Source organism: Paenibacillus sp. BSR1-1 (assembly GCF_030403775.1).
Taxonomy (GTDB): Bacteria; Bacillota; Bacilli; order Bacillales; family Cytobacillaceae; genus Neobacillus.
This window is the reverse complement of sequence record NZ_JAQMWQ010000017.1, coordinates 1-115,343: the sequence shown is the minus strand read 5'-3', so window position 1 is coordinate 115,343 and position 115,343 is coordinate 1. Positions and strand designations below refer to the sequence as shown.

Here is a 115,343-nt window from a genome sequence, read left to right as displayed (position 1 = left end):
AAAACCTACTCACTTGGGATGAGGCAGAGATTAGGGCTCGCACAATGTTTATTGCATGACCCCCAAGTATTAATCCTTGATGAGCCAACAAACGGATTAGACCCTGCAGGCATAAGAGAAATCCGGGATTATGTACGCCTGCTGGCCCGTGAAAAAAATATGGCCGTCATCGTCTCAAGCCATCTTCTATCTGAAATGGAAATGATGTGCGACCGAATCGGAATTATTCAAAACGGTAAATTGATTGATGTACAACTAGTTCAGGAATTCGTCCAGAGTACTGAAAGCACCTATGAATTAGAGGTAGTTCCAAGCGACAAAGCCTTAGCACTTATTCAAACAAACTATCCTAATATTAGAGCTACCCGTTCACGAAATGGTATTTCCCTTGAGGTTTCAAAAGAAGAAATTCCTCCATTAGTTAAAATATTGGTAAATGAGGATATCCAGGTTTTTGGGATAAAAGAAGTTGCCAAAACATTAGAGGATCGCTTCCTGGAAGTTACGAAAGAAAAGGAGGCAGCAACTCATGCTTAATTTAATCAAAAATGAATGGATGAAAATATTTAAACGGCCCGGTACGTATGTAATGATGGCCATCTTGATCGCTATTACTATTATTGTTGGGATCTTCTTTAAGTATCAAGATACAAACAGCAAAGCAGCTGTTGATAAAAAGTGGGAGCAAACCTTGCAGCAGGAAAATGATGCATTAAAGAAGCAGATGGATCAAAGTCAAACCAAAATAGAAAAGAAATTTTATCAAAAAGAAATCGCCATCAATGATTATCGAATCAAGCATCATCTAAATCCGCATGAAAAATATAATGTTTGGTCCTTTGTCAAAGATGCATCAGAGCTCATTATTTTAGCAGGTTTATTTACCATTATCGTCTCTGCTGGAATTGTTGCCAGTGAATTTAATTGGGGAACCATTAAACTGCTGCTAATCAGGCCGATTAATCGGACGAAAATCCTTACCTCGAAATATTTAACCGTTTTAATGTTTGCCCTGTTTATGCTTGGGATTCTATTTGTTTTTTCGATGGTGCTAGGAGCCATTTTATTTGGGACACCAGAGAATGCCGTTCCATATTTGAATTATAATAATGGCCAGGTTACTGAACAAAATATTGTCGTTCACTTATTAATCTATTACGGTCTAAACTCGATCAAAATGATAATGTTAGTTACGATGGCATTTATGATTTCATCTGTGTTCCGCAATAGTTCGCTGGCTATCGGTCTATCACTGTTCTTATTATTTACCGGGGATCAATTCACAGCTTTATTGTCATTGAAATTTTCTTGGGCGAAATACATCCTATTTGCCAATACCGATTTAATGCAATATTTTGAAGGCACGCCAATGGTGGAAGGGATGACGTTGACATTCTCCATCCTCATGCTGCTGCTCTATTTTGTCGTCTTCCAATTCTTTGCCTTCTTCGTTTTCAAAAAACGTGACGTAGCAGCTTAACAGAAAAAGGTGTCAGGCATGATCCAATGTTGCCTGACACCTTTTTTCCTATTTTCGCATTAATTTCTCATAAACAGTCGCAAATGCCTGCTCAAATTTCCCTGTTTTCTTAGGTTGATAGTATTGTTTATTTTTTAGTCTGTCCGGTAAGTATTGCTGAGGCACCCAGCCGGTTTCAAAGTCATGAGGATATTTGTAGCCGATTCCTCTGCCAAGCTCTTTTGCGCCTTTATAGTGGGCATCACGCAGATGGTCCGGCACTTCTCCAACGATTCCTTTTCTAATATCTTCAAGGGCTGCTTCAATCGCTAAAACTGCAGAGTTGGACTTAGGTGACAAGCACAGCTCAATTACGGCATTTGCTAAGGGAATCCTTGCTTCAGGGAAACCGATTCGTTCTGCTGTTTCAATGGCAGCTAAGGTCCTTGCTCCCGCTTGCGGGTTGGCAAGCCCGACATCCTCATAAGCAATAACAATCAAGCGCCTGCTTATACTGACCAAGTCGCCTGCTTCAATTAACCTCCCAAGATAATGCAGGGCCGCATTGACGTCACTGCCGCGGATTGATTTTTGAAAAGCCGAGAGGACATCATAATGTTCATCCCCATCTTTATCGGCAACTAAGCTTTTCTTTTGCAAGCACTCTTCTGCTGTGGCCACATCGATATGAATAACATCCTCCGCATCTTTATCTGTTGAAAGAACCGCTAATTCCAGTGCGTTTAACGAGCTTCTCACGTCACCGCCCGATGCCTGTGCAAAATGCTGCAGTGCTTCATCTGAAACCTCCACCTTTAATCGTCCAAAGCCCCGCTCTGCATCCTCAAGTGCCCGTTTCAAAGCCTGTTTAATTTCAACTGGTGTTAACGGCTTGAGTTCGAAAATTTGACATCGGCTCCGGATCGCTGGATTAATCGCAAAATAAGGATTGCTGGTTGTCGCGCCAATTAAGGTAATCATCCCGTTTTCTAGGTAGGGTAATAAAAAATCCTGTTTTGCTTTATCTAAACGATGGACTTCGTCGAGGAGAAGGATTACTTTCCCGGACATTTTCGCCTCTGCTGCGACAATTTCCATGTCCTTTTTATTATTGGTTACGGCATTTAAAGTTCGAAATGCATATTTCGTGCTGCCAGCGATGGCGCTGGCAATAGAGGTTTTGCCGATCCCTGGCGGTCCATATAAAATCATTGATGTCAGCTGTTTCGCTTTTACCATTCTCGCAATAATTTTATCGTTGCCTACTAAATGCTGCTGGCCGACAATTTCTTCAATCGTTCTGGGACGCATCCGAAATGCTAAAGGTTTTTGCTGCATGTTCATCTCTCCAACATAAGAAATCACTTACCATAACGATACCATTTTCTATCCCAAAAGCATATTAAAGAAGAATATGATATAATTTTAATGCCTATTAATTTACTGAGGATTTTCTTAAATATAGATATTAAAACATAGGGGTGCTAATAATGAAGATTTCAACAAAGGGACGTTATGGCTTGACGATTATGATTGAGCTTGCTAAAAAACACGGTGAAGGTCCTACTTCTTTAAAAACAATTGCCCAGGCCAATGAACTGTCAGAACATTATTTAGAACAATTAATCGCTCCATTACGAAATGCCGGTTTAGTTAGGAGTATCAGGGGTGCTTATGGCGGCTATATTCTCTCAGATATTCCTTCAAAAATTACTGCAGGGGATGTTATTCGTGTCCTTGAAGGTCCGATTACGCCTGTAGAGGGGATTGAAGATGAAGAACCTGCCAAGCGTGAGCTGTGGATTCGTATTCGTGATGCGATTAAAGACGTTTTAGATAATACGACATTAGAAGACCTAGCGAGCCACAGTGAAGATCAAGAACCAGAAGAAGGTTATATGTTTTACATTTAAGGTGAATGGTAATAATAGAGAATTATTTTGAATGAAGGTGTATTTATGGAACGAATCTATCTCGACCATGCCGCGACATCTCCTATGCATCCACGGGTTGTGGAAAGAATGCTCGAAGTCATGAACTCAACTTTTGGAAATCCTTCCAGCATTCATTCCTTTGGAAGGGAAGCCCGCCATCATATTGACCTTGCACGGGCAGCGTTAGCTAAAAGCATTGGAGCGAAGGAAAACGAGATTATTTTTACAAGCGGGGGTACCGAAGCCGATAATTTGGCCTTATTCAGTGTGGCTGAGAGCTACCAGAAAAATGGGAAACATATTATCACCACACAAATTGAACATCATGCTGTTCTTCATGCTTGTAAAAAACTAGAAAAAATGGGCTTTGAGGTTACTTATTTACCTGTCGATGAAACAGGGCGAATTTCGATTGATGAACTCCGAACCGCTTTGAGGGAGGACACAATCTTGGTTTCTGTCATGTATGGCAATAACGAGGTAGGCACCATTCAGCCAATCAAGGAAATCGGACAACTATTAAAAGACCATCAAGCGAAATTTCACACCGATGCGGTTCAGGCATATGGAGTAGAGGACATTGATGTAAGTGAATGTATGATTGACTTATTATCCGTTTCTGCTCATAAAATCAATGGCCCAAAAGGAATGGGCTTTCTTTTTTCAAGTGCAGACGTAAAAATTTCCCCTCGTATTTTTGGCGGGGAGCAGGAGAGAAAAAGACGGGCAGGAACAGAAAATGTTGCGTCCATTGCTGGCTTTCATGAAGCCGTCATCGTATCAAATGAAGAGCGCTCCACAAAACGTGATAAGTATTTTGGGTTAAAAGAAACCCTTCTGCGAAAGCTTCGGGATTTAGAGGTTGAGTTTGAGGTAAACGGATTGCTTGAAAATTCGCTGCCGCATGTATTAAACTTAAGCTTTCCGGGGACAAGCGTAGAAGCGATGCTGGTGAATCTTGATTTAGCAGGTATCGCTGTTTCGAGCGGCTCAGCCTGCACGGCTGGCTCAATCGAACCTTCACATGTCCTTGTGGCCATGTTTGGCAAACAATCAGAGCGATTAATCAATTCCATCCGTTTCAGCTTTGGCTTCACCACAACAGAGGAAGAAGTAATAAAGGCTGCGGAAGAAACGGCTAAGGTGGTTTCGCGTCTGAAAAAATAAATGTACAGCAAAAGTTTCGGCAAAAAGAGAGGTGAATTACAATTGGAAAGAAAAGATCCTAAAAACACACGGGTTGTTGTTGGAATGTCCGGAGGGGTGGATTCCTCAGTAGCAGCGCTTTTATTAAAGCAGCAGGGCTATGATGTCATCGGCATTTTCATGAAAAACTGGGATGACACCGATGAAAACGGTGTTTGTACAGCGACGGAAGACTATGAAGACGTGATTCGTGTCTGCAATCAAATCGGTATTCCGTATTATGCCGTTAATTTTGAAAAGCAATATTGGGACAAGGTATTTACCTATTTCCTTGAAGAATATAAGGCGGGAAGAACTCCAAATCCCGACGTGATGTGCAATAAGGAAATCAAATTTAAAGCCTTCCTCGAGCATGCTATGAAGCTGGGAGCGGACTATCTTGCGACTGGCCATTATGCACAGGTAGAATATCGTGATGGAGAATACAAAATGCTCCGCGGTCTGGATGAAAACAAGGACCAAACGTATTTCTTGAACCAGTTGTCTCAGGAGCAGCTAAGTAAAGTTATGTTTCCAATCGGCAATTTAGAAAAAGCGAGAGTACGGGAAATTGCCAAGGAAGCGAACCTGGCAACCGCGGCGAAAAAGGACAGCACAGGGATTTGTTTCATTGGGGAACGCAATTTTAAGGAATTCTTAGGACAATATTTACCGGCGCAGCCTGGTAAAATGGAAACATTCGAAGGCGAAGTAAAGGGCAAGCATGAAGGCCTGATGTATCATACAATCGGCCAACGCCATGGACTTGGCATTGGCGGTTCGGGTGACCCATGGTTTGCCATCGGTAAGGATTTAAATAGAAATGTCCTGTATGTCGGACAAGGTTTTCATAACGAAAAGTTATATTCCGATTCGATCATCGTGGCCAATGTCAGCTGGGTGTCCAATCAGGAAAAACCGTCAGAATTCGAGTGTACAGCAAAATTCCGTTATCGACAGGAAGATAATAAGGTAACAGTTCGTCCACTAGAAGGCGGCCGGGCAGAAGTTATTTTCCATGAACCAATTCGTGCCGTCACACCTGGACAGGCAGCAGTATTTTACAATGGTGATGAATGCCTTGGCGGGGGAACGATTGACGAAGTATATAAAAATGGTGAGCGTCTGACTTATGTCGGATAAAAGCGGCCCTGATTCCTGCTCTGGAGTCAGGGTTTTTTTTACGGAATATGATATACTTTCCTTTAGAATGGAGTGATTGGAATGGATAAAAACCAATTGGGTGTACAGTACATGCAAGAAGGGAACTGGGAAGAGGCAGCAAAGGCCTTTAACGAAGCTATAGAAGAAAACCCAAAAGACCCTATTGCTTATATAAATTTTGGCAACGTCCTCTCAGCAGTTGGGGACGATGAAAGAGCTCTAAACTTCTATCAAAAAGCAATCCAAATAGATGAAAACGCAGCGGCTGCGTACTATAGTATCGGTAATTTACTTTTTAGCAAAGACTTATTCAACGAAGCGAAAAATATGTTTGAAACCGCGTTGAAAAAAGGACTTCAGTCGGCTGACAATTTCTTTATGCTGGGATTAACTCTAGTCAGTTTAGACCAAGGAAGGTATGCTCTTCCCTATTTGCAAAGAAGCGTCGAGCTAAATGAAAGCGATGCCGAAGCACGTTTTCAATATGGCTTATGTTTAGCCCAGTTAGAGCTCATTGATGAGTCGATGGTTCAATTCGAAAAATGTGTGGAGATAGATCCTCATCATTCAGATGCTTACTATAATTTAGGTGTATCGTATGCATTTAAAGAAAATGCTGATAAAGCATTAGAAATGTTCCAAAAAGCTTTAGACATTCAACCAGACCATATGCTTGCTGGTCATGCCAAAAAATTAATTGAAAATAATCAATAAAGTATTAAATTTTAAGTGGAGGGAGGGAGCATAATGGAAAAACAGGACTCGCTTGATTTATTTGCCGAACAAGGGAAGTTTGTGAAGGGCAGACCAATTGTTACGATTTTTCACAATGAGCAGAATCTTTATACGGTCTTAAGGATCCGGGTTGATGAAACCAATCATTCGTATGATGACAAGGAAGCGGTCATCACCGGCTATTTTCCAAAAATCCATGAGCAGGAAACCTATATTTTCTACGGTGAGTTTAAAGATCATCCGAAGTTCGGACTGCAATTTCAAACTAATCATTTTAGGAAGGATATGCCGCAGTCAAAACAAGGCGTGATTGCTTATTTATCTGGCGAAATGTTTAAAGGAATTGGAAAAAAGACGGCCGAAAACATTGTAGAAACGTTAGGGGAAAACGCGATTTCGAAAATTCTTAATCAGCCGTCACTCTTAGATTCGGTGCCAAAGCTCCCTCCTGATAAGGCCAAGCTGCTTTACGACACTTTGATGGAGCATCAAGGGCTTGAGCAGGTCATGGTCGCGCTAAATCAATATGGCTTCGGGCCGCAGTTATCGATGCGGATTTATCAGGTGTATAAAGAAGAAACCTTAAGTACTATTCAAAAAAATCCATATCAGCTTGTTGAGGATATTGAAGGGATTGGATTTGGCCGCGCGGACGAACTGGGCTACCAGCTTGGCATCACCGGCAGCCATCCTGACCGAATTAAAGCAGCCTGCCTCTATATCCTAGAAAATGAAAGCATGCAAACCGGTCATGTTTTTATGCAAGTCGAGGATTTGCTTGAGAGGGTAAGAGCACTTTTAGAAGAAAATAAACGGGATCAAATCGAATACATAAATATCTCCAACGAGATTATTAAGCTTGAAGAAGAAGGAAAAATAATTGGGGAAGAGAGGCGTGTATATTTACCTTCCTTATTTTTTGCGGAAAAGGGACTTGTTACTAGCATCAATCGTATTCTAAAACAAACAGAGTACAAAGAACAATTTCCAGAATCGGAGTTTTTGCTTTCATTGGGAAGCTTAGAGGAGCGAATTGGGGTTCAATATGCCCCAACCCAAAAAGAAGCGATTCAAACAGCGTTAATGTCACCAATGTTGATCCTAACAGGGGGACCCGGAACAGGAAAAACAACAGTCATCAAAGGAATTGTCGAGTTATATGCCGAGTTGCATGGCTGTTCATTGGAGCTGAAGGATTACCTAAAAAAAGATGAACCGTTTCCATTTTTGCTGGCCGCACCAACTGGGAGAGCAGCTAAAAGGATGAGCGAATCAACAGGGCTCCCAGCGGTGACGATTCACCGTCTGCTTGGATTTAACGGTTCAGAAGGATTTGACCGAGCTGAAGACAGTCCTCTTGAAGGAAAAATCCTGATTGTCGATGAGACCTCCATGCTCGATATTTGGCTTGCCAATCAATTGTTTAAAGCACTACCTGAGAATATTCAAGTGATTTTAGTCGGGGATGAAGACCAGCTGCCATCCGTTGGACCTGGTCAAGTATTAAAAGACCTGCTGCAATCGGAACGAATTCCAACTGTACGATTAACCGATATATACCGCCAGGCAGAAGGCTCCTCTATTATCGAACTGGCCCATGAAATTAAAAAGGGACAATTGCCGGCCAATGTCGCAGAACGAAAGCCAGACCGTTCGTTTATTAGATGTTCAACAGCCCAGATTTCACAGGTAGTCGAAAAGGTTGCAATTAATGCCAAAAATAAAGGCTATACCGCCAAGGATATTCAAGTATTAGCCCCTATGTATCGAGGACCAGCAGGAATTGACCGATTAAATCTATTGCTGCAGGAAATATTTAATCCGAATCCGGAGGGCACAAGAAAGGAAATCACCTTTGGTGAAGTGAAGTACCGAATTGGCGATAAGGTGCTTCAGCTTGTTAATCAGCCGGAAAGCAATGTATTTAATGGTGATATTGGTGAAATTATCTCGATTATTTATGCGAAGGAAAATACCGAAAAACAAGATATGATTTACATTTCCTTTGAAGGCAATGAAGTCGAATACACTAGGCAGGATTTAAGTCAAATTACCCATGCTTATTGCTGTTCTGTCCATAAATCACAGGGCAGCGAATTTCCTATCGTCATCCTTCCGATAACAAGAAGTTATTACCGAATGCTGCAGCGCAATTTAATCTATACGGCGATTACAAGAAGCAAGCAATCCTTGATATTATGCGGCGAAGAAGATGCACTTAGAATAGGCGTCGAACGAGCGGATGAATCGAAAAGGCAAACCACCCTATGTGAAAAGCTTCGTGAAACCATTCCGGCAAATGATTCCAGTTTAGCTTCAAAAGCAGCTGAAGGTGAAATGTCGTTGGAAGAGGAGCTAATGCTGGTCAATCCAATGGTGGGCATGGAAAACGTTACCCCTTATGATTTTATGGTGAATGACTGAAACTATAAATGTTCGAGAGGGGGTGGGACACTCTTTGCGGACATTTTCATTATTAAAAGGACAGCCGGTTTTTGACACTAAAAAAGGAACAAAAATTGGTGAAATTCACGACCTTTGTATTTCCAGCAATGGAAAAGTAAATGGTCTTTTAGTTAAAAAAGGCGTTTTCTTCAAACAATCCTATTTTCTAGATATTCAAAAAGTAGCCTCCTTTGGCTGGGATGGGGTAATGATTGAGGATGCCGATGAATTGGAAAAGTTGAAAGAGAGCCCTGAATATACCTTGACCCATCAACATTCTCTAGATGGAATGATGATGCTAACAAAGAGCGGTGAGTCGCTCGGAATGTTAAAAGATGTATATTTTCAGGAGGAAGTGGGCACAATCGTAGGGTACGAAATCACGGATGGCTTCTTTTCGGAGATTACAGAAGGGAAACAAGTGGTTCAATCCGGGAAGCCCTTAGCGATCGGAAAGGATGCCATTATCGTTGATGTAGATCATACGTGAGGTGTCTTTTCATGTTTAAGTGTCCTAATTGTCAAAGCAAGGATATCGGCAAAATTGGTATCAACCAATATTATTGCTGGAATTGTTTTATTGAACTTTCCCTTAACAAAGGTATAATCAACACCCATCAAGTCGAAGAAGATGGATCCCTAAGTTCTCTGGATGATTTGTTTGAAGAAGAAGAACGTCGTTACACCCTTTAAATATTGCAAAGAGGTGAGGCGTATGAATAAAATGATGACGACGATGGTTGCCTTTGGTGCTGGAATGGCGGCATATAATATCGCCCAAAGAAATAATATGCTGTCAGCCCGCAATATGAAAAGAATGCAAAAGAAAGTAAAACGAGCGATGTTTTAAAATTAATCCCCCTCAAATTTGAGGGGGATTTTGAATATTCCATTGAAATGTCTCCAAAACTAAAAGAAAGGAGGCTAGGGCGTGGACATTCGAATGAAATGGTATTACAGAATCGGATTTTTGCTCCTTTTATTAATTGCCATTTTTGTTTTTCTAAAAATCAGCTTTGTCTGGATGCCGATTGTAAGAATGGCTGCAATCATTGTTCTCCCCTTTGTCATAGCGGGATTCATTACATATTTACTTCATCCCATTGTTGAAAAATTGCATGAAAAAGGGCTGCACCGTGGTCTTGCTATTATTTTAATATATGTGCTGTTTTTTGGCGGAATCGGTTTTGCTCTCTATAAAGGAATTCCCGTCATCATCGACCAATTAAAGGACCTGTCAGAAAGTGCTCCAGCATTTGCGAAGCAATACCGGGGCTGGATTAATCATTTACAATCCCACACGAGAGCATGGCCAGATGGTCTGCAAACTAAATTAAATGATGGTATTGACGCAATTGAAAAAAAGATGGATTCTCTTTTGACGGTAATTGTGAATATCTTAATGAAGTTGTTGAATTCGGCATTAATCTTTATGATTATTCCGTTTATTGCTTTTTATATGTTAAAGGATTTTCCGTTGATAAAACGGGCAGTTTGGTATTTGACTCCGAAAAAATGGCGTAAAAAAGGAACGGCTTTTCTTAAGGATGTCGATGATTCCCTTGGCAGCTATATCAGGGGTCAGTTGTTGGTATGTATTATTATCGGGAGTATTTCGGCGTTATTATTTTGGATATTTCATTTAAAATATCCATTGTTATTAGGGTTAATAGTTGGTGCCACAAATGTGATCCCTTACTTTGGACCGATAATCGGCGCGGTGCCTGCTGTCATTATTGCAGCCACTACATCCGTTAAGCTGGTCATTATCACCTTAGTCATTGTGTTTGGATTGCAATTTCTTGAAGGGAATATTTTATCCCCGTATATTGTTGGGAAAAGTCTTCATATGCACCCATTATTAATCATGGTGGCGTTAACGGCAGGAGGAGAAATTGGCGGGATATTAGGATTGATATTAGCAGTCCCAATCCTAGTTGTTCTTAAAGTAGCGATCCTTCATGCTAAAAATCATTTTATGCAGCGGGAAACGCCTGATTCGCCAACATAAGAAATTGACAAACGTTTTCTGGGTGGATATAATTCGATATAGAATAATTGGATGAACATGTTGAAGGACCTTAGTATGTTGTAGACCATCTGTAGCGCAAATTGCGCTGAAGAGAGGAGCTTCCCCGGCTGAAAGTAGCTCTAGATGAAGGATGACAGAAGCTAGTCCAGAGTGCAGCTAACCACTGCCGTTTTAGCCGCGTTAAGGCTCTATTGAGAGATGGATACGTGCTTTTGTATTCATAATCAGGGTGGTACCGCGAGACATAGCTCTCGTCCCTGCTATAGGGATGAGGGCTTTTTTGTATTCTTTTTTACATATATAAGGAGGTCTATATTATGAAAAACTTAACGGGATCACAGATCCGCCAAATGTTTCTTGATTTTTTCAGCAAAGAAAAAGGACACCATGTTGAACCAAGTGCTTCACTTGTCCCGCATGATGATCCATCACTATTGTGGATTAATAGCGGTGTGGCAACCTTAAAGAAATATTTCGACGGCCGTGTCGTACCGGAAAATCCAAGAATTACAAATGCTCAAAAATCAATTCGTACAAACGACATTGAGAATGTCGGGAAAACAGCCCGCCACCATACCTTCTTTGAAATGCTTGGCAATTTTTCTATCGGCGAGTATTTTAAAAAGGAAGCCATAGAATGGGCATGGGAGTTTTTAACCTCTGAAAAATGGATTGGCTTTGACCCAGAGCTATTATCAGTAACCATCCATCCAGAAGATAATGAAGCATACGAACTTTGGAATAAAACGATCGGAGTACCGGAGGAGCGCATTATTCGACTTGAAGGAAACTTCTGGGATATTGGGGAAGGCCCAAGCGGTCCGAACACGGAAATTTTCTATGATCGCGGTCCTGAGTATGGAAATGATCCGAGCGACCCTGAGTTATATCCAGGCGGAGAAAATGAACGCTACCTTGAGGTTTGGAATCTGGTATTTTCGCAATTTAACCATAATCCTGATGGCAGTTATACTCCGCTTCCAAAGAAAAACATTGATACTGGAATGGGATTAGAGCGGATGGCATCCGTTGTTCAAAATGTTCCAACCAATTTTGATACTGATTTATTTATCCCGATTATCCGTGCTACAGAAGGAATTTCTGGTGATAAATACGGTGTAGATAAAGAGCGTGACGTCGCTTTCAAAGTTATCGCAGACCATATTCGTACCGTTGCTTTTGCAATTGGGGACGGGGCCTTGCCATCAAATGAAGGCCGCGGCTATGTATTAAGACGTTTGCTCCGCCGAGCTGTCCGTTACGCGAAGCAAATTAATATTAATCGTCCATTTATGTTTGAACTGGTTCCAGTCGTCGGGGAAATCATGCAGGATTTTTACCCTGAAGTAAAAGATAAGGAAGAATTTATTCAAAAAGTCATCAAGAACGAAGAAGAGCGTTTCCATGAAACCCTTCATGAAGGCTTAGCTATTTTAGCAAGTGTTATTAAAAAGGAAAAAGCTAAAGGAAGCAATACGATTTCGGGTGAAGACATTTTCCGTCTTTATGATACTTACGGCTTCCCAGTTGAACTAACTGAAGAATATGCAGAAGAAGAAGGTATGAAGGTTGATCATGCAGGCTTCGAGGTAGAAATGGAGCAGCAGCGGGAACGTGCACGAAAAGCACGTGCGGACGTTGATTCGATGCAGGTTCAAGGCGGAGTACTGCGCGATGTGACGGTAGAAAGCAAGTTTGTTGGTTATGACCAGCTTCAAACAACTTCTTCTGTATTAGCTATTATAAAAAATGGTGAGCTTGCAAATGAGGCTGCAGCCGGTGAGGAAGTACAGCTTATCTTAGACGTAACACCTTTCTATGCTGAAAGCGGCGGACAAATCGCTGACCGCGGCCTGATTGAGGGCGATGGTGTAAGTGTTTTTGTAAAAGATGTTCAAAAAGCACCAAACGGTCAAAACCTGCATCAAGTTGTCGTTAAATCAGGTACATTAAAAACAAATCATCAAGTTACGGCTGCTGTCGATGCGGATAACCGCGTAAAAATTATTAAAAACCATACAGCTACTCACTTGCTGCATCAAGCATTAAAGGATGTTCTTGGCGAGCATGTGAACCAAGCAGGTTCTCTTGTTGAACCAGACCGCCTTCGTTTTGACTTTTCGCATTTCGGTCAAATTAAACCGGAGGAACTGGAGCAGATTGAAAAAATCGTTAATGAAAAAGTCTGGAGTAATATTGAAGTCAATATCAGCCTAAAGCCAATTGCTGAAGCAAAAGCAATGGGGGCAATGGCTCTTTTCGGCGAAAAATATGGCGATATTGTCCGTGTTGTAAAAGTTGGCGATTACAGCCTTGAGCTTTGCGGCGGCTGTCATGTTCCAAACACTTCTGTGATCGGCTTATTTAAAATCGTTTCAGAAGGTGGAATTGGGGCTGGTACTAGACGGATTGAAGCAGTTACAGGCGAATCCGCTTATAAAGCCTTAAATGAACAAGTTGGCTTATTAAAGGAAGCAGCTGAAAAACTTAAAACTAATCCAAAAGATATCGCTGTGAGAATTGAAGGTTTATTGACTGAAATCAAACAGCTTCAACGTGAAAACGAATCACTTGCTGCAAAGCTTGGGAATATTGAAGCTGGTAACCTCGTGTCTAATGTTAAAGAAATAGATGGAGTTAAGGTGTTATCTGCTAAAGTTCAGGCTGCTGATATGAACAACTTAAGAAATATGGCAGATGATTTAAAGCAAAAATTAGGTTCTGCAGTTATCGTATTAGGCAGTGCTCATGAAGGAAAAGTTAATTTAATTGCAGCAGTTACGAAGGATTTAATTGATAAAGGCTATCATGCCGGCAAGCTGATCAAAGAAGTAGCAACGAGATGCGGCGGCGGCGGCGGCGGTCGTCCTGACATGGCCCAAGCAGGCGGGAAAGACCCTGAAAAACTTGAATCCGCTTTACAATTCGTGGAAGAATGGGTAAAATCCATTTGATAAACGGACAAACTAGTGTAAAATGTAGGTAACTAGAAAAGCGGAAGCGCCTTGGCGCTGGAGCTGGAGCTGGACAATTACAATTCTCTCCTTAAAGAACGAGGTGCATGATATGAGCTCATTTGACAAAACGATGAGATTTAATTTTCCGGAGGAGCCTTTTGAACATGATGTAAACGATGTACTTTTTCAAGTCTATGAGGCTCTAAAGGAAAAAGGGTATAACCCTATCAATCAAATAGTTGGTTACCTTTTATCAGGAGACCCTGCCTACATTCCACGTCATCGTGATGCCCGTAATATCATTCGCAAGCTTGAACGGGACGAAATTATTGAGGAATTAGTTAAATCCTATCTAAAACAGCAACGAGAGGGTTAATGAATGCGCGTATTGGGTTTAGATGTTGGCTCGAAAACTGTTGGAATTGCTCTTAGTGATGAACTGGGGTGGACGGCACAGGGCCTCAAAACCCTCAAAATCAATGAAGAAAGAAAGGCGTTTGGTTTTGAGGAAATTGGTCAATTAATAAAAGAGTATCAAGTAGATAAAGTGGTCATTGGTTTGCCAAAAAATATGAACGGTACAATTGGACCGCGCGGTGAGGCAAGTAAACAATATGCTGAGGAAATAGAAAAACAATTTTCTGTGCCGACTATTTTATGGGACGAGCGCCTGACAACAATGGCTGCTGAACGTGTATTGCTTGAAGCGGATGTCAGCCGAAAAAAGCGCAAAAAAGTCATCGATAAAATGGCAGCCGTAATGATTCTGCAAGGCTATCTTGATAGCAAAAATTAATGAGGTGAAGAAATGGAACACGGAGAAAACCAAATTACAATCGTTGATGAAGAAGGAAATGAGCAATTATTTGAAGTGCTCTTTACCTTTGAATCAGAAGAATTCAAAAAGTCCTATGTCTTATTTACTCCAGTTGGTGCAATGGATGACGAGGATGAAGAAGGTCCAGAAATTCATGCCTATGCCTTTAATCCTACTGACGAGGGCGGCGACGGTGAATTAATCCCGATTGAAACCGACGAAGAATGGGATATGGTTGAAGAAATGCTAAATACCTTTTATGAAGAGCAAGAAGACGAAGAATAAGATTGTGGGAACCAGCTATTTAACGGCTGGTTCTTTTTTTATGAAGGCTTCTTTAAAATTGAATGTAAATTATAAACACTGTTGATTGGAGCGGAAGGCGCGAAGACTCCTGCGGGAGTAGGGGCAGGGGAGACCCCGCAGGCGCTAAAGCGCCGAGGAGGCTCCCCGGCACGCCCGCGGAAAGCGAAGCGCCTGGAGCGCAAATCAACTATTAAGTCTAACAGGGACTTTATGAAAAGAACTCTTCCTTTCCGACAAATTAATTGTTAAATTGACATTTTTCTTACTATATGCTGAAATAAAATAGGAGTTCTATCTGCAAAAATTCATTACCTATCGTTATTTTACAAAAGTAAGTCAAGTGGAAGGGGGAAGAAGATGACGACTGACAATAAAGACACAAAAAAAGATGTTATTCGTCAAAAAATGCTCGAGCACCAAAGCGAAGCAAAGGTTGTTCGAAAGATTGTTTTGATTATTTCAATTTTAATAATATTATTAATTTTATTAGTAGGCGGCGGAGGCTATCTCTACATAAAATCAGCCATGAAACCGGTTGATTCAAAGAGCAAGGTTCAGAAAAAAGTTGAAATTCCAATTGGCTCTTCTGTGACAGGGATTGCTGAAACACTAGAATCAAATGGAATTATTAAAGACGCTAAGGTATTTAAGTATTATGTAAAACTTAAAAATGAAGGCGGCTTTATGGCAGGTGAATATCAATTAAGTCCTTCGATGGATGTGCAAGAAATCGTAGGGCGCTTAAAAACAGGGAAAGTACTTGCGAAGGCAAGCTTTAAAATCGCCATTCCAGAAGGAAAACAACTGAAGGAAATTGCGGGAATAATGGCTGCTGCTACAAAGCAAAATGAAGCAGATGTTTTTAATAAATTAAATGATAAACAGTTTATTAAAGCGCTTATGGCTAAATATCCTGATATTTTAACAGATGAAATCATGAATGCATCCATAAAATATCCACTTGAGGGTTATTTATATCCGGCAACCTATCCATTTTATAAGCCTAACCCTACCGTTGAAGAAATGGTCACAGCTATGCTTGATAAAACGCGGACCGTATTATCCGATTATACGGGGGAAAGCAAGGAGAAAAAGCTATCCGTTCATCAGCTGCTAACGATGGCTTCTTTAGTAGAAGAGGAAGCAACTGAAAAAGCGGATCGAAAAACGATTGCAAGTGTTTTCTACAATCGGATTAAAAAGGGGATGCCGCTGCAAACGGACCCAACTGTCCTCTATGCCCAAGGGAAACACAAAGAAAAGGTTTTTTATAAGGATTTAGAAGTGAGTTCACCATACAATACCTATCAAAATAAAGGATTGCCACCGGGTCCGATTGCCAATGCAGGAAGAGTTTCTATCGAAGCTGCCTTAAATCCAGAGAAAACCGATTATTATTATTTCCTTGCAGCCAATGATGAAATCTATTTTAGTAAAACGCTTGAAGAACATAATAATTTAAAAGCAAAGTATATTTCCAGTAAAAAATAATGAACACCTTGGGGGAAATGTTCGCATTCCCCTTTTTTTTATGGTAGAATAGTTCAGTGTTGAATAGGTAATTCATAGCGTAACTCACAGTAAGGGAATTTGGGACGGTTTTGTCCGAAAGAAACGGATCGAGGCGAACTCGTGATGTCATTTTCTGTGAACGCTATTTTTTCATGTCTAAAGACCATTAAATTGGCAAAAATGCTTTTAAGGCATTTTAAAGGATTGAGGTGACGGCAGCTTGTTAAATGAAAAGCTGCATTTTTATATTGAAGAATTGATTCCGGGGCGAAATCCAATGTTTTCGGAAATGGAAAACTACGCTCAGGTGCATAAAGTCCCGATTATGGAAATTGCCGGAATTGAAGCGCTGCTTCAATTACTGCGCATTCAAAATTCAAAAAAGATTCTCGAAGTAGGGACGGCAATTGGTTATTCGGCCTTAAGAATGGCAAATGCTCTTCCTAAAGCTCAAATTGTTACGATTGAACGGGATGAGGAACGAATTCAAGCAGCTAAAGAGTTCATCAAACGATCTGAGCATGGCCAGCAAATTATCCTGGTTGAAGGTGATGCATTAGAGGTGGAGGAGGCAGTCAGCAAGTTTGCTCCTTACGATACCATTTTCATTGATGCCGCTAAAGGCCAATATAAAAAGTTTTTTGAAATTTATTCAAAATATCTTTCCGATGACGGAATGATCATTACTGATAATGTATTGTTTAAAGGATTAGTGGCGGAGTCTGAGATAGAATCTAAAAGAATCCGAAATTTAGTAAAGAAAATTGATGACTTTAACCACTGGTTAATGGACCATCCAGATTATGATTCGGTTATTCTTCCTGTAGGGGATGGAGTCGCAATTAGTAAAAGAAGAGGTGAGAGTTATGAAAAAGCCTGAATTACTTGTAACACCAACATCTGTAAAGGAAATTCTGCCATTAGCTGAAGCGGGAGCAGATGCATTTGTTGTTGGAGAACAGCGATATGGGCTGCGTCTTGCAGGTGAATTTAATCGGGAAGATGTTAAAAAAGCGATTGAATTGGCACATTCTAAAGGGAAAAAAGTTTATGTAGCGATGAATGCTATTTTTCATAATGATAAAATTGAAGAGCTTGGCGAGTATATCCAATTTGCGGCGGAGAATAAAGCAGATGCTATCATTTTTGGAGACCCGGCAGTATTAATGGCAGCTAAAGAAGCAGCGCCAGAAATGAAGCTTCATTGGAATACAGAAACGACAGGCACAAACTGGTATACATGCAATTACTGGGGGAGAAAGGGCGCGAAAAGAGCCGTGTTAGCCCGAGAAATCAATATGGATGCCATTGTGGAAATAAAGGAAAATGCCGAAGTAGAAATTGAAGTACAGGTACACGGCATGAGCTGTATGTTCCAGTCCAAGCGTTCCCTGCTTGGGAATTATTATGAATACCAAGGAAAAGCAATGGAAATTGAAAACCGAAAAATGCAAAAAGATATGTTCCTTCATGATAAGGAACGTGGAAATAAATATCCGATTTTTGAAGATGAAAACGGAACCCATATTATGAGCCCGAATGATATTTGTATCATCGACGAGCTTGGGGAAATGTTAGAAGCGGGTGTTGATTCATTTAAAATCGACGGTATCTTAAAAAGTCCGGAATATATCATTACAGTCACCAAAGCCTACCGCGAGGCAATCGATTTATTTGTTGAAGACCCAGATGCGTATGAAGATAAAAAGGACGAGCTGCTAGCGACAATCGAAGAAATTCAGCCGGAAAGTCGTCCATTAGATACAGGATTCTATTTTAAAGAGACAGTTTATTAAAAGGGAGGGGTTTGATCATGAATACAGTTAAAGATAAAATTTCAGAGATTATCAACGGAAAACGTGTCATTGTGAAAAAGCCGGAACTCCTTGCTCCTGCAGGCAATCTCGAAAAGTTGAAAATTGCCGTTCAATATGGTGCCGATGCTGTGTTTATTGGTGGCCAGGAATATGGCCTTCGCTCTAACGCTGATAATTTTACCTTTGAAGAAATGAAGGAAGGCGTGGAGTTCGCTAGAAAGTACGGTGCGAAAATTTATGTTACTACCAATATCTTTGCTCACAATGAAAATATCGATGGGTTAGAGGACTATTTACAAGGTTTAAAAGAAGCTGGCGTCGCAGGAATCATTGTGGCCGACCCATTAATCATTGAAACATGCCGCCGAATTGCACCGGAGATTGAAGTGCATTTAAGTACTCAGCAATCCCTATCAAATTGGAAGGCTGTCCAGTTCTGGAAGGAAGAAGGCTTGGAGCGTGTAGTATTAGCTCGTGAAACTAGTGCGGAAGAGATTCGTGAAATGAAAGAAAAGGTGGATATCGAAATTGAAACCTTTATTCATGGAGCAATGTGTATTGCCTATTCAGGCCGTTGTACATTAAGTAATCATATGACCGCAAGAGATTCTAATCGCGGCGGCTGCTGCCAATCCTGCCGCTGGGACTATGACCTTTATCAGCTTGAAGGCGAAGGTAACGAGGTACCTCTTTATGCTGAAGGTGATGCTCCGTTTGCGATGAGCCCGAAGGATCTTAATTTAATTCAGTCGATTCCGCAAATGATTGAGATGGGGATCGATAGTTTGAAAATAGAAGGCCGGATGAAATCGATTCATTACGTGGCAACCGTTGTCAGTGTTTATCGCAAGGTTATTGATGCTTACTGTGCAGATCCCGAGAATTTTGTGATCAAACGTGAATGGTTAGAGGAACTCGATAAATGTGCAAACCGTGAAACGGCTCCAGCGTTTTTTGAAGGGGTTCCGGGGTATAAAGAGCAAATGTTTGGTAATCATAGCAAGAAGACAAAGTTTGAATTTGTTGGTCTTGTGTTAGATTATAATGAAGAGACACAGGTGGTAACCCTTCAACAGAGAAACCATTTCAGACCGGGAGATGAAGTGGAATTCTTCGGACCGGAAATTCAAAACTTTACTCATGTGATTGATAAAATTTGGGATGAAAAAGGTAATGAACTGGATGCGGCTAGACATCCTCTTCAGATTGTACAATTCAAATTGGACAAACCGGTGTACCCTAACAACATGATGCGAAAGGAGAACTAGTATAATGCGCAAGCCCGTTGTTATTGGTGTAACCGGCGGCTCCGGCTCCGGAAAGACCAGTGTTACCAAAGCGATTTATGAAAGCTTTAAGGGGCATTCCATTTTGATGCTTGAACAAGATTATTATTACAAGGATCAGAGTGAATTGCCATTTGAGGAACGGTTAAAGACAAACTATGACCACCCGCTCGCTTTCGATAACGATTTATTAATAGCTCACATTGAAAAGCTATTGCGCTTTGAACCGGTTGATAAGCCTGTTTATGATTATTCACAGCATACACGTTCGGAAAAAGTCATTCCTGTGGAACCAAAGGATGTCATCATTTTAGAGGGAATCCTGGTTCTTGAAGATGAACGTCTCCGCAATTTAATGGACATTAAGCTGTACGTGGATACTGATGCAGATTTACGGATTATCCGCAGATTGCAGCGTGATATTCAAGAACGTGGGAGAACACTTGATTCTGTTATCGATCAATATGTGAATGTGGTTCGTCCAATGCATAATCAATTCATTGAGCCGACCAAGCGTTATGCGGATGTCATCATCCCTGAAGGCGGTCATAATCACGTGGCGATTGATTTAATGGTAACAAAAATTCAAACAATTCTTGAACAAAAGTCATTTTTATGAAACAATAGCAAAAGAACTATCTATAATATCCCAATTGGATAAATGCGCGCCCTTTATTTTACAAGGACGCGCTGAATGTATTATGCCGATTGGCATAATATCTACATACATTACATACACAATTCTAATGGGGGATTGTGAAGACTAGAAGGAGTGAGGATTTTGGCTACTGAGAAAGTATTTCCAATGACACAGGCAGGTAAGGACAAACTTGTACAAGAACTAGAATACTTAAAATCCGTTAAACGTAAAGAAGTGGTAGAAAGAATTAAAATCGCGCGCAGTTTCGGGGATTTATCTGAAAACTCTGAGTACGATTCCGCGAAAGAAGAGCAAGCTTTTGTTGAAGGCAGAATTACCACTTTAGAAAATATGGTTCGCAACGCTAAGATTATTGAAGAAGGGGAACTTGCGAGCGACTCTGTAACTCTTGGCAGCTCCGTTACCTTTGTTGAACTTCCAGATGGAGAAGAAGAAACCTATACGATTGTCGGCAGTGCTGAGGCCGATCCGTTTGAAGGTAAAATTTCTAATGATTCACCAATCGCTAAAAGCCTTTTAGGTAAAAAGGTTGGAGATCAAGTATCTGTTCAAACCCCTGGCGGCGAAATGAGCGTCCGTATCGTTTCTATTAAATAATGTTTGAAATAAGAAAACCTCGTCAAAACTTTTGACGAGGTGTTTTTTATGTGGAGAAAACGCACTATTGGCTGGCTTATCATAAGCTTAACCGGATTTGTTTTGCTTTTAGCACGTTTAATGCAAATACAATTAGTTGAAACAGAAACTTTTTCAAAACATAACGTTAATTTACTTGAGGAAAGCGTAAAGCAGCGAACACAAGAATTAGTGATAGATAACGGCAGAGGTAATTTTCTTGATCGAAATGGAACAATGCTGACACATAAGAAGGTGTCGGTGCTTGTTCTATTTCCATTTTTAAAAAAGATGGACTGGGAGTCTGATAAAGTAGCGGATATTACGGGGATACCAGTAAATGTTTTAAAAAGTGCAGTTGAAGGGGCAAAGAAGCCATTTGCGTATGGCGAGCCAGAACCAATGGAACTGACAAGTTCGCAAATGGAAAAAATTAATGCATTAAAAATCCCGGGTGTATTTGCGATTGAAAAAAAGTTTGAGCGAAGGGATGTGCCGGCTGAACAATTATTAGGGTTAACAGGAGAAAATGCGAAAGAATTACAAAAACGTTATCCCAACAAAGACTTATCGGAGAAAACCTTAATTGGTGTATCGGGTCTTGAGGAAAGCTTTGATGAATTTCTTTTGCCTGAAGGAAAATCAAAGCTCGTTTACCATGTTGATGGCGGCGGTGCCCCGTTATTTGGGATCAATGTGAAATATGTCGATCCAGCTAATCCCTTTTATCCTGTCAATGTTCGAACAACCATTGATAAAAGTCTGCAGCAAAAAGCAGAGGAACTAGTTGAAAAGTATCAAATAAAAAAAGGCGGTTTGGTTTTACTAGACATTCAGGACAACAGTGTGCTGGCGATGGTTTCACGCCCGGCAATTAATAAAAAAGACCCATACAATGGTGCGGGGATTACAAACGTAATGTTAAAGCAGCAAATCATGGGCTCTGTATTTAAAACCGTTGTGGCAGCAGCATCAATAGACCAAAATCTTGATGACCCGACACGCATGTATGATTGCAGTAAAAAGATCAATGGAAAGCCTGAGCTGAAATATAATTATGGAATGTTGAATTTTACAGATAGCTTTGCCAGAAGCTGTAATCGGACCTTTGGTGAGTTAGCAAGAGAATTACAAAAAAAGAATCCGAACTTACTGGAAGATTATGCGGCAAAATTATCCTTGACTGGTTCTGTCGGCTGGCAGGGGGATATTTATCATACCAGTAATTTCAAACAGCTTCCCGATGAAGATAAGGGTAGAGTGTTTGTTTCAGATGAGGCAAGAAAAGATTCAAATTTCGCTGCAATGTCAGGAATTGGCCAGCATGAGGTCCGTGCTACCCCTTTAGCTGTTGCCAATATGATGGCCACCATTGCTAGAGGAGGCCAAAAGGAAATGGTCCGTGCTGTGTCAAAAATTGAATATAAAAATGGTACCACGATGGTGAATTTTGATCCAAAAGACTTAAAGGGAGATACTATTTCACCCTATACAGCGATGAAGCTGCAAAAATTGCTGCGTGAGGTTGTCTTGAACCCAAATGGGACAGGCAGATGGTTTAAAGATCTCCAATACGAGGTTGCGGGGAAATCTGGGACTGCGGAAACTGGAAAATTTGTAAACGGCCAGCAATTGCATAATAAATGGTTTGCCGGCTATTTTCCCTATCAAAACCCTAAATATGCGTTAGTAGCCGTCAATTTAGATGTACCAGATAATGCGGGTGGAGTTAATTTGTTATTTGCCGATATGGTAAAGATGCTCTATGAAAAAGGTAATGAACAATAACAGTGGGAGGTTTTTCCTTTAAAATTCCTATCAAATCATGTTAGAATATTGAGAGCCTATTTTTTAGGGGGAGTGATTCAAATTGAGTAATGAACTTAATCAAAATTCGCGCTTTGGTAACCGTACAAAAAGAAAAAAGACGAACCTCGTCTTAAATAGTTTAATTATCATTGTGCTGCTGTTAATCATTTTTGTGGCGTACAATATTTTTGCTTCAGGCGATGACAATGCCGCTGAGCCGAAAAAGGAAACGCAAAATACGGAACAAAAGCACAAGGAAGTAAAAGAGAAAAAAGAGACTGTTTCAAAAGAGAAAGATGATACATCATCCCAGAATGCAGATAAAGAATCGGAGGATCAAAGTGAGGAAACTGCAACAGGTGAACAGCCAGATGACTCAAAGGCAGTCGTCACGGAAGGCGGAAGTTCATCGGATGTCTCACAATCAGTTGAAAATCCTTCATGGAAGCCTGTAGGCACAACCCAATCAGGTGAACATACCCCGGTATATGATCAAAATTCTGCAGATTGGCAGGAAATGTTGGCAGCAATGTCCTATGCAACTGGAATTGATAAAAGTAATATGACGGTATATTGGCTAGGCAGAGATAAATCAACGCAAAATGCCTCAGTAGGAACGATTGAATCCAAAGACACTAAACAGAAGTATAGAGTTTATATTAAATGGGTCGAAGGCCAAGGCTGGATGCCGACAAAAGTAGAACAACTTTCACAATAAGTAAAAAAATATAAAAGGATGGGCCAATTATTGGCACCATCCTATTTCTTTTTAAAATGAACGACAGCAGTAAAATAGGTTTGTCCATTTTCATTTACATGCAATTGATGGGAAACCGATTGAACTCCCAGCATAATCGCTTTATTTTCCTCAATTTGTGCCTCAATCTTTTTTTGTAATGTTTTAAGGTTATTGGCCTCATAAAATTCAACTTTATCCTCAATGAGGTCAAACTGGAAATTCATCATGTAAATCATCCTTTCTGTTCATTCTTATTTTAGACATTTCAATAAAAAAACGGAAGCACAAGCTTTATATGGCAGACTTCTTTCTATTGGTGGTAAAATAGTGTTCGCGGATACGATGTATGAAACTGAGGAAGATTATAATAATGCAAACGTAGAAGCAAAAAATAATGGCTTTCAAAACCTGGCAAAAGATTTGGAAATGGAGTATTATACAACAATTCCCTTTTTAGAACATATTTTATAGAAAAACGGTAAGCGTTACTTTTACGCGCTTCAACGATTTTGTCTGGGGGATGGAAGGCGTAAAACAATAAGAAAGAGGTAAAAAAATGAAAATTGCCATCATCGGTGCAATGGAAGAAGAAGTGACTCTATTAAGAGACAATATTGCGGATCAAACACAGGAAACTGTTGCCGGCTGTGAATTCACGTTTGGAAAAATGCATGGAGAAGAGGTAATTCTTTTGCGTTCGGGGATTGGTAAGGTGAACGCAGCAATGTCAACGACCATTCTGCTTGATAAATATAAGCCTGATTATATCATCAATACCGGTTCAGCAGGAGGACTTAATCCTTCGTTAAATGTAGGCGATGCTGTCATTTCTACCGAGGTTCGTCATCATGACGTCGATGTAACAGCTTTTGGATACGAGTATGGCCAGGTTCCTCAGCTTCCAGCTGCTTTTGAAGCTGATGATAAATTAATTGGGGTAGCAGAATCTGCCGCAAAAGAATTAGACAGATTTCAAACCGTCAGAGGCTTAATTGCTACAGGTGACTCTTTCATGGAGGATCCAGCTAAAGTAGATTTTATCCGAGAGAAGTTTAGAGATCTTCAAGCAGTTGAAATGGAAGCGGCGGCGATAGCCCAGGTAGCTCATCGCTTTGGTATTCCTTTTGTGATCATTCGGTCCCTTTCCGATATCGCTGGTAAAGAATCGGAAATCTCATTTGATCAATTTATTGATAAAGCAGCAACCAATTCTGCCACACTGGTTATGAAAATGGTGGCCGCTTTAAGATAGAAATCAGGGGTGTAAAAATGAAGGTTTATAAGAACGTACATGAATTAATTGGGCACACACCAGTTGTCGAGATTACTCAATTTCCATTGCCTGAAGGCGTTCGCATTTTTGCGAAGCTGGAATTCATGAACCCCGGAGGCAGTGTTAAAGATAGACTTGGTCTAGAGCTTTTAAGAGATGCATTCGAATCCGGAAAACTGCAGCTAGGTGGAACGGTTATCGAGCCGACTGCCGGAAATACAGGTATTGGCGTGGCACTTGCGGCAATAAACAAAGGAGTACAGGTTATTTTTTGTGTTCCGGAAAAGTTCAGTATGGAAAAGCAGGAAATTATGAAGGCCCTTGGTGCCAAGATTGTAAATACCCCAACAGAACTGGGCATAAAAGGTGCTATTGCCAAGGCGCAGGAACTTTTAGAGGAAATTCCAGGATCCTTTTGTCCCCAGCAATTTGCTAACCCAGCGAATCCTGATACTTACTATAAAACACTTGGGCCGGAATTGTGGGAGCAACTGGACGGACAGATTGATATATTTGTCGCCGGAGCAGGCTCTGGCGGAACCTTTATGGGGACCTCGCGATATTTAAAAGAAAATAAGAAAGAAATCAAGACTGTCATTGTTGAACCGGAAGGCTCAATTTTAAATGGCGGAAAACCAGGACCACATAAAGCGGAGGGGATTGGGATGGAATTTTTGCCTCCGTTTATGGATACAGAATACATCGATGCCATTCATACTGTGATGGACGCTGATTCCTTTCAGCTTGTAAAAGAACTGGCTGCAAAAGAAGGCCTGCTGGTTGGCAGTTCTTCCGGTGCGGCTTTATATGCAGCGCTTAAAGAAGCGGAAACAGCAAAGCAAGGAACAAATATTGTAGTGATATTCCCTGATGGAAGCGAACGATATTTAAGTAAAAAAATTTTTGAGGGAGGCATTTAGTTTTGAAAAGAAAAACGAAGTTAATTCATGGCGGTATTAGCGAAGACCCGGCAACAGGTGCTGTATCGTTTCCAATCTACCAAGTAAGTACGTATAAGCAAGAAGGTGTCGGCGGCCACAAAGGCTTCGAGTACTCAAGAACCGGCAATCCAACGAGGAATGCTCTTGAAGAACTGATTAAAGATATCGAAGGAGGCAAAGCAGGATTTGCTTTTGGCTCCGGTATGGCAGCAATTACAGCCGTAATCATGCTGTTAAACAGTGGTGACCACGTCATTCTTACAGATGATGTGTACGGGGGAACATTCCGAGTTATGACTAAGGTTCTGAACCGTTTCGGAATCGATTCCACTTTTGTTGATACAAGTAATTTAGAAAATATTAAGAGTGAAATTCGTCCAAACACAAAAGCAGTATATTTAGAAACACCGACAAACCCGCTTTTAAAGGTCACGGATATTGAAGCGGCTGCCAAGCTTGCTAAAGAACATAACCTTTTAACGATTGTCGATAATACATTTTCAACACCTTACTGGCAAAATCCACTTGAGCTTGGAGCAGACATTGTCTTGCATAGTGCTACGAAATACATTGGCGGACACAGTGATGTTGTAGCCGGATTAGTTGTTGTTAATAATGATAAGCTGGCAGAAGACCTTCATTTTGTTCAAAACTCAACTGGCGGTGTATTAGGGCCTCAGGATTCATGGCTGTTAATCAGAGGGATCAAAACATTAGGCATCCGTATGGAAGAAACTGAATCCAATACAAAGGCATTAGTGGAGTTTTTACAAGGGCATTCTAAAGTGAAAAAGGTATTCTATCCGGGCATAGAAACACATCCAAATCATGACATAGCTAAAAAACAATCCAGAGGTTTTGGCGGAATGGTTTCATTTGATGTCGGAAGCGGAGAAAATGCAGATAAACTATTAAGCAAAGTAAAATATTTTACTTTAGCAGAAAGTTTAGGTGCTGTTGAAAGTTTAATTTCCGTTCCAGCAAGAATGACACATGCATCCATTCCAGCTGAACGGAGAGCGGAATTAGGTATCACCGATGGCCTAGTCCGCATCTCAGTAGGCCTCGAAGACGTAGAAGACCTAATCGAGGACCTCTCACAAGCATTAGAATAGTAATAACGTTACAATGGGTGTCAGGCACCATGTGAAATTTTCACATGGTGCCTGACACCTTTTCTAATATTTACATACTGTTTAACGCTGTTTTCTGTGGTAAAGTAGGTTAGTAGATTTTAGGAAGCAGGTGATGGTAGTGGACCAGCAATCGAAAAGTCTTTTTGAGAAGATAGCTGATTTCAAACGGTTTGCGCTGACTTTATTTGCTTTCGGAGTATTTTTCTATTTAGGTTCGATTATTCCATACGCAGGAAAAACTGTGACGGATTTAACATTTATGATCAATACAGCCATTTCATTCTTAGCAGCGTCTATTTTATTCTTTACTCAAGTGAAGAGATATCAAATAAAGCTTCTAGAGATGGAAGATGGACATGATGATTTTAGGAAAAAGTAAGTGTTCCTCAAGTGGGGGCACTTTTTTTGTGTTGGCTATGTTAAATGCCATTGTTGCTTATCAACACCTTGATTGGAGTGCAAATCAACAACCAAGTTTAAAAGAGCCTTTGCGTAAAAGGGCCATTTCCTTATTTTTAAAAAAATTTGCTCGAAACGGTTTACAAAGTATCGTTGTGTGGATATAATTACCGTAGTAAGTAAAAAATTCCAAAAGGGAGGTCGAATAAAATGATGTTAACATACACTGGCGCAAAATCAACAAAATATTTGAATAACACGCATTCGACCAGACTGGAATGGATTGCTTAGCATTTTGTGACAATACATATCCATGCCGCAGGGAGAATGACGCCTTGCGGTATTTTTGTGTCTAAAAAAACGGGCCGCAGGGAGCTGACTTCTTGCGGCCTTTTTGTGCCCTTTTTACTCGCCAATTGGATATGTCTTGCATAAATTGTAAATTGTGTTGAAGAGCTGGCAATAAATCATCAAAGGAGGTGGTTAATTATGACCCTGAATATTTTATTTTTTTCCATTACTTTTAAAAAACGTCAAGTGAATCCTCATGAAGCTGTCCACCAGGAAATGGTTGAAAAGCTTTATGAACAAAATAAAGATCGTCAAATATCCATGTACCATGAAATGTAATTGTAGGAAACACCTAAATTAATAATGAAAGGAAGTGATATGAAATGACCTTAAATATATTATTTTTCTCGATAACAATAAAGAAACGAAATGTGACTCTTGAAGAAGCAGTTCATCAGGAACAAGTTGAAAAACTGTATGAACAAAATAAAGACCGTCAAATCTCTATGCACCGTTTTATGTAAGAACTAAAAAATCCATGAAAAGAAAGGTGGTTTTAACGATGATTTTTCTAATGCAAGGAAGAGGAGCAAGCTTATGGGGTATGAAAGATACCACCTAGCTTTATGATTAACAATAGGAGGTAACGATAATGCCGCTGCATATTTTATTAATTTCGCTAATTTTTAAATCAAAGAAAAAATGATATCATAGTTCATCCATTATGCTAAAAAGCAGGTTTTGTTAATTAACAATATGTTCACATCTCATAAAGATAGGTACTGCGAAAATATGATAAATTCAAAGTAGAAAAAGCAGAACTATTTTAAGGGGTGGAGAATATGTTCATGGTTGTGATGGCCTTGGTCATTACTGGTGCGATCGGCTGCGTAATCTCAGCAGAATTAAGTGTTGAATAATAGTAAAAGCATCGGCCGCATTCATTTATGCCGATGCTTTTATTATGCAATTATTTAGTTAGCTCTAAAAATTCATCCACATCATCCATACAAATTTGGACGGCTTTTTCCCAGAAGTCCTTTTCTGTTAAGTCGACCTGTAAATGTTTCTTTGCCAGATCTTCTACTGACATCGAAGCTGTATCTCTTAATAATGCAATATACTTTTCTTCATATCCTTTTCCTTCCTCAAGTGCCTGTGCATAAATACCGAGTGAAAATAGGTAACCAAAGGTATATGGGAAGTTGTAGAACGGAACACCCGTAATAAAGAAGTGAAGTTTCGATGCCCAGAATAATGGATGATATTCTTCCAGTGCGTCGCAGTAGGCTTCTTTTTGAGCCTCAAGCATTAATTCATTTAATCTTTCCACTGCAACTGGACCTTGTTTTCTTTCTTCATAAAAACGTGTTTCAAACAGGAACCGGGCATGGATATTCATTAATAGCGCAACTGTTCTTTGAATTTTATCATCCAGCAGGACGAGTTTTTCCTCGTGATCCTTTGCGTTCTTTACCGCAGCATCGGCTACAATCATCTCTGCAAAGGTAGAAGCTGTTTCGGCAACGTTCATGGCATAGTTGCGGTTAAGATGCTGAACACCCTTCATAGCAAATGTATGGAAGCCGTGTCCCAGTTCGTGTGCGAGTGTAGAAACATTAGAAGGCGTTCCTGAATACGTCATGAAGATCCTTGATTGATCACTTTCAGGGAAGAAGGTACAGAATCCTCCAGGTGCCTTTCCAGGCCGATCTTCTGCTTCAATCCACTGCTCCTCGAACGCCTTTTTCGCAAATGCAGCCATTTTCTCGCCAAAAAGTGCGAAATTCTGTTCAATAAATTCAGCTCCTTCTTGATAAGAAAGTTTTGAGGCAGTTTTCCCAAATGGAGCATCTAAATCAAACCAGCTTAATTTTTTAAGACCTAAAAGCTTTGCCTTTCTTTCTAAGTAGGTTACAAGCTTTTGTTTATTTTCAGAAATGACCGCCCACATCGCCTCAAGGGTTTCCTTTTCCATTCGGTTAATGCTAAGCGGTTCTTTTAAGACTTCTTCCCATCCTCTTTTTTGATAAACATTTAAACGAAAACCGGAGAGGTGATTGAGGGTTTTCGCTAAAAAGTCAGACTGGTCTCCCCATGCTTTTTCCCAATTTTTAAAAACAGATGCTCGAAGGCCGCGGTCCGGACTTGCAAATTTGTTAAACGCTTGGCCGACAGACAAAAGCTTCTCATCGCCATTCTCTTGAACCGGAATTTTTATTTTTCCAACAATTAAATCGTACAATTGTCCCCAGCTGTGATATCCGTCAACACCCAGAGCGCTGATTAGCGCTTCCTCTTCCTTAGAAAGTTTATCTTTGGCCCGTTCACGTCTTTCCGTTAATACAAAGGAAAGTTCGTTTAATATCGCATCTGAAAGCAGCTGAGACCAAACCTCATCCTTTATGGATGTAAGCAGACCATCGAATGCACTTAGCGCTGTTTGAAAGGCAGCGCTTAAGCTAGTTACTTTTGATTCGAGGTTAAAGGCCTTTTTGTCTTCGGTATTTTGTGCTTGAAGGCATCCGACAAATGCTCCCGCCTGTCGGAGTTTTTTAGCAGCATGCTCAAAGTCCTCCAACAGTTCCTGCAAATATTTTTGATCTTCCATAGTATTAAGTGGTGTCCAGTTATCCACTTTAGATTGGAAAATTTGAATTAATTCTGCGGTTTGGTTTAAGTGGTCTGCGAATTCAGGAGATGCACTACCTCCTTTAAAAAATACTTCAAGATTCCAAACATCTAAATATGTAGAAGCTGTCATCAAATGTACCCCCTTTGAATATGTACTTCCTCATTATAATATATGTTTTTCAAACGATTATATATTTTGGTTCTCGAAACAAAAACGGCTTATACAAAATTGCATAAGCCAAAGATTCTTAACAAAACCGAGAATAATACCACAAGCCGCCGAAAATTAAAACGAGAATCAAGATGACGATAAACAGCGCATACCATCCTCCACCGCCGCTAGGATATTGCACAGGATATGGTACGGGGTAAAAGCCGGGCGGGTATGGATAACCATATGGCATATAATTCCCCCCTTTATCCTTTTACAATAGGGTATGTGCCCTAGCCCGTGCTTGTATAGGCAGGCGTGTATGTCCGCTTTTGTCCAAACGAAATTCACATCTGTTTTTACCCAATTGTAGTATAATTTATTTTAGATTTAATTGGGGAGAGGGACAGCACTTGAAAAAAATTCTACTGATAGATGATGAAGAAAGAATGTTAGATTTACTTTCCCTCTATTTAAAACCAAAGGGATATATGTGTATAAAAATGACATCTGCTATAAAGGCGATTCATTATTTGGAGGAGGAAAATGCAGATCTCATCTTATTGGATGTGATGATGCCCGAAATGGATGGCTGGGAGGCATGCCTAGAGATACGAAAAAATTGGGACATCCCCATTATCATGTTAACCGCTCGAAGTGAAAAAATCGATGTGGTTAAGGGCTTAAAAATGGGTGCGGATGATTATATTTCTAAACCATTTGATGAAGATGAGCTAATCGCTAGAATTGAAGCCATTTTAAGAAGAAAGAATGGAATAAAAGGGGGAGTAGCCTTTAATGGTCTTTTCTTAAATGAAGACTCCTTTGAAGTTTCTTATCATGATAATAATGTCCCCGTTACCCCTAAAGAATTTTCGATCTTGGGACTTTTCTTGCAGAATCGAAATAAAGTATTTACCCGGGAACACTTGTTAACTACCATTTGGGGATATGCTGCACCTACAGAAGACCGAACGGTTGATTCTCATGTGCGGAATCTAAGAGAAAAATTAAGAAAAACAGGTTTTCCCGTTGATGAATATTTGACAACTGTCTGGGGACTGGGGTATAAGTGGATGGATAGGGATTAGAATCAGGAGGAAAAAAGTGAAGATTCAAAAGAAAGTATTACAAGTTATTTTAACTGGTATTTTATTGATTGTTGCCGGCTGCAGCGGAAACGAGCAAAAAAATGCAGTACCAAAGAATGAGTCGGTAAATAAAACGAAATTTGAAATTGTAGAAGCGAAATCATTTAAATTAGAAAATATACGAGGAATTGGCTTTCCAGGAAATGATAATAGTCTTTATGTTGCTTCAAATGATGGTTTAAAAATATTGAAAGATTCAGCATGGTACAAAACAACCACAAATAACCATGAATATATTGGCTTTCAGGCAATTGAAAAAGGCTTTGTATCAAGTGGGATTCCGCAAAAGGGGACTGGCCTTAAAGACCCGCTTGGTTTGGTACAAAGTAATGACAAAGGAAAATCCCTCAAAAAATTAGCCTTCTATGGTGATACGGATTTTTATTTTATGGCGGCTAGTTTTTCTGGAGATGCCATCTATGTAATTAGTGAACAGCCGCAGGATAAATTAAGCCAAGGCGTCAATTATACGAAAGACAACGGACGAACTTGGAAAAAAAGTGCTTTCCAAAATTTTGGCGCGGATTCACTGGGAATGATGGCAGTTCACCCAACAAATGGGGATATCATGGCGATGTCAACTAGATCAGGAATTTATTATTCTACTGACAATGGAAATACGATGAAACGAATAACGGATCCTTTTATGGTTACGGCCCTTACATTTAACGGTGATTCAATTTTATTTTCCAGTGTTGAAAACAATTCAATTTTCTTGAAAACTTGGAACGCTGCTACTGGCAGCATAACAAATATCACGATTCCATTTCTTGATTATGACAATCCAATTACTTATTTAGCGGTGAATCAAAAAAATCAAAACCAAATCGCTTTCACCACGTATAGAAATGATTTATACCAATCTATAGACGGTGGAAAAACGTGGAACATGTTATTAAAAGACGGTAAAAAAGAGCTGGAGTAATCCAGCTCTTTTTCAACTTTGTCTTTAGCTTTTCTTCTTTCTTTCCTTCTCGGCCCGGTAGAATTCATGAAACATTTTCATTAATGCCCGCTTTTCGATTCTAGAGACATAGCTTCGGGAAATTCCAAGTTCTTTGGCTATCTCACGCTGTGTTTTTTCCTTTTGCAAATCAAGGCCAAAGCGTCCGATAATCACTTCCTTTTCGCGATCATCAAGCACTTCAATATATTTCTTTATTTTTTCTAGCTCCATATTTAACTGGATAGTATCAATGACATCTTCTGATTCTGATTTCAATACATCAATTAAGGAAATTTCATTCCCCTCTTTGTCTTGGCCAATTGGATCATGCAGGGAAACGTCCTTTTTCGTTTTCTTCAATGCCCGCAAATGCATAAGAATTTCATTTTCAATACATCGTGCAGCGTAGGTGGCAAGTTTTGTTCCTTTCCCCTCTGAGTAGCTTTCAATCGCTTTTATTAATCCGATTGTTCCGATGGAGATTAAATCTTCCGAATCTTCACCGGTATTTTCGAACTTTTTGACAATGTGGGCAACTAAGCGTAAGTTATGTTCAATTAGCATATTGCGTGCATGCGAATCCCCTTCTGCCATTAATCGTAGATATTTCCTTTCTTCTGCAGCAGATAGGGGTTGAGGAAAGGCATTATTTTTCACATAAGATACAAGAAACAAAATCTCTTTCACCAAGTAGCCAAGAGCTGTCAAGATTCCAGACATCTACTTCCACCCCCGTATCTTTTTTTGGGCTTCTGCCTATTATTAATTCCTATGAAGAAAACGGGAAATTGTGTCTGTCCAGAAAATTTTATTGTTTAAAAAGGCCATTTTCGCATAAATTGTTGTTTTACGTACAAGTTTATCAACCCGTATAATTAGAAGCTTCGTGGCATCTTTTCGTAAGAACAATTGCGAAAATTGCCTAGAAACTAAGTAAATGTACCTTATTAAGTTCTAAAAGCAACAAAGTTAACGAAAAGAGCCTTAAAAAAAATAACCTGCTTGGCTATTGCCCAAGCAAGTCATTTTTGCATTTCTGAATTATTAAACTTTTTTAAGCTTAAAAGAGCTGACCATTAGGAAGGATAGAATAATAATAATAAATAAAAACGTTTGGGATGGTACGTAGTTAATGGCCAAAAAGCTTAAGGTTGCTAAGCATCCTGCTGCAGTGATTGGTAAACCAGTGAAATATCCATTGCTTTCGGTAATGTTAAAACGTGCAAGTCTAAATGCGCCGCATCCAATATAAAATACAGTGAAAAATGTGCCCGGTCCGCCGAATTCATGCAAAACTCCCTGGTATAGCAATAGTGCAGGAGCCACTCCAAATGATATAATATCACTCATGGAATCCAATTGTTTACCGAGCTCTGATTCGATATTAAACTTTCTTGCAATCAAGCCGTCAAAACGATCTGCCAAGGCTGCAATAAAAATAAGCAATAAACTTAACCGCAGGTTATTGGCATGAAGTGCGAAAATAATAGCAAATCCACCCAATGATAAATTTGTTAACGTAATAACATTGGCTGTTTGGGATTTAAGCTTTTTGATGGTTTGATCCAAAACGTCCAATAAAAACATTTCTCCTCATCACTCCTTTTTTAAAAAGCCAGAAGGGAATTCCATTTCTTGAGATTATTCTATATTATTTAATTCTAAGCGTTTTATGCTTTTTCGTAAAGAGTATTTTTACACTATTTGGGGGTCATTTAATGTTGCAACCTATGTATCGTCTTTTGATTGAATTAACGAATGGAAGGTGGACATCCCGCATATTAAAGAGCTTTGCACGTTCACGTGTAAGTCGGTTTATCGTACCATCCTTCGCTAGAATCTATCAATTGAATCAAGAAGAAATGGATAAAGGACTGTCAGAATATCCAACCCTTCATGATCTTTTTATTAGAACCTTGAAAAGTGAAGCGAGGATAATTAATAAAGATCATGATTCCGTAGCAAGCCCGGTGGATGCTGTCATTGAAGATGTTGGTTCCATCAATGAAAAAAGTGACATTATCGTAAAAGGGAAGACCTACTCCATTGATGAGATGCTTGGGGACCGTGAACTGCTTTCAAAATACTTAAATGGTACATATATGATTCTTTATTTAAGCCCAAGCCATTATCACCGGATCCATAGCCCAGTTAATGGAACGGTAACAAAACAATGGACACTCGGTGCAAAATCCTATCCTGTAAATAAATTGGGGTTAAAATACGGAGTCCGAACGCTTGCAAAGAACTACCGCGTCATTACGGAAGTTAAAACAGAATTTGGTCATGTGGCGATTGTAAAGGTTGGAGCGATGTTTGTTAATTCCATCGAGACCACACATAAGGGGTCTGAGTTAGAAAAGGGTGCTGAAATGGCGTATTTCACATTTGGATCTACGGTTGTTTTGTTGTTTGAAAAGGATATATTCCAGGTTGACGCTAATCTTCATACTCCTAAGGAAATTAAGGTTGGGGAAAAAATAGGATTTCTAAAGTAAATTCGTTCTTAAGATGACGGCACGATTAATGTGCCGTTGTTTTAAATAAAAAAAAAGCCCTCATAGGGCAGTGTTTGAATATTATGATGTCATTTTGATTTTATTATATAAGGAACGTCGGTGAATTTCGGATTCAATAAGATTAATAAATTCTTGACTTAATTTTAGTTCTCTTGCTTTAAAATAGGATTCGATTAATAATTCATCTGACAGTTTCCGCACGTCAGAATCCACCTCCGATTTGATAATTAAGGTTCTATTTGCCGATTAGCAAACATAAAATAGTACGTTCAATTGGTGTACCCTAAATCTACCAAATTTATTCCTGTAGAACAATCGTTCTAATTATCCACATAATCCAGTGGATAACTTGTGATTAATTTGTTTATAAAGGGAGGAAAATGGACTGACTCAATGGGTATAATGTTAATAACGTTATCCACAGAGTCTGAGATTGCTGAAATTTGTCGAAAAATATTTTTTTATTTTTAATCATTTCACCATATTTTTGAATCTCATGTATTGGCGTGTTTTGATGAACAATAAGAGCATGACATTTATTCTTTGAATCAAAGGTTAAAATTGGTTATGATGAGAAGTGCCATAAAGTCTATTTAAAAATCAATGAGGTGTAAGCTTAGTGTTAAAACAATTTTTACCCGATGAACATGTGAAAAGCATTCTTGATATATCTCCGCAACAATTAAAAGGACGCGGAGTTAAAGGGATTATCACGGATTTGGATAATACATTAGTGGAATGGGACCGCCCCAATGCGACTCCGGCCTTAATCAGATGGTTTGATGAAATTAAAAAACAAAATATCCTTGTCACAATTGTTTCTAATAATAATGAAGAAAGAGTGAAGGCTTTTTCCGATCCGCTCAATATCCCGTTTATTTTTCGGGCTAAAAAGCCAATGGGACCTGCTTTTCACAAAGCCCTGCAACAAATGGGGCTAAAAAAAGAAGAGACAGTGGTTATTGGCGATCAATTATTAACGGATGTACTGGGAGGAAACCGAAGCGGGTTCCATACGATACTAGTTGTTCCTGTAGCGCAGACAGACGGATTTTTTACAAAATTTAACCGCTTTGCAGAACGAAGAATTTTGAATTGGTTCCGCAAAAAAGGCATGCTTCAGTGGGAGGAATAGGCTGTGATTGACCAACAATATGTATGTATGGGATGCGGTGTAAAGGTTCAAACAGAAGATCCTGGGAAAATAGGATTTGCTCCTGCTTCCGCCTTAGAAAAGGAAACCATTATATGTCAGCGATGTTTTCGTTTAAAGCATTATAATGAAGTTCAAGATGTGGATTTAACAGACGATGACTTTTTAAAGATCTTAAATGAAATTGGTAAATCTGATGCTTTAATCGTCATGATTGTCGACATATTTGATTTTAATGGCAGCTGGCTGCCTGGATTGCACCGGTTTGTAGGAAGCAACAAAGTTCTGCTTGTAGGAAATAAGGTTGATTTATTACCTAAATCGGTTAAACATAATAAATTAATTCACTGGATGAAACAAGAAGCCCGCGAACTCGGCCTGAGGGCGGAGGAGGTTTTCCTTGTTAGTGCTGCAAAAGGCTTGAATATTAAAGAAACGGCAGCAGCAATCGATGATATACGTAATGGTAAGGACGTTTATATTGTTGGTTGTACAAATGTTGGTAAGTCCACGTTTATTAATAGAATTATTAAAGAGGTAACAGGGGAGGCGGATGTTATCACCACTTCTCACTTTCCTGGAACTACTTTAGATATTATTGAAATTCCTTTAGATGATGAGAAAGCATTAATTGATACACCAGGAATCATCAATCATCATCAAATGGCTCATTTTGTTGATAAGAAAGATTTAAAAGTTATTACTCCGAAAAAGGAAATAAAGCCAAAGGTATTTCAATTAAATGAGGGCCAAACCTTGTTTTTTGGCGGACTTGCCCGTTTTGATTATGTAAGCGGAGGCAGAAGATCTTTTGTTTGTTATCTTTCCAATGACATTAACATTCACAGAACCAAAACGGAAAATGCCACTGAGCTGTATGAAAAGCATGTCGGAGAAATGCTGACCCCTCCACGAAAAGAGCAACTAGGTTCGTTCCCTGAACTCGTTAAACAGGAATTTATCATTAAAGAAGCCAAGACAGACATTGTTTTTTCGGGGCTTGGCTGGATAACGGTGAATGAGCCAGGGGCAAAGGTTGTTGCTTACGTACCTAAGGGAGTTCAAACGCTAATCCGAAAATCATTAATTTAAAGATAGAATGTGGGATGAGGAGATACAAATGAAAAAATTATTTGCAGTACTAGGGGATCCAATTGGACATTCCATGTCTCCCATTATGCATAATGATTTATTTTCGTATTATCAAATTGATGCTCATTATCTGCCTTTCCATGTCAAGAATGAAGACTTGGAGGATGCTGTTAAAGGATTGAAAGCACTTGGGGTGGGCGGATTTAATATAACGGTCCCGCATAAGAGCGCTATTATTCCCTTCCTCGATGAAGTAGAGGAATTGGCTTTAAATATTGGAGCAGTTAATACGGTTGTCAATGATGGGGGCAAATTAATCGGATACAATACAGATGGACCTGGATTCTTAAGGGGATTAAAGCTGTACATGCCTTCTATAGAGGGAAAGAAAGTCTTACTTATTGGAGCAGGCGGCGCTGCAAGAGGAATTTATTTCACTTTAGCTAAGGAAAAAGTGCTGGCAATAGACATTGCAAATCGTACGGTGGAAAAGGCCTCTGATCTCATTGAAGCTTGCCCATACAGCATTTCATCCAGCGCCTTTACATTGGATGAGGCAAGCAAAAACTTAGAGGAATATGATTTAATCATCCAAACCACGACGATAGGCATGTCACCAAAAATTGCGGAATTGCCAGTAAACGTGACAAATTTAAATAAACAAGCATTAATATGTGATATAATATACAACCCGCTTGAGACCCTATTTTTGCAGAAAGCAAAAGAAAAAGGAGCAAGCATCCAAAACGGCATCGATATGTTTATTTTTCAGGGGGCCCTTGCTTTTGAAAAATGGACTGGGATTTTTCCTGATGCTGAAAGAATGCGGGAAAATGTGTTAAACCAACTAGGAGGAAAAACATGTTAACAGGTAAACAAAAAAGATTCTTACGTTCAAAGGCACACCACCTTGACCCTATTTTTCAAGTAGGAAAAGGCGGAGTGAATGAAAATATGATTAAACAGGTTGCGGATGCTCTTGAAGCGAGAGAGCTATTTAAAGTGAGCGTTTTGCAAAACTGTGAAGAAGACAAAAACGTAGTTGCCGAGCAGCTGGCTGAGGGTGCAGGTGCGGAAATCGTGCAAATTATCGGAAATACAATTGTCCTTTACAAGGAATCAGTGGAAAAGAAGCAAATTACTCTTCCATAAAATGAAGGCGGTGGAGCATGAAGAAAGTTGGGATTTTAGGCGGTACTTTTGATCCGCCGCATTTCGGACATCTTTTGATTGCAAATGAGGTTCTTTTCGCTCTTCAGCTTGATGAGATTTGGTTTATGCCAAATCAGGAGCCTCCACACAAGAAAAAGTCTGATGCTGTAAAAAATGAGGATCGGCTTCATATGCTGCAGTTAGCTTTAGGAGATAATCCTGCTTTTCAAATTCAGTCCATTGAACTTGAGAGGGAGGGTCCATCTTATACAGTTGAGACAATGAAGTTAATCAATGACGAATTTACTGACCATCAATTCTTCTTTATTATTGGTGCAGATATGATTGAGTATTTACCAAAATGGCATAACATTGACGAGCTCGTAAAGCTCGTTCAATTTGTTGGCGTGGAACGGCCTCATTATAGCCATCAAACCAATTACCCTGTCCTATATGTAGACGTACCCGCGTTGGATATCTCTTCAAGCACGATCAGAGAGAGAATAAAAAACAGGAAGACGGTTCGTTATTTACTGCCAGATTCCGTTATTTCTTATATTGAGGAGAAACATTTATATGGAACGTGAAAGGGCCTTACAGTTAGTAAAGAAACAATTAACCGAACATCGATACCAGCATACCTTAGGGGTGATGGAAACTGCTATTATCTTAGCTAATCGATATGGTGCAGATGAAAAAAAAGCTGAACTTGCGGCGATTTTTCATGATTATGCAAAATTTCGTCCAAAGGAAGAAATGAAAGATATTATTGCTGCAAAGGGTTTTCCGCAGGATTTGCTCGAATATAATGCTGAACTTTGGCATGCACCTGTTGGTACATATTTAGTTGAGAAGGAAGCAGGCATATCGGACCGTGATGTCTTGGAGGCGATTCGTTACCATACATCCGGCAGGCCGGGAATGACACTTCTTGAGAAAATTATTTATTTGGCCGATTATATTGAACCGGGAAGACACTTTCCAGGGGTCGATGAAGTAAGGGAAATGGCACAGGAAAGCTTAGATAAAGCATTAATTAAAGCGGTTCAAAACACAATTGTATTTTTAATGAAAAAGAATCAAATGGTATACCCGGATACTTTTCATACGTATAACGACTTAATAAAAAATTTGGAGGATTGATTAATGGATAATCAAGAGTTACTTAAGATTACCGTAAAGGCCGCAGATGATAAGCGCGCTGAGGATATAATGGCTTTAAACATGAAGGGAATTTCCCTAATTGCGGACTACTTTATTATCTGCCATGGAAATTCGGATAAACAAGTCCAGGCAATTGCCAGAGAAATGAAAGAAAAAGCGCAGGAAAATGGATATGATGTTAAAAGGATAGAAGGTTTAGATGAAGCTAGATGGGTATTGATTGATTTAGGGGATGTTGTGGCCCATGTATTCCATCGTGATGAACGAAGCTATTATAATCTAGAACGGTTATGGGGCGATGCTCCGTTAGAAGATATCCGCAGTGAGCTTAATTCATGAGCTATGAACAGTTCGCTTATCTTTACGATGAACTGATGCAGGATGCACCGTATGATGAGTGGGTCCAGTTTGTCAAAGATAAACTTGTAAAATATGGTATTAGCGAAGGGTCAATAAGATTACTTGATTTAGCTTGCGGAACGGGAGAGCTTTCGGTCCGATTTGCAGAGGAGGGCTATCAAGTGATTGGTGTTGATTTGTCTGCTGATATGCTGGCTGTCGCTCATACAAAAGGAGAGAAAGCCGGAATAAAGATTCCTTTCTTTCAACAAAACATGGCTGACTTAGAGGGACACGGAGAATTTGATGTGGTCGGTATTTTTTGTGACTCATTGAACTATCTTGAATCAGAGGATGATATAAAGAATACCTTTTTAAATGTATACAAGCATTTAAGTCAAACTGGAATTTTTATTTTTGATGTGCACTCGATCTACAAAATGACCGAGGTTTTCATCAATCAGACTTTTGCTCATAGTGATGACCATGTGTCATATATCTGGAATAGTTTCCCTGGTGAAAAACCTAACAGTGTAGAACATGAGCTAAGCTTTTTTGTATTAGATGAAAAATCGGGAAAATATGACCGTTATGATGAGCTTCATTTACAACGGACCTATTCTGTTCAACAATACTCGAATTGGTTGAGTGATGCCGGCTTCGATATATTAGAAATAAGTAGTGATTTTGAAAATTTTGCTCCAAATGATCAATCCGAAAGAATCTTTTTTACCGCTAGGAAAAAATAATCTAAGCCATCTTTTAAAAAAAGATGGCTTTTTTATAAAAATATAGAGGATTTTGTCTTAATTTGGCGAATTAATTATTAAAGAATTGTCCCTCTACCTTTGAAAGCTCCTCTTTGAACTTCGCGTGTGTGGCTTGAAATAGGTGTTCAAACATATCGCCTACCTCATTCTCCAATACTTTGATTCCTTCACCTGTTATCCCGCCCTTTACACAAACTTTTTCCTGAAGTGACGGTAAGGTATAGTGACCTTGTTTTAACAATTCACCGAGCCCCACGACCATCTCACTGGCAAATATTGTCGCTGTTTCTTCATCAATTTCCGTTTCTTTCACCGCTGCTTTTATAAAACCCTGAAGTAAATAGCTGAAGAATGCAGGTCCACAGCTAACAATATCAGAGGCAACTCTCGTGATATTTTCATCTATTGAAACTGGCACAGATATCTTCGTAATTAATTTTTCAACTTCTACTTTCCAATAATCGCTGCAATTTTCTCCAAAGGTTGTTAATGAAACCCCAGCCAATGCCCGATTTGTGATACTAGGAATTACCCGGACGACGGAACATGAAACTTTTTTTTCAATTTGGCTTGTACTGACTGGACTTGTTATGGAAACGAGGCATTTTTCCTTTCCTAAATAGGAATTTATCTCATCAAGTATTTTAAAAATCTGTAATGGTTTCACGCAAATAAATATTAAATCGGACTCTGCCGCAACTTCCACTGCATTCGCCGCAATTTTTATATGTTTATATTTTTCTTTAAGCAGCATCGCTTTTGACTTTGTTCTATTTGTAATCATTACTGAAGAAGGGGAGATTGCTTTTCCATCAATCAAAGCTTCGACTAAAATCGTCCCCATATTTCCGGTACCGATGATGCCTATATTCATTGATACGACCCTCCTTCACATGAAAGATTCTCTTATAACAATATGAAAACCAAAAGTGAAATATACCTTTAGAAAGGATGAATCCAATTGAAAGACTGGTTAAATGAACACAAGTTATATGTTATCCTTGCTGCAATTATTGCTTCAGGCGGACTTTATTATTTCTTTAATATGGGTAATGATGCCCCGTCCACATCCAGCAAAACCGTGAGTTTGGAAAACACCTCCCCTCAAACAAACGAACAAGAAAGGGACAAAAATCAGCAGGAAAAACAATCGAAAGTGCCTGATAAAATTATGGTGGATGTTAAGGGACAAATTAAGCAGCCTGGGGTTTATCAAGCCAACACAGGTGAAAGGGTGATTGATGTTATCAGCCGGGCTGGCGGATTAACAGACCAAGCTGACCAAGGACAGGTTAATTTTGCTGAGCATATCCAGGACGAAATGGTTATCTATATTCCAGCGAAGGGGGAGGCTGGCGCTGCACCAGTATCTTCGGGAGGTACAGCCTTATCCGGCAGTGCGGTTCAAAATGAGGGGAAAATTAATCTTAATAAAGCCGATGAAAATGAATTGCAAAACCTTCCAGGAATCGGACCTTCAAAGGCAGCCGCCATCATTGAATACCGGAACACGAGCGGCCCATTTAAAGCGGTAGAAGATTTAAAGAATATAAGCGGGATTGGCGATAAAACCTTCGAAAAGTTAAAGGATTTGGTCGATGTTCATTAAATACGCCAATTGACCAAATTGTACAAGCCGTTTAAACTTTAAATAAGGCTCTTTTCGTACAATTTGTTGCTATTAGCACTTATAAAGAGTCATTTATAAAGTTTCTAGGCAATTTTCGCAAAATGTCCTTACGAAAAGATGCCACGAAGAATCTTGTTAACGGGTTGGTAGAACTTATACGAAAAACAACAATCTTTGCGAAAATAGCTTTTAATAAAAAGATTTTTTCAAGGGAGTGGGAGAAAATGAAACGGATTTCCTGGGATCAATATTTTATGGCACAAAGTCATTTGCTCGCACTAAGAAGCACATGTACCCGTCTTACAGTGGGAGCGACAATCGTAAGAGATAAACGAATCATTGCCGGAGGCTACAACGGATCGATTGCTGGCGGTGACCATTGTATTGATAAAGGATGCTATGTTATCGATAATCATTGCGTTAGAACCATACACGCGGAAATGAACGCACTCTTGCAGTGTGCCAAGTTTGGTGTCCCAACAGCAGATGCTGAGATATATGTCACCCATTTTCCGTGTTTACAGTGCTGTAAGGCCATTATCCAAGCGGGCATTAAAACGGTCTATTATGCTGAGGATTATAAGAATCACCCTCATGCCATCGAATTATTTGACCAAGCAAATGTAGAAGTAGAAAAAGTAGAACTAACTGAACCATTTATCGATTTTCGAAAGGTAAATCAATAATCCTCAGCTATCGCCGGTTTAAACGCCGGCGAATCTCTTCCCTCATAAATTACTTCAAAATTGGAGAAAAATCATGTACGGAAAATATGTGTACTTTGCAATTGCTGCCTTTTTAGCAGAGTTAAGCGTGCTAAGTGAATTTCTTCCTTTTTTCCTTTTAACCGTAACCTATCTTTATGTTTTGTATAAATACAAGAGATTTAACAATCAACATCTATTGCTTTTGATGGCTATTGTTCTTATAGTTTTTTTCGCCGGACATTCTGCTGTTATTAATAACAAAACAAAGATTCCAGAAACAGAAACAGCATTTTTTCTAAAATATACTCAAGATCCCAAAATTGATGGCGATTTGTTGCAGGTTCAGGCTTTTGAGCAACGGTATAAAGAGAAAATATTAATCCGCTATTACATCCAATCCGAACAAGAAAAAAAACTGTTACATAGTAAAAGTTTTTATGGTTTTATATGCAAGGCTTCTGGCACTTTGGAAAAACCGAAAATGGCCAAAAATCCTAATGGCTTTAATTACCGCAATTATTTATCCGCTAAAGAAATCTTTTGGATTGTTAAAGTCCAAGGAAGTCCCCTTCAGAATTGTGCTCCAGTTCATCAGTCCGCAACAGTCATAATTAAACAGCTTCGTTTTATGGGTGAACGCTACCTTGAAAAACATTTTCCGCTTGAAATCGCATCACTGTCTTCAGCGTTAATTTTTGGTGATAGAAGTATGCTTGACAGTCAACTCCTTGGGGATTATCAACAAACGGGAATTGTCCATTTATTAGCTATTTCAGGACTGCATGTCTCTTTACTTATTGGAATGGTTTTTTTTATGGGCATTCGAATAGGTTTAACCCGGCCGTTCATGTTGAATTTCTTGCTTATTGTGATTCCGATTTATGTAATCTTAACTGGAGCATCTCCGTCGGTTATAAGGGCAGCACTTATGATCTTGCTCATTTTAATCACGGATAAGTGGAAAGGAAGTCTCAAGCTTCTGCCGATTGATGCTATTAGTTTAGCATTTATGTTATATATTTTTTTTAGTCCGCTGGTTCTTTTTGATATCGGTTTTCAGCTTTCCTTTGCCGTAAGCTTTGTCATTATTTTGTCATCTAGTTCAATCCTTAAAGGATATCTCACAAATGGGGCAAAGATGCTGGTTACGTCAATCATTTCCCAATTGGCGGCACTTCCCTTTATACTGTATCATTACTTCGGTATGTCCATGATTGGGATATTCGCCAATATGTTATACATTCCGCTTTTCTCTTTTGTTTACCTGCCGGGTTTATATTTATTGTTTTTCATTCAACTCATTTTTCACCATACCCCGCCATTTTTAATCTCACTATTTTTATTGATAATAAATTTTTTCAATCATCTTATTGGTATTATGGCTGGTTTTTCCATTATTTCATTTGTTCCAGGAAGGCCAAACCTATTTCTCCTAATAATTTATATTCTCATTCTTTTCAGGATTTTTTGTATTTGGGAATCCAGGCCCACTTTCAAAAGAAATGTGCAGCTAATTTCTATTACGATCGTGTTATTTATTTTTCAGCCCTTTTGGAACTTTCTTAATCCCTTTGGCGAAGTAACTATGATTGATGTCGGACAAGGTGACAGCATTTTGCTTCATTTCCCACACAATAGCGGCACCTACCTTATTGATACCGGCGGGACGATGCAATTTACGGAGGAAAGCTGGAAAGAGAAGGGAAAACCATATGAAGTAGGACGAGATGTAGTTGTTCCGTTCTTAAAGGGAAAAGGCATTACTAAAATCGATAAACTTATTCTTACCCATGGTGATATGGATCATATTGGGGGGGCATTTTCCATTTTAAAAGAGATAAAAGTAAAACAAATTCTTATGCCATCTGTTCGCGATCCTTCGAATACTGAAGGTGCCATTGTTAGTTTGGCAAAACAGAAAGGAATACCTGTAATTAAAGTCTCAAAGGGAAGTCATTGGAACAGTGGGGAAAATGAATTTTATATCGTTTCACCAGAAAAAAATTTTAAAGGTGAACGGAATCGTGGTTCGATTTCAATGATTGCTCAAATAGGGGGTGTTAGCTGGTTTTTTGGAGGGGATTTAGACCAGGAAGGAGAGAAAGCAATTATCAAAAACTATCCTCATTTAAAAATAGATGTACTAAAGGCGGGACACCACGGAAGCAGAACATCTAGCGCTGAAGCTTTCATTCATCAAATAAAGCCGAGTATTGCGTTAATTTCTGCTGGTGAGCATAATCGATTTGGTCATCCCCATCAGGAAGTGCTCGAGCGATTAAGGGCCGCTAATATTACGATATACCGGACTGATATACAAGGGGCGATTACCTATCGTTTTTACCAGAGAAAAGGAACCTTTTCAACCTATATGCCATAGGATATAGCAATTAACCCAGAACTAAAAAAGACTGCATTTACTGCAGCCCTTTTTAGTTATTCATATGTAGCTATTTATTAAGATCCGATTAGTTTAATGACTGTTGCAACAATAAACATGATAGCAAAAAAGCCAAAAGAAACCCCAAAGCCAACTCCAGAATCAATTGCATCGTTACGTTTACTTATAATGTTTTTTTCAAATTCGTTCACAATTTACCCCTCCTATTTCAAGATATAGTATAAGCCATTCGCTTGAAAAAATCCAGCCTGCCTCAAATTGCTTTCAATAACTGACAAGTGTTGTCAAAATAGTTTGATTAGCCGCGGGCTACACTATGACTACAAAGAAATTCCGCAAGCATTAAGAAGTTCCTAGGGCCTTGATGCTGCGTTCATTATAGATCGGGAATTGGCACTTTTTAGAAAGCGCTAATTCCCTTTAAGTACTTGTCAAATCGTCCAAGCTTCTTTACGATTATATGTGAGTGAATTGAAGGGGAGCGCTTGGCAAATGGTATTAGATGTTTGGAAAAAAATAAAGCAAAGGGAATTTGCCCCTATTTATTTATTATATGGAACAGAGGCATTTTTAATCAATGAAACAAAACAACTCCTTTTAAACACTGTTTTAGGGGAAGAGGAGAAGGAATTTAATTTCGCTGCTTATGATTTAGAGGAAACACCTATCGAATTAGCCTTAGAAGATGCAGAAACCTTCCCTTTTCTTGGTGATAGAAAGGTTATTTTTTTACATAATCCTGCTTTTTTAACGGCCGAAAAAACAAAAGAAAAAGTGGACCATAATTTAACACGATTTGAGACATATCTAAGGGAGCCAGCACCATATACGATCATGGTTATTTCTGCTCCGTATGAGAAATTGGATGAACGAAAGAAAATCACAAAAGAACTGAAAAGGAACTCTGAAATAGTAGAAGCGAAGAAATTAAATGAGTTTGAACTAAAAAACTGGGTGAAAACAAGGGCGAAATCCAGTGAAATTGAATTCGAGCAAGAAGCGATTGATCAATTGCTGGCACTTAGCGGCACCAATATGTTTATGCTTTCAAGTGAAATAGAAAAACTGGCTTTATATGCTGCAGAGAAAAAAAGAATTGATGTAACGATTGTTGAGCAATTAGTGGCAAGGTCACTTGAGCAAAATATTTTTACCTTAGTTGAAAAGGTTGTTCAGCGGAAACTTGATGAAGCATTAAGAATTTATTTTGATTTGTTAAAACAAAATGAGGAACCGATTAAAATACTGGCACTTCTGGCTGGCCAATTTAGATTGATTTATCAGGTAAAAGAGCTCTCAAGAAGAGGATACGGTCAACAGCAAATTGCGGGATATTTGAAAACTCACCCGTTCCGTGTAAAGCTTGCTCTCGGACAGGCAGCCAGTTTTACTGATGAGGACTTATCCCATTTGATGGGCCTCCTTGCCGAAGCAGACTATCAGATGAAAACGGGTGGAATGAATAAATCCTTATTAATCGAAATGCTATTGTTTCGCTTAAAGAAATAAAAAAAACGATTCCTTTAAATAAGGAATCGTTTTTTTTATTATAGAGAGTTAGCTTTTTTCATTAGACGAGATTTTTTACGAGCAGCAGCATTCTTATGGATAAGACCTTTTGCAGCAGCCTTGTCTAATTTACTAGCAGCAGTTACTAATGTTTCTTTTGCAGCAGCTGCATCGTTAGTTGAAATAGCAGCTTCTGCTTTCTTAACAGCAGTACGCATTGCAGATTTAGCAGTTGTATTTTGAGCATTACGAGCTTCGCTTGTTTTTACACGCTTAATAGCAGATTTAATGTTAGGCATTACTTTCACCTCCTACAAAGAATCGAGACTATATGAACTCGACTTAACATTCATTATTAATAATTCGCAACAAGAGATATTTTATCAAATGGGACCCTATATTGCAATATAGAAATTACTTTGTTACTTAGTTTACCCTGCATGTTTTTATCGAAAAGGGGTAAAAATAGGAAATAGTTTCTATATTTAAGGAAATTTTTTGATTGGAGGGATTTAAAATGGGTGAGTCTATCGACTTAAGTCAGTATTCTGTTCGAACAGATTTAGCGATTGAAGCAAGGGAAATGGTGCTTGCTGGCAGAGGTGGATCTGTACAGCAGGAGGAAAATCTTTCTCAAATTGAAGGCGTCATCATCAAAGAAAAAGATGTTGATGATATAAAAATCTCATTAGTAGAAGTTACAAAACAAGGTGAAGAGCAGCTTGGAAAAAAAGCTGGCAGGTATTTAACGTTGGAAGTTCAAGGGATTCGCCAGCAAAACACAGAGGTGCAGCAAAAGGTTGAGGAGATTTTTGCCAAAGAATTCTCTCATTTTATAGAAGGTTCAGGAATTAAAAAAACGGATTCCTGTCTTGTCGTTGGGCTGGGAAACTGGAATGTAACGCCAGATGCGCTGGGACCCATGGTTTGTGAAAATCTCCTGGTTACACGTCACCTTTTTCAACTCCAGCCGGAAAATGTGGAGGAAGGATATCGCTCTGTCAGCGCTCTCTCACCTGGTGTAATGGGGTTAACAGGAATTGAAACGAGCGATATTATTTTTGGGGTGGTAGAAAAAACAAAGCCTGATTTCGTGATTGCGATTGATGCCTTGGCATCGCGTTCAATCGAAAGGGTTAATTCTACCATTCAAATTTCCGATACAGGCATACATCCTGGTTCAGGGGTTGGAAACAAACGAAAGGAATTAAGTAAAGAAACATTAGGAATTCCTGTAATCGCCATAGGTGTGCCCACAGTGGTGGATGCAGTTTCCATTACAAGTGACACGATTGACTTCATCCTAAAACATTTTGGTAAAGAGATGAGGGAAGGAAATCGTCCATCACGTGCACTTGCTCCTGCAGGAATGAGCTTTGGAGAACGACGCAAATTGACAGAAGAAGATATGCCTGAAGAAAAGCATCGGAAAACCTTTCTTGGAATGATTGGGACACTCCCTGATGAGGAGAAAAGAAAGTTAATTTATGAAGTTTTGTCCCCGCTTGGCCATAATTTAATGGTTACACCTAAGGAAGTCGATGTTTTTATTGAAGATATGGCTAATTTAATTGCCAGTGGATTGAATTCCTCGCTCCACAGCGCGGTTGATCAGGAGAATGCTGGATACTATACGAGATAGCATATATTTAGGGGCCAATTTGGCCCCTCGATGAAATCTCTTATTTTTAAAAATGTGGTTCTACCAACTCTAGCAATGTCATAGGATTTACTAGAATCCGTTTTGCGAGGTGGAACCATGAAATCTAAATCTTCAGGAACGTTTGTAATGGTGCAAGGGACAAGTCTATTGAAAGCCGGTGCTGGACTTTTTGTGTTTTTGCTATTGATTTTCTCTATAAGTGGGTTGTTAACCTCGTTAAAACCACAATATCGATTAATGTCGACTTCCGTTAACCAAGCGACCATGAAGGTGAACGGTGAACTGCTGTATCAATTGATGGGTTGGGAAAATCATCATTTTTTAAAGGTAGATAACAATTGGACAACTGCCCCTAAATTAACCAATTTAGTATTTAAGCTGTCAAGCAATATTAATTTGAATGATCCACGAAGCTTGCTTGGCCGAGAATTACCTGGATTTTTTCAATTTGATGGACAAATTGTCGTGGCTGGCGAGGGAACGAATTACACCAATATGCCAATAGAATCCTCACCGCCAATCGATATTATGAAAGCGGAACGTGAGGCTGCCTTGCAAAATGTAGAGGGTCTGGACAAGCCGGATGATGAGAGTCCTCGTCAAACACCTGGGCAGACAACAGGAGATCGAAAAGTAGTATACCTTTACTTCACACATAACCGGGAATCCTATTTACCATATCTTAAGGGTGTCACCAACCCGGATTTAGCCTATCATTCGCAAATTAACGTGACAAAAATTGGCGATCATCTAAAAACAAGTTTAGAGGATAGAGGAATTGGGACCTTTTTAGATAAGACAGATGTACAGGCGAACTTAAATAAAAAAGGCTTAAATTATGTGAATTCTTACCAAGAATCACGCTCAATTGTACAAACGGCAATGGCGACAGATCGTGATTTACATTATTTTATTGATATTCATCGAGATTCTAAACGAAAACCTCAAACAACAGTTACCATTAATGGAAAGTCCTACGCAAAGCTTGCATTTATTATTGGCGGCAAAAATGCGAATCATGAAAAAAATGAAAAGTTAGCAACTGAACTCCATAACCTTTTGGAAAAAAAATATAAGGGTTTGAGCAGGGGTGTGATCGTGAAGATGGGTGGAAATGCTGTATATAATCAAAACCTTTCAGATAATGCGATCTTAATCGAATTTGGCGGTGTAGATAATACATTCGATGAATTAAATCGTTCTGCCGATGCACTGGCCGATGTGTTTAGTGAATATTTCTGGCAGGCCGAAAAGGTTAATCAGGATGTTGAACAATCAACGAATAAACAATAGAAGTAGGGAGCATTCTTATGAAGATGTTCATGCTAAAAAGCTTAGGAGTTGCAGCGCTTATGTTTATCTCCGTTTTAGCAGGAATGCAATTGGCTAATGATGGAATTCATAAAATGAAAGGCTATGATGATCCGAATTTTCAAAATGCTGTTTCTATTAATGAAACGGACAAAGACTTAAATGCAACCTTTCTTGGGAAGGATATTTCCAGTCATGATATAGAAGCAAAAAAGAAGAAGCTAGAAGAAATAAGCGCTTTTAATTTTTTTTCCTCAATGGGAAAGAAATTATCGGACGGGCTCTCAGGTGCCTCTGGAAAACTGATCAAGAAAATTACTGAATAATAAAAGGAAAGCGGCCATTAATTAGGCCGCTTTTCGAATGTCTAGCTCCAGCGCCTAGGGGCTCGAGGTCATAAGCCAATCCGGCGAGAAGGTTAAAGAACAACCTTCCCGCCGGCTCGTCTTATGCTTGTCGCCCCTGAACAAGGCGCTTCCGCTTTTCGAATTTAATTGAATCTTATTTCCCCTGCTGATATAATCAAAAATAGTGTACATGTGCGAGTATAGTAGGAGTGAACGACATGAACAAAGAAGAAAAACTCAAACGACAATCAAAGATTAGAAACTTTTCGATTATTGCCCATATTGACCATGGTAAATCAACATTGGCAGATCGGATTTTAGAGAAAACCAATGCTCTTTCATCACGTGAAATGAAAGACCAGCTGCTCGATTCAATGGATCTTGAACGAGAACGAGGCATTACGATTAAGTTAAATGCCGTCCAGCTTAAATATAAAGCAAAAGATGGAGAAGAATATATTTTCCATTTAATTGATACACCGGGACACGTCGATTTTACGTATGAGGTATCAAGGAGCCTTGCTGCCTGCGAAGGGGCGATTTTAGTCGTAGATGCAGCACAAGGAATAGAAGCACAGACACTAGCGAACGTTTACCTTGCCCTCGATAACAACCTTGAAATTCTACCTGTTATAAATAAAATAGACCTTCCAAGTGCAGAACCTGAAAGGGTTCGAAATGAAATTGAAGAAGTAATTGGCTTAGATGCCTCTGAAGCAGTTTTAGCATCTGCTAAAGCAGGAATTGGTATTGAAGATATCCTTGAACAAGTAGTAAAGACAGTTCCGGCTCCAACAGGAGACCCTGAAGCACCATTAAAGGCACTCATTTTCGATTCATTATATGATGCATATCGTGGTGTTGTTGCCTATATCCGTGTCGTTGAAGGATCAGTAAAAGTCGGCGATAAGATTAAAATGATGGCCACTGGTAAAGAATTCGAAGTAAATGAGGTGGGAGTATTTACTCCTAAAGCAACGTTACTTGATGAATTAACCGTTGGCGATGTTGGCTTTTTAACAGCTTCGATTAAAAATGTCGGGGATACTCGTGTTGGTGATACAATTACGAATGCGAAAAATGGAACGACAGAACCCCTTCCAGGTTACCGGAAACTAAATCCAATGGTGTATTGCGGACTTTATCCAATTGATACAGCTAGATTTAATGACCTTCGTGAGGCCCTTGAAAAGCTTCAGTTAAATGATTCCGCCCTTCAATTTGAACCGGAAACATCCCAAGCACTTGGATTTGGTTTCCGCTGTGGTTTCTTAGGTCTTCTTCATATGGAAATCATTCAAGAGCGGATTGAGCGCGAATTCAAAATAGACTTAATTACCACGGCACCAAGTGTTATTTATCACGTACACATGACAGATGGCACTGAAATAAAGGTAGATAACCCGTCTAATTTGCCGGATCCTCAGAAAATTGATCGTGTAGAAGAGCCTTATGTAAAAGCAACTATGATGGCTCCTAATGAATATGTAGGGGCGATTATGGAGCTTTGCCAATTAAAACGCGGAATCTTTATTGATATGCAATACCAAGGTGAAAATCGCGTAAGCATTATTTATGAAATTCCATTGGCAGAAATAGTTTATGATTTCTTTGATCAATTGAAATCTGGCACGAGGGGATACGCATCTTTTGACTATGAATTAATTGGTTATAAACCATCTAGTCTGGTTAAAATGGATATATTGTTAAATAATGAAAAAGTAGATGCCTTAAGCTTCATTGTGCATAAGGATTTTGCTTATGAACGAGGAAAAGTAATTGTTGAAAAACTAAAGGAATTAATTCCAAGGCAGCAATTTGAAGTACCTGTTCAGGCTGCAATTGGCCAAAAAATTGTTGCTCGTTCAACGATTAAAGCAATGCGGAAAAACGTATTGGCTAAATGTTATGGGGGAGATATCTCTCGTAAACGGAAGCTGTTGGAAAAGCAAAAAGAAGGTAAGAAGCGGATGAAACAAGTTGGCTCTGTTGAAGTACCGCAGGAAGCCTTCATGGCCGTCTTAAAAATGGACGATAATAATTCAAAAAAATAAACATGAAAGAGAGGTAAGGACTAGCCAAATATGGTGAAGCCTGCCTCTTTTTATTAGGAAGTGAAAAACTTGATTAAAGCAGCATACCTTCATATCCCTTTCTGTGAGCATATTTGTCATTATTGTGATTTTAATAAAGTGTTTTTGAAGGGGCAGCCGGTTGATGAATACTTACAGGCACTGGACCGCGAAATGGATTTGACCCTACAAAAGTTTCCAACAGATGAACTGCAAACCATTTTTGTTGGCGGCGGCACACCAACGTCACTAAATGAGCAGCAGCTGCAGCGATTTTGTGAAAGCATCAATAAACGATTACCCCAAAGCACAGATTTGGAGTTTACTTTTGAAGCGAATCCGGGAGATTTATCAAAAGAAAAACTGCAAATATTAAAGGATGCAGGTGTAAACCGAATCAGTCTGGGTGTCCAAACATTTAATGAAGAATTGTTAAAAAAAATTGGCCGTGTCCATCGAGCGAAAGACGTATACCAATCGGTTGAAAATGCAAAATCCGTAGGCTTCGAGAATATCAGCATTGATCTTATTTTCAGCCTGCCAACTCAAACAATTGCAGACTTTAAGGAATCTTTAATAGAGGCCTTCACACTCGATATTACTCATTATTCCGCCTATTCGCTAATTATTGAACCAAAAACGGTTTTTTATAATTTATTGAAAAAAGGTAGTCTGTCAACCCCCGGTGAAGATGCGGAAGCAGCAATGTATGAATTGTTAATGGAAGAAATGGAAAAACACGGATTTTCCCAGTATGAAATTAGTAATTTTTCAAAGCCTGGCTATGAAAGCAGGCACAATCTTACCTATTGGAATAATGAACAGTACTATGGGTTTGGAGCTGGAGCACATAGTTATCTAAATGGACTAAGGCGTTCAAACGTTGGTCCCTTGAAAAGATATAGGGATCTCATAACAAAAGGTGAAATGCCTATTTTGGAGGAAAATCAAGTAAACATTTCGGAACAAATGGAAGAGGAGATGTTTCTGGGGCTGCGTAAGACAGCCGGAGTTTCAATCTCTCAATTCACCGGAAAATTTGACCGAAATCCTTTAAAAATATTTAAACATCAGCTTGAGGAGCTTGCTGCCAAACATTGGATTGAAGTCTCTAATGATCATATATATTTAACTAAAAAGGGGCGTCTTTTAGGAAATGAAGTTTTTCAAACCTTTTTAGGAGTATGTGATGTGTAATGATTGACACCATCCCCCCTTTTTTGATAATTTATTAATATAATTAGCACTCGGTAACAAGGAGTGCTAACAGAGGTGATGAATGTTGTTAACAGATCGTCAATTGTTAATTCTTCAGGTTATTGTTGATGACTTTATTCGATCTGCACAACCTGTCGGCTCAAGAAGTCTGTCGAAAAAAGAGGAAATTTCCTTTAGTTCAGCGACGATTCGCAATGAAATGGCTGACCTTGAAGAAATGGGGTTTATTGAAAAGACGCATACCTCATCAGGTCGTGTCCCTTCAGAAAAAGGTTATCGTTATTATGTAGATCATTTGCTTTCGCCTCAGGTTCTAAATCAGCAGGATATTTCAATCATTCAATCGATTTTTGCTGAGAAAATTTTTGAGTTTGAAAAAATCATTCAAAGATCTGCTAAAATTTTATCGGATTTAACTAATTATACATCAATCGTTTTAGGACCGGCTGTTAGTATTAATAAGTTAAAAAGGATACAAATCATTCCGTTAAACAAAGAAACAGCGGTCGCTATTTTTGTTACGGATACAGGGCATGTTGAGAACCGCTCCTTTTCATTACCACCGTCTATAGATATTAGTGATTTGGAAAAAACGGTGAATATATTGAATGATCGTTTAGCAGGAGTTTCTCTCGAAGATCTGAACGATAAAATATATAAAGAGGTAGCTGTTCTTCTAAGGCAGCATATCCATAATTATGATTTAATGCTGCACACCATTGGTGAAACCTTTAAAATGCCAATTAATGAAAAGTTATTTTTTGGCGGAAAAACCAATATGTTAAGTCAGCCAGAATTCCATGATATTACAAAAATTCGAAGTCTTTTAACGATGATTGATCAGGAAGAGTGGATTTATAATTTAATAAGGAAAAACTCCTCTGGAATCAATGTGAAAATAGGCAAAGAAAATAATGTGAGTGCCATGGATAATTGCAGCTTAATTACGGCTTCTTATTCTATTGGTGCAGAAAATTTAGGAACAATCGCGATTCTTGGACCTACCAGAATGGAATATTCCCGAGTCATCAGTCTGCTCCAATTATTAAGCCATGATTTAACTGAAGTCTTAACTAAGCTGTATCAAAATAATTAGCACTGGTAATATTGAGTAAGGGTGAAATGCCTGTTTATTTCACCCCCTTTACTATGGAAATGTATTTTAATTTAGCTTGCGAGTAATTCTTTAAGGGAGGTGAGTAAGTTGACCAATGAAAAGAACAATATCATAAATGAAGAAGTTGAACTTACTGAAAAAGAAGTGGCTGAACCAGTTTTTGCTGAAGAGGAAAATGTTGAACAAGAAGCAGTGAACCCTCTTGAAGAACAACTTAAAGAAATTCAAATGCTTCAGGAAAAGTTAGATGCAGCAGATAATCGTTATCTTCGTCTTCAAGCAGATTTTGATAATTTCCGTCGCCGTACTAGACTCGATCTAGAAGCGAGTGAAAAATATAGAGCACAAAAATTAATTACGGATTTACTTCCTGCTTTAGATAATTTTGAAAGAGCATTGAAAGTGGAAGCCGAAAATGAGCAAACAAAGTCTCTTTTGCAAGGTATGGACATGGTATTCCGCAGTTTGGTAGATGCTTTGAAAAAAGAAGGTCTTGAACCAATTGAAGCGGTTGGCAAGGAATTTGATCCACATCAGCACCAGGCAGTCATGCAGGGGGAAGATGAAAATTATGGTTCAAACATTGTCATTGAGGAGTTTCAAAAGGGTTATCTATTAAAAGATAGAGTCATCCGGCCATCTATGGTTAAAGTCAATCAATAAAGTTTACATATTTATTTAGGAGGAAAAGGTAATGAGTAAAATTATCGGTATTGACCTTGGTACAACAAACTCATGTGTTTCTGTACTCGAAGGCGGAGAACCAAAAGTTATCCCTAACCCAGAAGGAAACCGCACAACTCCTTCTGTTGTGGCCTTTAAAAATGGCGAACGTCAGGTAGGGGAAGTGGCAAAACGCCAAGCTATTACAAATCCAAATACGATTATATCTATTAAACGCCATATGGGCACTGATTACAAAGTGGAGGTTGAAGGGAAAAACTATACTCCACAAGAACTTTCTGCGGCAATCCTTCAATATTTAAAGTCTTATGCAGAAGACTATCTTGGCGAACCAGTTACAAAAGCGGTTATTACTGTTCCTGCTTATTTCAATGATGCGGAGCGTCAAGCAACAAAGGATGCTGGCAGAATTGCTGGTCTTGAAGTAGAACGGATTATCAACGAGCCAACAGCTGCTGCACTTGCATACGGTTTAGATAAAACTGACCAAGACCAAACAATTTTAGTTTATGACCTTGGCGGCGGTACCTTTGACGTTTCTATCCTTGAACTTGGTGACGGTGTTTTTGAAGTAAAAGCAACTGCTGGGGATAATCGTCTTGGCGGAGATGATTTTGACCAAGTTATTATCGATTACTTAGTGGAGCAATTCAAGAAAGAAAATGGTATTGACCTTTCTCAAGATAAAATGGCGTTGCAGCGCTTAAAGGATGCAGCTGAAAAAGCGAAAAAAGACCTTTCTGGTGTAACTTCAACGCAAATTTCATTGCCGTTTATCACGGCTGGATCTGCTGGCCCGCTTCACCTTGAAGTCAGCTTGTCCCGTGCTAAATTTGAAGAAATATCAGCAAATCTAGTGGAACGCACCATGGGCCCTACACGTCAAGCTTTAAGTGATGCAGGTTTAACTCCTTCACAGATTGATAAAGTAATCCTTGTAGGTGGTTCAACACGTATTCCTGCTGTTCAAGAGGCAATTAAAAAAGCTACCGGTCAAGAACCACACCGCGGTGTAAACCCTGACGAAGTGGTTGCGATGGGTGCTGCGATTCAAGGCGGCGTTATCACTGGTGATGTGAAGGATGTTGTTTTACTAGACGTAACTCCATTATCACTTGGTATTGAAACCATGGGTGGCGTCTTCACAAAACTAATTGATCGTAATACAACTATACCTACATCAAAGTCGCAAGTATTCTCTACCGCTGCAGACAATCAAACTGCTGTTGATATCCATGTTCTTCAAGGGGAACGTCCTATGGCTGCAAATAATAAAACATTAGGACGCTTCCAGTTGTCAGATATTCCACCAGCACCACGTGGAATTCCGCAAATTGAAGTTACTTTTGATATTGATAAAAACGGTATTGTAAACGTTCGTGCGAAAGACCTTGGCACAAATAAAGAACAACAAATTACTATAAAATCATCAACTGGTCTATCTGATGAAGAAATTCAAAAGATGGTCAGAGAAGCAGAAGAAAATGCAGAAGCTGACAAACAACGTAAAGAAGAAGTGGAGCTTCGCAATGAAGCTGACCAACTTGTCTTCACAACTGAAAAGACGTTAAAAGATCTTGAAGGCAAAGTGGACGCTTCTGAAGTTGCGAAAGCTAACGAAGCAAAGGATGCTTTAAAACAAGCCATTGAGAAGAATGATCTTAATGAAATCCGTACTACAAAGGATGCTCTTCAAGAGATCGTTCAAGCTTTGACAGTTAAGCTATATGAGCAGGCAGCACAAGCGCAGCAAGCAGCGCAAGGCGGTCAAGAGAGCGGCAGCACTGCTGGCAAGAGCGACAATGTCGTTGATGCAGAATTTGAAGAAGTTAAAGATGATAAGTAATAGGCTGTGAAAATAAAGATAAAAGCCAAAGACAGTTCAGCTGCTTTGGCTTTTTTATTGCAATAGCACTATTAACGATGTTAGAATAATCTTTATGTGAAAGATTCGGGAGTGGTAATCATGAGTAAACGGGATTACTATGAGGTGCTAGGTGTAGCTAAGGGCGCTTCAAAGGATGAAATAAAAAAGGCATATCGTAAACTATCAAAAAAGTATCATCCAGATATTAATAAAGAGCCAGATGCAGCCGATAAATTTAAAGAAATTGCTGAAGCATATGAAGTCTTAAGCGACGATCAGAAAAAGGCTCATTATGACCAGTTTGGCCATACCGATCCAAATCAAGGTTTTGGCGGCTTTGGCGGCGGCAGTGATTTCGGCGGCGGCTTTGGCGGTTTTGAAGACATCTTTAACACCTTTTTTGGCGGTGGCGGCGGCACAAGAAGACGTGATCCGAACGCTCCAAGACAAGGAGCAGACCTGCAATATACAATGACGATTTCCTTCGAAGAAGCAGCGTTTGGAAAAGAGACCGATATTGAAATTCCTCGTGAAGAAACATGTGGTACCTGCAGTGGTTCTGGAGCCAAGCCTGGAACTAAAGCCGAAACGTGTAAGCATTGTCAGGGGTCAGGGCAATTAAATGTTGAACAAAATACTCCATTTGGCAGAATTGTGAATCGTCGCACATGCCATCACTGTAATGGATCTGGTAAAGAAATTAAACATAAATGTTCAACCTGCGGCGGAACAGGAAAAGTAAAGAAACGGAAGAAAATCCATGTGAAAATCCCAGCGGGAATTGACGACGGACAGCAATTAAGAATGTCTGGGCAAGGAGAAGCGGGTATCAATGGAGGACCAGCCGGAGACCTTTATGTTGTCTTCCATGTCCGTCAGCATGAGTTTTTTGAAAGAGATGGCGATGATATTTACTGCGAGATGCCGATCACATTTGTGCAAGCTACTCTTGGTGATGAAATTGAAGTCCCAACCCTGCATGGTAAAGTGAAGCTGAAGGTACCAGCTGGAACACAAACGGGAACGAGATTCCGCCTGAAAGGAAAAGGGGTTCCGAATGTCCGTGGATACGGTGTTGGGGATCAGCATATTCAGGTACGTATTATTACCCCAACCAAGCTCAACGATAAACAAAAGCAGGTCTTGCGTGAGTTTGCGGAAGCCAGTGGTTCGGCGCCAATAGGTGAACATGAAGAAAGCTTTTTCTCAAAAGTAAAACGTGCCTTTAAAGGCGAGTAAGGATTGGAGTTGGTAGAATGAAGTGGTCAGAAATTAGTATCCACACAACAAATGAAGCGATCGAACCTATTTCACATATATTGCATGAAGCTGGGGCGAGCGGTGTAGTGATTGAAGATCCATTCGAATTGACAAAGGAAAGGGTAGATCAATTCGGGGAAATCTACCAACTCAATCCTGATGACTATCCGGAAGAAGGCGTAATAGTAAAAGCATATCTTCCGGTTAACAGCTTTCTAGGTGAAACGGTCGAGGCCATTAAAGAATCGATTAATAATTTAATTATTTATGATATCGATTTAGGTTTAAACCAAGTCACCATTAGCGAAGTAAATGAAGAGGAATGGGCAACAGCCTGGAAAAAATATTATAATCCAGTTAAAATTTCTGAGAAATTTACAATTGTCCCTACATGGGAGATTTATAAACCTGTCAGCAGCGACGAATTAATCATCGAATTGGATCCTGGCATGGCATTTGGGACTGGAACCCACCCGACAACGGTTATGTGTATTCAAGCACTTGAACGGACAGTCCTTCCAGGAGATCGGGTTATTGATGTTGGAACAGGCTCAGGTGTTTTAAGCATTGCTGCGGCGCAGCTTGGTGCTGAGGATGTTCGTGCTTATGATCTTGATGAAGTAGCTGTGACACAGGCCAAATTAAATATTAAATTAAATAAGGTCAGTGATACGGTTACCATTTCGCAAAACAATCTGCTGGATGGCGTTGAGGAAAATTCAGCAGATGTCATTGTTGCGAATATTTTAGCAGAAGTGATTCTTCGCTTTACAGACGATGTTGCCCGGGTAGTTAAGCCTGGCGGGTCCTTTATTGCATCGGGAATCATTCAGCAAAAGAAAGAGTTAGTTAAAGAAGCAATTGTAAGTGCAGGCTTTGAAATCATAGAAACTATTTTGATGGAAGATTGGGTTGCCATTATTGCAAAAAGGAAATAACTATTTGAGAAAAGGGGGATTAACCCCTTTTTCTGCTTTCAAAATGAACTTACTTTTAGTAAAATAAGGCGTAAAATGTTTTTAGAGAGGGTGCATCGTGTGCAACGCTACTTTGTTAAAGACCGAGCAAATGAAGAACGTTTTGTTATTGATGCTGATGACCGCCATCATATTATTAAGGTTATGCGCATGGATATTGGTGAACAAATCATTTGTGTCGACCCGGATGGAAAATCCGCTGTCTGTAAAATTGCAGAAATTACCGATGAAAGAGTCGTTGCAGACGTTGTACAATGGAAAATGGAGATTTCAGAGCTTCCGATTTCAATTACAATTGCCAGCGGGCTTCCTAAAGGGGACAAGCTTGAGTGGATTATTCAAAAAGGAACAGAATTAGGCGCACATCAGTTCCTCCCCTACTCTGCCGCTCGGTCAATTGTGAAATGGGATGAGAAAAAAGCAGCTAAAAAAATAGAGAGATGGCAAAAAATTGCTAAAGAAGCTGCAGAACAATCGCATCGCAATCTTGTACCACAAGTTTTGAATCCGATGAATTTCAAAGCTTTGCTTGAAAAAAGTAAGGAATTTAATTATAAATTAGCTGCATTTGAAGATGAAAGCAGAAGTGGTGAAACGTCTACTTTTTCTGCAACACTTCAGAAAATGCAAAGCGGGGAATCCCTCCTGATTGTGTTTGGTCCTGAAGGAGGATTATCAGAGGAAGAGGTCAAAGCCTTTAAAGGCAACGGTTTTAACTTGTGTGGATTAGGGCCGCGAATATTGCGAACGGAAACCGCGCCGTTATATGCGCTCGCGGCGATTTCCTACCATTTTGAATTAATGAGGTGAACAAACAATGCCAACAGTTGCATTTCATACACTTGGATGTAAAGTAAATCACTATGAAACTGAAGCAATCTGGCAATTATTTAAGCAAGAAGGTTATGATCGAGTTGAGTTTGAATCCATCTCGGACGTTTACATTATTAATACATGTACAGTAACCAATACTGGAGATAAAAAAAGCCGTCAGGTAATAAGACGAGCTGTGCGAAAAAATCCTGATGCTGTTATTTGTGTAACAGGCTGTTATGCACAAACATCTCCAGCCGAAATAATGGCCATCCCTGGTGTAGATATTGTTGTAGGTACACAAGATCGTGTAAAAATGCTTGATTATATTGAGCAGTACAAGGTTGAACGCCAGCCGATTAATGGTGTCGGTAATATTATGAAGAATCGTGTTTATGAAGAACTTGATGTTCCTTCGTTTACAGATAGAACACGTGCATCATTAAAGATTCAAGAAGGCTGCAATAATTTCTGTACCTTTTGTATTATTCCATGGGCCCGCGGTTTAATGAGATCACGTGACCCAAAAGAAGTCATTCGTCAAGCACAACAGCTAGTAGATGCCGGCTACAAAGAAATCGTTTTAACCGGAATTCATACAGGCGGTTATGGTGAAGACATGAAGGATTATAATCTCGCAGCTTTACTCCGTGATTTAGAAGCAGAAGTAAAGGGCATAGAGCGACTGCGAATTTCATCAATTGAGGCAAGCCAGATTACTGATGAAGTGATTGAGGTAATCAAACACTCCAATATTATCGTCCGCCATTTGCATATTCCGTTGCAATCAGGTTCTAATACGGTTTTAAAAAGAATGCGCCGTAAATATACAATGGAGTTCTTTGGTGAAAGATTAGACCGCTTAAAAGAGGTACTCCCTGGCCTTGCTGTTACATCTGACGTTATTGTCGGCTTTCCTGGAGAAACTGAGGAAGAGTTCATGGAGACTTATAATTTTATTAATGAACATAAATTTTCTGAACTACACGTATTCCCGTACTCAAAACGCACGGGTACTCCGGCTGCCCGGATGGATGACCAAGTAGATGAAGAGGTAAAAAATGAGCGCGTACATCGCTTAATTTCCCTTTCCGATCAATTGGCTAAAGAATACGCATCCATGTTTGAAGGCGAAGTATTAGAAGTGATTCCGGAAGAGGCATTTAACGAAGCAGGCAAATCAGGATTATTTGTAGGCTATACAGATAACTATCTGAAGATCGTTTTCCCTGCAACAGAAGATATGGTCGGAAAAATCGTTAAAGTAAAAATAACTAAAGCAGGCTACCCTTACAATGAAGGGCAGTTTGTCCGTGTGGTTGAAGACACGAAATTAGTAAAAGAAGAAATATTTACAAATGAAGAAGCAGCAATCTAAGGACCAATATAGGTCCTTTTTTCTTTTGGTTCAGGGCATACTATTTTCAGCAGCAAATTTCTTTCTTATCTAAATTGGAGGGAGCTTGTAAAATGGCTAATAATGTTGCTGCAATGATTGACCATACTTTACTAAAGCCTGAGGCGACAAGAAATCAAATCGAAACGCTCTGCCAAGAGGCTAGAGAAAACGAATTCTTTTCTGTTTGTGTTAACCCAACATGGGTCAGCACAGCAAAGGAATTATTAGAAGGAAGCGCTGTGAAGGTATGTACTGTTATTGGCTTTCCTCTTGGGGCTTCCACTCCGGAAACAAAAGCGTTTGAAACCAAAAATGCGATTGATCACGGCGCAGATGAAGTGGATATGGTCATTAATATTGGTGCTTTAAAGGATCAGAATGATGAACTTGTAGAAAGTGACATTCGTGCAGTAGTGGATGCAGCGAAAGGCAAAGCACTTACGAAGGTAATTATAGAAACAAGTCTTTTATCAAAAGAAGAAAAAATTCGTGCCTGCGAGCTATCAGTAAAAGCGGGTGCTGATTATGTGAAAACATCCACTGGATTTTCAACTGGAGGAGCAACCTTTGAGGATATTGCCTTAATGAGAAAGACAGTTGGGCCAGATATTGGTGTGAAAGCTTCTGGTGGTGTTCGTAGTACTGAGGATGCCCAGATGATGATTGAAGCTGGTGCCACAAGAATTGGGGCCAGTTCAAGTGTAGCGATTATTAATGGACTTAAAGTGACTGCAGATTATTAAAGAAGGACGGCCGAGCATGGCCGTCTTATTTATTTGGTTTCCTATCGTGTAAAAATAAAATCATTTCACCAAATTTAGTTGCAAAAGGAAGGATGAGCATGGAGGATACTACATTAAAGATCACACTAATATGTGCTAATTGAACATCTTTTCGATTAGCTAGTATTAGGGCATGATCCGTTAAAGTCGGAATCAACGGAATAAATAACAAGACACCAATTACATTTAGCCAGACATGAGCGAAAGCAGCCAATCTTGATTCCTTTCCTCCCCCGATAGAGGCGATGACGGCCGTAATACAAGTCCCAATATTTGCACCAAGCACAATGGCTATTCCCGCGTCCAGCTGGAGAGATCCTGCCGTTAAAAAACCCATCGCGATTCCGGTCATTGCCGTACTAGACTGAATAATGGCCGTAATAATAGTCCCTGTTAATAAGCTTAAGAAAATATTGTCGTTAATGGACAAAATAAATTTATTAATAAAATCCATCGAGGTTAAAGGATGGGCCAATAATTCAAACCCCTTCATCGCTGTAAAAACAGAGGCAATTCCAAATGTCAACATTCCAATACTCCGCGCTTTTTTGTTTTTAAACAAAATCAGGACGGCGCCGCAAATAGCCAAAGGAACAAGGATGGCATCCAAATTAAAGGTAATTAATTCTGTTTTAAAGGTAGTCCCAATATTGGTACCAAGAATGATCCCAATTGACTGTGGGAATGTCATAATCTTTGCTGAAATTAATCCAATGGTGATCACCATTACAGCTGAGCTGCTTTGCAGCAGGGCCGTTACAAAGGTTCCCGTCAGCATTCCCTTTAACGGAGAACTTGTTAGTTTAATCAGCCATGTTTTCAATTTATTTGCTGATAAATTAAATAAGCCAAACCTTATAATTGTCATTCCAAAAATAAATAATAGAATACAAAGGACAAATAATAATATGTATAGCATGTCTAAGGCCCCCCTCCCTTCATTGTATGGCCGCTGTTGAAGGGACATGCCACCTTGCTTGAAAAATTAAGACAGGCTATGATAATTTTGTTTTAAACATGCATAAAAAATAAAAAGCATTTTTTACACTGCGAATTTCAGTTGACCTTGTATCAAGGTTATATTATAATTGCAAGGTACATGGATTGAATGTAAGTGTGTTGTGTTTCGGAGGGAGGGAAAGAGAATGTCTAAAACCGTCGTTCGTAAAAACGAATCGCTTGAAGATGCTCTTCGTCGCTTCAAACGTACAGTATCAAAAACTGGTACTTTGCAAGAGGCAAGAAAGCGCGAATTCTACGAAAAGCCAAGTGTAAAACGTAAGAAAAAGTCTGAAGCAGCAAGAAAACGTAAGTTTTAAGAGAGGGTGTAATCATGAGTCTTCTCGAGCGTTTAAATAATGACATGAAACAAGCGATGAAAAACAAGGAAAAAGACAAACTCTCTGTTATTCGGATGGTTAAATCTTCATTGCAAAATGAAGCCATTAAGCTTGGAGTAAAAGAACTATCCGAAGATGTGGAGTTAACGGTCCTTTCTCGCGAAGTAAAACAACGCAAAGACTCCCTCCATGAATTTGATAAGGCTGGTCGTGAAGACCTAGTTGAAAAATTGCGTGCAGAACTAGCAGTTGTCGAGCTGTATTTACCGAAACAGCTCTCTGAAGAAGAGCTGTCAGAAATTGTTGCACAAACGATTTCTGAGGTCGGCGCAAAATCAAAAGCGGATATGGGAAAAGTGATGGCTGCGATTATGCCTAAAGTAAAGGGCAAGGCAGATGGATCACTTGTAAATAAATTTGTACAACAACACCTTTCATAAGTATTCTGACATGAAGACCACAAGCTCAAGAGCTTGTGGTCTTTTAATTTTGCTGAGTTAAAAGAAATAGTTGGATTTTAAACACTTTTGATTGGAGCGGAAGGTGCGAAGACTCCTGCGGGAGTACGGGGCAGGGGAGACCCCGCAGGCGCTAAAGCGCCGAGGAGGCTTCCCGGCACGCCCGCGGAAAGCGAAGCACCTGGAGCGCAAATCAACACCTATGATTAACGCAGTATATTTTATAAAAAGTGAAACTTTCATTTCATACATACGTATTGATTAATAACGGCTATATAGAAAGAAAGGGGGCCCAAGTATGATTGAGTTTCTTACTGACCCGATTGTGATAACTGTTCTTTTAACAATAGCGGGCGTTGGAATTGTTTTAGAGCTATTTTCAGCGAAGTTTGGTGTGGCAGGCTTCATAGGTGTATTAGCGCTGCTAATATTCTTTTATGGGCATTTCCAAGCGGGATATGCAGGATTCGGTACATTGATCTTATTTGCCGGAGGAATACTTCTAATCTTTTTGGAGTTTTTCCTGCCGGGAGCTATTTCAGGGACTTTGGGTGTCGCAGCCTTAATCTTAAGTCTCTTTTTAGCAGGGGAAAATGTCTTACAGATGGGAGTATCCATCTTAATCGCCATTTTCATTTCAATTCTTGTTTTCTTTTTAATGATCAAGGTCTTTGGCAAAAAACTCGTCCTTTTTAATCGGATGGTATTGTCAGAGTCAGCTAGAAAAGAGGATGGATATGTTTCGAATATTAATCGTACCGATTTAATTGGTAAGGAGGGCATTGCTCTGACGATATTACGGCCTGCTGGAACAGTCATTATTCAGAATGAACGAATTGATGTCGTGAGTGAGGGCGGGTTTATTGAGCAAAATGCTGCCGTAAAAGTGATTAAAGTCGAAGGGGCCCGGATTGTCGTAAGGGAAATCGAATAATTAGGAGGTTTGGGAAATGGTCACAAATGGAACAATCTTTATTATTGCCCTTGTAATTGTGGTTTTAATTTTTTTAGGAATTTTATTATCATTTGTCCCAGTAATGCTTTGGATATCAGCCCTTGCAGCAGGTGTCCGGATTAGCATTTTTACATTGGTCGGGATGCGCTTAAGAAGGGTAACCCCAAGTAAAGTGGTCAATCCGCTTATTAAAGCTCATAAAGCAGGTCTAAATGTTACGACCAATCAGCTTGAAAGCCATTATCTGGCCGGCGGGAACGTGGACCGAGTGGTGAATGCTCTTATAGCAGCACACCGGGCAAATATTGAATTAAGCTTCGAACGCTGTGCCGCGATTGACCTCGCTGGACGTGATGTTTTAGAAGCGGTGCAAATGAGTGTCAATCCAAAGGTAATTGAAACGCCATTTATTGCTGGTGTGGCGATGAATGGGATTGAAGTAAAAGCAAAAGCAAGAATTACCGTCAGAGCTAATATCGACCGACTCGTTGGTGGTGCAGGTGAAGAAACAGTTGTTGCCCGTGTAGGTGAAGGGGTTGTCTCAACAATTGGTTCATCGGACAGCCATAGCAAGGTTTTAGAAAACCCGGATTTGATTTCTCAAACGGTTCTTTCCAAAGGTCTGGATGCTGGAACGGCCTTTGAAATCCTTTCAATAGATATCGCAGATGTAGATATCGGCAAGAATATTGGTGCAGAATTACAAACAGAACAAGCAGAAGCCGATAAGAAAATAGCACAGGCAAAAGCAGAGGAACGCCGGGCAATGGCTGTGGCTCAAGAGCAAGAAATGAAGGCAAAAGTTCAGGAAATGAGAGCGAAAGTAGTGGAAGCCGAAGCAGAGGTCCCTCTCGCGATGGCAGAAGCGCTTAAATCTGGAAATATTGGTGTGATGGATTATATGAACATTAAGAATATTTCGGCTGATACCGATATGAGGGGCTCTATTGGAAAAATTACAGGTGAGAAGAAAGATGACCGCTAAAAAAAGGAGGCGGTAGTATGGAAACTTTAGTTTTTTTAATCATAATTGGGATTCTCTCCTCGATATTTGGCAAGAAAAAGGGGAAAAAGCTGCCAATAAAAAACAAATCATTTTCCATGAATACTTTAGATGAGCTTAGAAACCTATTCCAGAATGAAACGGATCGAAGAATACATCCGGTTCAAGAGAAGAAGAATTCTCATCAGTCAAAAAAACAGGATGTAGAAAAAAAGTATCAGCAAATTAAAGAGGAATCGGTTGTCATCCAAAAAGGATTTACGAATCCAGCTAATCTAGGACAATTAAAGAAAGAAAAACCTAAAGACCCTTTATATGCTGCGTTAGATAATGATGGTGAACCAGAATTTGAGACCCCTAATCCAAACTCAATCATAAACGGCATAATCTGGTCAGAAATCCTTGGAGAACCGCGGTCGAAGAAACCATATTTCCCAAGGAAAAGGCAGGCTGGAACCGAATAAAACAATCCATCTTATTGGAGAAAAATGTGCTAGAACCCTATTTCATTTCATACATATGAGATGAAAGGGGGTTCTTTTTTTATGGCGAAAAAATGGGGCCAGAAAGTCCGAAATTGGATGGCTAAAAAAATGGATCTTCCTCAAGATGTCATGATGGATTTACCCCGTATCACCATGATTGGGCAGATTCATATTTATATAGAGAATCATCGCGGCTTGCTGGCATACACAGATAAAGAACTCCGTCTGCTTTTAAAGCAAGGGCAATTATTGATAAAAGGAAAATCCTTCGTTATTAAAACATTTTTACCTGAAGAGGTGTTACTCGAAGGGAAAATCGATCAGGTCATATATATAACTGATAATCCGGGAGGAGCAAAATGAAGAACCAGTGGATAGAATTTATATTTGGCAGAGTAACTGTAAAAGTCTCAGGAAAGGGGGTTGAACGTTTTTTAAATATTTTAGCCAGAAACGGTTTGCATATTTGGAATATTAAGAGGCATGGTACAGAGACCATTACCTTTAAAATGAGACTAGAGGATGCTAAGAACATCAGGCACTATGCGAGACATAGTGAGTGTAACATATCCTTTTTGCAAAGAAGCGGCGTCCCTTTTCTTTTTAAAAGATTATTAAAAAACAGCGGATTTTTAATTGGGGCAGGAATTTTTCTGTTCATCCTTTTGCTTTTATCCAATGTCATATGGGGAATTGAGATAAAAGGAGCAAAACCTGCTACTGAATACCAGATTCGGAAAGAATTGGACAAGATGGGTGTAAAGATTGGCAAGCTCCAGTTTTTTGTTGATAATGTGGAAGGAATTCAAAGACGGTTAACCAATAATGTTGGCGACCTTACATGGGTTGGTGTGGAATTAAAAGGGACAACCTACCACCTTCAAGTGGTGGAAAAAAACGAGCCGAAAAAGCAGAAACAATTATTACCACAGAACCTAATCGCGAAAAAGAAGGCTATCATTGTAAAAATGGATATTGAATATGGCCAAAAGGTTGTGGATAGGAATGATCATGTGGAGGCAGGACAACTATTAGTATCCGGAATAATCGGTGAAGATGGCCTAAAACCGGAATTAGTTTCTGCTCAAGGTGAGGTTTGGGGAGAAACCTGGTATAAAAGCCATGTAGAACTCCCTTTTAAAACGAATTTTAATGTTTTTAATGGGAAAGAAAAACAAAAGTATTATCTGTCATTTGGGAAGTTAGAAGTCCCCATTTGGGGCTTTGGAGAACATGGCTTTAAAAAGTTCGAAACGGAAAAGACTGTTCATAAAATTCATTTCTTAAAATGGGAGCTTCCTGTTTCCTATATTCATAAAACAATTCGGGAACGAGAAGAATTCACACGAACCTATACGAATGAAGAGGCTGAGCAAAATGCACTGGAGCTGGCTAAAAAACAAATAAAAAGCCAATTAGATGAAGATGCTATCATTAAAGATGAAAAAATTTTACACAAAGCAATTAAAAATGGTAAGGTTATACTAGATATCCATTTTAAGATAATAGAAAACATTGCAGTCGGGGCACCGATTTCCAAGGAGACTCATGAATGACAGAAAAATTAACAACGATCAATGTACAGCTTGAAAATCCTGCAGAGGCAATTACGCTGCTAGGAAATTCTGATCAAAATTTAAAAATCATTGAGCAGGAGCTTGGCGTTTCGATCATTACCAGAGGTGAATCCGTAAGTTTGTCAGGTGATGAGGACAAGGTATCCTTGGCCGGGCAAATTTTAGATCGCTTAATGTTTGTCATCCGAAAGGGAATTAACATTAGCCAGCGGGATGTTATCTATGCCATCGAAATGGCAAATAAGGGAACGCTCGATTATTTTGTAAATTTGTATGATGAAGAAATTGCTAAAAACGTAAAAGGGAAAACAATAAGAATTAAAACATTGGGGCAGCTGCAGTATGTAACGGCTATTAAGAAAAATGACTTAGTGTTTGGTATTGGCCCAGCAGGAACAGGGAAAACATACCTTGCCGTTGTGATGGCAGTCAATGCCCTAAAGAATGGGCAAGTAAATAAAATTATCTTAACAAGGCCGGCTGTTGAAGCAGGGGAAAGCCTTGGATTCCTTCCCGGAGATTTAAAAGAGAAGGTCGACCCTTATTTAAGACCTCTTTATGATGCTTTACATGACGTATTAGGTGCAGAACATACACAAAGATTAATTGAACGCGGAACCATTGAAATTGCTCCATTAGCCTATATGAGAGGGCGTACATTGGATGATGCCTTTGTTATTTTAGACGAGGCTCAGAATACCACTCACGCACAAATGAAAATGTTTTTAACCAGATTGGGCTTTGGATCTAAAATGGTTATTACCGGCGATCAAACACAAATTGATCTGCCCAAAGGAGCAAAATCCGGCTTAATTATGGCCGAAGAGATTCTCCTAAATGTAAAGGGACTATCCTTTGTCTTTTTAGAACAGAGTGACGTTGTCCGTCATCCTCTGGTTGCAAAAATCATCGATGCTTATGAAAAAAAGGCAAAACAAAACTAATTCACTCGTAAAGGGATGCACCGGTAAAGGTTTATCCCTTTTTGATTTTTATTAGGCTATTTTCGCAAAATTTGTTGTTTTTCGTATAAGTTCATCAACCCGTTTAACCAGATTCCTTCGTGGCATCTTTTCGTAAGGTCATTTGTGAAAATTGCCTAGAAACTTTGTAAATGACCCTTAATAAGTTCTAAAAGAAAAAAAGTTTACGAAAAGAGCCTCTTATAAAAAGATGAAACTTGACAGAAAAACTGTTATCATTTTACATAACGTGTACTTTTAACTAAATTCAGTTGAAAACTCATTGAAACAGAATTTTCATTGGCCGTGGTTGGAGGGATTTGGTTGGATAAACTGCAGCAATACTTCATACGGATACGGAAGCTGCTCGATATAACCTTTTTTCGAGTTCTCTTTTTTCTGGTTTTAGGGGCTGTGTTATATGCCGCCCTGTTTAGTAATGTAAAGCCTGAAAAAGTGGATTTAAGCTTGTTTTCTGTTGCTGAAAAAACTATTCGTTCCCCAGGAACCGTTGAGGACAAGAAATCTACTGAAAACAAACGAAAAGATGCTCTTGATCAAGTTCAGGATGTATATGCCTTAAAAAAGGAATATACGCAAAACCGAGTGGATTTAATCACTTCTATCTTCGAATCCGCAATTGAAGTAGATGATGAAGTTAAAGATGAAATGAAGAAACAAGAAGCGGCAGCCACTGACGAGCAGCCTGCTATTTCTGAACCTAGTGCCGAAGAAAAAGTAACAAGATTAAAAGGGAAATTTCCTCCTAATGTGACTAAGGAGCTTTCTGATCAGGTTTTTTCTGCTTTAGTACAAGCTGGGCATGATGAGTTGTCCATTGCAAAGGATTTGACCGTGACAGCCATTAATAATGTGATGAATAAAAGAATTTCTGCTGATGACGTAGAAAATGCAAAGAAAAGAGTGGAAGAGGAACTAAAATTTTCGGCTTTGAACGGTAATTTACGGCTTGCTGCTATCGAACTGGGAAGATATGCGGTCATTCAAAATGAATTTTATGATCCTGTTGCGACAGAGGAGCTAAGACAGCAGGCAGCAGAAAGTGTAGAGCCTGTAAAAATTCTTCAGGGGCAAATTATTGTGGAAGAGGGCGAACTGATAAACCAGGATATTTATCGGCAATTAAAGCTCGTGGGGTTAATTAATAATGAAAAATCCTTTAAACCATACATTGGCCTAATGGTATTAATTGGGATTATTCTTTCTGGCATCTATTATTATTTTTATCAAATGAAAATTGCTCCGGATAAAAGGCAAACCTATTTGTTATTGTACGGCATGATTTTCACTCTTTCGATTTTTATTTTGAAAATTATTAGCATGCTCCAAGTATATAATTATTCTTGGATTGGCTATCTATTCCCTGCTGCGATGGGGGGAATGCTGATTAAAATATTAATTGATGAGAAGCTGGCAATCCTGATGGCGATTATTTTTGCTGTTTGTGGAAGTATTTTATTTAATGAGGGTGTGACTGGCTCACTTAACTTTTCGGTGGGAATTTATATTCTCTTTAGTGCATTAGCGGGAATCTTGTTTTTGACAAATCAAAATCAGCGCTCAAAAATTCTCCAGGCGGGTTCATTTGCAGCCATTATCAATTTATTGACTATTTTGGCTTTGATGTATATACCAAATGGCCAATTTACCGGACTGGAATATGGGTACTATTGTATTACGGCCCTAATTTCAGGAATTGGTTCAGCTGTACTGACAATTGGATTACTTCCGTTTTTTGAAACAAGTTTTGGAATTTTGTCGACTATGCGGTTAATTGAATTATCTAATCCCAATCATCCACTCCTTAGAAAGATTTTAATGGAGGCACCAGGAACATATCATCATAGTGTGATGGTCGCTAACTTAGCAGAATCTGCCTGTGAAGCAATAGGTGCAAATGGGTTATTAGCAAGGGTCGGAAGCTATTATCATGATATTGGTAAAACCAAAAGGCCAAACTTTTTTATAGAAAATCAAATGCATCATGACAATCCCCATGATCGTTTGCCGCCGGAAAAAAGTGCACAAATCATTATTGCCCATGTCATTGATGGTTCAAATATTTTGAGGAAATACCATATGCCAAAAGAACTTATTGATATCGCCGAGCAGCATCATGGTACAACGCTATTGAAATTTTTTTATCATAAGGCGAATCAAAATGGTGAAGAGATAAAGGAAGAGGAATTTCGTTATCCTGGTCCTAAAGCTCAGACAAAAGAATCTGCTGTGGTGGGCATCGCCGACAGTGTAGAAGCCGCTGTCCGCTCTTTATCACAACCTACACCGGAAATAATTGAGTCGTTAGTCAAAAAAATAGTTGCCGACCGCCTCCAAGATGGCCAGTTAAACGAATGTGATATCACAATGAAAGAGATTGAAATCGTTTCCCACACTTTATGTGAAACATTGAAGGGAATTTTCCATTCCAGGATCGAATATCCAGAAATGAATAAGAAGGTGAAGCAAGCATGACATTACTTATTGATAGTGTTGATGAAACGAATGAATTATCAGACGAGCAAATGCTTGAAATAGAAAGACTCATAAATTTTGCTGCTAATAAACAAAACATTGAAGAACATAGTGAAGTATCCGTCACTTTTGTTTCAAATGAGCGAATTCATGAAATTAACCGTGAATATCGGGATAAGGATGCTCCAACGGATGTTATTTCTTTCGCGATGGAGGAGATGGGAGAAGGTGAAGTCGCTTTGATTGGGGCTGATATGCCTCGTGTGTTAGGAGATATCATCATCTCCGTTCCAAAAGCAAAAGAGCAGGCAGAAGAATATGGACACGATTTTTTGCGCGAGCTTGGTTTTTTAGCTGTCCATGGATTCTTGCACTTATTGGGTTATGACCATATGACCGAGGAAGAAGAAAAAGAAATGTTCACGCTGCAAAAGGATATTTTAAATGAATATGGACTCATTAGATAAGAAAAAGATTATTCCGTTAATCAGGTCATTTACCTATGCTATTACTGGAATCTTGACTGCTCTTAAATCGGAGCGAAATATGCGAATTCATGCTATTAGCTCGGTAGTTGTTTTATTCTTTTCGTATTTCTTTTCTATTACGAAGATTGAGTGGTTGTTTGTTCTTATTTCAATAGGCGGAATGTTTGCGCTTGAGCTAATGAATACCGCAATAGAACGGGTAGTTGACTTGGCAACCTTAGAATATCACCCATTGGCAAAACAAGCGAAAGATTTGGCAGCAGGTGCAGTTTTTGTGTATGCTATACTTTCGGTCATAATTGGGATAGTGATCTTTTTACCGTATTTATTTAGTCTTTTCTAACTTTCGAAGTACGGATTTGAAAAGGGAAATTTATTTCGGTAAAATGACTAATCAACAAGAAATTTTTAAGACAAATACATTTATGAGAAAATTCTAACTTTTTAAAATTTTTTATTACTTTTTATTTACAACTAATGATTTTCTCTGATTTTTAATGTAAAATAAAGACACAGCAGGTTTCTGCTGGAAAGGAAGAAAAACTAGTGAACATTGTTCAACTAATTGAAGAAGCAAAAAGTGCAAGAGAAAAAGCCTATGTTCCTTATTCAAAGTTTGGAGTAGGAGCAGCATTATTAACAACAGATGGAAAAGTATATAAGGGCTGTAATATAGAGAATGCTGCCTACAGTATGTGTAACTGCGCAGAACGGACTGCCCTTTTTAAAGCGCTTTCAGAAGGGGATAAGGATTTTCAAATGCTGGCGGTTATTGCCGATACTGAGCGGCCTTGTTCTCCATGCGGGGCATGCAGGCAGGTTATTTCTGAATTATGCCCAAAAGAGATGAAAGTGGTTTTAACAAATCTAAAAGGTGATATTCAAGAAATGACTGTCGAAGATTTATTGCCTGGCGCTTTTTCACCGGAGGATCTGCATGCAAAATAATACCATTACAAATAAAGGCTATAAATCTGGATTTATTTCGATTATCGGCCGGCCTAATGTTGGAAAATCTACGTTTCTCAATCGGGTGATTGGTCAAAAAATTGCTATTATGAGCGATAAGCCGCAGACAACCCGCAACAAGATTCAAGGCGTCCTTACACTTTCAGATACCCAAATGGTTTTTATTGATACACCAGGTATTCATAAACCAAAACACAAATTGGGCGATTTTATGATGAAAGTTGCACAAAATACATTAAAAGAAGTTGATTTAATTCTTTTTATGGTAAATGCTGAAGAGGGATTTGGCCGTGGTGAAGAATTTATCCTTGAAAAGTTTCAAACCGTAAGCACTCCAATCTTTCTTGTAATAAATAAAATTGATCAAATTCATCCTGATGATTTATTGCCGATTATTGAATCGTATAAGGAAAAATATAACTTTGAAGAAATAGTGCCGATATCTGCACTAGAAGGTAATAATGTTGAACGTTTGCTTACACAAATTAAATCCTTTTTACCTGAAGGGCCGCAATACTATCCGGCAGACCAAGTTACAGATCATCCGGAACGATTCATCATTACCGAACTAATCAGGGAAAAAGCACTACACCTGACTAGAGAAGAAATTCCACACTCCTTAGCTGTTGTATTAGACAAAATGGAGCGTCAAGAAGGTAAGGATATAATTCATGTCATGGCAACGGTCATAGTGGAAAGGGATTCTCAGAAAGGTATTATCATTGGAAAAAAAGGCAGCATGTTAAAGGAAATCGGCAAGCGGGCTCGCGTAGATATTGAAAATCTTCTAGGGTCTAAGGTGTTTTTAGAATTATGGGTAAAGGTTCAGAAAGACTGGCGCAATAAGATGTCCCAGCTTCGTGATTATGGCTTTAATGAAGATGAATACTGATGAATAACCCTAACTAAAATATTAATTAATTGACAAGATTATGCATGGACAACATTAACAATTTTTTCGTCTTATGATTTTTGCGCAGGCAGGCTATGATAAATGTAAGGTTTGGGATTGAACTTTAGGCTAGTCTAAATAATGAAAGGTGGGGTTTTCGATGATGGATTTTACGTGGAAAGTATTTACCCAGACAGGGAATATTGACACATATCTTCTCTTTAAAGAGCTTGAGAAGGAAAACCAAGAAATACCCGGTAATCTTGATGAAAAGCTAGCACAAATAGATTTTCCCGTTTCATAAGCAAGTCTTTCGCGCTCTTTAGAAGGTGACATTTATGCTTCAGAAGTGTGAAGGCATCGTCATTAGAACAACAGATTATGGTGAAACCAATAAAATTGTAACATTATATACGAGGGAATGGGGAAAGGTTGGTATAATGGCTAGGGGAGCAAAGAAGCCTAATAGCCGCCTTTCTTCCATTACCCAGCTTTTCACTCATGGTTATTTTCTAGTTCAAAAAGGTTCTGGATTAGGCAGCATGCAGCAGGGTGAAATGATTTCTTCTATGCGTTCCATTGGTGAGGATATTTTCTTAACTGCTTATGCAAGTTATATTGTCGAATTAACTGATAAATGTACAGAGGAAAAGAAGCCTAATCCTTTTCATTTTGAACTGCTTCATCAAACACTCAATTATATGAATGAAGGCTATGACCCAGATATTCTTATGAATATTTATGAAATGAAAATGTTAAATGTGATGGGGTTGTATCCGGTGTTAAATCAATGTTCCGTTTGCGGCAGTACAGACGGGCATTTTTCTTTTTCCATTCGTGAAGGCGGATTTATTTGCCACCGATGCCTTGGAAAAGATCCGTACCATTTTAAATTATCACCAGCGGCCGTGAAATTATTACGGCTATTTTATTATTTTGATCTTTCTAGGTTAGGGAATATTTCTGTAAAAGAAGAAACGAAAGCAGAATTAAAAAATGTCATTTCCGCCTATTATGAAGAATATTCTGGTCTGCATCTTAAAACCAAGAAGTTTCTCAACTCTATGGCCCAATTTCGTAATTTATTATAGTTACTATTGACATTTTTTCAACTTTTAGTTAATATTTTCTTTAAAATTAATAATTGCGTTGATGGAGAGTAGTACTTAGTAAACTCTATAAAAGCGAACCTAGGACAGTGGAAGCTAGGGGATAGGGCACTAACGAAGGCGTTCCTGAGCAATAACATGTGTTGATCAACACATTTTAAGGAGGCTGCTAATTTAGCAGCAAATAGGGTGGAACCGCGGGTAACTCTCGTCCCTATGCTTATTGTAAGCATAGGGATGAGAGTTTTTTATTTGCAGAAAAAACTATTAAAGGAGCTTTTAAAATGAAAGTAACAATGGAGCAAATTGTATCGCACGCAAAACACAGGGGATTTATTTTTCCGGGATCAGAAATTTACGGCGGATTAGCAAACACTTGGGATTACGGCCCATTAGGCGTTGAATTTAAAAATAATATCAAGCAGGCTTGGTGGAAAAAGTTTGTTCAAGAGTCACAGTACAATGTCGGTTTGGACGCAAGTATTTTGATGAACCCGCGGACTTGGGAAGCATCTGGACACATCGGAAACTTTAATGACCCTATGATTGACTGTAAAAATTGTAAAGCCCGTCACCGAGCTGATAAATTAATTGAAAATGCCCTCGAAGAAAAAGGAATCGAAATGGTAGTAGACGGCCTGCCTTTTTCAAAAATGGAAGAGCTGGTAAAAGAGCATAATATCGCCTGTCCAGACTGTGGAAGCCATGACTTTACTGGAATTCGCCAATTCAATCTTATGTTTAAAACCTTTCAAGGTGTTACTGAATCAAGCACGAATGAAATTTTCTTACGCCCAGAGACTGCTCAAGGTATTTTTGTTAACTTTAAAAATGTGCAGCGGACAATGAGAAAGAAGCTGCCATTTGGTATCGCCCAAATTGGAAAAAGCTTCCGAAATGAGATTACACCAGGTAATTTTACATTCCGAACAAGAGAATTCGAACAGATGGAGCTTGAGTTTTTCTGTAAGCCTGGTGAGGAATTAAAATGGTTTGACTATTGGAAGCAATTTGCAGAACAATGGCTGCTTTCATTAGGGCTTACTAAAGAAAATTTAAGACTTAGAGATCACTCTGAGGACGAACTTTCTCATTACAGTAATGCTACAACCGATTTTGAATTTAAATTCCCATTTGGATGGGGAGAGTTATGGGGTGTGGCTTCAAGAACGGATTATGATTTGAAACAGCATATGGAATTCTCAGGAGAAGATTTCAACTATATTGATCCTGAAACAAATGAAAGATATATTCCGTTCTGTATTGAGCCATCTTTAGGTGCAGACCGTGTAACTTTAGCGTTCTTAATCGATGCTTATGATGAAGAACAGCTTGAGGACGGCACAACAAGAACAGTCATGCATTTTCATCCGGCATTAGCACCATTTAAGGCAGCGGTATTGCCGTTATCGAAAAAATTGTCAGATGAGGCGAGAGAGGTTTTTGCTGCATTATCTAAGCATTTTTCAGTGGATTACGATGAAGCGGGATCAATTGGTAAACGATATCGCCGTCATGATGAAATTGGAACACCGTTCTGCATCACTTATGACTTTGATTCCAAAGAAGATCAAATGGTAACAGTACGAAACCGTGATACAATGGAGCAAACACGTATTCCGATTTCAGAACTTGTCAGCTTCTTACAGGAGAAAATGGTGTTTTAAAAAGAAAAGCGGAAGCGCCTTGGCGCTGTAACTGGATAATGAAAAAGGTGCGGGCTTCCGCACCTTTAATGTTTGTTTTAACCACTGTATTAATTTCAAAAGAAAATTAACTAGTATATAATATTGTTATAAATGTATAACGATTATGTATAAGGTGGTGAGCACAATCGAACTGACTAAGCGACAGGAACATATTCTGCAAATAGTAAAGGAAAAAGGACCTATAACAGGGGAGCATATCGCCGACCAATTAAGCTTGACAAGAGCCACTCTAAGACCTGACCTCGCCATTTTAACAATGGCAGGCTATTTAGATGCCAGGCCGCGAGTCGGATATTTCTATACTGGGAAATCTGGAGCACAGCTGCTGACTGAAAATCTGCAAAAAATTTATGTTAAGGATTATCAGTCCATTCCCGTTGTTGTTAGCGAAAATGTTTCCGTCTATGATGCTATTTGCACAATGTTCCTTGAAGATGTGGGAACATTATTTGTAGTGGACCATAACTCCTCACTAGTTGGGGTACTATCGAGAAAAGATTTGCTTCGGGCTAGTATCGGAAAACAAGAGCTTTCCACCATCCCGGTCAATATCATCATGACTAGAATGCCGAATATTACCATGTGTGAACGTGAAGATCTCTTAATCGATATTGCTAAAAAATTAATTGAAAAACAAATTGATTCCTTACCAGTAGTTAGAAAATCTGATAAAGGTTTTGAAGTAATCGGCCGAATAACGAAAACAAATATAACAAAGGCCTTTGTTACATTAGGTGATGAATAAAAAGAGGGGTGGATTTGGAAGAATGAGTATACCAATCATTTACGTGGTATCTGATTCCGTCGGGGAAACAGCGGAATTAGTGACGAAAGCGGCAATCAGCCAATTTAATGGATCCGGAATGACATTAAAGAGGTTCCCATATGTTGAAGACAAGGAACATATCGATGAGGTACTCTCACTTGTAGCGCTCGATAAAGGAATGGTTGCTTTTACTTTAGTCAAACCAGATATGCGTACATATATAACGGAAAGGGCATCTGCGGAAGGGATTATTGCTGTTGATTTAATTGGTCCAATTATGGATCAAATTCAATCCTTTAGCGGAAAGACCCCGCTGTGTGAACCAGGTCTTGTTAGGAAACTTGATGAGGATTATTTTAAAAAGGTAGAAGCAATTGAATTTGCTGTAAAGTATGATGATGGGCGTGATCCGAGGGGCATCCTTAAAGCGGATATTGTCTTAATTGGTGTATCGAGAACTTCTAAAACTCCTCTATCACAGTACCTAGCACATAAACGTTTAAAAGTGGCCAATGTACCTCTTGTACCAGAGGTAGACCCGCCTGAAGAGCTTTACAGGGTACCAGTTGAGAAATGCTTTGGCTTAAAAATCAGCCCGGAAAAATTAAACAATATTAGAAGAGAACGATTGATTTCATTGGGTTTAAACGATAAGGCAAGCTATGCAAATATTGATCGAATCAAAGAGGAATTGACCTTTTTTGACACAGTCATGAAAAAAATTCATTGCCCTGTCATTGATGTTACCAATAAAGCTGTTGAAGAAACGGCCAACATTATTTTAAATTATATTCAAAAAGGCAGACTCTGACACATAGTCATAAGATTATGTGTTTTTTATTGAAAAAAGAAAATAAAAAAGTTATGGCAAAATGATATTAATTGTACTATAATAAAAAATTGTGATAAAAATATACTTTTTAGGTTTAGACTTGCATGTGAACGAATAAACTATTTATTGTTAGATGTCAAGTAAGTCCCTATAAAAACTCCTGAAAAAATTCGACATAAATCCTTTTTTATAAAATTAATAGCTAAAGAAGGAAAATGCAGAGTGATGTAGAATTAATACTAATATAAAAGGCATTCCAACTGTTTTTGTCGATGCAGATTCCTGCTCGGTAAAAGAGGAGATTGTCGAAATAGCTTCTAAATTTCTGCACAAGTTCTTTTTATTGCTTTCTATGATCACCATGTTAAGAAAGAAATTACATACTCAACTTGGAAATATGTTGATTCTGGAAAGGAAGCGGAGGATTTATTCATTATGAATTATGCACAAACTGGGGACATTGTTATTACTCAGGATATTTCATGATGGAATTAGCAAGAAATTTGTCGAAATTTGCAGGAACTTAGTTATTCAACGTAGAATTTATGTAAGAACAAATGAGGTTGTTTCCATGGCGGATCGTATAGCCGAAGAAAAAATTGATCAAATTCGTCAGACAGTTGATATTGTTGAAATTATCAGCGATTATGTACAACTGAAAAAACAAGGGCGAAATTACTTCGGATTATGTCCTTTCCATGGTGAAAGCACACCATCATTCTCAGTATCACCCGACAAACAAATTTTCCATTGTTTTGGTTGTGGTGCTGGAGGAAATGTTTTTTCTTTTTTAATGGAGCTTGAGGGAATCTCTTTTCAAGAAGCTGCCATTAAGCTTGCTGCCAAAGGAAATATCGATCTTGATATCAATCTTGCAGGAGCTCGTGGCGAGAGAAAAATTGCAAAAGATTTGCAAGCTATGCTTGATGCTCATGAACTATTAACTAAATTCTACCATCACTTGCTCGTAAATACAAAGGAAGGCCAGCATGCATTAGAATATTTGCTAGGCAGAGGATTTACCCGTGAATCGATTGATAAGTTCCAAATTGGTTATTCCCTAAATTCCTGGGATTTCGTTACAAAATTCCTATCAAAGCGGGATTTTGCACCTGACTGGATGGAAAGGGCCGGATTGATTATCAAACGTGAACGGGATGGGACGTATTTTGATCGGTTTAGAGATCGGATCATGTTTCCAATCTTTGATCGCAATGGAAATTCGATTGCCTTTTCTGGAAGATCGCTCGGATCTGATGAGCCTAAATATTTAAACAGTCCTGAAACGGCAATCTTTAATAAAAGCAAGATATTATACAATTATCATCAAGCAAAACCAAGTCTTAAAAAAATGCAGCAAGCTGTCCTTTTTGAGGGATTTGCTGATGTAATTGCTGCCGATCGATCTGGTGTGGAAAATGGCATCGCCACAATGGGGACTTCCTTAACAGATGATCATATCGCCCTTTTAAGGCAAAGTGTCCAGTCTGTAACCATCTGTTACGATTCCGATAAGGCCGGAATTGAGGCTGCCTACCGTGCAGGTAATCACCTTAACGAAGCTGGCTTTCAAATAAAAGTAGCCATGATGTCTGATGGTATGGACCCGGATGAATATATTAAAAAGTTTGGTCCTGATAAATTTCAAAAAGAAGTTATCGGTGCCAGCTTAACTTGGATGGCTTTTAAGTTTATTTATTTTCGAAGGGGAAAAAATCTTCAGCTTGAAGGAGATAGACTTGCCTATATCGAAGAAATAATCAAAGAAATAAGCAAATTAACCAAGGCTGTTGAAAGGGATCATTATTTAAGGCAGATCGCAGCTGAATTTTCACTTTCTTTAGATGCGTTAAGAGAACAGCAAAAGCAGATTTTCTTTTCAGAAAAAAGAAAGTCTACAGGGAAAAATGAGAATATCAATAAGACGATCGTAATAAAAAGGCCCGTCGAGGAATTAAAGCCTGCTTATTACACTGCAGAAAGGCGCTTAATAGCCCATATGCTAAAAGACCGTGATGTTGCTTACAAGGTTCAGGAATTATTACAAGGGAACACGTTTAATATCGATGAACATCAGGCAATAATAACATATCTATTGGGATTTTATGAAAATCATTCAGAACCTGATTCGAGCGCATTTTTAACCTATATTCAAGATGAAAATCTTAGAAGAATGGTTGCTAATATTGAAATGATGTCGATAAATGATGAGTTAAGCAATCAAGAATTAACTGATTATATCAAACAGGTGTTGAATTATCAAAAATTGTTAAAAATAAAAGAAAAAGAATTAGAACTAAAAGAAGCTGAAAGACAGAGTGATTTTAGCAGAGCTGCTGTGATTGCAATTGAAATTAACCAATTGCGTAAATCACTTTAAATAATTTTTATGTGTTTTTGATTCTGGAAGGAGGGACTCCCTTATGGCTGCAGAAAAATCAGCCCGTTCAAAAGAGGCCGAAAATGAATTAACTCTTGAACAAGTGAAAGACCAATTAACAGAAATGGGCAAAAAAGTCGGCGTCCTGGCCTATGATGATATAGCCGAAAAAATGGCTAATTTTGAATTAGAATCTGATCAAATGCATGAATTTTATGATTTTTTAGGTGATCAGGGAATAGAATTAGTCGGTGAAAGTGACGAGGAAGACCCTAACATAAAGGATCTGTCCAAGGAAGATGATGAAGAATTTGATTTAAATGATTTAAGTGTTCCTCCAGGAGTAAAAATCAATGACCCTGTCCGCATGTATTTAAAGGAAATTGGCCGGGTTGATCTACTATCCGCTAACGAGGAAAAAGAGTTGGCACTTCGTATTGAGCAAGGTGACGAGGAAGCCAAACGACGCCTTGCAGAGGCTAATCTAAGACTTGTTGTCAGCATCGCTAAACGGTATGTTGGCCGTGGGATGTTATTCCTTGATCTAATTCAGGAAGGTAATATGGGATTAATTAAGGCCGTAGAAAAATTTGATTATCAAAAAGGCTTTAAGTTCAGTACCTATGCTACGTGGTGGATTCGTCAGGCGATTACTCGTGCGATTGCAGACCAAGCAAGAACGATTCGAATCCCAGTTCATATGGTTGAGACGATTAATAAGCTAATTCGAGTTCAGCGTCAATTACTTCAGGATCTTGGCCGCGAACCAACACCAGAAGAAATTGGTGAAGACATGGATTTAACGCCGGATAAAGTAAGGGAAATTCTTAAAATTGCCCAAGAACCTGTTTCCTTAGAAACACCGATTGGTGAAGAGGATGATTCCCATCTTGGCGATTTTATTGAAGATCAGGATGCAACTTCACCGTCAGAACATGCAGCATATGAGCTTTTAAAAGAGCAGCTCGAGGATGTGCTTGATACATTAACTGATCGTGAAGAAAATGTTCTTCGCCTTCGCTTTGGGTTAGATGATGGCCGAACTCGTACACTTGAAGAAGTTGGGAAGGTTTTCGGCGTTACCCGTGAGCGTATTCGTCAAATCGAAGCAAAAGCTTTAAGAAAATTACGTCATCCTAGCCGCAGCAAACGGTTAAAGGACTTTTTAGAATAAAAATATACTTTGAAATAGTTTACTTCATAAAAGGAGTAAACTATTTTTTTGTACAATAGGAAATGTAAGCACTTACTCTGTTTTCATTTATTTTACTGAATTGTCTCTCATTTTGCAAATAGCCATCTATAAATTGATATTGGGAAAAATTTCATTTTATTTTGTGGGAATAAGATTAATTTTGTTTTTATAATAAAATAGTACAAATAAGTCGCAATTTTTATAAACGTCAGCATTTGTGCTGTATTATATTCGGATAATATAATATTTTTAAAAATTTTTAAATGTTGAGAAATTTAAATGAATCCCCGTATAATAATAAAGAAAGCGATTACAAAGTTGTTTTAGGGGGATGGACATGAATTTCGATTTAACTTCTGAACAAGAAATGATAAAACGGATGATTCGCCAGTTTGCTGATGAGGAAGTAGCACCTGGTGCGATAGAGCGTGATCGAACAAAACAATTTCCTGTAGAGATATTTAAAAAATTAGCTGATATGGGAATTATGGGACTTCCTTTCCCTGAAAAATTTGGCGGAGGCGGAGCCGACACTGTTAGCTTTGCCATTGTTACGGAGGAGTTAAGCCGGGCATGTGCTTCAACTGGAATAACTTATTCTGCGCACATTTCCTTGGGCGGGGCACCACTATACTTATTTGGAACCGAAGAGCAAAAACAAAAATATTTGACCCCCATTTGTACAGGCGAATCATTCGGTGCTTTTGGTCTCACCGAACCGAACGCTGGCTCAGATGCAGGAGGCACTAGAACCTCAGCTAAAGAGGATAATGGTGAATTTATTATTAATGGCAATAAGTGCTTTATTACCAATGCAAGCTATGCAAACCATTTAGCTTTAACGGCAATCACGGGTGAATCTGACGGTAAAAAAGAGATAAGCGCGATCATTGTTCCAACGAATGCACCGGGTTTTTCAGTAATTGACAATTATGAAAAAATGGGTTTGAATGCATCAAATACAACGGAACTTGTTCTAGAGGATGTGAGAGTACCGGTCGAAAACCTTTTAGGGAAACGCGGAGAAGGCTTTAAGCAATTTTTAATTACTCTTGATGGCGGCAGGATTGGTATTGGTGCCATGGCTGTAGGGATAGCTCAGGGGGCTTTTGAGAAGGCGCTTGCCTATGCTAAGGAAAGAAAACAATTTGGAAAATCCATTTCTTCTTTCCAAGCTATTCAATTTAAATTAGCAGATATGGCCATGAAAATTGAGTTGGCGCGTACAATGGTTCACAAAGCTGCATGGTTAAAGGATCAAGGGAGACCTTTTTCAAAAGAAGCAGCAATGTGTAAATTATATGCTTCCGAAATTTGTATGGAGGTAACGAATCAGGCCGTACAAATTCATGGAGGATATGGCTATATGAAGGAATATCAAGTTGAACGAATGATGCGTGATGCCAAACTGCTTGAAATTGGGGAAGGAACCTCTGAAGTACAAAGAATGGTTATTTCAAGATTAATTGGTTGTTAACAAATAAATAGGGGAATATAAAAGAGACTGAACAGAAGATTGAATTGTTTTAAGTCTCTTTTCTCTTTTTTATAAAGATTATAGTGATAAAATAAGTTTAGGGCTTTTCCTTCTGTTCATTTTCAAGTAAAATAATAGTTGTTTGTAGACATTTTATTATTTACAAGGTATTCGTACATAAGGGAGGTTATTATCTTGAAGAAAAATCCGGTTATTCCTTTTATCATCATCATGGTTTTTGGTATCGGACTAATGTTTCTATTGTCTTTCAAAGGCCTTGGTGATATGAAAGAGGTCGCAAAGGATAAGGGCGAAGGCGGCGGAAATGAGAAAACAGAAGTGGCTGCCTCCAATCCAGAAGACATTTATAAACAAACTTGTATAGGATGCCACGGCGACCAGTATCAAGGGGTTGTAGGGCCATCATTAAAAGGTGTTGGCAGCAAATTTTCAAAGGATGAAATCAAGACTTTCATTACAAAAGGTAAGGGAAACATGCCGCCAGGCCTAGTTCCAGAAGAGCAAGCTGCTGCTATGGCGGATTGGGTATCTAAGATTAAGTAATCAGGCAACATATAAAAAGTCCTTTGCATCTGTAAAGGACTTTTTTATATACTAAAGGAAATACATACATATAAAAAGTGGTGGTTTTTTTGAATACAGATAAATTATCAGCTCGTTTAGCAGCGGTTGCTAAATATGTACCTAATGGAGCCAGTATGGCTGATATTGGTTCGGATCATGCCTATTTGCCTTGCTTTTTAGCTAAAAACCAAGGTGTTCGATTTGCGGTTGCCGGTGAAGTAGTGGAGGGGCCCTATAATTCCGCTAAAAATAACGTGAGGTTAGAAGGTCTTGCCGATGTTATTTCTGTCAGGATGGGGAATGGCTTAGAAGTAATCCGTCCCGGAGAAGTTGAGTGCATTACAATTGCTGGAATGGGCGGCGCCTTAATCACCAGTATTTTAGAAAGCGGAAAGGACAAACTTAGCTCCGTTAAGCGTCTGATATTACAGCCGAATATCAGTGCCAATTCAATCCGAAAGTGGTTTTTAGAAAATAATTGGCAGTTGATTGCGGAAGAAATAATGGAGGAAGACGGGAAGATTTATGAGGTCCTTGTTGCTGAAAAGGGAGACCCGTTAAGAACCTATTCTTCTGAGTTAGAAATAGGATTATTAGTTGGACCTTTTCTTCTACAGTATAAAAACGAAGCTTTCAAGAAAAAATGGACGGCTGAAAGGAATAATTGGTTAAGAATATACAATCAGCTGGAAAATGCTGCTCAAACACAAGAGACAATAGAAAAAAAAGAGGAGCTATTAAATAAAATAAAATTGGTTGAGGAGGTTTTGAAGGATGAAAATACCAAACGGTCATGAACTAATCCAGCTTTTCGAGCAATTTTCACCAAAAGGCCTTGCGATGGAAGGCGATAAGATAGGTTTGCAAGTCGGCCGATTAAATAAAAAAATTGAACGAGTAATGATTGCCCTTGATGTACTCGAAAATGTCATTGAGGAGGCGATTAGAAAAAATGTCCAATTAATTATCGCCCATCATCCTCCGATTTTTCGCCCGCTAAAAAATATTAATACAGACACAGTTCAAGGACGGATGATTGAGAAATTAATAAGGCATGATATAGCTGTTTATGCTGCACATACGAATTTGGATGTGGCAAAAGGGGGCGTCAATGATTTACTGGCCTCAGCTTTAGGACTGCAGGAAGCTGAAGTGTTGGTTCCTACCCAGGATACTCAGCTTAAGAAGTTAGTTGTGTATGTTCCAGTTAGTCATGCTGATACCATTAGAGGGGTACTAGGCGAAGCGGGAGCAGGAAATATCGGGAATTATAGCCATTGCTCTTTTTCTGCAGACGGAACAGGACGATTTATGCCTGGGGTAAACACCAATCCTTATATCGGGCAAACTGGGCAGCTTGAAGCTGTTGATGAAGTTCGAATAGAGACGATTGTTCCTGAACCACTGTTAAAGAAGACGATCACGGCCATGATTAAAGCACATCCATATGAAGAGGTTGCCTATGATGTTTATCCATTGGAAAATAAAGGTGAAGTCCTCGGCCTTGGAAGAATTGGGAAAGTTGTTGAGATGACTTTAGCTGAGTTTGCAGAACAGGTAAAATCGGCGCTAGAGGTAGAAAGAGTGCGTGTGGTTGGTGATTTAAGCTCGAAAGTAAAAAAGGTGGCAGTTCTAGGCGGGGACGGAAACAAATATTTTAGTCATGCAAAATTTAAGGGGGCAGATGTGTACGTAGCAGGAGACATCTATTACCATACGGCACATGATGCAATGCTGCAGGGCTTAAACATGATAGACCCTGGCCATAATGTCGAAAAAATTATGAAAAAGGGGCTGACTGCTACATTACAGAAACTTTGTCATGAGGCAGGCTATGAAGTCGAAATTTTCCCTTCAGAAGAAAACACAGACCCATTTCAATTTATCTAAATTTTACTAACCGAGATGTCCTTTATCTGCCTGATGAAGGACATTTTTAATGCAGCTGAAGCCGCTTTAAAAAGCTGTACAGGAAAAATGTATCTTTGTATTATATCTATTAGTTTTATATAATAAATACATAGTTTATGAATCATAGTCTTTTAGGGGGACTTTTTTATATGCAAATAATTAAGATATCGCCACGCGGTTACTGCTACGGTGTTGTTGATGCAATGGTTATAGCTAGAAATGCCGCTTTAGATAAAACATTACCTCGCCCAATCTACATTTTGGGAATGATTGTTCATAATAAGCATGTTACGGATGCGTTTGAAGAAGAAGGCATTATAACCCTTGACGGGAAAAACCGAAAAGATATTTTAGAAAAAGTAGATAAAGGGACAGTCATTTTTACAGCACATGGAATCTCTCCAGAGGTGAGAGAGATAGCTAAACAGAAAGGGCTTGTCACAATTGATGCAACGTGCCCGGATGTTACAAAAACCCATGACTTGATTGAAGAAAAAACAAAACAGGGCTACCAAGTCATTTATATTGGTAAAAAAGGGCATCCAGAACCGGAAGGCGCTGTTGGCGTTGCACCGGGTCAAGTCCATCTCGTTGAATCTCCAAGCGATGTGGATGCATTGAATCTTGACTGTGAGAAACTAATTGTGACGAATCAAACAACGATGAGCCAATGGGATGTTGCGGATACGATGAAGAAGGTTCAGGAAAAATTTCCGCATGCTGAGGCTTATAAAGAAATCTGTCTTGCCACTCAAGTGCGTCAAGAAGCCGTTGCAGAACAGGCAACTGAGGCAGATGTAACGATTGTGGTCGGTGATCCGAAAAGTAATAATTCGAACCGGCTCGCACAGGTTTCTGAAGAAATTGCAGGAACTAAAGCATACCGTATCGCTGATATCACGGAACTAGAAATTGACTGGATAAAAGATGCTAAAAACGTTGCCGTAACCTCAGGGGCCTCGACTCCAACCCCGATTACAAAGGAAGTCATCACCTTCCTTGAACAATTTGATCCAAATAACCCAGCTACTTGGGAACGACGCAGAAATGTACCACTTAACAAAATTTTACCTAAGGTGAAAAAATAAATATTAAAAAGAAAAAGCACACGGGATTTCAGAAATTGAAATCTTGTGTGCTTAATTTTATATATACATTTTTGGAACAGAGGTTCCTTTTTGCTGCTGCCTATTGCTATTCGTTTTTTGCTGTGGATTTTTTTTTCGTGTCGTATTCGTCTTAGGAGTTTCCAGTTCACTTGACTCATTGCTTGATGATTCTTCCATTGCTGCTTCAGTGGTTTTATCTTTATTTTCAGTTGATTCATCCGTGCTTTTCGAAGCAGTTTTTAGTCCTCTATACAGTTTCCACATGGCCGGCAGATTTTTTACTAATGGCCCATATTGTTGGACCATTGGACCAATGGTTTGTGCTGTTTTCAAAACCTGCTGTGTATTGTTAAGAATGTTTGAAAGCCCACCAGGGTTACTTAATGATTGGAGTAAGCCACCGCCGCCCCCTGAAGCGGCACGTCCAGCTCCTTGCATTCCCATTAATCCGCTTGCTTGATTTCCTCTTCCGAGAAGTCTCGAAAGTAGGCCGCCACCGCCCCTATTCATTTGTGCTCCACCCATCATGGGATTTCTTCCGCCAAAAGGATTTGCAGATTGTCCCATCATCGGAGCCCTCCCTCCAAAGGGGTTAGGACCTGCTCCCATCATTGGACCACCGCCTCCGCCGAACTGACCTTGCATCATTTGCGGACCCATTCCTCCCTGCATGGGGAATCTTGGTCTTGGCTGCATATTTTTAGCCTCCTTTCTGATTTGACCCTTATGAATTAAGGTATGCATTTATCATAAATTGGTTTAGGTATTATGCACAGGACAAAAACAAATTTAGTTGTTTAAAAGTTCCCAATAGGTAAAAAATGATACTAATAGGAAAGATACTGGTGTTTTGCAGGAATCTTTAATATAATTGCATGATGGATATTAAAGTGGAAGCTCTTGCTAAACAAAGAAAACTACTCCATAGTCATTAGATTATTTTTATATTAAGGAGCAATTACATGAAAGAAAATCGTTTTGATCGTTTTAAGTTTCAACCGTTTATTATAGAAGCCATTAATCATTTTGGATTTTATGAGCCGACAGAAATCCAAGAACGCATGATTCCATTAGTATTAAAAGAAGAGAGTGCTATTGGACAATCTCAGACTGGTACTGGAAAGACACTTGCTTTTGTGCTGCCAATCCTTGAAAAAATCAACACGCAGCGGCAGGAGGTCCAGGCAGTTATTACAGCACCGACTAGGGAACTGGCATCGCAAATCTATCATCAAATCCTGAAAATCACCGAACATTGTAATCCGGAGCAGTCCATTATGACAAGATGTTATATTGGCGGAACGGACAAGCAGCGCACCATCGAAAAATTAAAGGTACAACCGCATATTGTTGTGGGGACGCCAGGCAGAATCAATGACCTCATTGCAGATCAAGCCCTTTTTGTTCATACAGCGGGAATTCTCGTTGTGGACGAGGCAGATATGATGTTAGATATGGGATTTATCGAAGATTTAGATCGTGTGGCGGCCAGGATGCCTGAAAACCTGCAAATGCTAGTATTTTCAGCAACCATTCCAGAAAAGTTAAAGCCCTTCCTTAAAAAATATATGGAAAATCCGAAAACCATTCAAATTGAAGCAAAACAAAAGGCAGCGGAAAATTTAGAACACTTTTTATTACCGTCAAGACATCGCAATAAAAAGCAGCTGGTTCTTGACGCTCTCCTTGCCTACAATCCTTATTTAGCAATTGTCTTTACGAATACAAAAAAAATGGCGGAAGATGTAGCCAGGTTTTTAAATGAAAAAGGCTTAAAGGTTGGCCGTGTTCACGGAGATTTAAATCCGCGTGAACGAAAAAAAATGATGAAGCAAATTCAGGATTTGGAGTATCAATACATCGTAGCAACCGATCTTGCTTCAAGAGGAATTGACATCGAAGGGATAAGCCATGTCATAAATTATGAATTGCCTTCGGATTTAGATTTTTATATACATCGGGTCGGCAGAACGGCAAGGGCAGGAAATACAGGAATTGCTTTGACCATTTATGAATTATCTGATGAAGATGCTTTAAATCGGTTAGAAAAAATGGGTATTCAGTTTAAGTATGTCGATTTGAAAAAAGAAGGATTTGTGGAAGCGGATGAACGGAATAAACGGAAGACTCGGGTAAGGCAGGAAGATGAGGCCGACAAACTTGCGAAATCCATCATTAAAAAGCCGCAAAAAGTAAAACCAGGCTATAAAAAGAAAATGCAATGGGAAATGGATAAAATTAAAAAACGGCAGCGAAGATTGAACCAGAAAAAGAAATAATGAAGAAATGGAGAGGAAAGCAATGTTAAAAATCGGATCACATGTCTCGATGAGCGGAAAAGATATGTTGCTTGCTGCAAGCCAAGAAGCTGTTTCTTACGGAGCCAATACGTTTATGATTTATACGGGGGCACCGCAAAATACAAGACGGAAAAAAATTGAGGATTTAAATATTGAAGCGGGAAGAAGGCATATGGAGGCAAATGGGATTTCAGAAATTGTGGTCCATGCTCCCTATATTATCAATATTGGTAATACAGAAAACCCGGATACGTTTGAATTAGGCGTCCGCTTTCTTCGTTCGGAAATTGAACGAACTGAAGCGCTTGGAGCGAAACAAATCGTGCTTCACCCGGGTGCCCATGTCGGTGCCGGGACAGAAGCAGGAATTAAAAAAATCATTGAGGGTTTGAATGAAGTTCTGACTGGGCAAGAACAGCTTCAAATTGCCTTGGAAACCATGGCTGGAAAGGGTTCAGAATGTGGGAAATCCTTCGAGGAAATCGCGATGATTATGGATGGGGTTAACTATAGTGATAAACTGTCCGTTTGTTTCGATACATGCCACACTCATGATGCCGGTTACAATATTGTTGAAGATTTTGATGGTGTTTTAAATGAATTTGACAAGATTATTGGGATTGAAAAATTAAAGGTACTTCATATTAACGATAGCAAGAATGCTGTAGGAATGCGGAAGGACCGCCACGAAAATATCGGGTTCGGTCATATTGGCTTTAAGGCACTCAATTATATTGTTAATCATCCGCAACTGATGGATATTCCCAAGATCTTAGAAACACCATTTGTCGGTGAAGATAAAAATAATAAAAAAGCACCATATAAATTCGAAATCAGTATGCTCCGTGAGCAAAGGTTCGATGAAGACCTTTTGGATAAAATCATGCAATCATAATTAATAGAAAATAAGCTGTGCAGTCTGCACAGCTTGTTTTGATTATTTGGTAAATGACATAAATAATTTATTAACCTCGCGTGCTGTTTCAGGACCAGCCGCTTTTGCGATTTCTCTAACGATTTGAGCCCGCTGTCCATTATCAAATATATTGATATTTTTTCCTCTTAAGTATGTGGCAATTTTTCCTGCCTGCTGCCGATTAATGACAATGTTAAATTGATCTGCGTATTTCAATAATTCATCTGTAGTAATCGTATTTATTTTATGATTAATGATGTTTTCAAAAATTTTCACCCTCACCACTCCTCCCTCCTAATGTATGAAGATGCGGCAAGAGTGTGACAACAGGCTTTACAATCTGGAAACACTATTGTATACTTTTTGAAGTTAAATCGGAATGATTCTGATAATTAAAAGGTGAGAGTGCAAATATGCAATCAATTATTGAAATTAAACATTTATTCTATCGTTATGAAAAGGACACGGTCCTTGAGAATATTAACCTATCCATTCCAGATGGCTCTTTTTTAGCCATAGTCGGTCCAAATGGGTCTGGTAAATCAACCCTCCTGAAATTAATTTTAGGATTGTTAAAACCGCAAAAAGGGGAGATTTTTTTATTTGGCCAGGAAATAAGCAAATTTAAAGCTTGGCAGCAAATCGGCTATGTCTCACAAAAGGCTAATTCTTTCAATACGGGGTTTCCTGCGACTGTATTTGAGGTAGTCGCAAGCGGTCTGACAAAAAAGCTTGGGATGTTTAAGTTTTTTAAAAAAGAGCATTCACGTATTGTTTTAGATGCATTGGATGCCGTTGGAATGAAGAATTTTCATAACCGGAATATTGGTGAACTTTCCGGAGGGCAGCAACAGCGAGTTTTTATTGCACGTGCCCTTGTCAGTGAACCCAAGCTGTTGATCCTAGATGAGCCAACGGTCGGTGTCGATGCTGAAAATGTTAATGCTTTTTATCAAATGCTTAATGATTTAAATAAGAATCGAGGAATCACCCTTCTTTTGGTTACCCATGACATTGGAACGATTTCAGACAAGGTAACACATGTTGCCTGCTTAAATAAAAATATGCATTTTCATGGGGAAACTAGCGAATTCGAGCAGTTAAAAAAAGAAGATATGTCTAAAGTTTATGGTCATGATGTCCATCTGATTGCCCATAATCATGATCACGGAGGCGTTTTAAAATGATTCAAGGAATTTTTCATTATGAATTTTTACAAAATGCCTTTTTAACTGGAATCTTGATTGGAATTCTTGCGCCGTTATTAGGTGTTTTTATTGTCGTTAGAAGGTTATCGTTAATTGCGGATGCCCTTAGCCATGTGACGCTTGCAGGTATTGCGGCAAGTCTTTTGCTTGAACGAAATGTTGCAGCTTTAGCTGGTTTAAATCCACTGTATTTAGGGATGGTATTCTCCGTAGGAGGCTCCTTGTTTATTGAAAAGCTTAGAGGTGTTTATAAGCATTATCAAGAGCTTGCCATTCCCATTATTCTTTCAAGTGGAATAGGGCTTGGGGTCATATTTATTTCATTGGCGAATGGGTTCAATACCGATTTATTCAGTTATTTATTTGGCAGTGTATCAGCAGTAAGCCGGACGGATTTACTCGTCATTTTTATCATTAGCATCCTTGTAATCACCGTTATCATTTTATTATATAAAGAATTGTTTTTATTATCGTTTGACGAAGAACATGCGAAAGCTTCTGGTATTGCCGCAAAGAGCATTCATTTCATTTTCATTGTAATGGTGGCATTAGTAATTGCAGCATCGATGAGAATTGTTGGGATTTTGTTAGTTTCATCATTAATGACACTGCCGGTTGCGGCAAGTATTCGCCTTGCCAAAGGTTTTAAACAAACGATTTTTTTGTCAGTTTTATTTGGTGAAATCTCTGTCCTTGGAGGACTTTTTACAGCATATTATTTAGATTTGGCCCCTGGCGGAACGATTGTAATGCTTGCGGTTCTTATCCTAGTAATCGCTATCTTTTATAAGAAATTAATCATTAAAAAGCATGTGCTTTCGGAGGTAGAGTCAAGTGAACGTTAATGAAGCTATCCAATACCTAAAAGAAAACGGCTTTAAACAGACAGGGAAAAGAGAAGATATGCTTCAACTATTTGCTGACAGCGACAAGTATTTAACAGCTAAGGATGTTTTAGATCAATTGAAAGATGATTATCCAGGCCTGAGTTTTGATACGATTTATCGAAACCTCTCTCTGTTTGTTAACATGGGAATATTAGAGACGACAGAATTATCAGGTGAAAAGCATTTTCGCTTTACATGTTCGAGACATCATCATCATCATCATTTTATTTGTCTGGACTGTGGAAAAACGAAGGAAATTGAAACCTGCCCAATGGATGGATTGAGTGAAAATTTAAAAGGATATGATATTTCCGGGCACAAATTTGAAATCTATGGAAGATGCCCTGAATGTGTAAACTAAAAACAGCTTGCGGCCTTTGCCGCAAGCTGTTTTTTTAAATGAGGGAGCTGACCAATTTACGATTGTCCTTTTGCTGCTGTCTTAACCAATGCTCTACCCAATCATAGGCCTCTGCCCAATCATAAACGCGAATGACCCCTTTAGGGATTGGATCTTGGTTATAGGGGGTATTAAATAATATGACGGGAATGTGACACTCTTCGTGAATGGTAACAGCATTATCATGTTTATCTTCAAAAAAGATATCGATTTGGTGCTTTTTCACGGATTCAATTTTATTATGGGTTCCAATTAATTCAATATGGTGATAAAGCAGCTCATTATCGGTAAACCATTTTTCTGTTACATCATAGAGATGCTGGCCTCGGGCACTGATAAAAAACAATTCATGCTGATTTTCCCATTTTTTTAGGACGTTTTTTGCTCCTTGAGCCAGCGGTGAACCTTCATAGATGATCGGTTCATTTTCGTGAAACCATTTGGCAAATTCTTTTTCAGAAACATTTACAAACGGGGTCAATTCATATTCATTAACATCCTCATACGCAATGTTTAGTCCAAAAGCTTTGTTGATAAAAGGTAAAATTGAAGTTGGGCACGTAACCGTACCGTCGATATCAATTCCAAAACGTTTTCTCATTTGTGCTCACCTTCAAATTGCATTTGCTTATCTTATTCTATTTTACCAAAGAAGCGTGTTTTATAAAGTAAATAATTTTATGTAATATTTTTCGGGATTTGAAATAAAAACCTATTTAAGACAAACATTGACATAGTAAAAAGAGGCTTTAGGTAAACAATAATAGTGCTCCTATTACTGAAAGTGAGGGATTCGAATGGCAGATGAAAGAGACACGAAAGTGCAAGAAGCTCTTCAAAGTGCTAATATAGGACAGGATATCCCAAATTACCCTTCAGAATTTAGAGAAGAAACAGCTTCAGAAATTGCTCCAGAAATTGGTGCATCTGTCCCAATTAGACATACTGATTATAGGGAAGAAACTGCTGCTGAAATTGCGGCCCCTGTACCAGTTATACGCGGAAGGGACCGTGAAGCTGTTAGAGAAAGAGCAGAGGGTGGTGCCGGGATTGGCACAGTAGCTTTAGCACTATCCATTTTATCTCTGTTTGTATTACCTATTCTTTTTGGTGCTGCAGGAATTGTGTTAGGTTTCGTTGCTAGGCGCAGAGGTGCACAAGGACTCGGTGCCTGGGCAATTGGGATTGGTGCTGTATCGATTATTATCGGTATCTTTATTCTCCCGTTCTTTTAACATATAGCTGCATAGGGGCAAAAAGAAACCCGGCGGGATACCTGCCGGGTTTTCCTTATGTTATTTTGCGGCGGCTTCTTCTGCTGCTTTTTTCTGAAAATACTCTTCTGCCACTTGGTCGATTTCTTTTTTCAATTCTTCGACCATTTGGGCTTCTGGAACCTTCCTTACAATTTCACCTTTGCGGAAAAGTAATCCTTCACCGCGTGCCCCGGCAATACCAATGTCCGCCTCACGAGCTTCTCCAGGCCCGTTAACGGCACAGCCCAGAACGGAAACTTTTATCGGAGCTTTAATTTTCTGGATATATTCTTCAACTTCATTCGCGATGCTAATAAGATCAATTTCAATTCTTCCGCAGGTTGGACAGGAAATTAATGTTGCAGCATTGGAGGAAAGACCAAACACCTTCAAAAGCTCACGTGCAACCTTTACTTCTTCAACTGGATCTGCACTTAAGGAAATCCGTAGTGTGTTTCCGATTCCCTTGCTGATAATCGCTCCTAATCCAGCCGCACTTTTTACTGTCCCAGAAAAAAGCGTCCCAGATTCGGTAATTCCTAAATGCAATGGATAATCGAAGGCACGGGCAGCTTTTTCATAGGCTTCAATAGCAAGATTTACATCAGATGCCTTCATCGAAACAATAATATCGTGGAAATCCAAATCCTCAAGAATTTTAATATGATGTAGGGCGCTCTCAACCATACCATCTGCTGTTGGATATCCGTATTTTTCTAATATCTTTTTCTCCAGGGAACCAGCGTTGACTCCTATCCGGATTGGAATTCCGCGCTCTTTAGCTGCTTTTACGACAGCTTCCACTTTTTCACGCTTTCCGATGTTACCAGGGTTGATTCTGATTTTATCCGCGCCGCCTTCAATGGCTTTTAATGCTAATTTATAATCAAAATGGATATCGACAACAAGAGGGATATTGATTCTTTTTTTGATTTCAGCAATAGCATTTGCTGCACGCTCATCCGGACAAGCAACTCGGACAATCTGACACCCAGCCTCTTCAAGCCGTTTAATCTCGGCAACTGTAGCTTCAACATCGTGGGTTTTTGTTGTCGTCATACTTTGGATAATTAGTTCGTTATTACCCCCGATGGTTAAATTTCCAACCTTTACAGGCCGGGTTTTTGTACGATGTATAATTTCACTCACGTGGAATTCGCTCCTTTAAAATGGGATCCCAATAAAAAACAATAAAATCAATTTCGACTTTATTTTATCAGTCTACTTCTATTTTTGCCAAGAATAAGGGTGGTATCTCCATTATTTTGAGTAATCAGGAAAATGATATGTAGATCCAATTTGAATTTTTTCCGGATTGCGGCCTTGGTTTAATTTTTTAAAGTCTTCAATTAAATCGGTAATCGATACTGGAAGAGGTTTTTCTAATCTATGCTCTACAATTGAAATGACGGTTTCACCAGGTTTAACTTTTGCCTCAAAGGATGGAAGTCCCGATTGTTTCTTAATAACGGTCTCCACCTTTGCATCTACCTGCTTTGCAGGTGAGGGGGTCAGTGTTCCAACGGTTAAATCTAAATAAATGACATAAATTACAAGTACGGTTAATAGGAATCCAAATAATTTTTTCATCGGACAAGCCCCCAAATGGAAAGTTTGTACATTGGTATGCTTGTCCACAAATAAATAGAACTTTTTATAGAAAAAGCATCCGATTTGGATAACCAGATTGTCGAGAAAGGGTAGTTTTCTCGGCGGTTTTTACTTTGTCTGAATTTAGATTATCGATTTTTATGAATTGATTATCCCTGCTACCTGGCCTGTTGATTTCCACTCCGGGCACTCGCTTTCCGCGGGGAGGTCCTGGAGCCTCCTCGGCGCTTTAGCGCCTGCGGGGTCTCCAGTGACCTCTAAATCCCGCAGGAGTCGGTGCCCTCCGTTCCAATCAACAGGGAGTTTGATCAACTAAAGATATCGCTACACGACTTTTCCAACCTTGCTAAATTCGTTGCGAACCTGTTTATTATTTTTGGCAGGCTGCAGTCAAAAGGGCATGTTCGCTTACATTCTATAAACCTATAATCCGGCAGTAGTGAACCCAGAAAATGAAAAATCAATACTAATTCACCAATAGACACAAATTGATATTCAGATTGGCTAGTTTCTTATGGCTTAAACATTGATTCGCCACTTATACATTTTATTTAAAAGGTCTGTAGAACGACTTTAATTAAAAACACTCTGTTGGTTGGAGCGGAAGGCGCGAAGACTCCTGCGGGAGTACGGGGCAGGGGAGACCCCGCAGGAGCGAAGCGACGAGGAGGCTCTCCGGCACGCCCGCGGAAAGCGAAGCGCCTGGAGCGCAAATCAACAGACCAATATAAAGCCCATTCTCAATTCTATTAACAAATTGATGCAACGAAATATTAACGATAATGAACAATTAAAAGGCTATCGAAAGTTTTTCGATAGCCTGAGCATCATATCCTGTTTTAATTGGCTTTTTTAGGTTTTGGTATTTCATTAATGGCTAAAAATAATACGATAATAGCTACAAACCAATTTATAAAAAAGCTATTTGGTACAGTTGTTTTTATTGCCGCCATAATAGTAAAAAATAAGGTTGGTAATGTTTCGCTATAGGCAGCCATCCTCCATACATGACGATAGGTTAACTTCCTTCCAGCGAGATTCTTTAAAGCTAATCCAATCAATGCTAATACTGATACTTCAATGAAACTTGCGGCACTGGAAAATAAATACATAAAGACAGAGAGTACAGGAATGATTATAGCTTTCAATCCGCGGATTGTATCAATAAAATTAAGCAGGTCGTCTTTAGTCATTTTCTTTAGCATCGTGTATTGATAGGATTCACTCTGCCCTGCAGACGAAAAAACAAATTCATCTTTTAATAAGGCAAACGCATTTCCTTCCTCTTCTACATCTGACGCTTCAATTGTTCCTGTTGGATCTAGAATAACAGTAAAATCTTCTTTATTAATTGTGACAGGTACTTTTGTTTGTGCAGATAACTGTCCATTATTAATGGAAAAGGCAGGAAATTCATCTTTAATGATAGACCGAGCCGAATCTATTCCTGTAGAAAGTGCTGTACTCAAATAAATTATTGATGGTAAAACGGAGATAAGTGTAAGGAAAAAGACATATAATATGGTTTTTCCTATTCCTTGAAAACGAAATAAAGCAATATCCTTAGGAGAATAAATGCTTTTTATAAATTGCTTAAAAATATTCATAATGACCACCTTAATATAGATTCACCATTCTATTGTAGCTTTTGTAAACCTTATATACAAGAATGACCTATTAAGGGTTCTTTAGAATTTCAAGACTGCATAATTAATTTATTCCACAAATCTCATAGGAACAATTTTGACAGTCAACACCCTCTTTTAAATAATGGATATTATTTATAGTAAACATTTGATTTTCATATGTGATGATTCCTATTTCACGTAATTCTTTTAAAGCCCTTTGAATAACCTCTCTAGTTCCAAAGGTTAAATTAGCCAATTCTTGATGGGTTAATGGCAAATCAATCAAGATTCCCTTTTCAGTCATAACACCATAAGAATTACAAAGACGAATAAGGATGGAATACAACCCGCCCTTTTTCCCATTCATAATTAAATCCTGGCACTTCATTTGTGCCTTTAAATATCCAGTACTAAGCCAAGCAGCAAGAGCATTCATAGTCTCGGGATCCGTTAAAATGAAATCTTCAAAAAGATCTTTTTTAATGGCAAGGACATCGCAGTCTGTCAACGCCTTAGCGTAAAATTGAAAGCGGGGATTAACTTTAAATAGTTGATACTCAACAATTAATTCTCGTTCGTTCAAGATCTTCAAAATAAAATCCTTCCCACGTAAATGGACCCTTCCAAGCGCCAAGCTTCCTTTCAGCAATAAAAAGACATTTTCTACCGGATCCTTTTCTTGAAAAAGAAATGTTCCGGCTTTTATTTTTTGAACGGATTCGCTTTTTTGAAAAAACTGCATCATCAAACTATATATAGATAAGCTGTTATTTTGCACAATTTGTCACTCCTTTGTATCCTTCAACCTGATTAAAATCCTTTATTAGTAACATGTCAATCAAGCAATTATATGCATTTTAAGTGACTAAAGTAGGATATGATAAAAATCGTTGACAGCATGCTGTTTGGCTAAATATGACAACTTTTCGAAAGTTTGATTTATGATTGTTTTTCTTTTAGACTCAGTATAAAAAGTTGCTGAAATGAGCATTGTATATATGGTGAAATGTAAGCTTTTTATTTGAAACTATGCCACAACTTTGGTATGTTAAGAACAAAGCTTTAGAAATATTCTAAATATGGATAAAGCCAATAATATCATGGATACATAGGAGGAATTTATCATGGCATTTGAATTACCAAAATTACCTTATGCAGAAGATGCACTTGAGCCACACATTGACAAGGAAACAATGAATATTCACCACACTAGACATCACAACACATATGTGACAAATCTAAATGCAGCATTACAAGGTAATGAAGAATTACTTTCTAAATCAGTTGAAGAAGTAATTGCAAATTTAGATGCTGTTCCTGAAGCTGCTCGTACAGCAGTACGCAACAATGGCGGCGGCCATGCAAATCACTCTTTATTCTGGCAAATCCTTTCCCCAAATGGCGGCGGTGCCCCAACTGGTGAACTAGCTGATGCAATCAGCAATAAATTTGGCAGCTTCGAAAGCTTCAAAGAAGAGTTTGCAAAAGCTGCAACAACTCGCTTTGGCTCTGGCTGGGCATGGTTGTCTGTATCAAATGGCGAATTAGAAGTATCAAGCACTCCAAACCAAGATTCTCCTTTAATGGAAGGTAAAACACCAATCCTTGGTCTAGATGTTTGGGAGCATGCGTACTACCTAAAATACCAAAACAAGCGCCCTGATTATATCGGTTCCTTCTGGAATGTAGTAAACTGGGATGAAGTAGCAAAGCGTTATAACGAAGCAAAGTAATTTGAGTTAATTTAAAGAAGGCAGCTCACGTAGCTGTCTTTTTGTTTGCCTAAAAAATTGAATAATAACAACCGCGTTGTTAAAGACTACCCTTAAGATAAAGGGGAGTTTTTTTTATGGCAAAAAGATTTAAGCTTTTAGGTGATGTAGAATTAACAAAGGATTTATCACTTTTGCTGATTATTGGCGGTTTGTATTCATTAAGTGTTGCTTTATCCAATACGTTTGTGAATATTTATCTCTGGAAACAAACAGGAAAGTATTCGGATATTGCCCTTTATAACCTCTCGATTGTCGTATTGCAGCCTTTAACGTTTATTCTGGCGGGAAGATGGGCTAAAAAAATCGACCGGGTGATTGTTTTAAGAATTGGTGTCATCTTTTTGTCCCTTTTTTATTTAATGGTTTTAATAACAGGAACAAAAGCTGCCACATTTTTGCTTTTGCTAGGAAGTCTTTTGGGGGTAGGCTATGGTTTCTATTGGCTTGCCTATAATGTGTTAACCTTTGAGATTACTGAGCCTGAGACAAGAGATTTTTTTAATGGATTTTTAGGGATTTTATCATCCATAGGTGGAATGATTGGTCCCATTGCTTCAGGCATTATTATCACACGATTTGAAAAATTCACAGGCTATACTATCGTATTTGGATTATCTTTAGGTTTATTTGCTCTGGCAGTCTTAATGAGTTTTTCCTTGAAACCACGTCCAGCAAAAGGGAGATATTGTTTTAAAAGGATTTTAGAGGAAAGAAAATTGAATGATAATTGGCGTCTCGTTACGAATGCCCACTTTTTTCAGGGACTAAGAGAAGGGACGTTTTTATTTGTTATTTCAGTCTTCGTTTATTTATCAACCGGAAGTGAAATGGCCCTAGGGACCTTTGGTCTGCTGAATTCAGGGATATCATTTATTGCTTATTTTTTAGCCTCCCGAATGATTAAAAAAAGCTACCGGAAAAAGGCAATTTTGATTGGCGGAATCATTCTTTATGCGGCTGTCATAATTATTGTTTGGGACTTAACCTATGCGAAACTGTTAGTTTATGCCGGAATGATTGCCATTGCTTATCCCTTATTACTTGTCCCATATATGTCAACGACCTATGATGTAATTGGAATAGGTTGGAAAGCGGCAGAAATGAGAATTGAATATATCGTTGTTAGAGAAATATTCTTGAATTTAGGAAGAATCGTTTCTATTTTAGCATTTTTAGCGGCTGTAACTTGGTTTAACGCGGAAAGAAGCATTCCCATTTTGTTATTGTTATTGGGTGCAGGTCATACATTGATTTATTTTTTCATTAAAAGAGTACATCTGCCAGTTGCTTAGTGCGATGAGTATTTTTACAATACTCATCGCATTTTTTGTAGATATTTAAAAATTGGTAAGGGTTAATCATAGAAAAAAGGAGCATTATCTAATAAAATAGAGAAAGTTATGTTAGCGTTGAAAAAAGGAAGTGTGTGTGACCTTGAACAATAAAAAGAAAAAGAAGACGCATGTCCCGTTCCGATTGAACATGTTATTCTTTGTTGTGTTTCTGCTTTTCTCCGTTCTAATTCTCCGTCTTGGAGAATTACAAATAGTATTTGGTGATGATTTTAAACGTGAAATTCAGCGGACCGAAGATGTAACTGTCAATAACCCGGTACCACGCGGAAAAATGTTTGACCGGAATGGAAAAGTTATTGTGGATAATACCCCATTAAATGCGATTACTTATACTAAAACTCAGAAATCAACCCAAAAAGAAATGATTGATACTGCGAAGAAATTAGCAAAGTTAATAACCATGGATACTTCAAAAGTTCCGATCCGCGATAAGAAGGACTATTGGATATTAAAGCACCCAAAAGAAGCCAAAGCAAAAATAACTAAAAAAGAATGGGATTTATTTAAAGAAAAAAAATTAGACGATAAACAAATTTATAAAAAGCAGCTTGACCGAGTTACCGATGATGAAATAAATAGTATTCAAGGCAAAGAACTTGAAACACTGGCCATTTACACACAATTTAATAGTGGTTATGCCTTGACTCCGCATATCGTGAAGAATAAAGATGTAACACCGGAGGAATTTGCGATTGTCAGCGAAAACCTGGAGAGCCTCCCAGGTGTTGATACGACCACCGACTGGGATCGCAAGTATGCTTTTGAGGATACGTTGAAATCAATCCTAGGGGATGTTTCTTCCTCCCAGTCTGGCTTGCCGAAAGAGCTTTTAGATAAATATCTTGCCCGCGATTATAGCCGGAACGACCGCGTAGGGACAAGTTATCTCGAAAAGAAATACGAAGATGTTCTTCATGGTCAAAAAGCAAAAGTAAAAAACGTTACAGATAAGTCGGGAAATATATTATCAACAGAAGTAGTTTCCGAAGGGAAACGAGGAAAGGACCTTGTTCTAACCGTCAATATGGATCTCCAGCTCCAAACTGAAAAAATTATTGAAGAAGAAATGTGGAGCGCCAAGCAAAAACCGAATACTGGCCTATTAGATAGAGCCTTTGTGGTCGTCATGGATCCACATACCGGTGAAATCTTAACAATGGCTGGAAAACAAATCGGAAAAAATAAAAAAACAGGTAAAACGGAGATGCAGGATTATGCCCTAGGTAACTTTACCTCCTCTTATAATGTTGGATCGGCTGTCAAAGGTGCAACAATATTAACGGGATATAAAACTGGTGCGATTAAACCCGGAAGCATTCAGGTGGATGAACCAATAAAAATAAAGGGTACACAGGTTAAAAAATCCTGGAAAACCTTTGGTGCCATCAATGATTTAAGAGCACTTCAAGTTTCATCAAACGTCTATATGTTCAAAACGGCCATTGCCATTGCGGGAGGGCATTATAAGTACAATCAACCAATCGATTTAGATTATTCTGCCTTTGAAACGATGCGCAGATCCTTTAGTCAATTTGGCCTTGGTTCAAGAACAGGAATTGACCTCCCTGGTGAAACGGCAGGGGTAACTGGCACAGAAAAAAAGCCTGGTTTATTAATGGACTTAGCAATCGGGCAATATGATATGTATACACCATTACAGCTTGCCCAGTATGTGTCCACCATTGCGAACGGGGGAAATAGAATACAGCCGCATATCGTCAAACAAATTCGTGAACCCGTAATGGAAAATAATGAATTGGGTCCAATCATCGATGACATCCAGCCCAAAGTATTAAATCATATTGATATGAAGGATCAATGGATCAAGCGAGTTCAAGAAGGTTTTCGAATGGTTATGCAGGTTGGCGATGGTACGGCAGTCAGTTACTTTAAAAGTGCCCCGTATCACCCAGCCGGAAAAACGGGAACCGCACAGGCATTTTATTACGGGAAGGATAGAAGCAAATGGGGAACACCTGTCATGAATTTAAGTCTTGTCAGCTTTGCTCCGTCAGATAATCCTGAAGTGGCTATTGCCGTATTGGTTCCCTGGGCCTATCAAGGGAATACTGGCCCAAGCATCAATAACATAATTGGCCGTAGAGTATTGGATGCTTATTTTAACTTAAAGAAAACAGGGCAAGCTACTGAAACCACTGATACTAATCAAAATAATCAATAATATATATTATCACCTGTCTCCGTCAGAGACAGGTGTTTTTTTATTATAAATTTACATAATCTCAACATTGATTTACACAACCTTTACATTAGATTAAAACCACGTTAACAGTCAGGAAGTATTCTTATTCATGTAAGGCACAACAAAAAGAAACAAATTGAATATACCAACATTCTTAGGGGGAATTATGGAAATGAAAAATATGAAAAAATTCGGTCTTGGTATGACCTTATCGGCATTAATGGTAATAACTGCTGCATGTGGCGGCGGAGCATCTAAAGATAATTCCGCGGGCACAGACAAAACTCCAAAAACTGCAGAGACCAAAGAACTTTCCGGCTCATTAGTCGTTTCAGGTTCATCGGCTATGCAGCCATTAGTAGCTGCAGCGGCTGAAGAGTTTATGGCAGAAAATCCAAAAGTTGATATTCAAGTAAATGCAGGCGGATCTGGTACAGGCTTATCACAGGTTGCTGAAGGATCTGTTCAAATTGGGAACTCAGACGTATTCGCCGAAGAAAAAGAAGGTATCCCGGCTGATAAGCTAGTGGACCATAAAGTAGCAGTTGTTGGTATGACCGCAGCTGTTAACCCTAAAGTAGGCATTAAAGATATTAAAAAAGAAGATTTAATTAAAGTTTTCACTGGAAAAATCACCAACTGGAAAGAACTTGGCGGTAAAGACCAAAAGATCGTTCTAGTAAACCGTCCTGACTCTTCTGGTACACGTGCAGTATTCAATAAATTCGCACTTGATGGTGCAACTCCTGCTGAAGGAATCACAGAAGATTCATCAAACACGGTAAAAAAGATTATTAATGAAACTGATGGTGCGATTGGTTACCTTGCATTCTCATATTTCACTGATGATTCTGTAACTCCACTTTCAATCGATGGTGTAGAACCGACTGATGAAAATGTACAATCTGGTAAATTCCCAGTTTGGGCTTATCAACACTCTTATACAAAGGGTGAGGCAACAGACCTTGCTAAAGAGTTCCTTGATTATATGATGTCAGATGATATTCAAAACACTTTATTAAAAGATCAAGGTTATCTTCCGGTAACGAAAATGAAAGTAGAACGTGATGCAAAAGGAAATCAAAAAGACATCTAATTAGATGGACAATTTCATTAGGGTAAGTGCGCATGGCATTTACCCTATTATGACGTATTTTAGGGGTGTTAAGTATTATGGAAAAGCTTATTCCTGCAAAAGAAAGATTGTTGAAATCCAATAAGAAATGGATGGATGGAGAATTACGCGGGAAGATTCTTGTTATTTTATGTGCTGTAATCATGATTTCAGTTACTATCTCAATTACTATTTTCCTCGGTTCCAAAGGTTTACAATCCTTTATCCATAATGGTGTAAGTCTTATTGAGTTCATAACCAGTAAGCACTGGAATCCCACTAATCAAGCCAGCCCGCAATATGGGGCATTACCGTTTATCCTTGGTTCCTTTGCTGTAACGTTTGCAGCTGCACTTGTAGCTGCCCCGTTAGGAATTGGCGGCGCGATCTTTATGACAGAAATTGCTCCATCGTGGGGCAAAAAAATCTTACAGCCTGTGATTGAACTGTTAGTCGGCATCCCGTCTGTTGTTTATGGATTCATCGGACTTACAGTATTAGTTCCTTTTATTCGTGAGCATGTGGGGGGACTCGGATTTAGTTTACTTGCTGGAACCATAGTTTTAGCAATTATGATATTACCGACAGTGACAACCATCGCGACAGATGCAATGAGCTCATTGCCTAAGAACTTACGTGAAGGTTCTTATGCTCTTGGGGCAACACGTTGGCAAACAATTCGAAAAGTGTTAATCCCTGCAGCGATGCCCAATCTGCTTACTGCCATCGTTCTTGGTATGGCAAGGGCATTTGGAGAAGCATTAGCTGTACAAATGGTCATCGGTAACGTTAGAGATATACCATCAAATATCCTTGATGCATCTGCAACATTAACAACGATTATAACCTTAAACATGGGTCATACCACTTACGGAAGTGTCGAAAATAACACACTTTGGTCAATGGGGTTAATTTTATTAATCATGTCGTTCGCGTTTATTCTCCTCATTCGCTATCTATCCTCAAGGAGGAAAATGTAATGAACAGTAAAACAGCCGATCGTATCGCTACAGGTGTATTTATAACAATTGCTATTATTATCATTTCTATATTAGTTGGCTTATTTTATTATATTTTAGTTAATGGACTTAAACATGTATCGTTAGATTTCTTAACATCGCCTTCAAGTAATGTTCGGGCAGGCGGAGGAATTCGAGACCAATTATTCAATTCGTTTTATATTTTACTCCTTACGATGTTAATCGCTGTTCCTCTAGGGATTGGCGGCGGAATTTATATGGCTGAGTATGCTAAGCCGGGGAAAGTAACAGATATCATTCGTTCATGTATTGAAGTATTAGCATCTCTTCCATCGATTGTAATCGGAATGTTTGGATTATTAATGTTTGTTAATTTAACGGGCTGGGGTTATACCATTTTGGGAGGTGCCTTAGCGCTTACTGTATTCAATCTGCCGGTCATTGTACGGGTCAGTGAGGATGCAATTAGATCAGTTCCTCGTGATTTAAAAGAGGCAAGCTTGGCACTTGGAATTACCCGTTGGCATACGATTAAAACGGTTATATTACCTAGTGCTTTCCCATCGATATTAACAGGTGCAATCCTAGCTTCCGGCCGTGTGTTTGGTGAAGCGGCCGCATTATTGTTTACAGCAGGTCTTTCCACTCCAAGACTTGATTATGCAAATTGGAATCCATTTTCTGATACTTCTCCATTGAATATTTTTAGACCGGCAGAAACTCTTGCCGTTCACATTTGGTCTGTAAATACCCAAGGATTGATTCCCGATGTTGAAGAGGTATCCAATGGTGCCGCAGCGGTTTTAGTTCTATCAGTATTAATTTTTAACCTATTGGCCCGATGGATTGGAAGCATGATTCATAAGAAAATCACAGCAACTAAATAAAGGGTGGGGAGAAAAAATGGTTACAGCGTTTAAAGATGAACCAATAACAAATCATTTTTTAGATCATAACAGTCAACAACAAAATGAACAAATTTTACAAATAAATCATTTAGAGATTTTCTATGGTGAAAAACGGGCGGTAAACGGAATTACGTTGGATATAGAAAAAAATGCGGTAACGGCACTCATTGGTCCTTCAGGCTGCGGGAAGTCTACCTTTTTGCGAAGTATCAATAGAATGAATGATCTTATTCCAGGAGCTAGGGCTAAAGGTGAAATTATATATGAAGATCTGAATATTTTGTCTGAGGATATAAATGTTGTTGCCTTAAGGAAAGAAATAGGCATGGTGTTTCAAAAGCCGAACCCTTTCCCAAAATCCATCTATGAGAATATTACTCATGCCCTTAAGTTTGCCGGGATAAAAAAGAAAAGTGAGCTTGATGTAATTGTCGAAGAGAGCCTTCAAAAAGCAGCATTATGGGATGAAGTCAAGGACAGGCTTCATAAGTCGGCACTTTCACTTTCGGGGGGACAGCAGCAGCGTCTCTGCATTGCTCGAACAATTGCAATGAAACCGACTGTCATGCTTCTGGATGAACCATCATCCGCGCTTGATCCTATTTCAAATGCTAAGGTTGAGGATTTAATTGTGGATTTAAAGAAGGACTATTCTATCATCATCGTTACACACAATATGCAGCAGGCTTCCCGGATTTCTGATAAAACTGCTTTCTTCTTAAGTGGAGATTTAATTGAATACGATGCTACTGAAAAAATCTTTACAAACCCATCTGTTAAAAAGACAGAAGAATATATCTCTGGAAGGTTTGGATAAGGAGGAGACCGTATGTCAATCGGAACATTAACAAGAGAGGTATTTGATATTAAAGACCTTAATTTATGGTACGGAGAACACCATGCTTTAAAGAGCATTAACTTTCCAATTAATAAAAAAGAGGTAACGGCTATTATCGGTCCTTCAGGCTGCGGGAAGTCTACATTTATTAAAACATTAAACCTGATGATTAATATGGTACCAAATGTAAAAATGACGGGCGAAATTAATTTCAATGGTCAGAATGTATTAAATGAAAAAATCGATCTTGTTGACTTAAGAAAACACGTTGGAATGGTTTTCCAAAAGGGTAACCCTTTTCCACAATCTATATATGATAATATCGCCTATGGCCCAAGGATTCATGGAGTCAAACGAAAGAAAGATTTGGATGAAATCGTAACGAAGTCTTTAATGGATGTGGCCCTTTGGGATGAAGTAAAGGACCGTCTCCATGCTCCGGCGCTAGGGCTATCAGGGGGTCAGCAGCAAAGATTATGTATTGCACGAGCACTTGCGACAAAACCAGATGTACTGTTAATGGATGAACCGACCTCCGCCCTGGACCCTATTTCTACCTTGAAAATCGAGGAATTGATTTTAGAACTAAAAGAGAAATATACGATTGTAATTGTTACCCATAACATGCAGCAAGCTTCTAGAGTTTCAGATAAGACTGCATTCTTTTTAATGGGTGAATTAATAGAATTAGATTCTACTTCAACAATTTTTTCAAATCCTAAAGATTCACGCACAGAAGGCTATATTACTGGAAGATTCGGATGATGAGGTGACGAATATGAGTACGAGAGCAAACTTTGATCAAAATTTAAAAGAGTTGAAATCAATGCTCTTAAAAATGGCTAGTAAATCGGAGTATGCAATTAAAGAAGCAATGATTGCCCTAATTAATCAGGATATTGAGAAAGCCAAACATGTTATTAAGGCTGATAGTGAAATCAATGAGTTGGAACATGAAATAAATGATAAGGCTTTGTTGCTAATTGCAAGAGAATCTCCTGTTGCATCGGACCTAAGGAAAATTAATGTTGCACTGAAAGTATCGTCTGAAGTAGAGCGAATGGCTGATATGGCTGTAAATATTGCCAAATCTGCAGTTCATATTGGGGAAGAAAAGCATATTAAAGAACTTGTTGATATTCCGAATATGATGGAAAGGGCTTTAGATATGGTTGCCGAGTCGATCACTGCTTATTATTCGGAAGATATTACAATCGCTAAGAAATGTGCAGAAAAAGACGATGAAGTGGATAAAATGTTTGGAAGATTAATCCAGGAACTTTTGGGGTACATTCCACAAAACCCCAGCTCCACGAACCAAATTATCCAATTAGCATTTGTTTGTAGATTTTTAGAAAGAATTGCAGATCACTCTACAAATATTGCAGAGAATGTTATTTATCTCGTAACTGGTCAACGTATAGATTTGAATGCCTAAGGTGAAGCAAATGCTTCACCTTTTTTGTCGAAGTACAAGCAAAATGCGACAATTTGCGTTTATTGTCTCCTTTCCTATTAGGTGTTACGATTAAATTATCAATTAAGGAATAATTTGTTTTTTTTCACATATAATGTATGTTTGCAGAATGGAGGAAATTATGTTTAATGAAATAATTAAAAATAAACGAACCACGAAGGAAGAAAACTCCTCAAATAACCCTATGCCACAAACTTATATTCCTCAAACAGGTGAATTAATAGCCAAGCTTGTCACACCTCGAAAACTATTTCTCTTCTGGGATGTTTCAAATGTAGCCAAGAGAGTAATTGAATTATTTTCTAACTACAGATTTGAGGAACATGTTACGGTTATTAGAATTTATGATGTTTCTGATTTATTTTTCAATGGAAGAAATGCTCACCACTATTTCGAAATTACAGTTCCTTATCAAATGGGTCATTGGTTTGTAAAAGGATTGGCTGCCAATCGTCGCTATGTTGCTGAAATAGGTATTCAAATGTCGGATACTGGCTTTTTCCCGCTATTCAGGTCAAACTGCTTGCAAACTCCCATTTTTGAAATATTAGGCGAAAGTGGACTTAATTACGACATATTACAGTTTCAGCGATATGAAGAAAATCCCCCGAAATGGCTGGATTATGTAAGCACCTATAGTTATTATTTCGATGCCAAAAACATGTAAGAGAACAATGTCACGAAATCCATGTTTTAACGTTTAAAGCTGAAAATTTATTAATGAACAGATGAAATTGTACCAACAAATAATTTGTAAAAGGTGTATGCGATATGAACTTAACAGATCCACAAAATAATAAACCGTCTCTTGAACCTCAGGCTGCCATTGATTCACTTCAGTTTATTCCCGGTATTTGGGTTAATGGAAAATATTATTGGCTTCATAATTGTACAGAAAAGGTAATTTTTGATGAAGAATTGATTATAAAAGTAAAAAATGAACCTATTCATTCAAAAATTCGCTTTTCCAGTGTTTTTGTAAGTAATCACAGTAATCATAAGAAAGAGATCAAAGTTTTAGTAATGCACCATTATGCGAATATTAAACAAGACAATTTAACATTCGTGTCACCGATAGATAATAGAATTTTTCATGTTGCAGATGAAGGTGTTTTTCTGGTTAATGCCAAATTTGACGGATTTGGTATGAAAGAATATACTACCATTCCGCAATGGTCAGCCTATACGGACCAAATTTGGAGTTCATTGAATAAAGGCAGCTTAAAATATCAGCCGATGACTGGGGGCCCTGCTGCTAGTATTTACGCCATTAAAATGTCATTGGGTCAGCATGAGACGAGAAAAATGAATGCTTGGACAATTGCTGGATCGAGCAAAAATGAATTGATTACAATGGAACAAGGACTTTTAAAAAACACACTAGCATTTCCTTTTGAAAAATGATATTATAGAAAAGTCGTATGAACGAACTAGCTTAATCGTTTGGAGGGAAATAACATGCGTGTTAATATTACGTTAGCTTGCACTGAGTGTGGAGACCGTAACTATATTTCAACAAAAAATAAACGTAACAACCCAGATCGTCTTGAGCTTAAGAAATATTGCCCAAGAGAAAAGCGCACAACAGCACACCGTGAAACAAAATAAGCAGTAGGGCTTCCTGCTGCTTTTTTTGTTGTCTAAAAATGGAGGTCACTATTGATGAATAATAAGAACTCCCTGCGTAATCAAATGAAAGAAACACTTTCAAAGCTTTCAAAACCCCTTTACGAGGATTATTCTTATAAAATTGCCACTAGGGTATATAATGAGAACGATTGGAAGCAAGCAAACGTGATTGGAATCACCGTTTCAAAACGGCCAGAGGTCGATACATATCAAATTATTCGAAAAGCTTGGGAAGATGGAAAAACTGTTGTAGTTCCCAAATGCTATCCGAAGGAAAAAAGGTTATCATTTCGAACATTAACGCAATTTTCACAGTTAGAATCCGTTTTTTATGGCTTATACGAACCCATTGTGGAATTAACAACCGAGGTGAATCCTGCCAATATTGACCTTTTAATTGTTCCTGGCTTAGCTTTTACAAAAGAAGGTTTCCGCTTGGGCTTTGGCGGTGGTTACTACGATCGCTTATTAACTAAGTTTAATGGTATAACCTTATCACTTGCTTTTAATGAGCAAATGATTCCAGAATTTCATGTTGAGGAGCATGATATTCCTGTTTCAAAAATTGTTACTGTCGAAGAGGTCATTCATATAAAATGATGATGGCATTAGATACTGGGGGTGATCCTTATTACCGGTGCATCGGGATATTTACTTAACTCCTTAACCAAGTCAGGTGCGATTGCGGCTTTTTTGACTGGACTTGCTGTTTATATTGGTTTTGGGGTAAAGGGGCTGTTCCTGTTAGGGGCATTTTTTGCCACTTCAAGCCTTTGGTCAAAATATAAAAGTGCGGCTAAAGCTTCCATTGAAGAAAAATTAGCAAAAGGTACGACAAGGGATTGGCGTCAGGTTGCAGCAAATGGAGGTGCTGCCGCCCTTTTTAGTATTATTTATTATTTTCACAATGATAGTCTTTGGTTAATGGGTTTTAGCGTCTCTCTTGCAAGTGCTAATTCGGATACGTGGGCTTCTGAGATTGGAAGTTTAAGCCGTAATAATCCGATATACATACGAACCTTTAAGCGAATTGAAAAGGGGACCTCTGGGGCAATTAGTTTATTAGGAAGTGCAGCAGCAATAAGCGGGGCACTTTTGATCGCAATCCTTACAATGCTTTTGTTTCATTTGCCTGTATACGAAGGTTTGATTATTTTTTTGTTTGGATATTTAGGGAATGTCATAGATACTTTAGTTGGTGCCTATTATCAACAAGAATATAGATGTGTTAACTGTGGAATTCATACTGAAAAAAAGGTTCACTGTGGTAAGCCTGCTACCCGCATAAAAGGAGTTCCATTCGTGGATAATGATATGGTTAATTTTCTTTCCGGTTCAATAGCTGCAATTTTAGCGATTTGGCTCATCCGACTTTCATTTTAATTGGTTAACAAAATTGTAAAAGAGTGAACGGTTTCATTTAAATTTTGCAGTTAAAAAAGATTGTGAAATGATATACAATCTAAGTGTGAACAAATAAAATAACCAAACCAGATTTGTAGGAGGAATTTTTATGTTAAATCGTGTAAATAGAGTGGCTCTTATAGGAACTGGGTTTGTCGGCTCAAGTTACGCATTTGCTTTATTAAATCAAGGCATTACAGAAGAGCTTGTTTTAATCGACTTAAATAAAAATAAGGCGGAAGGAGATGCAATGGATTTAAATCATGGCTTACCCTTTGCACCTTCTCGAACAAAAATCTGGTACGGCAGCTATGAGGATTGCGGGCATGCTGATCTTGTAGTTATCACTGCAGGTGCTAATCAAAAGCCAGGGGAAACACGGCTTGACCTTGTTGAGAAAAATACAAGAATTTTTAAGGAGATCGTCGAAGAGATTATGTTATCCGGCTTTGATGGTATTTTTCTAGTAGCAACCAATCCAGTGGATATTTTAACTTATGCTGTCTGGAAGTTTTCCGGCCTTCCAAAAGAACGGGTAATTGGTTCAGGTACAATCTTAGATACAGCACGTTTTCGCTTTTTACTTGGAGATTATTTTGACGTTGATACAAGAAATGTCCATGCATACATTATCGGGGAACACGGTGATACAGAGCTGCCAGTTTGGAGTCACGCCGATATTGCAGGTACTTCGATCTCTGAATGGACAAAACATAAAGAGGCATTCAAACAAGAAGAGCTTGACCAAATCTTTTTAAATGTCCGGGATGCAGCTTACCATATCATTGAACGAAAAGGTGCTACCTATTATGGCATTGCCATGGGCTTAGTAAGATTGACAAAAGCAGTTCTACAAAATGAAAATTCAGTTTTAACTGTTTCCGCTTATTTAGATGGTGAGTATGGTGAAAAGGATATATATATTGGAGTACCAGCTGTGGTAAACCGAAACGGAGTTAAACAGATTGTCCAGCTTGATTTAAATGAAGATGAAAAACAGAAGTTTACACATTCTGTAAATGTATTAAAGAAAACAATGGAGCCTGTTTTAAAAAATATTTAATCGTTTATTATTGGATAAAATAGTTATCATCTTCACAGAATAGTAGCAGGAGGGATGATAATGTCTCGTATGTTAACATCTATTTTAATGATAGGGTCAATTGGTTATTTTGTATTCCGTTTCCGTTATCGTTTAATTAATGTCTTGTTAGGTTCTAGCTGGATGCGGAGAATTGCGGTTGGTTCCGTAATGAGTTTGCCAGGTGTGAAGCGAAAAATGATGCAATCGGTGTTTGGAGGACCATCTGAATGGTGAAAACCACAGATGGTTTTTTTTATTAATGAACCTTGTTCATTTCGTTTATAATGAAGAAAAAGAGCTTAATAGAAAGTTGGTGAGAAATGAATAATAAAGAAGGGTACATATTCTGGAAGCTGGCCTATGCGTTAATAGCAGATCATGGCTATAGAATTATTCAATTATTCGAGAATCAAAAAGAGCTATGGCTTGAAAAATTAGAAAATAAACATGCCCCCATAATTAGAGTGCTCCTCCATGATTTAGCTTGGAGCAATGCGATGCAAAGAGATATTGAGTTCACCGCTATGAATGGGGAAAGAGTTCGAAAGCAAATTGGCCGTCATGAATTACTTGTAGTAAACATTTATGTAAGTCAATATCCACCTGTGGATGAGTATCAATACCGTCTTTCAACTCCATATGTGAATTCAGACGCCAATAAAACAACAGTTCGTTCAATATTATTAGCAATGAATGAATATGACTCAGGATTCCGGGAAATTTCTACCCTGCTGCAAAAAGACGTTCAATTTCCAATTAATGATGAAATAACTGAATTGGAAGTTGACATGCTTAAGAAAACAGCTTTGGGACTTGCCGTACAAAAGGTGAATTCAGAGAAGGCCCTTTTCATGCAAGGGAAACCGATTATTACTTATTTATTACTTATTATGCAAATTGCGGTTTTTCTCTGGCTTCAACTGAATGGTGGAAGTACAAATACAGCAACTCTTATTAAATATGGAGCAAAAATGAACCAGCTAATATACGAAGGAGAATGGTGGAGGTTTATAACTCCCGTATTTCTTCATATTGGATTTGTTCATTTGGCCATGAATTCTCTTGCGTTATATTTTCTTGGAACGACAGTGGAACGAATATTTGGTAATGTCCGTTTTTTATTGATTTATTTGTTTGCTGGAGTTACTGGCGTTATTGCCAGTTTTATATTCAGTTATAATTTATCTGCAGGGGCAAGTGGTGCTATTTTTGGCTGTTTTGGGGCCTTGCTTTATTTCGGGGTAATCTATCCTAAATTATTCCTCCGGACCATGGGATTTAATATAATTTTTGTCCTGGCAATCAATCTCATTTTTGGGTTCTCATCATCAGGAATTGATAATGCAGGTCATCTAGGAGGGCTGTTCGGTGGATTCCTGGCTGCAGGGATTTTACATCTCCCTAAAAAACGCAAGATAGGTTTGCAAATATTCATTTTTATTATTTCAGCTATTATTTTATGGGGTTCGTTATATTATGGATTTAGTAATTCATCAAGGGCTATTGGTGAAAAATCTGCTATTTCGATGGCACAGGAGTATATTCATCAAGAAAAATATGACCAGGCATATGATACATTAAAGAATTTCGAAGAGACGGGAGTCAATCCTTCTGAAAAATTATATTTAATCTTATCCTTTGTTGAATATAAGGAAAAGTTGTATCCGGATGCAAAAAATCATTTGCAAACAGTCGTAAAACTAGAACCAAATACGGCTGCAGCCTATTATTATCTGGCATTGGTAAACTTAAATGAAAATGATATTAAGGAAGCCAAAACAAATGCAGAAAAGGCACTAAAATTAGAACCAGATAACCAGGATTTTGCAAAACTAGTCCAGTTTATCAAAGAAAATGGAGGACAGTGATCCTTTAAATTTTAATTAACCGTTGTTCAAAATATATTTCCTTGAGGAGAAATGTGGCATACGGTATACTTTTTCTATAATATTTTTTCCTCCATTTAATAAATTAAGGGGATTCAAAATGAAAACGGTTTATGAAATTCAACAATTTTTAAAGAAATTTGGAACGATCATTTATATCGGAGATCGAGTCGCAGACCTAGAGCTAATGGAAGCGGAATTAACGGAGTTGTTTCAAGCCCAATTAATTGAGCAAAGGGAATATCAAACAGCCCTTTTAATTTTAAGACAAGAAATACAATTTCTAAAAGAAAAAAGTCAATTATAAAGATAGGTGAGATAAATGTCAGATCAGTGGTTCGCAGGGGTTGATTTGGGTGGAACAACGACCAAAATTGCCTTTATATCAATGAATGGAGTTATCGTACATAAATGGGAAATTCCAACAGATAATTCGAATGAAGGTCAAAACATCACTTCTAATATTGCAAAATCAATCAATGAAAAACTAAATGAACTTGGTGCCAACCGAGAACAATTAATTGGAATCGGAATGGGAGCACCTGGACCAGTAGATTATAAAACAGGAATTATTTTAAATGTTGTCAACCTTGGATGGAAGGATAACTACCCGCTTAAAGAAAGCTTAGAGGCAGCAACTTCCCTGCCAGCAGTAATTGAAAATGATGCCAACTGTGCAGCATTAGGAGAAATGTGGCAGGGAGCAGGTAATGGAGCGAAGGACCTGGTTTGTGTCACCCTGGGAACTGGTGTTGGCGGTGGGGTCATTGCAAACGGAAATATTGTCCAAGGGGTAAACGGTGCTGCGGGAGAAATTGGCCATATCACCTCCATTCCTTTTGGCGGGGCTCCGTGCAATTGTGGGAAGACAGGCTGTTTGGAAACAGTTGCCTCAGCAACTGGCATTGTTCGTTTGGGCAATGAAGCACTTTTAATAGACGGATCAAATGGAGAATTAGCTGAAAAGCATGCAGCAAATGGAAATATTACCGCAAAAGATGTTTTTGATTCTGCACGAAATGGTGATTTATTGGCTAAAAAGGTATTAGATGATGTTTCATTCCATTTAGGATTTGCTTTGGCCAATATTGCAAATACCCTTAATCCTGAAAAAATCGTTCTGGGCGGCGGTGTATCAAAAGCTGGTGATATTTTATTGAAGTCTGTCAGAGAAAACTTTGAAAAATATGCATTCTCATCAGTAAAGGATTCTACTAAGCTTGCGGTTGCTACGTTGGGAAATGATGCTGGAGTACTTGGAGCGGCATATCTCATTAAAAATAACTTAAACCTGTAAGAGCATTAGGAAAAAGCCTGCATATATTGGACTTAACCCCGTCAAGTAGACAGCCCTAAAAAGACTATGCAGCCATCGTGATCCGATATTCAACTGGAGCACGATGGTTTAGTCGTTTTTGGAATCTTTTATAATTGTAGTGATACAT

127 protein-coding genes, 1 pseudogene and 1 other annotated feature (1 of these 129 running past the window's edge) are annotated in these 115,343 nt (G+C 38.8%); of the genes and pseudogenes, 110 read left to right on the top strand and 18 right to left on the bottom strand.

Annotated elements, in window-relative coordinates; translation table 11 throughout:
* Positions 1-537 carry the 3' portion of an ABC transporter ATP-binding protein gene (locus PH210_RS20915; protein ID WP_289988114.1) on the top strand. Its footprint begins 390 nt before the window's first position, so 537 of the gene's 927 nt are visible here — the last part of the coding sequence; its start codon lies beyond the left edge, outside the window; it ends in the stop codon at positions 535-537.
* Positions 530-1,480, top strand: coding sequence for an ABC transporter permease (locus tag PH210_RS20910; RefSeq protein ID WP_289988112.1), 951 nt, complete (start codon positions 530-532; stop codon positions 1,478-1,480). Before PH210_RS20915 ends, PH210_RS20910 begins: the two co-directional genes overlap by 8 nt.
* Before the next feature lie 48 nt (positions 1,481-1,528).
* Here the strand turns inward: PH210_RS20910 and PH210_RS20905 are convergent, their stop codons facing one another.
* On the bottom strand, positions 1,529-2,797 hold the full coding sequence (locus tag PH210_RS20905) for a replication-associated recombination protein A (protein ID WP_289988110.1): 1,269 nt from the start codon (positions 2,795-2,797) through the stop codon (positions 1,529-1,531).
* A 152-nt stretch (positions 2,798-2,949) separates the two neighbouring features.
* Between PH210_RS20905 and cymR the strand changes: the two genes are divergently transcribed.
* From cymR to PH210_RS20800, 21 genes are all read left to right on the top strand, one after another.
* A complete protein-coding gene (gene cymR / locus PH210_RS20900; protein ID WP_223591229.1) occupies positions 2,950-3,372 on the top strand; it encodes a cysteine metabolism transcriptional regulator CymR in 423 nt (140 codons plus the stop codon).
* 45 nt (positions 3,373-3,417) lie between these two features.
* On the top strand, positions 3,418-4,560 hold the full coding sequence (locus PH210_RS20895) for a cysteine desulfurase family protein (RefSeq protein WP_289988106.1): 1,143 nt from the start codon (positions 3,418-3,420) through the stop codon (positions 4,558-4,560).
* 42 nt (positions 4,561-4,602) lie between these two features.
* Entirely contained in the window at positions 4,603-5,721 is a 1,119-nt protein-coding gene (mnmA, locus tag PH210_RS20890) for a tRNA 2-thiouridine(34) synthase MnmA (RefSeq protein WP_289988104.1), read from the top strand.
* A gap of 81 nt (positions 5,722-5,802) precedes the next feature.
* Entirely contained in the window at positions 5,803-6,456 is a 654-nt protein-coding gene (locus PH210_RS20885) for a tetratricopeptide repeat protein (RefSeq protein WP_289988102.1), read from the top strand.
* A 33-nt stretch (positions 6,457-6,489) separates the two neighbouring features.
* Complete coding sequence (gene recD2 / locus PH210_RS20880) at positions 6,490-8,901, top strand: SF1B family DNA helicase RecD2 (RefSeq protein WP_289988101.1); 2,412 nt, start codon at positions 6,490-6,492, stop codon at positions 8,899-8,901.
* Between the two features lie 34 nt (positions 8,902-8,935).
* Entirely contained in the window at positions 8,936-9,412 is a 477-nt protein-coding gene (locus tag PH210_RS20875; RefSeq protein ID WP_289988100.1) for a PRC-barrel domain-containing protein, read from the top strand.
* 11 nt (positions 9,413-9,423) lie between these two features.
* Complete coding sequence (locus tag PH210_RS20870) at positions 9,424-9,615, top strand: YrzR-like zinc ribbon domain (RefSeq protein ID WP_223591237.1); 192 nt, start codon at positions 9,424-9,426, stop codon at positions 9,613-9,615.
* A gap of 22 nt (positions 9,616-9,637) precedes the next feature.
* Entirely contained in the window at positions 9,638-9,772 is a 135-nt protein-coding gene (locus PH210_RS20865) for a YrzQ family protein (protein ID WP_289988099.1), read from the top strand.
* Positions 9,773-9,853: 81 nt separating this feature from the next.
* Positions 9,854-10,933: an AI-2E family transporter gene (locus PH210_RS20860; RefSeq protein WP_289988098.1), complete on the top strand. Its 1,080-nt coding sequence runs from the start codon at positions 9,854-9,856 to the stop codon at positions 10,931-10,933.
* 338 nt (positions 10,934-11,271) lie between these two features.
* On the top strand, positions 11,272-13,908 hold the full coding sequence (alaS, locus tag PH210_RS20855) for an alanine--tRNA ligase (RefSeq protein ID WP_289988097.1): 2,637 nt from the start codon (positions 11,272-11,274) through the stop codon (positions 13,906-13,908).
* A 112-nt stretch (positions 13,909-14,020) separates the two neighbouring features.
* Positions 14,021-14,287, top strand: coding sequence for an IreB family regulatory phosphoprotein (locus PH210_RS20850; protein WP_066311816.1), 267 nt, complete (start codon positions 14,021-14,023; stop codon positions 14,285-14,287).
* 3 nt (positions 14,288-14,290) lie between these two features.
* A complete protein-coding gene (ruvX, locus tag PH210_RS20845; protein ID WP_289988096.1) occupies positions 14,291-14,707 on the top strand; it encodes a Holliday junction resolvase RuvX in 417 nt (138 codons plus the stop codon).
* A gap of 12 nt (positions 14,708-14,719) precedes the next feature.
* Positions 14,720-15,013 carry a DUF1292 domain-containing protein gene (locus PH210_RS20840; RefSeq protein WP_289988095.1) on the top strand — a complete coding sequence of 98 codons (294 nt, stop codon included), beginning with the start codon at positions 14,720-14,722 and terminating at the stop codon, positions 15,011-15,013.
* Between the two features lie 378 nt (positions 15,014-15,391).
* On the top strand, positions 15,392-16,525 hold the full coding sequence (gene mltG, locus PH210_RS20835; RefSeq protein WP_289988094.1) for an endolytic transglycosylase MltG: 1,134 nt from the start codon (positions 15,392-15,394) through the stop codon (positions 16,523-16,525).
* A gap of 241 nt (positions 16,526-16,766) precedes the next feature.
* Positions 16,767-17,426 (top strand): O-methyltransferase, encoded by a 660-nt coding sequence (locus PH210_RS20830; protein WP_289988093.1) that lies wholly within the window; start codon positions 16,767-16,769, stop codon positions 17,424-17,426.
* The gene (locus PH210_RS20825; protein ID WP_289988092.1) at positions 17,413-18,342 is read left to right on the top strand and encodes a peptidase U32 family protein; all 930 of its coding nucleotides are present in this window, start codon (positions 17,413-17,415) and stop codon (positions 18,340-18,342) included. The genes PH210_RS20830 and PH210_RS20825 overlap by 14 nt, the downstream gene beginning before the upstream one ends.
* 17 nt (positions 18,343-18,359) lie before the next feature.
* A complete protein-coding gene (locus PH210_RS20820) occupies positions 18,360-19,631 on the top strand; it encodes a peptidase U32 family protein (protein ID WP_289988091.1) in 1,272 nt (423 codons plus the stop codon).
* Position 19,632: 1 nt separating this feature from the next.
* Positions 19,633-20,268: a uridine kinase gene (udk, locus tag PH210_RS20815; RefSeq protein WP_289988138.1), complete on the top strand. Its 636-nt coding sequence runs from the start codon at positions 19,633-19,635 to the stop codon at positions 20,266-20,268.
* A 162-nt stretch (positions 20,269-20,430) separates the two neighbouring features.
* Complete coding sequence (greA, locus tag PH210_RS20810) at positions 20,431-20,907, top strand: transcription elongation factor GreA (RefSeq protein ID WP_223591250.1); 477 nt, start codon at positions 20,431-20,433, stop codon at positions 20,905-20,907.
* Positions 20,908-20,955: 48 nt separating this feature from the next.
* Positions 20,956-22,713 carry a peptidoglycan D,D-transpeptidase FtsI family protein gene (locus PH210_RS20805; protein ID WP_289988090.1) on the top strand — a complete coding sequence of 586 codons (1,758 nt, stop codon included), beginning with the start codon at positions 20,956-20,958 and terminating at the stop codon, positions 22,711-22,713.
* Between the two features lie 82 nt (positions 22,714-22,795).
* Complete coding sequence (locus tag PH210_RS20800) at positions 22,796-23,452, top strand: YrrS family protein (protein WP_289988089.1); 657 nt, start codon at positions 22,796-22,798, stop codon at positions 23,450-23,452.
* A 41-nt stretch (positions 23,453-23,493) separates the two neighbouring features.
* Here PH210_RS20800 and PH210_RS20795 read toward each other — a convergent pair whose 3' ends face one another.
* Entirely contained in the window at positions 23,494-23,697 is a 204-nt protein-coding gene (locus PH210_RS20795) for a DUF2536 family protein (RefSeq protein ID WP_289988136.1), read from the bottom strand.
* Positions 23,698-23,800: 103 nt separating this feature from the next.
* Here PH210_RS20795 and PH210_RS20790 point away from each other — a divergent pair, with 103 nt between their 5' ends.
* The 8 genes from PH210_RS20790 to PH210_RS20755 all read left to right on the top strand — a co-directional run bounded on the left by PH210_RS20790 (position 23,801) and on the right by PH210_RS20755 (position 28,037).
* Positions 23,801-23,944, top strand: a complete 144-nt coding sequence (locus tag PH210_RS20790; RefSeq protein WP_289988088.1) for a hypothetical protein — start codon at positions 23,801-23,803, stop codon at positions 23,942-23,944.
* Positions 23,945-24,029: 85 nt separating this feature from the next.
* Positions 24,030-24,725, top strand: a complete 696-nt coding sequence (mtnN, locus tag PH210_RS20785) for a 5'-methylthioadenosine/S-adenosylhomocysteine nucleosidase (protein ID WP_289988087.1) — start codon at positions 24,030-24,032, stop codon at positions 24,723-24,725.
* A gap of 17 nt (positions 24,726-24,742) precedes the next feature.
* Entirely contained in the window at positions 24,743-25,666 is a 924-nt protein-coding gene (locus PH210_RS20780) for a PLP-dependent cysteine synthase family protein (protein WP_289988086.1), read from the top strand.
* 2 nt (positions 25,667-25,668) lie between these two features.
* On the top strand, positions 25,669-26,802 hold the full coding sequence (locus PH210_RS20775; protein ID WP_289988085.1) for a bifunctional cystathionine gamma-lyase/homocysteine desulfhydrase: 1,134 nt from the start codon (positions 25,669-25,671) through the stop codon (positions 26,800-26,802).
* A 133-nt stretch (positions 26,803-26,935) separates the two neighbouring features.
* Positions 26,936-27,202, top strand: a complete 267-nt coding sequence (locus PH210_RS20770; RefSeq protein WP_289988084.1) for a YrhC family protein — start codon at positions 26,936-26,938, stop codon at positions 27,200-27,202.
* A complete protein-coding gene (locus PH210_RS20765) occupies positions 27,180-27,389 on the top strand; it encodes a hypothetical protein (RefSeq protein WP_289988140.1) in 210 nt (69 codons plus the stop codon). Before PH210_RS20770 ends, PH210_RS20765 begins: the two co-directional genes overlap by 23 nt.
* A gap of 322 nt (positions 27,390-27,711) precedes the next feature.
* Positions 27,712-27,852 carry a YrzI family small protein gene (locus PH210_RS20760; protein ID WP_289988083.1) on the top strand — a complete coding sequence of 47 codons (141 nt, stop codon included), beginning with the start codon at positions 27,712-27,714 and terminating at the stop codon, positions 27,850-27,852.
* A gap of 44 nt (positions 27,853-27,896) precedes the next feature.
* Complete coding sequence (locus PH210_RS20755) at positions 27,897-28,037, top strand: YrzI family small protein (RefSeq protein ID WP_289988082.1); 141 nt, start codon at positions 27,897-27,899, stop codon at positions 28,035-28,037.
* Positions 28,038-28,483: 446 nt separating this feature from the next.
* Here the strand turns inward: PH210_RS20755 and PH210_RS20750 are convergent, their stop codons facing one another.
* Together PH210_RS20750 and PH210_RS20745 are read right to left on the bottom strand one after the other, a co-directional pair.
* Complete coding sequence (locus tag PH210_RS20750) at positions 28,484-30,277, bottom strand: M3 family oligoendopeptidase (RefSeq protein ID WP_289988081.1); 1,794 nt, start codon at positions 30,275-30,277, stop codon at positions 28,484-28,486.
* 118 nt (positions 30,278-30,395) lie between these two features.
* Positions 30,396-30,551, bottom strand: a complete 156-nt coding sequence (locus PH210_RS20745) for a DUF4381 domain-containing protein (RefSeq protein ID WP_289988080.1) — start codon at positions 30,549-30,551, stop codon at positions 30,396-30,398.
* A gap of 160 nt (positions 30,552-30,711) precedes the next feature.
* Between PH210_RS20745 and PH210_RS20740 the strand changes: the two genes are divergently transcribed.
* Positions 30,712-31,389 (top strand): response regulator transcription factor, encoded by a 678-nt coding sequence (locus PH210_RS20740; RefSeq protein ID WP_289988079.1) that lies wholly within the window; start codon positions 30,712-30,714, stop codon positions 31,387-31,389.
* Between the two features lie 16 nt (positions 31,390-31,405).
* The gene (locus tag PH210_RS20735) at positions 31,406-32,374 is read left to right on the top strand and encodes a F510_1955 family glycosylhydrolase (RefSeq protein ID WP_289988078.1); all 969 of its coding nucleotides are present in this window, start codon (positions 31,406-31,408) and stop codon (positions 32,372-32,374) included.
* A gap of 24 nt (positions 32,375-32,398) precedes the next feature.
* On the opposite strand, the gene sigK is transcribed toward PH210_RS20735, so the two are convergent.
* On the bottom strand, positions 32,399-33,115 hold the full coding sequence (sigK, locus tag PH210_RS20730; protein WP_289988077.1) for an RNA polymerase sporulation sigma factor SigK: 717 nt from the start codon (positions 33,113-33,115) through the stop codon (positions 32,399-32,401).
* Positions 33,116-33,439: 324 nt separating this feature from the next.
* Positions 33,440-33,982, bottom strand: coding sequence for a CDP-diacylglycerol--serine O-phosphatidyltransferase (gene pssA, locus PH210_RS20725; protein ID WP_223591269.1), 543 nt, complete (start codon positions 33,980-33,982; stop codon positions 33,440-33,442).
* A 131-nt stretch (positions 33,983-34,113) separates the two neighbouring features.
* On the opposite strand from pssA, the gene PH210_RS20720 reads away from it, so the two are divergent.
* Entirely contained in the window at positions 34,114-34,893 is a 780-nt protein-coding gene (locus PH210_RS20720) for a phosphatidylserine decarboxylase (RefSeq protein ID WP_289988076.1), read from the top strand.
* A gap of 81 nt (positions 34,894-34,974) precedes the next feature.
* Here PH210_RS20720 and PH210_RS20715 read toward each other — a convergent pair whose 3' ends face one another.
* Complete coding sequence (locus PH210_RS20715) at positions 34,975-35,115, bottom strand: sporulation histidine kinase inhibitor Sda (protein WP_223591272.1); 141 nt, start codon at positions 35,113-35,115, stop codon at positions 34,975-34,977.
* A gap of 418 nt (positions 35,116-35,533) precedes the next feature.
* Between PH210_RS20715 and PH210_RS20710 the strand changes: the two genes are divergently transcribed.
* The 8 genes from PH210_RS20710 to PH210_RS20675 are packed head-to-tail and all read left to right on the top strand — an operon-like array spanning position 35,534 to position 40,563.
* Positions 35,534-36,049, top strand: coding sequence for a YqeG family HAD IIIA-type phosphatase (locus tag PH210_RS20710; RefSeq protein ID WP_223591274.1), 516 nt, complete (start codon positions 35,534-35,536; stop codon positions 36,047-36,049).
* A 6-nt stretch (positions 36,050-36,055) separates the two neighbouring features.
* Positions 36,056-37,159, top strand: coding sequence for a ribosome biogenesis GTPase YqeH (gene yqeH, locus PH210_RS20705; RefSeq protein ID WP_289988134.1), 1,104 nt, complete (start codon positions 36,056-36,058; stop codon positions 37,157-37,159).
* Positions 37,160-37,187: 28 nt separating this feature from the next.
* Positions 37,188-38,027: a shikimate dehydrogenase gene (gene aroE, locus PH210_RS20700; protein ID WP_289988075.1), complete on the top strand. Its 840-nt coding sequence runs from the start codon at positions 37,188-37,190 to the stop codon at positions 38,025-38,027.
* A complete protein-coding gene (gene yhbY / locus PH210_RS20695; RefSeq protein WP_289988074.1) occupies positions 38,021-38,311 on the top strand; it encodes a ribosome assembly RNA-binding protein YhbY in 291 nt (96 codons plus the stop codon). The genes aroE and yhbY overlap by 7 nt, the downstream gene beginning before the upstream one ends.
* Before the next feature lie 17 nt (positions 38,312-38,328).
* On the top strand, positions 38,329-38,898 hold the full coding sequence (locus PH210_RS20690) for a nicotinate-nucleotide adenylyltransferase (protein WP_289988073.1): 570 nt from the start codon (positions 38,329-38,331) through the stop codon (positions 38,896-38,898).
* On the top strand, positions 38,888-39,454 hold the full coding sequence (yqeK, locus tag PH210_RS20685) for a bis(5'-nucleosyl)-tetraphosphatase (symmetrical) YqeK (protein WP_289988072.1): 567 nt from the start codon (positions 38,888-38,890) through the stop codon (positions 39,452-39,454). The genes PH210_RS20690 and yqeK overlap by 11 nt, the downstream gene beginning before the upstream one ends.
* A 3-nt stretch (positions 39,455-39,457) precedes the next feature.
* Positions 39,458-39,814 (top strand): ribosome silencing factor, encoded by a 357-nt coding sequence (gene rsfS / locus PH210_RS20680; RefSeq protein WP_289988071.1) that lies wholly within the window; start codon positions 39,458-39,460, stop codon positions 39,812-39,814.
* Complete coding sequence (locus tag PH210_RS20675) at positions 39,811-40,563, top strand: class I SAM-dependent DNA methyltransferase (RefSeq protein ID WP_289988070.1); 753 nt, start codon at positions 39,811-39,813, stop codon at positions 40,561-40,563. Before rsfS ends, PH210_RS20675 begins: the two co-directional genes overlap by 4 nt.
* A 70-nt stretch (positions 40,564-40,633) precedes the next feature.
* On the opposite strand, the gene comER is transcribed toward PH210_RS20675, so the two are convergent.
* Positions 40,634-41,458 (bottom strand): late competence protein ComER, encoded by an 825-nt coding sequence (comER, locus tag PH210_RS20670; protein WP_289988069.1) that lies wholly within the window; start codon positions 41,456-41,458, stop codon positions 40,634-40,636.
* 87 nt (positions 41,459-41,545) lie between these two features.
* Here comER and PH210_RS20665 point away from each other — a divergent pair, with 87 nt between their 5' ends.
* The 3 genes and pseudogenes from PH210_RS20665 (at position 41,546) to PH210_RS20655 (ending at position 45,301) form a co-directional block, all read left to right on the top strand.
* Positions 41,546-42,193 (top strand): helix-hairpin-helix domain-containing protein, encoded by a 648-nt coding sequence (locus tag PH210_RS20665; protein WP_289988068.1) that lies wholly within the window; start codon positions 41,546-41,548, stop codon positions 42,191-42,193.
* Positions 42,194-42,438: 245 nt separating this feature from the next.
* Positions 42,439-42,885 (top strand): annotated as a pseudogene (locus tag PH210_RS20660) (ComE operon protein 2); the annotation flags it as partial.
* 88 nt (positions 42,886-42,973) lie between these two features.
* Complete coding sequence (locus tag PH210_RS20655; protein ID WP_289988066.1) at positions 42,974-45,301, top strand: DNA internalization-related competence protein ComEC/Rec2; 2,328 nt, start codon at positions 42,974-42,976, stop codon at positions 45,299-45,301.
* A 77-nt stretch (positions 45,302-45,378) separates the two neighbouring features.
* On the opposite strand, the gene PH210_RS20650 is transcribed toward PH210_RS20655, so the two are convergent.
* Entirely contained in the window at positions 45,379-45,513 is a 135-nt protein-coding gene (locus PH210_RS20650; protein WP_289988065.1) for a YqzM family protein, read from the bottom strand.
* 301 nt (positions 45,514-45,814) lie between these two features.
* Between PH210_RS20650 and holA the strand changes: the two genes are divergently transcribed.
* Positions 45,815-46,831, top strand: a complete 1,017-nt coding sequence (gene holA, locus PH210_RS20645; protein ID WP_289988064.1) for a DNA polymerase III subunit delta — start codon at positions 45,815-45,817, stop codon at positions 46,829-46,831.
* A gap of 38 nt (positions 46,832-46,869) precedes the next feature.
* Here holA and rpsT read toward each other — a convergent pair whose 3' ends face one another.
* Positions 46,870-47,130, bottom strand: a complete 261-nt coding sequence (gene rpsT / locus PH210_RS20640; RefSeq protein ID WP_223591294.1) for a 30S ribosomal protein S20 — start codon at positions 47,128-47,130, stop codon at positions 46,870-46,872.
* A 218-nt stretch (positions 47,131-47,348) separates the two neighbouring features.
* Here rpsT and gpr point away from each other — a divergent pair, with 218 nt between their 5' ends.
* From gpr to deoC, 13 genes are all read left to right on the top strand, one after another.
* Positions 47,349-48,473, top strand: coding sequence for a GPR endopeptidase (gpr, locus tag PH210_RS20635; protein WP_289988063.1), 1,125 nt, complete (start codon positions 47,349-47,351; stop codon positions 48,471-48,473).
* A 117-nt stretch (positions 48,474-48,590) separates the two neighbouring features.
* Positions 48,591-49,787, top strand: coding sequence for a stage II sporulation protein P (gene spoIIP / locus PH210_RS20630; RefSeq protein ID WP_289988062.1), 1,197 nt, complete (start codon positions 48,591-48,593; stop codon positions 49,785-49,787).
* A 17-nt stretch (positions 49,788-49,804) separates the two neighbouring features.
* A complete protein-coding gene (locus PH210_RS20625) occupies positions 49,805-50,131 on the top strand; it encodes a DUF3679 domain-containing protein (RefSeq protein WP_289988061.1) in 327 nt (108 codons plus the stop codon).
* Positions 50,132-50,370: 239 nt separating this feature from the next.
* Complete coding sequence (gene lepA, locus PH210_RS20620) at positions 50,371-52,206, top strand: translation elongation factor 4 (protein ID WP_289988060.1); 1,836 nt, start codon at positions 50,371-50,373, stop codon at positions 52,204-52,206.
* A 69-nt stretch (positions 52,207-52,275) separates the two neighbouring features.
* Complete coding sequence (gene hemW / locus PH210_RS20615) at positions 52,276-53,421, top strand: radical SAM family heme chaperone HemW (protein WP_289988059.1); 1,146 nt, start codon at positions 52,276-52,278, stop codon at positions 53,419-53,421.
* A gap of 85 nt (positions 53,422-53,506) precedes the next feature.
* The gene (gene hrcA, locus PH210_RS20610) at positions 53,507-54,538 is read left to right on the top strand and encodes a heat-inducible transcriptional repressor HrcA (RefSeq protein WP_289988058.1); all 1,032 of its coding nucleotides are present in this window, start codon (positions 53,507-53,509) and stop codon (positions 54,536-54,538) included.
* A 108-nt stretch (positions 54,539-54,646) separates the two neighbouring features.
* Positions 54,647-55,222 (top strand): nucleotide exchange factor GrpE, encoded by a 576-nt coding sequence (grpE, locus tag PH210_RS20605; RefSeq protein ID WP_289988057.1) that lies wholly within the window; start codon positions 54,647-54,649, stop codon positions 55,220-55,222.
* 31 nt (positions 55,223-55,253) lie between these two features.
* The gene (gene dnaK, locus PH210_RS20600) at positions 55,254-57,089 is read left to right on the top strand and encodes a molecular chaperone DnaK (RefSeq protein ID WP_289988056.1); all 1,836 of its coding nucleotides are present in this window, start codon (positions 55,254-55,256) and stop codon (positions 57,087-57,089) included.
* A gap of 120 nt (positions 57,090-57,209) precedes the next feature.
* Positions 57,210-58,349: a molecular chaperone DnaJ gene (gene dnaJ / locus PH210_RS20595; protein WP_289988055.1), complete on the top strand. Its 1,140-nt coding sequence runs from the start codon at positions 57,210-57,212 to the stop codon at positions 58,347-58,349.
* 17 nt (positions 58,350-58,366) lie between these two features.
* On the top strand, positions 58,367-59,308 hold the full coding sequence (prmA, locus tag PH210_RS20590; RefSeq protein ID WP_289988054.1) for a 50S ribosomal protein L11 methyltransferase: 942 nt from the start codon (positions 58,367-58,369) through the stop codon (positions 59,306-59,308).
* 99 nt (positions 59,309-59,407) lie between these two features.
* On the top strand, positions 59,408-60,157 hold the full coding sequence (locus PH210_RS20585) for a 16S rRNA (uracil(1498)-N(3))-methyltransferase (protein WP_289988053.1): 750 nt from the start codon (positions 59,408-59,410) through the stop codon (positions 60,155-60,157).
* A 7-nt stretch (positions 60,158-60,164) separates the two neighbouring features.
* Positions 60,165-61,538, top strand: coding sequence for a tRNA (N(6)-L-threonylcarbamoyladenosine(37)-C(2))-methylthiotransferase MtaB (gene mtaB / locus PH210_RS20580; RefSeq protein WP_289988052.1), 1,374 nt, complete (start codon positions 60,165-60,167; stop codon positions 61,536-61,538).
* A gap of 92 nt (positions 61,539-61,630) precedes the next feature.
* Entirely contained in the window at positions 61,631-62,302 is a 672-nt protein-coding gene (gene deoC / locus PH210_RS20575; protein ID WP_289988051.1) for a deoxyribose-phosphate aldolase, read from the top strand.
* A 25-nt stretch (positions 62,303-62,327) separates the two neighbouring features.
* Here the strand turns inward: deoC and PH210_RS20570 are convergent, their stop codons facing one another.
* Positions 62,328-63,260, bottom strand: coding sequence for a Na/Pi symporter (locus tag PH210_RS20570; protein WP_289988050.1), 933 nt, complete (start codon positions 63,258-63,260; stop codon positions 62,328-62,330).
* Between the two features lie 226 nt (positions 63,261-63,486).
* Between PH210_RS20570 and rpsU the strand changes: the two genes are divergently transcribed.
* The 26 genes from rpsU (at position 63,487) to PH210_RS20440 (ending at position 87,018) form a co-directional block, all read left to right on the top strand.
* Positions 63,487-63,660 (top strand): 30S ribosomal protein S21, encoded by a 174-nt coding sequence (gene rpsU, locus PH210_RS20565; RefSeq protein WP_007087607.1) that lies wholly within the window; start codon positions 63,487-63,489, stop codon positions 63,658-63,660.
* A gap of 14 nt (positions 63,661-63,674) precedes the next feature.
* On the top strand, positions 63,675-64,121 hold the full coding sequence (locus PH210_RS20560; RefSeq protein WP_289988049.1) for a GatB/YqeY domain-containing protein: 447 nt from the start codon (positions 63,675-63,677) through the stop codon (positions 64,119-64,121).
* Between the two features lie 316 nt (positions 64,122-64,437).
* Positions 64,438-65,073, top strand: a complete 636-nt coding sequence (locus tag PH210_RS20555) for an NfeD family protein (RefSeq protein ID WP_289988048.1) — start codon at positions 64,438-64,440, stop codon at positions 65,071-65,073.
* Positions 65,074-65,089: 16 nt separating this feature from the next.
* Positions 65,090-66,079: a flotillin-like protein FloA gene (gene floA, locus PH210_RS20550; RefSeq protein ID WP_289988047.1), complete on the top strand. Its 990-nt coding sequence runs from the start codon at positions 65,090-65,092 to the stop codon at positions 66,077-66,079.
* Between the two features lie 17 nt (positions 66,080-66,096).
* Positions 66,097-66,561 carry a YqfB family membrane protein gene (locus PH210_RS20545; RefSeq protein WP_289988046.1) on the top strand — a complete coding sequence of 155 codons (465 nt, stop codon included), beginning with the start codon at positions 66,097-66,099 and terminating at the stop codon, positions 66,559-66,561.
* Between the two features lie 81 nt (positions 66,562-66,642).
* Positions 66,643-66,945 (top strand): sporulation protein YqfC, encoded by a 303-nt coding sequence (yqfC, locus tag PH210_RS20540; RefSeq protein ID WP_223591321.1) that lies wholly within the window; start codon positions 66,643-66,645, stop codon positions 66,943-66,945.
* Positions 66,942-68,138: a sporulation protein YqfD gene (yqfD, locus tag PH210_RS20535; protein WP_289988045.1), complete on the top strand. Its 1,197-nt coding sequence runs from the start codon at positions 66,942-66,944 to the stop codon at positions 68,136-68,138. Before yqfC ends, yqfD begins: the two co-directional genes overlap by 4 nt.
* A complete protein-coding gene (locus tag PH210_RS20530) occupies positions 68,135-69,103 on the top strand; it encodes a PhoH family protein (RefSeq protein WP_289988044.1) in 969 nt (322 codons plus the stop codon). Before yqfD ends, PH210_RS20530 begins: the two co-directional genes overlap by 4 nt.
* 342 nt (positions 69,104-69,445) lie before the next feature.
* The gene (locus tag PH210_RS20525; RefSeq protein WP_289988043.1) at positions 69,446-71,617 is read left to right on the top strand and encodes an HD family phosphohydrolase; all 2,172 of its coding nucleotides are present in this window, start codon (positions 69,446-69,448) and stop codon (positions 71,615-71,617) included.
* Entirely contained in the window at positions 71,614-72,084 is a 471-nt protein-coding gene (ybeY, locus tag PH210_RS20520; RefSeq protein ID WP_223591325.1) for an rRNA maturation RNase YbeY, read from the top strand. Before PH210_RS20525 ends, ybeY begins: the two co-directional genes overlap by 4 nt.
* A complete protein-coding gene (locus tag PH210_RS20515; RefSeq protein WP_289988042.1) occupies positions 72,062-72,448 on the top strand; it encodes a diacylglycerol kinase family protein in 387 nt (128 codons plus the stop codon). Before ybeY ends, PH210_RS20515 begins: the two co-directional genes overlap by 23 nt.
* Before the next feature lie 203 nt (positions 72,449-72,651).
* On the top strand, positions 72,652-73,053 hold the full coding sequence (locus tag PH210_RS20510) for a cytidine deaminase (RefSeq protein WP_289988041.1): 402 nt from the start codon (positions 72,652-72,654) through the stop codon (positions 73,051-73,053).
* On the top strand, positions 73,043-73,966 hold the full coding sequence (gene era / locus PH210_RS20505; protein WP_223591328.1) for a GTPase Era: 924 nt from the start codon (positions 73,043-73,045) through the stop codon (positions 73,964-73,966). Before PH210_RS20510 ends, era begins: the two co-directional genes overlap by 11 nt.
* A gap of 160 nt (positions 73,967-74,126) precedes the next feature.
* A complete protein-coding gene (locus PH210_RS20500) occupies positions 74,127-74,270 on the top strand; it encodes a YqzL family protein (RefSeq protein ID WP_289988040.1) in 144 nt (47 codons plus the stop codon).
* A gap of 34 nt (positions 74,271-74,304) precedes the next feature.
* Positions 74,305-75,057, top strand: coding sequence for a DNA repair protein RecO (recO, locus tag PH210_RS20495; RefSeq protein WP_289988039.1), 753 nt, complete (start codon positions 74,305-74,307; stop codon positions 75,055-75,057).
* Positions 75,058-75,106: 49 nt separating this feature from the next.
* Positions 75,107-75,294 (top strand) — a binding site (T-box leader).
* A 65-nt stretch (positions 75,295-75,359) separates the two neighbouring features.
* Complete coding sequence (locus tag PH210_RS20490) at positions 75,360-76,742, top strand: glycine--tRNA ligase (RefSeq protein ID WP_289988038.1); 1,383 nt, start codon at positions 75,360-75,362, stop codon at positions 76,740-76,742.
* Positions 76,743-76,887: 145 nt separating this feature from the next.
* On the top strand, positions 76,888-77,529 hold the full coding sequence (gene ccpN / locus PH210_RS20485) for a transcriptional regulator CcpN (protein ID WP_289988037.1): 642 nt from the start codon (positions 76,888-76,890) through the stop codon (positions 77,527-77,529).
* Between the two features lie 22 nt (positions 77,530-77,551).
* On the top strand, positions 77,552-78,361 hold the full coding sequence (locus PH210_RS20480; RefSeq protein ID WP_289988036.1) for a pyruvate, water dikinase regulatory protein: 810 nt from the start codon (positions 77,552-77,554) through the stop codon (positions 78,359-78,361).
* Between the two features lie 342 nt (positions 78,362-78,703).
* On the top strand, positions 78,704-78,868 hold the full coding sequence (locus tag PH210_RS20475) for a DUF188 domain-containing protein (RefSeq protein ID WP_354670003.1): 165 nt from the start codon (positions 78,704-78,706) through the stop codon (positions 78,866-78,868).
* 85 nt (positions 78,869-78,953) lie between these two features.
* Positions 78,954-80,762: a DNA primase gene (gene dnaG / locus PH210_RS20470; protein ID WP_289988035.1), complete on the top strand. Its 1,809-nt coding sequence runs from the start codon at positions 78,954-78,956 to the stop codon at positions 80,760-80,762.
* Positions 80,763-80,805: 43 nt separating this feature from the next.
* Positions 80,806-81,936 carry an RNA polymerase sigma factor RpoD gene (gene rpoD / locus PH210_RS20465; RefSeq protein ID WP_289988034.1) on the top strand — a complete coding sequence of 377 codons (1,131 nt, stop codon included), beginning with the start codon at positions 80,806-80,808 and terminating at the stop codon, positions 81,934-81,936.
* A gap of 358 nt (positions 81,937-82,294) precedes the next feature.
* Entirely contained in the window at positions 82,295-83,434 is a 1,140-nt protein-coding gene (locus PH210_RS20460) for an acyl-CoA dehydrogenase family protein (RefSeq protein WP_289988033.1), read from the top strand.
* Between the two features lie 195 nt (positions 83,435-83,629).
* Positions 83,630-83,998 (top strand): cytochrome c550, encoded by a 369-nt coding sequence (gene cccA / locus PH210_RS20455; protein WP_289988032.1) that lies wholly within the window; start codon positions 83,630-83,632, stop codon positions 83,996-83,998.
* An 89-nt stretch (positions 83,999-84,087) separates the two neighbouring features.
* Positions 84,088-84,816, top strand: coding sequence for a tRNA (adenine(22)-N(1))-methyltransferase (locus tag PH210_RS20450; RefSeq protein WP_289988031.1), 729 nt, complete (start codon positions 84,088-84,090; stop codon positions 84,814-84,816).
* On the top strand, positions 84,794-85,909 hold the full coding sequence (locus PH210_RS20445) for a Nif3-like dinuclear metal center hexameric protein (protein WP_289988030.1): 1,116 nt from the start codon (positions 84,794-84,796) through the stop codon (positions 85,907-85,909). Before PH210_RS20450 ends, PH210_RS20445 begins: the two co-directional genes overlap by 23 nt.
* 170 nt (positions 85,910-86,079) lie before the next feature.
* Positions 86,080-87,018 carry a 4-hydroxy-3-methylbut-2-enyl diphosphate reductase gene (locus PH210_RS20440; protein ID WP_223591346.1) on the top strand — a complete coding sequence of 313 codons (939 nt, stop codon included), beginning with the start codon at positions 86,080-86,082 and terminating at the stop codon, positions 87,016-87,018.
* Positions 87,019-87,075: 57 nt separating this feature from the next.
* Here PH210_RS20440 and vrrA read toward each other — a convergent pair whose 3' ends face one another.
* A complete protein-coding gene (gene vrrA / locus PH210_RS20435) occupies positions 87,076-87,735 on the bottom strand; it encodes a VrrA/YqfQ family protein (RefSeq protein WP_289988029.1) in 660 nt (219 codons plus the stop codon).
* A 266-nt stretch (positions 87,736-88,001) separates the two neighbouring features.
* Between vrrA and PH210_RS20430 the strand changes: the two genes are divergently transcribed.
* On the top strand, positions 88,002-89,318 hold the full coding sequence (locus PH210_RS20430; RefSeq protein WP_289988028.1) for a DEAD/DEAH box helicase: 1,317 nt from the start codon (positions 88,002-88,004) through the stop codon (positions 89,316-89,318).
* Between the two features lie 22 nt (positions 89,319-89,340).
* Complete coding sequence (locus tag PH210_RS20425) at positions 89,341-90,234, top strand: deoxyribonuclease IV (protein WP_289988027.1); 894 nt, start codon at positions 89,341-89,343, stop codon at positions 90,232-90,234.
* A gap of 42 nt (positions 90,235-90,276) precedes the next feature.
* On the opposite strand, the gene PH210_RS20420 is transcribed toward PH210_RS20425, so the two are convergent.
* The gene (locus PH210_RS20420; RefSeq protein WP_289988131.1) at positions 90,277-90,531 is read right to left on the bottom strand and encodes a DUF2624 domain-containing protein; all 255 of its coding nucleotides are present in this window, start codon (positions 90,529-90,531) and stop codon (positions 90,277-90,279) included.
* A 137-nt stretch (positions 90,532-90,668) separates the two neighbouring features.
* Here PH210_RS20420 and PH210_RS20415 point away from each other — a divergent pair, with 137 nt between their 5' ends.
* From PH210_RS20415 to zur, 3 genes are read left to right on the top strand one after another with little or no spacing between them, the layout of a single operon-like run.
* Entirely contained in the window at positions 90,669-91,442 is a 774-nt protein-coding gene (locus PH210_RS20415; protein WP_289988026.1) for a metal ABC transporter ATP-binding protein, read from the top strand.
* Positions 91,439-92,308 carry a metal ABC transporter permease gene (locus PH210_RS20410; RefSeq protein ID WP_289988025.1) on the top strand — a complete coding sequence of 290 codons (870 nt, stop codon included), beginning with the start codon at positions 91,439-91,441 and terminating at the stop codon, positions 92,306-92,308. The genes PH210_RS20415 and PH210_RS20410 overlap by 4 nt, the downstream gene beginning before the upstream one ends.
* Positions 92,298-92,711, top strand: a complete 414-nt coding sequence (gene zur, locus PH210_RS20405; protein ID WP_289988024.1) for a zinc uptake transcriptional repressor Zur — start codon at positions 92,298-92,300, stop codon at positions 92,709-92,711. Before PH210_RS20410 ends, zur begins: the two co-directional genes overlap by 11 nt.
* Before the next feature lie 34 nt (positions 92,712-92,745).
* Here zur and PH210_RS20400 read toward each other — a convergent pair whose 3' ends face one another.
* The gene (locus PH210_RS20400; protein ID WP_289988023.1) at positions 92,746-93,351 is read right to left on the bottom strand and encodes a hypothetical protein; all 606 of its coding nucleotides are present in this window, start codon (positions 93,349-93,351) and stop codon (positions 92,746-92,748) included.
* Between the two features lie 196 nt (positions 93,352-93,547).
* Between PH210_RS20400 and PH210_RS20395 the strand changes: the two genes are divergently transcribed.
* Positions 93,548-93,985: a DUF308 domain-containing protein gene (locus tag PH210_RS20395; RefSeq protein WP_289988022.1), complete on the top strand. Its 438-nt coding sequence runs from the start codon at positions 93,548-93,550 to the stop codon at positions 93,983-93,985.
* Between the two features lie 60 nt (positions 93,986-94,045).
* Here PH210_RS20395 and ispG read toward each other — a convergent pair whose 3' ends face one another.
* The 4 genes from ispG to PH210_RS20375 form a co-directional block, all read right to left on the bottom strand.
* Positions 94,046-95,146, bottom strand: coding sequence for a flavodoxin-dependent (E)-4-hydroxy-3-methylbut-2-enyl-diphosphate synthase (ispG, locus tag PH210_RS20390; protein WP_223591652.1), 1,101 nt, complete (start codon positions 95,144-95,146; stop codon positions 94,046-94,048).
* A 120-nt stretch (positions 95,147-95,266) separates the two neighbouring features.
* Positions 95,267-95,596, bottom strand: a complete 330-nt coding sequence (yqfZ, locus tag PH210_RS20385; RefSeq protein WP_289988021.1) for a protein YqfZ — start codon at positions 95,594-95,596, stop codon at positions 95,267-95,269.
* 860 nt (positions 95,597-96,456) lie between these two features.
* Positions 96,457-97,224, bottom strand: a complete 768-nt coding sequence (locus PH210_RS20380; RefSeq protein ID WP_289988020.1) for a DUF1189 domain-containing protein — start codon at positions 97,222-97,224, stop codon at positions 96,457-96,459.
* Positions 97,225-97,327: 103 nt separating this feature from the next.
* Positions 97,328-98,023, bottom strand: coding sequence for a Crp/Fnr family transcriptional regulator (locus tag PH210_RS20375; RefSeq protein WP_289988019.1), 696 nt, complete (start codon positions 98,021-98,023; stop codon positions 97,328-97,330).
* Positions 98,024-98,369: 346 nt separating this feature from the next.
* Here PH210_RS20375 and PH210_RS20370 point away from each other — a divergent pair, with 346 nt between their 5' ends.
* The 19 genes from PH210_RS20370 (at position 98,370) to PH210_RS20280 (ending at position 115,195) form a co-directional block, all read left to right on the top strand.
* Entirely contained in the window at positions 98,370-98,978 is a 609-nt protein-coding gene (locus PH210_RS20370; protein ID WP_223591361.1) for a superoxide dismutase, read from the top strand.
* 116 nt (positions 98,979-99,094) lie between these two features.
* Positions 99,095-100,312 (top strand): MFS transporter, encoded by a 1,218-nt coding sequence (locus PH210_RS20365; protein ID WP_289988018.1) that lies wholly within the window; start codon positions 99,095-99,097, stop codon positions 100,310-100,312.
* Between the two features lie 190 nt (positions 100,313-100,502).
* On the top strand, positions 100,503-102,557 hold the full coding sequence (locus PH210_RS20360) for a peptidoglycan D,D-transpeptidase FtsI family protein (protein WP_483312133.1): 2,055 nt from the start codon (positions 100,503-100,505) through the stop codon (positions 102,555-102,557).
* Positions 102,558-102,759: 202 nt separating this feature from the next.
* A complete protein-coding gene (locus tag PH210_RS20355) occupies positions 102,760-103,674 on the top strand; it encodes a phosphate ABC transporter substrate-binding protein (protein ID WP_483312132.1) in 915 nt (304 codons plus the stop codon).
* Positions 103,675-103,751: 77 nt separating this feature from the next.
* The gene (pstC, locus tag PH210_RS20350) at positions 103,752-104,672 is read left to right on the top strand and encodes a phosphate ABC transporter permease subunit PstC (protein ID WP_483312131.1); all 921 of its coding nucleotides are present in this window, start codon (positions 103,752-103,754) and stop codon (positions 104,670-104,672) included.
* On the top strand, positions 104,672-105,559 hold the full coding sequence (gene pstA / locus PH210_RS20345; protein ID WP_289988015.1) for a phosphate ABC transporter permease PstA: 888 nt from the start codon (positions 104,672-104,674) through the stop codon (positions 105,557-105,559). The genes pstC and pstA overlap by 1 nt, the downstream gene beginning before the upstream one ends.
* A 16-nt stretch (positions 105,560-105,575) precedes the next feature.
* Complete coding sequence (gene pstB, locus PH210_RS20340) at positions 105,576-106,397, top strand: phosphate ABC transporter ATP-binding protein PstB (protein ID WP_483312130.1); 822 nt, start codon at positions 105,576-105,578, stop codon at positions 106,395-106,397.
* A gap of 12 nt (positions 106,398-106,409) precedes the next feature.
* Positions 106,410-107,183: a phosphate ABC transporter ATP-binding protein PstB gene (gene pstB / locus PH210_RS20335; protein WP_289988014.1), complete on the top strand. Its 774-nt coding sequence runs from the start codon at positions 106,410-106,412 to the stop codon at positions 107,181-107,183.
* A 13-nt stretch (positions 107,184-107,196) separates the two neighbouring features.
* Positions 107,197-107,856 carry a phosphate signaling complex protein PhoU gene (gene phoU, locus PH210_RS20330; protein WP_289988013.1) on the top strand — a complete coding sequence of 220 codons (660 nt, stop codon included), beginning with the start codon at positions 107,197-107,199 and terminating at the stop codon, positions 107,854-107,856.
* Between the two features lie 160 nt (positions 107,857-108,016).
* Positions 108,017-108,562 carry a DUF4912 domain-containing protein gene (locus tag PH210_RS20325; protein ID WP_289988012.1) on the top strand — a complete coding sequence of 182 codons (546 nt, stop codon included), beginning with the start codon at positions 108,017-108,019 and terminating at the stop codon, positions 108,560-108,562.
* A gap of 104 nt (positions 108,563-108,666) precedes the next feature.
* Positions 108,667-109,299, top strand: coding sequence for a hypothetical protein (locus PH210_RS20320; protein ID WP_289988011.1), 633 nt, complete (start codon positions 108,667-108,669; stop codon positions 109,297-109,299).
* 54 nt (positions 109,300-109,353) lie between these two features.
* Entirely contained in the window at positions 109,354-109,503 is a 150-nt protein-coding gene (gene rpmG, locus PH210_RS20315) for a 50S ribosomal protein L33 (protein ID WP_015594975.1), read from the top strand.
* A gap of 54 nt (positions 109,504-109,557) precedes the next feature.
* Positions 109,558-110,124: a 5-formyltetrahydrofolate cyclo-ligase gene (locus PH210_RS20310; RefSeq protein ID WP_289988010.1), complete on the top strand. Its 567-nt coding sequence runs from the start codon at positions 109,558-109,560 to the stop codon at positions 110,122-110,124.
* A gap of 21 nt (positions 110,125-110,145) precedes the next feature.
* Positions 110,146-110,907 carry a DUF92 domain-containing protein gene (locus tag PH210_RS20305; RefSeq protein WP_289988009.1) on the top strand — a complete coding sequence of 254 codons (762 nt, stop codon included), beginning with the start codon at positions 110,146-110,148 and terminating at the stop codon, positions 110,905-110,907.
* Between the two features lie 130 nt (positions 110,908-111,037).
* On the top strand, positions 111,038-111,991 hold the full coding sequence (locus tag PH210_RS20300) for an L-lactate dehydrogenase (protein ID WP_289988008.1): 954 nt from the start codon (positions 111,038-111,040) through the stop codon (positions 111,989-111,991).
* Between the two features lie 60 nt (positions 111,992-112,051).
* Entirely contained in the window at positions 112,052-112,246 is a 195-nt protein-coding gene (yqgO, locus tag PH210_RS20295; protein WP_289988007.1) for a protein YqgO, read from the top strand.
* An 86-nt stretch (positions 112,247-112,332) separates the two neighbouring features.
* Entirely contained in the window at positions 112,333-113,880 is a 1,548-nt protein-coding gene (locus tag PH210_RS20290; protein WP_289988006.1) for a rhomboid family intramembrane serine protease, read from the top strand.
* A gap of 118 nt (positions 113,881-113,998) precedes the next feature.
* A complete protein-coding gene (locus PH210_RS20285) occupies positions 113,999-114,205 on the top strand; it encodes a YqgQ family protein (protein ID WP_289988005.1) in 207 nt (68 codons plus the stop codon).
* Between the two features lie 15 nt (positions 114,206-114,220).
* Positions 114,221-115,195, top strand: a complete 975-nt coding sequence (locus PH210_RS20280; protein WP_289988004.1) for an ROK family glucokinase — start codon at positions 114,221-114,223, stop codon at positions 115,193-115,195.
* Positions 115,196-115,343 lie beyond the last annotated feature (148 nt).

Excerpts from the sequence above, each read along its gene's own strand:
- PH210_RS20910 (WP_289988112.1), top strand. The coding sequence starts at position 530 with ATGCTTAATTTAATCAAAAATGAATGGATGAAAATATTTAAACGGCCC.
- PH210_RS20905 (WP_289988110.1), bottom strand. The coding sequence starts at position 2,797 with ATGCAGCAAAAACCTTTAGCATTTCGGATGCGTCCCAGAACGATTGAA.
- cymR (WP_223591229.1), top strand. The coding sequence starts at position 2,950 with ATGAAGATTTCAACAAAGGGACGTTATGGCTTGACGATTATGATTGAG.
- PH210_RS20895 (WP_289988106.1), top strand. The coding sequence starts at position 3,418 with ATGGAACGAATCTATCTCGACCATGCCGCGACATCTCCTATGCATCCA.
- PH210_RS20885 (WP_289988102.1), top strand. The coding sequence starts at position 5,803 with ATGGATAAAAACCAATTGGGTGTACAGTACATGCAAGAAGGGAACTGG.
- recD2 (WP_289988101.1), top strand. The coding sequence starts at position 6,490 with ATGGAAAAACAGGACTCGCTTGATTTATTTGCCGAACAAGGGAAGTTT.
- PH210_RS20870 (WP_223591237.1), top strand. The coding sequence starts at position 9,424 with ATGTTTAAGTGTCCTAATTGTCAAAGCAAGGATATCGGCAAAATTGGT.
- PH210_RS20865 (WP_289988099.1), top strand. The coding sequence starts at position 9,638 with ATGAATAAAATGATGACGACGATGGTTGCCTTTGGTGCTGGAATGGCG.
- alaS (WP_289988097.1), top strand. The coding sequence starts at position 11,272 with ATGAAAAACTTAACGGGATCACAGATCCGCCAAATGTTTCTTGATTTT.
- PH210_RS20850 (WP_066311816.1), top strand. The coding sequence starts at position 14,021 with ATGAGCTCATTTGACAAAACGATGAGATTTAATTTTCCGGAGGAGCCT.
- ruvX (WP_289988096.1), top strand. The coding sequence starts at position 14,291 with ATGCGCGTATTGGGTTTAGATGTTGGCTCGAAAACTGTTGGAATTGCT.
- PH210_RS20840 (WP_289988095.1), top strand. The coding sequence starts at position 14,720 with ATGGAACACGGAGAAAACCAAATTACAATCGTTGATGAAGAAGGAAAT.
- mltG (WP_289988094.1), top strand. The coding sequence starts at position 15,392 with ATGACGACTGACAATAAAGACACAAAAAAAGATGTTATTCGTCAAAAA.
- PH210_RS20825 (WP_289988092.1), top strand. The coding sequence starts at position 17,413 with ATGAAAAAGCCTGAATTACTTGTAACACCAACATCTGTAAAGGAAATT.
- PH210_RS20820 (WP_289988091.1), top strand. The coding sequence starts at position 18,360 with ATGAATACAGTTAAAGATAAAATTTCAGAGATTATCAACGGAAAACGT.
- PH210_RS20805 (WP_289988090.1), top strand. The coding sequence starts at position 20,956 with ATGTGGAGAAAACGCACTATTGGCTGGCTTATCATAAGCTTAACCGGA.
- PH210_RS20795 (WP_289988136.1), bottom strand. The coding sequence starts at position 23,697 with ATGAATTTCCAGTTTGACCTCATTGAGGATAAAGTTGAATTTTATGAG.
- mtnN (WP_289988087.1), top strand. The coding sequence starts at position 24,030 with ATGAAAATTGCCATCATCGGTGCAATGGAAGAAGAAGTGACTCTATTA.
- PH210_RS20780 (WP_289988086.1), top strand. The coding sequence starts at position 24,743 with ATGAAGGTTTATAAGAACGTACATGAATTAATTGGGCACACACCAGTT.
- PH210_RS20770 (WP_289988084.1), top strand. The coding sequence starts at position 26,936 with ATGGTAGTGGACCAGCAATCGAAAAGTCTTTTTGAGAAGATAGCTGAT.
- PH210_RS20765 (WP_289988140.1), top strand. The coding sequence starts at position 27,180 with ATGATGATTTTAGGAAAAAGTAAGTGTTCCTCAAGTGGGGGCACTTTT.
- PH210_RS20760 (WP_289988083.1), top strand. The coding sequence starts at position 27,712 with ATGACCCTGAATATTTTATTTTTTTCCATTACTTTTAAAAAACGTCAA.
- PH210_RS20755 (WP_289988082.1), top strand. The coding sequence starts at position 27,897 with ATGACCTTAAATATATTATTTTTCTCGATAACAATAAAGAAACGAAAT.
- PH210_RS20750 (WP_289988081.1), bottom strand. The coding sequence starts at position 30,277 with ATGACAGCTTCTACATATTTAGATGTTTGGAATCTTGAAGTATTTTTT.
- PH210_RS20745 (WP_289988080.1), bottom strand. The coding sequence starts at position 30,551 with ATGCCATATGGTTATCCATACCCGCCCGGCTTTTACCCCGTACCATAT.
- sigK (WP_289988077.1), bottom strand. The coding sequence starts at position 33,115 with ATGTCTGGAATCTTGACAGCTCTTGGCTACTTGGTGAAAGAGATTTTG.
- pssA (WP_223591269.1), bottom strand. The coding sequence starts at position 33,982 with ATGTTTTTATTGGACGTTTTGGATCAAACCATCAAAAAGCTTAAATCC.
- PH210_RS20720 (WP_289988076.1), top strand. The coding sequence starts at position 34,114 with ATGTTGCAACCTATGTATCGTCTTTTGATTGAATTAACGAATGGAAGG.
- aroE (WP_289988075.1), top strand. The coding sequence starts at position 37,188 with ATGAAAAAATTATTTGCAGTACTAGGGGATCCAATTGGACATTCCATG.
- yhbY (WP_289988074.1), top strand. The coding sequence starts at position 38,021 with ATGTTAACAGGTAAACAAAAAAGATTCTTACGTTCAAAGGCACACCAC.
- PH210_RS20690 (WP_289988073.1), top strand. The coding sequence starts at position 38,329 with ATGAAGAAAGTTGGGATTTTAGGCGGTACTTTTGATCCGCCGCATTTC.
- yqeK (WP_289988072.1), top strand. The coding sequence starts at position 38,888 with ATGGAACGTGAAAGGGCCTTACAGTTAGTAAAGAAACAATTAACCGAA.
- rsfS (WP_289988071.1), top strand. The coding sequence starts at position 39,458 with ATGGATAATCAAGAGTTACTTAAGATTACCGTAAAGGCCGCAGATGAT.
- PH210_RS20675 (WP_289988070.1), top strand. The coding sequence starts at position 39,811 with ATGAGCTATGAACAGTTCGCTTATCTTTACGATGAACTGATGCAGGAT.
- comER (WP_289988069.1), bottom strand. The coding sequence starts at position 41,458 with ATGAATATAGGCATCATCGGTACCGGAAATATGGGGACGATTTTAGTC.
- PH210_RS20655 (WP_289988066.1), top strand. The coding sequence starts at position 42,974 with ATGTACGGAAAATATGTGTACTTTGCAATTGCTGCCTTTTTAGCAGAG.
- holA (WP_289988064.1), top strand. The coding sequence starts at position 45,815 with ATGGTATTAGATGTTTGGAAAAAAATAAAGCAAAGGGAATTTGCCCCT.
- rpsT (WP_223591294.1), bottom strand. The coding sequence starts at position 47,130 with ATGCCTAACATTAAATCTGCTATTAAGCGTGTAAAAACAAGCGAAGCT.
- gpr (WP_289988063.1), top strand. The coding sequence starts at position 47,349 with ATGGGTGAGTCTATCGACTTAAGTCAGTATTCTGTTCGAACAGATTTA.
- spoIIP (WP_289988062.1), top strand. The coding sequence starts at position 48,591 with ATGAAATCTAAATCTTCAGGAACGTTTGTAATGGTGCAAGGGACAAGT.
- PH210_RS20625 (WP_289988061.1), top strand. The coding sequence starts at position 49,805 with ATGAAGATGTTCATGCTAAAAAGCTTAGGAGTTGCAGCGCTTATGTTT.
- lepA (WP_289988060.1), top strand. The coding sequence starts at position 50,371 with ATGAACAAAGAAGAAAAACTCAAACGACAATCAAAGATTAGAAACTTT.
- dnaK (WP_289988056.1), top strand. The coding sequence starts at position 55,254 with ATGAGTAAAATTATCGGTATTGACCTTGGTACAACAAACTCATGTGTT.
- dnaJ (WP_289988055.1), top strand. The coding sequence starts at position 57,210 with ATGAGTAAACGGGATTACTATGAGGTGCTAGGTGTAGCTAAGGGCGCT.
- prmA (WP_289988054.1), top strand. The coding sequence starts at position 58,367 with ATGAAGTGGTCAGAAATTAGTATCCACACAACAAATGAAGCGATCGAA.
- mtaB (WP_289988052.1), top strand. The coding sequence starts at position 60,165 with ATGCCAACAGTTGCATTTCATACACTTGGATGTAAAGTAAATCACTAT.
- deoC (WP_289988051.1), top strand. The coding sequence starts at position 61,631 with ATGGCTAATAATGTTGCTGCAATGATTGACCATACTTTACTAAAGCCT.
- PH210_RS20570 (WP_289988050.1), bottom strand. The coding sequence starts at position 63,260 with ATGCTATACATATTATTATTTGTCCTTTGTATTCTATTATTTATTTTT.
- rpsU (WP_007087607.1), top strand. The coding sequence starts at position 63,487 with ATGTCTAAAACCGTCGTTCGTAAAAACGAATCGCTTGAAGATGCTCTT.
- PH210_RS20560 (WP_289988049.1), top strand. The coding sequence starts at position 63,675 with ATGAGTCTTCTCGAGCGTTTAAATAATGACATGAAACAAGCGATGAAA.
- PH210_RS20555 (WP_289988048.1), top strand. The coding sequence starts at position 64,438 with ATGATTGAGTTTCTTACTGACCCGATTGTGATAACTGTTCTTTTAACA.
- floA (WP_289988047.1), top strand. The coding sequence starts at position 65,090 with ATGGTCACAAATGGAACAATCTTTATTATTGCCCTTGTAATTGTGGTT.
- PH210_RS20545 (WP_289988046.1), top strand. The coding sequence starts at position 66,097 with ATGGAAACTTTAGTTTTTTTAATCATAATTGGGATTCTCTCCTCGATA.
- yqfC (WP_223591321.1), top strand. The coding sequence starts at position 66,643 with ATGGCGAAAAAATGGGGCCAGAAAGTCCGAAATTGGATGGCTAAAAAA.
- yqfD (WP_289988045.1), top strand. The coding sequence starts at position 66,942 with ATGAAGAACCAGTGGATAGAATTTATATTTGGCAGAGTAACTGTAAAA.
- PH210_RS20530 (WP_289988044.1), top strand. The coding sequence starts at position 68,135 with ATGACAGAAAAATTAACAACGATCAATGTACAGCTTGAAAATCCTGCA.
- ybeY (WP_223591325.1), top strand. The coding sequence starts at position 71,614 with ATGACATTACTTATTGATAGTGTTGATGAAACGAATGAATTATCAGAC.
- PH210_RS20515 (WP_289988042.1), top strand. The coding sequence starts at position 72,062 with ATGAATATGGACTCATTAGATAAGAAAAAGATTATTCCGTTAATCAGG.
- era (WP_223591328.1), top strand. The coding sequence starts at position 73,043 with ATGCAAAATAATACCATTACAAATAAAGGCTATAAATCTGGATTTATT.
- PH210_RS20500 (WP_289988040.1), top strand. The coding sequence starts at position 74,127 with ATGATGGATTTTACGTGGAAAGTATTTACCCAGACAGGGAATATTGAC.
- recO (WP_289988039.1), top strand. The coding sequence starts at position 74,305 with ATGCTTCAGAAGTGTGAAGGCATCGTCATTAGAACAACAGATTATGGT.
- PH210_RS20490 (WP_289988038.1), top strand. The coding sequence starts at position 75,360 with ATGAAAGTAACAATGGAGCAAATTGTATCGCACGCAAAACACAGGGGA.
- ccpN (WP_289988037.1), top strand. The coding sequence starts at position 76,888 with ATGTATAAGGTGGTGAGCACAATCGAACTGACTAAGCGACAGGAACAT.
- PH210_RS20480 (WP_289988036.1), top strand. The coding sequence starts at position 77,552 with ATGAGTATACCAATCATTTACGTGGTATCTGATTCCGTCGGGGAAACA.
- dnaG (WP_289988035.1), top strand. The coding sequence starts at position 78,954 with ATGGCGGATCGTATAGCCGAAGAAAAAATTGATCAAATTCGTCAGACA.
- rpoD (WP_289988034.1), top strand. The coding sequence starts at position 80,806 with ATGGCTGCAGAAAAATCAGCCCGTTCAAAAGAGGCCGAAAATGAATTA.
- PH210_RS20460 (WP_289988033.1), top strand. The coding sequence starts at position 82,295 with ATGAATTTCGATTTAACTTCTGAACAAGAAATGATAAAACGGATGATT.
- PH210_RS20445 (WP_289988030.1), top strand. The coding sequence starts at position 84,794 with ATGAAAATACCAAACGGTCATGAACTAATCCAGCTTTTCGAGCAATTT.
- PH210_RS20440 (WP_223591346.1), top strand. The coding sequence starts at position 86,080 with ATGCAAATAATTAAGATATCGCCACGCGGTTACTGCTACGGTGTTGTT.
- vrrA (WP_289988029.1), bottom strand. The coding sequence starts at position 87,735 with ATGCAGCCAAGACCAAGATTCCCCATGCAGGGAGGAATGGGTCCGCAA.
- PH210_RS20430 (WP_289988028.1), top strand. The coding sequence starts at position 88,002 with ATGAAAGAAAATCGTTTTGATCGTTTTAAGTTTCAACCGTTTATTATA.
- PH210_RS20425 (WP_289988027.1), top strand. The coding sequence starts at position 89,341 with ATGTTAAAAATCGGATCACATGTCTCGATGAGCGGAAAAGATATGTTG.
- PH210_RS20415 (WP_289988026.1), top strand. The coding sequence starts at position 90,669 with ATGCAATCAATTATTGAAATTAAACATTTATTCTATCGTTATGAAAAG.
- PH210_RS20410 (WP_289988025.1), top strand. The coding sequence starts at position 91,439 with ATGATTCAAGGAATTTTTCATTATGAATTTTTACAAAATGCCTTTTTA.
- PH210_RS20400 (WP_289988023.1), bottom strand. The coding sequence starts at position 93,351 with ATGAGAAAACGTTTTGGAATTGATATCGACGGTACGGTTACGTGCCCA.
- PH210_RS20395 (WP_289988022.1), top strand. The coding sequence starts at position 93,548 with ATGGCAGATGAAAGAGACACGAAAGTGCAAGAAGCTCTTCAAAGTGCT.
- yqfZ (WP_289988021.1), bottom strand. The coding sequence starts at position 95,596 with ATGAAAAAATTATTTGGATTCCTATTAACCGTACTTGTAATTTATGTC.
- PH210_RS20380 (WP_289988020.1), bottom strand. The coding sequence starts at position 97,224 with ATGAATATTTTTAAGCAATTTATAAAAAGCATTTATTCTCCTAAGGAT.
- PH210_RS20370 (WP_223591361.1), top strand. The coding sequence starts at position 98,370 with ATGGCATTTGAATTACCAAAATTACCTTATGCAGAAGATGCACTTGAG.
- PH210_RS20365 (WP_289988018.1), top strand. The coding sequence starts at position 99,095 with ATGGCAAAAAGATTTAAGCTTTTAGGTGATGTAGAATTAACAAAGGAT.
- PH210_RS20360 (WP_483312133.1), top strand. The coding sequence starts at position 100,503 with ATGTTATTCTTTGTTGTGTTTCTGCTTTTCTCCGTTCTAATTCTCCGT.
- PH210_RS20355 (WP_483312132.1), top strand. The coding sequence starts at position 102,760 with ATGAAAAAATTCGGTCTTGGTATGACCTTATCGGCATTAATGGTAATA.
- pstC (WP_483312131.1), top strand. The coding sequence starts at position 103,752 with ATGGAAAAGCTTATTCCTGCAAAAGAAAGATTGTTGAAATCCAATAAG.
- pstA (WP_289988015.1), top strand. The coding sequence starts at position 104,672 with ATGAACAGTAAAACAGCCGATCGTATCGCTACAGGTGTATTTATAACA.
- pstB (WP_483312130.1), top strand. The coding sequence starts at position 105,576 with ATGGTTACAGCGTTTAAAGATGAACCAATAACAAATCATTTTTTAGAT.
- pstB (WP_289988014.1), top strand. The coding sequence starts at position 106,410 with ATGTCAATCGGAACATTAACAAGAGAGGTATTTGATATTAAAGACCTT.
- phoU (WP_289988013.1), top strand. The coding sequence starts at position 107,197 with ATGAGTACGAGAGCAAACTTTGATCAAAATTTAAAAGAGTTGAAATCA.
- PH210_RS20325 (WP_289988012.1), top strand. The coding sequence starts at position 108,017 with ATGTTTAATGAAATAATTAAAAATAAACGAACCACGAAGGAAGAAAAC.
- PH210_RS20320 (WP_289988011.1), top strand. The coding sequence starts at position 108,667 with ATGAACTTAACAGATCCACAAAATAATAAACCGTCTCTTGAACCTCAG.
- rpmG (WP_015594975.1), top strand. The coding sequence starts at position 109,354 with ATGCGTGTTAATATTACGTTAGCTTGCACTGAGTGTGGAGACCGTAAC.
- PH210_RS20310 (WP_289988010.1), top strand. The coding sequence starts at position 109,558 with ATGAATAATAAGAACTCCCTGCGTAATCAAATGAAAGAAACACTTTCA.
- PH210_RS20300 (WP_289988008.1), top strand. The coding sequence starts at position 111,038 with ATGTTAAATCGTGTAAATAGAGTGGCTCTTATAGGAACTGGGTTTGTC.
- yqgO (WP_289988007.1), top strand. The coding sequence starts at position 112,052 with ATGTCTCGTATGTTAACATCTATTTTAATGATAGGGTCAATTGGTTAT.
- PH210_RS20290 (WP_289988006.1), top strand. The coding sequence starts at position 112,333 with ATGAATAATAAAGAAGGGTACATATTCTGGAAGCTGGCCTATGCGTTA.
- PH210_RS20285 (WP_289988005.1), top strand. The coding sequence starts at position 113,999 with ATGAAAACGGTTTATGAAATTCAACAATTTTTAAAGAAATTTGGAACG.
- PH210_RS20280 (WP_289988004.1), top strand. The coding sequence starts at position 114,221 with ATGTCAGATCAGTGGTTCGCAGGGGTTGATTTGGGTGGAACAACGACC.